Genomic DNA, 113,397 nt, shown 5'->3' with positions numbered 1-113,397 from the left:
CGTGCCATGCTGAGCCGACAATCCATCCTAGCCTATATCGTGACTTGCGCGCCCAGTTCAATCACCCGGTTTGGCGGCAGCTTGAATTGATTGGTGATGCTATCCGCATTGCGGAACATGCCGACAAACAGCTTGTTCCTCCAGTAAGCCATGCCGGAAGAGCGGCTGGCAAACAGGGTTTCCTTGCCGATGAAGAACGAGGTGTCCATGGTGTCCAGCTCCAGGCCCAGCTGTTTGGTCAGCTCCAGGTCGCGAGGCAGGTCCGGGTCGTCCTTGAAGCCGTAGTTCACCGTGATGCGGTAGAAGCCATGGCGCAATTCCTCCAGACCCAGCCGGCTGCGCTTTGCAATGTAGGGGACGTCGGCAAAATTGACCGTCAGCAGGATATTGCGCTCATGCAGTATCTTGTTGTGCTTGAGGTTGTGCAGCATGGCATGCGGGACGCCGTGAGGGTTGGGCGTCATGAAGATGCCGGTGCCCTGCACGCGCTGCGGCGGATGGGCGCCGATGGCGTCAACGAAGGGTTCCAGCAGCATGGACTCGTTGCGCAGGCGTTCGAGCAGCAGGCCGCGCCCGCGCTTCCAGGTGGTCATCAGCGTGAAGATAACGATCCCGATCAGGATGGGCGCCCAGCCGCCATCGGGAATCTTCAGGATATTGGCGCTGAAGAACGCGAGGTCGATGACGAGGAACAGGCCGACCAACGCCAGGGTGCGCGGCCAGCTCCAGCGCCAGATGCCGTGGAACACGATGCCGGCCAGCAGGGTGGTGAACAGCATGTTGCCGGTGACGGCAATGCCGTAGGCCGCGGCCAGGTCGCCCGATGAGCCGAAGCCGACCACCAGCGCCATGACGGCGATCATCAGGCTCCAGTTGATGTAAGGCATGTAGATCTGGCCTTTTTGCCGCTCGGAAGTATGCAGGATGCGCATGCGCGGCAGGTAGCCAAGCTGCAATGCCTGGGCCGAGATCGAGAATGCGCCCGAGATCACGGCTTGCGAGGCGATCACGGTGGCGAGCGTCGCTAGGCCGATCAGCGGGTACAGCATCCATTGCGGGGCCATGAGGTAAAAGGGGTTCTTGATCGCTTCTGCATCATGCAGCACCAGGGCTCCCTGACCGAAGTAGTTCAATATCAAGGCGGGCAGGACAAAGCCGAACCATGCGTAGCGGATCGGCCTGGGGCCGAAATGTCCCATGTCGGCATAGAGCGCTTCCACTCCGGTGACGGCGAGCACCACGGAACCTAGCGCAACGAAGGCGATCCAGGGCGCGTTGATGAAGAACTGGATGGCGTAGAGCGGATTCAGCGCTTCCAGCACCCTGGGCTCATGCAGGATATTGACGACGCCAAGCGCGGCTAAAGTGCCGAACCACAGCAGCATCACCGGCCCGAACAGCGCGCCTGCCACCGCCGTGCCCTTGCTTTGCAGCCAGAACAGGGCGAACAGCACCGCCAGGGTAACGGGCACGATGAATTGGTCCAGCGCCGGTGCGGCCACCTCCACGCCTTCCACCGCCGACAGCACCGAGATTGCGGGCGTGATCATGCCGTCCGCGTAGAACATGCAGGCGCCGACGATGCCGGCATATATCACCAGGCGCTTGCGCTCGCCCTTGATATTGCGGCTTGCCAGCGCAAGCAGCGCCATGATGCCGCCTTCGCCGTTATTGTCGGCGCGCATCATGAACACGGTGTATTTCACCGATACCACCATGATGAATGACCAGAGGATCAAGGCCAGGATGCCGAAGACGTTGTCGTGTGTGAGCGGCACCGGGTGCGGGCTCACGGCAAACACTTCCTTCATGGTGTAGAGCGGGCTAGTGCCGATGTCGCCGAATACCACGCCGAGTGCCGCAAGGGCCAGGAGCGGGAGGGCCGGCTTGGTGGTGCCAGAGGATTGCATATGGCAGGCTCAGTGAAAAATTGCCGCCATTCTACGCCGCTTGCAAATGCTTAGATAGCGCATGCGATCGCGCTGGTTTGGCGATAAATTGTGAGAGATCAGCGTTTTCGCCCGCGCGCGGCGCGCAATGCGGCGGCATAGGCGAGGCGCGCCCAGTAGACGGCTTGTTCCGCTTCTTCGAGCATGTCGGCAGGCGCCTGGCAATAGGACATGGTGATCTCCTTTCCCTGCTTGGCGTAGCGAAAGGCGGGCAGGCCGAGTTTGTCGAATTCCTGGCGGTTTTCCGCATCGGCCTTGAGATAGAGCGTATCGTCCGCGATCAGCGCGAACATCAGGCCGTCGTGGTAAATGCCATAGCCGCCGAACATGCGCTTGGCATGGATGGGGCCGAAACCGTGCAGCAATTCCTCCAGGTGGCTGATGAGTTCGTTCATGTCGTTAGGTCCTTGGTAGCTTAAGCGTGATTAACAAATCTCAGCGAAGCGGTCCTGGCTAGGCGCTCTGCCGCAGGCAGTACAAGGTGTATGGCAAGGCAGGGCAATAACGCCAGGAGAGTTTTGTTAGCCACTCTAGGTGCTTTTGTCGCGGATCTCAGCCTGGGCGGTGCCTTTGCCCAGGGTGAGCTTGACCTGGTCGCCGGGAGCGAGCTGGCTGCTGTCCTGCACCAGCTCGCCGTTCAACTTCTCCACCAGTGCGTAGCCGCGCTGCAATACCGCGCTCGGGTTCAGGTGCGTCAGGCTTTGCTGCACTGCCTGCAAGTGCTGGCGCTGCCTCTGCAGCTGCCTGGCCATGGCCTGGGTCAGGCGCAGATGCAATTGGGACAGGTGCTGCCGCTTGTGCTCGGCCTGCTGCATGGGGGACAACAGCCTGCGGCTCAGGTAGTCGAGGTGCTGGCTGCGCTGCTGGAGCAGGCTTTGCATGCTGCGCGCCAGGCGGTTGCGGTGTTGCTGCAGGTTGCGCAGCAGGCTGCCGCGATCAGGCGTGGTCAGTTCCGCGGCAGCGGTAGGGGTGGGCGCGCGCATGTCGGCGACGAAGTCCGCGATCGTGAAGTCGGTCTCATGGCCGACGGCGCTGATCACCGGCAATGCGCAGGCATGGATGGCGCGCGCGACGACTTCCTCGTTGAACTGCCACAAATCCTCGATGCTGCCGCCGCCCCGGCACACGATGAGCACGTCGCATTCCGCGCGCTGGTCGGCGGCGCGGATGGCGGCGGCAATCAGCTTGGCCGCGCCCTTGCCTTGCACCGGCGTGGGGTAGATGACGACATTGACCGCAGGCATGCGGCGGCGCAGCGTAGTGAGCACGTCGCGCAAGGCGGCGGCGTCGGGCGAGGTGACGATGCCGATCTGGCGCGGATGTGCAGGAATTGCTATCTTGTGCTCCGCGGCAAACAGGCCTTCGGCGGCGAGCTGGTTCTTGAGCTTCTCGTAGGCTTCGAACAGGTTGCCCAGTCCTGCGCGCTGCAGAAACTCGATGGTAAGCTGGAAATCGCCGCGTGCCTCGTAAAGCGTCACCACGGCCCGCGCCTCGACCTTGTCGCCCTCGCGCGGCGCCCAGTCCAGGTAGGCGTTGCGGCCGCGGAACATCACGCAGCGTACTTGGGCGCCCTGGTCTTTGAGCGAGAAATACCAATGCCCCGAGGCCGCCCGGGTCAGGTTGGAGATTTCGCCGCTGATCCAGAACAAGGGGAAGCTGGTTTCCAGTAGCTCGCGCGCCATGCGGTTGAGTTCGCTGACACTGAGGATGCGCTGAGGGTCTGCCATATCGGGTTTATCTATTAGGTTTGTCTATTAAGGTTGTCTGCCGGCCATGCCCGGGTGTGCAGCATGGATTGGTGCTAACCGGGGTGTATCCGTTACAATTGCGGGACTTTCATTATAAGTGCTGGGGCTTTGTTTATGTGCAATAAGCTGTTTGCTGGGCGCCGCGGGTATTTCCTCGGCTTCGTCGCTAGTTTCGGGCTGGTGGGCCTTGCCTTGTTCCTGCAGCAGAAATACAACCTGGAGCCCTGTCCGTTGTGCATCTCCCAGCGGATTGCATTCATGGCGCTGGGGGTGTTGTTCCTGGTTGCCGCGCTGCACAATCCCGGCAGCCTGGGCCGCAAGGTGTACGGCCTGTTGCACGTCATTGCCGCGGCGACCGGCATCGGCATCGCGGCACGCCATATCTGGATCCAGGCCAACCCGGACAAGGTAATGGCCGAATGCGGTGCAGGCTTCGACTACATCATGGAAACCTTTCCGTTGAAAAAGGCGCTGGACCTGATCTTCAAGGGCACCGGCGAATGTTCGGCAATAGACTGGACCTTGTTCGGCCTGACCATTCCGCAGCTTTCGCTGGTCGCGTTTGCCGGCCTGGGCCTGTTCGCCGTTTTGTTGGCCTTCCACAAGAAAGCCTGATTTGGAATTCCGGGCAGTCCAGCCAGGCCTGCCCAGCAACTGATTGAAACTACATGTATAAAACCCTGGATGATTTCGTAGGCAACACCCCCCTGGTCAAGCTGCAGCGCATGGCGGGCAAGACCAGCAACACCATATTGCTCAAGCTCGAAGGCAACAACCCTGCGGGCTCGGTGAAGGACCGGCCCGCGCTTTCCATGATCAAGCGTGCAGAGGCGCGCGGCGACATCAAGCCGGGCGATACCCTGATCGAGGCGACTTCCGGCAATACCGGTATTGCACTTGCCATGGTGGCGGCGATGCGCGGCTACAAGATGGTGCTGGTGATGCCGGACAACCAGAGCGTGGAGCGCCGTCAGAGCATGAAAGCCTACGGCGCCGAGCTGGTATTGACGCCGCGCGACGGCGGCATGGAGCTGGCGCGCGATGTGGCGACCAAGCTGCAGGCGGAGGGCGAGGGCATCGTGCTCGACCAGTTCGCCAACCAGGATAACCCGTTGGCGCATTACGAAGGCACCGGGCCGGAAATCTGGCGCGACACGGCAGGCAAGATCACGCATTTCGTCTCCAGCATGGGCACGACCGGCACCATCATGGGCACTTCGCGCTATCTCAAGGAGCAGAACCCGGACATCCGCATCGTCGGCGTGCAGCCTGACGAAGGCGCGCAGATTCCCGGCATCCGCAAATGGCCTGAGGAATACCTGCCCAAAATTTATGACGCCAAGCGCGTCGACGAACTGATGTACGTCAATCAGGAAAATGCGGAAAAAATCACGCGCAGGCTGGCGGAGGAGGAAGGCATCTTTGCCGGCATTTCCTCCGGCGGTGCATTGTATGCGGCATTGCAGTTATCCAAGCGGGTAGAAAATGCCGTAATCGTATCCATCGTCTGTGACCGCGGCGACCGTTATTTGTCCACCGGAGTGTTTCCTGCGTAAGTCGCAGAACAATCCTTGCTTTACCGGGTGGCAAGCCTTGCGTCATCTTGCCGCCTTTCCTTTTTTTTCCGGTGTATTCGTTTATTGCTGCCTCGCATTTCCGCTGCCGGCGCATGCCATTACCAGCATCAGCATAGAGGCGGATAGCGTTGAAACGCCATCGGCCAGCCTGCGCAAAGTGCGCGGCGAACTGGGGCTGGATGGCAATGTAAGCCTGCAGGCGGAACTCAAGCAGGAGGAGGGTGTTTCCTGGCAGCCCTTGCGCCTGGATTGCACGCAGGCGGCGCAACCCGTCGCGCGGGAGTGGCGTTGCGAGCGCGGCGAGTTCGGTACCACCGGTATTCACGTGCCGTTCAGCCTGACAGTCAAGCAAGCTGTAGCCCAGGATCAGCATTACCAGCTCGCCCTGTCGCTCAACAATGCCTCGTTCAACAATCAGGCTGGTACGCAGGCGGCAGAAAAACTCAATGCCGATCTATCGCTGGATGTGCGCAAGCAGGCTGGCGGCTGGCAGTGGCAGGCGTCGGTGCATTGGCGCGATGGCGAACTTTACTGGCAGCCCTGGTATTTTGCCGAGGGCGGGCACCGTCTGGTGGCCAATGGGCATTATGCTGGTGATGAGCTGGCGGTGGACGCGGCCGATGTCACGCTCGCCAAGGTGGGCAAGGTTGCGCTGCGCGCGCGCTGGAAGGCGGCGAATCTGCAGGATTTGTCCCTGGACGCAGACCGCCTGGAACTGTCGGCGCTCTATTCATTGCTGTTGCAGCCTCTGCTGGCGGATAGCGCCTTGAATAAACTGGATATCGCCGGCCAGGCCAGCGTGAGGTTCGAGCTGCGCGACGGGGAGCCAGTTTCCGCGCTATTGGCGCTCAAGGATATGGATATGGAGGACAAGGAAGGCCGTTTTGCGCTGTACAAGCTCAATAGCCATATTCCCTGGTCGTATGATGAGCCGCACGTGGTCCAGCTCGCCTATGCAGGCGGCCATTTCCTCAAGATTCCCCTGGGAGAGGCCAGCGTGCTGGCGGAGGTCAACCGCTATTCATTGACTATGTCGCAGCTATACCTGCCTATCCTCGACGGCGCGCTCAGCCTGACGGATGTCTCGGCCACCCGTGCCGCGGGGGAGTGGCATTGGCACCTGAGCGCCAACCTCGTGCCGATCTCCATGCCGGCGCTGAGCCAGGCGCTGGGCTGGCCGCGCATGGAGGGGAAGGTGGCTGCGGCGATCCCGATGGTCACTTATAGCCGCGGCCAGCTTACCGCCAATGGCGACATGCTGTTTCAGATGTTCAACGGCAGTATCGCCGTGCGCAACCTTGGCATGCAGACCCCGCTGGAGGCGGCTTCCAGGCTGCATGCCGACCTGGAATTGCGCAGGCTGGACCTGGGCGACATCACGCGTACCTTCTCGTTCGGTGCGATTGAGGGCAAGCTGGATGGCGATGTGCGCAACCTGGAGCTGTCCAACTGGCAGCCCGTGAGCTTCGATGCGCGCCTCTACAGCAGCCCGGGCAGCTACCGCAAGAAGATTTCCCAGCGCGCGGTAGAGAATATTACCGCACTGGGCGGGGCAGGGGCTGCCGCGGCGATACAGCGCAGCGTGCTGCGCTTCTTCAGCGAGTTCAACTATAAGCAGATCGGCTGGAATTGCCAGTTGCGCAACGACGTCTGCCAGATGAGCGGCGTGGAATACACCCCGCAGGGATATATGATCGTCAAGGGCAGCGGCATCCCGGCGATCACGGTGATGGGCTACAACCATAACGTGGGTTGGAGCGACCTTCTCACGCGTCTCAAACGCGTCACGGAAGGCAATGCCAGCCCGGTGATCCAATGACCGTTATCTCCAGCTTTGCATGCAGACAAAGGGCTGGCTGGGGTACAATCCCGACTGATGAGCGGCGGCGAACCGGCCGCCAATGCAAGAGGAAACATGCGATGCAAATTACCTGGAAATGGGTGGCGCCCTGGCTGTTGGTGCTGGCGCTGCCAGCCTGCGTCACCATCAATATCTACTTCCCGGCGGCCGCTGCAGAAAAGGCGGCAGACCGTATCATCGACGATGTCTGGCAACTGAAGGAAAAGACAGCGCCGTCCACCCCGGCAGAGGAGAAAGACAAATGAAGCGTTTCATCACCACATGCCTGTTGTTGGGCGGATTGTTGACCTCCGTGCTGGCGCATGCCGCGGCTGACCTGGAGATCAACACGCCTGCAATCACATCCATCAAGAGCAGCATGCAGGCCAGGCATGGGCAATTGTCCAGCTTCTATGCCAACGGGGCGGTCGGCTTCACGCGCGACGGACTGGTGGCGGTGCGGGATGCGAATGCAGTGCCGCTGGCGCAGCGCCAGAACCTCAATGCGCTGGTGGCGGCGGAAAACAACGACCGCAATGCGCTCTACAAGGAAATTGCCAATGCCAACAGCCATCCCGAGTGGGAGAGTGAGGTGCGCAGCACCTTCGCCCAGCGCTGGATCCAGAAGGCCCAGAGCGGCTGGTACTACCAGGACGGCGGCGGCTGGGTGAAGAAATAGGCATGAAAACGAGCAAAGCTGCGACATGACGCCTACGCTGATATTCGACATAGAGACCGTCCCGGATACCGACGGCCTGCGCAAGCTGTACAGCCTGCCCGCGGAAACCACGGACGAGGACGTGGCCCACGTGGCGTTCCACAAGCGCCGCCAGCAGAATGGCAGCGAATTCCTGCCCTTGCACCAGCACAGGGTGGTGGCGATTTCCTGCGCGCTGCGCGAGGGCGATGGATTCCGCGTCTGGACGCTGGGTAGCCCGGATGCGCCGGAACAGGAAATCATCCAGCGTTTCTACGACGGCATCGAGAAATACACGCCTAACCTTGTTTCCTGGAATGGCGGCGGGTTCGACCTGCCGGTGCTGCATTACCGCGGCCTCGTGCACGGCATCGTCGCGCCGCGCTACTGGGACATGGGCGATGACGACCGCGAGTTCAAGTGGAACAATTACATCAGCCGCTACCATACCCGCCACCTGGACCTAATGGACCTGATGGCGCTATACAACGGCAGGGCCAACGCGCCGCTGGACGAGATCGCGCAATTGTGCGGCTTCCCCGGCAAGCTGGGCATGGACGGCAGCAAGGTGTGGGAGGCCTTCGTCAACGGCGGGATCAACGCGATTCGCGATTATTGCGAAACCGACGTGGCGAATACTTATCTCGTATACCTGCGCTTCCAATTGATGCGCGGCGCGCTGGACCAGGCCGCCTACGGGCGCGAAGTCGCATTGGTGCGCGACACCCTGGCCGGATACCAAGGCCGGCATTGGCAGGAATTCTTAAATCACTGGCAGCAATGACATAGTTGTCAGGCATGACTTGAAACAACCCATGAGCACTACTCCTATTGCATTAGTCGAATCCCTGGATCACGAAGGCCGCGGCGTGGCCCATGTCGAGGGTAAGACCATTTTCATCGACGGCGCCCTGCCCGGGGAGCATGTCACCTACAAGACCCGCCGCCGCAAGGACAGGTACGAGGTCGCCGACGTGGTGGACGTCTTACAGGCCTCGAATTTGCGCACCCAGCCCGCTTGCGAGCATTTCGGCGTCTGCGGCGGCTGCGCGATCCAGCACCTGGAGTTTTCCGGGCAGGTGGCGGCCAAGCAGCGCATGCTCGAGGGCAACCTCTGGCATATCGGCAAGACCCGTTCCGAGCGCATGCTGTCGCCGATCTACGGCCCCGCGTGGGGGTATCGTCACAAGGCGCGCCTGCGGGTGCGCCATGTGGCGAAGAAGGGCGGCGTGCTGGTCGGTTTCAATGAAAAATCCAGCAGCTTCGTCGCGGACATGGATAGCTGCAAGGTGCTGCCGCCCCATGTTTCCGCCCTCATCGTGCCGATGAAGGAACTGGTGGGCCAGCTCAGCATACGCGACCGCCTGCCGCAGATCGAGGTGGCGGTAGGGGAGCTGACCACGGTGCTGGTGCTGCGCATACTCGAGCCCTTGCAGCCGCAGGATGCCGCGCCCATCAAGGCGTTTGCCGACCGCTACGGCGTGGAGGTCTGGACGCAGAGCAAGGGGCCGGATACCGTGCAGCCGTTCTACCCGCAGCAAGGGCCTGGCTTGAGCTATTCCCTGCCCGAATTCAATCTGATCTACCCGTTCAAGCCCACCGAGTTCACGCAGGTCAACCCGCACATCAACCGCGTGATGCTGCGCCGCGCCATGCAGCTGCTGCAGCCGAAGCCGGGCGAGCGTATTGCCGATTTCTTTTGCGGCCTGGGCAATTTCACCTTGCCGATCGCGCGTAGCGGCGCTTCGGTGTTCGGCATGGAAGGCTCGGCCGCGCTGGTGGCGCGCGCCAATGAAAGCGCGGCCCTCAACGGCCTGGCCGGGCAGGTGGAGTTCCAGGAGGCGGACTTGTTCAAGATGACGCCTGAACTGCTGCAGTCATTGGGCCGTTTCGACAAATGGCTGATCGATCCGCCGCGCGACGGCGCGATCGAGCTGGTGAAGGCATTGCCCGATATCGATGATGCGAAGGCCGATGTGTCGCATGCGCCACAGCGCATCGTGTATGTGTCGTGCAACCCGGCGACGTTGGCGCGCGACGCGGGGATATTGGTGCATACCAAGGGGTATCACCTGCTGGCCAGCGGGGTGATCAATATGTTCCCCCATACCTCGCATGTGGAGTCCATCGCGTTGTTCGAGAGGGCAGGCCCGTGATGTGGCGGCAGGCATGGCGGCTCGGCAGCCTGGCCACCATGATGGTGGCGTCGCTGCTATTGCTGGATGCCTGCAGCCGTGACACTGCCCCGGTGCAAATCCGCAGCGCGGTCAGCCAGCTGCCGCAAACGCTGGACCCGCGTTATGCCACGGACGCGGCTTCCGCGCGCGTCAACCGCCTGCTGTACCGCTCCTTGGTCGATTTTGACGTCCATGCTCATCCGACGCCATCGCTGGCCAGCTGGCGCGTGCTGTCGCCGCGGCTGTTCCGCTTCACCCTCGGGCAGCATGGCCGCCATTTCCATGACGGACGCTACCTGACGGCGGAAGACGTCGCTGCGACTTACCAGTCCATCCTGGAGCTGGCGGATTCCCCGCATGAGGCCGAGTTCGCCAATATCAGCAAGATAGAGGTGCGCGACGAAAATACCCTGGATTTCTTCCTTAAGGATGCCGACAGCAACTTCCCCTCGCGCCTGATATTGGGGATACTCCCCGCCGAACTGATCGCGCGGCAGCACGACTTTTCGAATGAGCCTGTCGGCAGCGGCCCGTTCAAGTTTGTTTCGTGGCAGCGCTCGCTCAAGCTGGAGCGCCGGTCCGACCGCAAGCGCTTCGTGTTTGAGGAAATCCGCGACCCAACCGTGCGCGTGCTCAAGCTGATACGCGGCGAGACGGACATCCTGCAAGGAGATTTGCCGCCGGAGCTGGTGAGCTACCTGCAGAAGCAGCCGGGGCTGGAGGTGCAGGAGTCCGAGGGGTCCAATTTCGCCTACATCGGCCTGAACCTCCAGGATGCCGTCCTGCAAAACCCCTTGGTGCGCCAGGCATTGGCGCATGCGATCGACCGCAAAGCCATCATCAAGCATACCCTGGTCGGCGGCAGCCGGCTGGCGGAAAGCATCCTGCCGCCCGAGCACTGGGCGGGCAACGGCAACCTGCAGCCGTACGAATATGATCCGGCGCTGGCGCGCGAGCTGTTGCAGCGCGCCGGGGTCAGCCTGCCATTGAAGCTGGTCTACAAGACCTCCACCGATGCCCAGCGGGTCCGGCTCGCTACCATGATGCAGGCGCAGATGCGCGAGGCCGGCATCCAACTCGAAATCCGCAGCCTGGACTGGGGAACCTTCTTTGACGACATCAAGCGCGGCAATTTCCAACTCTACGGCCTGATGTGGGTGGGGATCAAGACGCCGGAAATTTATCACCTGGCGTTCCATTCCTCCTCCATCCCGCCCAAGGGCGCCAATCGCGGCCATTATGCCGACCAAAAGACGGACGAATTGATCGCCGTGAGCGACTGGGCCAATGTCGCGGCGCGCGTTCATGGGCAGTTGCCGTATATCCCGCTCTGGTACGAAGGCCAGTTTGCCGCCACACGCAATAACATCACGGGCTACCGGCTGCAGCCGGACGGAAGCTGGGACGGCCTAGTCAACGTCAAGCGCAGCAAGCTGAAGTCTGTATTCCCGGGCAAGAACCCATTGGAGGGGTTCTAGATGAGGATTGAGGTCTCTATCCCGTTGCAAACGCTGCGCGTGCTCGACGATGCCGGGCGTTTGCTCGGGGACTATCCTGTATCCACGGCGCTTAACGGGGGCGGCGAGCAGAAAGACAGCTACTGCACGCCCCGCGGCCTGCATGTCGTGCGCGCCAAGATCGGCGCAAAGCAGCCGCTGGGCGCGGTTTTCCGCGGGCGCAGGCCCACGGGCGAGGTATGGACGTCCGCATTGCATGCGCAACATCCCGGGCGCGACTGGATATTGACGCGCATCCTCTGGCTGTCCGGCTGCGAACCCGGTTTCAACCGCCTCGGCAACGTCGACAGCATGCAGCGCTATATCTATATACACGGCACCCCGGATAGCGAACCCATGGGTGAGCCACATTCCCACGGCTGCATCCGCATGCGCAACGCCGATGTGCGCGAGCTGTTTGACCTGGTGCCGATCGGAACCCAAGTGATGGTGCTGGATGCTTAAACGCGTGCTGGGCATTGTGCCGGTGGTCTTCGGCGTCCTGCTGCTCACATTCCTGCTGGTGCACCTGGTGCCGGGCGACCCGGTCGAGGTGATGCTGGGCGAGTCCGCCCCCATGGCGGACCGCGACAAGCTGCGTGCGGACTTGGGGCTGGACCAGCCCTTGCCGGTGCAATTCGCCCATTACCTGGCAGCGTTGTCACACGGGGATTTCGGCCGCTCCATCCACAGCCGCAAGCCGATCGCGGATACCTTGCTGGAGCGCCTGCCTGCCACTGCCAGCCTGGCGTTGTGCGCTTTGTTGATTGCAATCGGGCTGGGCTTGCCCCTGGGAATTGCCGCCGCCTTGAGGCAGGGCAAATGGCAGGATAGCCTGGCGACATTGCTGAGCCTGGCCTTGTCCGCCATGCCGCATTTCTGGCTCGGCCCCTTGCTGATGCTGCTGCTGGCGTTATGGCTGGGCCTGTTGCCGGTCAGCGGCATGAGCGAGCCGGGCTCCATCGTGCTGCCTGCGCTGACCTTGGGCTTCGGCCTGGCGGCCATTCTCACGCGCATGACCCGCGCCAGCCTGCTGGAAGTATTGAACGAGGATTTTGTCCGTACCGCGCGCGCCAAGGGCATCAGCGAACGCAAGGTGATCCTGCGGCATGCCTTGCGGGCTGCGTTGTTGCCGATCGTCACCGTGGTCGGCTTGCAGCTTGGCAGCCTGCTGGCGGGCACCGTGATTACCGAGACGGTGTTCGGCTGGGAAGGCATAGGGCGCTTGCTGGTGGAGTCGATAGAGAAGCGCGACTACCCGGTGACGCAGGCCTGCGTCGTGGTGATTGCGCTGACTTACGTCGTGATCAACCTCCTGACCGATCTCCTGTATGCCCGGCTCGATCCCAGGGTGAGGTTCGCCTCGTGAAGCGTTGGCCATATTGGGTGTTGGCCTTCTGGCTCGCGGTGGTGGCATGCTCGCTATTGCTCGACCTGAAGCCGGACGACATCGACTTGGCACAAGTGCTGGTTGCACCGGGAACATATCATGTGCTCGGCACCGACGACCTCGGCCGCGATATCGCCGCGCGGCTTGCCGCCGGGGCGGGCGTTTCCATGCTGGTGGCATTGCTGGTGACGGCCGTGACGCTGAGCGTGGGCACCGCGGTTGGATTGCTAGCCGGCTATTGCGGCGGCTGGGTGGACCGGGCGCTGATGCAGGTGACGGACGTATTCCTGGCCTTTCCCGGCATTCTGCTGGCGATCGCATTTGCCGCCGTGCTAGGGCCCGGCCTGGACAACCTGCTGCTGGCATTGTGCATGACTTCCTGGGTGGGCTATGCCCGCCTGACGCGCGCGCAGGCCCTGAGCCTGCGCCAGCGCCAGCATGTGCAGGCGGCGCAAGCGCTGGGGGCATCCGCAGGCCGCATCATGCGCAAGCACATGCTGCCCCTGTTGGCGGCGCCATTGGTGGTGGAAGCGACCTACAGCATCGCCGGCCTGGTGATCGCCGAAGCCAGCCTGTCTTTCCTCGGGCTGGGGATCCAGGCGCCGCATGCCTCCTGGGGCGCCATGCTCAGGGACGGCGTGCGCTATTTGCTGGTCGCGCCGCATTACGTACTGGCGGTGGGCATCAGCCTGATGTCGGTGGTGCTGGCTGTCAACGTGCTCGGAGACCAGCTGCGCGACGCTTGGGATGTCAGGCGCGCCAGGGATTGAGAGGAGGGACCATGCAACAGCGCACTTATCGGTACTATGATTTCGTGATGGTGGCGTTCGTGGTGGTGCTGGTCTGCTCCAACCTCATCGGCCCGGCCAAGATCGCCCAGCTCGATTTGCCGCTGGTCGGCACCCTGACTTTCGGCGCCGGCGTGTTGTTCTTCCCGATTTCCTACGTGTTTGGCGATGTGCTGACCGAAGTCTACGGCTACGCCCGCTCGCGCCGCGTGATCTGGACCGGGTTTGCCGCACTCGCATTCGCTTCTGCGATGGCCTGGATCATCGTCGCCTTGCCGCCCGCCCCGTTCTGGGAGAACCAGCGCGCCTACGAGATCGCGTTCGGCTCGGCGTGGCGCATATCGCTGGCCGGGTTGATCGCCTTTGCCTGCGGCGAGTTCGTCAACTCCGTGGTGCTGGCGAAAATGAAGGTCTGGACCGAAGGACGCTGGCTCTGGATGCGCACCGTAGGCTCCACCATCGTCGGCGAAGGCGTGGATTCGCTGCTGTTCTATCCGCTGGCATTCTATGGCAGCGGCATCATCCCGGACGACAAACTGCCGCTGGTGATGCTGGCGCAATTTCTCGCCAAGACCGGGGTTGAGGTAGTATTGACGCCGGTGACCTACCGCGTGGTGGCATTCCTCAAGCGCGCCGAGAACGAGGACTACTACGACAGGCATACCGATTTCAATCCGTTCCGCCTGCAATAGCGGACTTTTACACTGACTTGACTGAATAAACATGACACTAGGCCCCATCATGCTCGATGTCGTCGGCACCGAGCTTACCAAGGAAGACATTCGCCGCATCCGCCATCCCCTGGTGGGCGGCGTCATCCTTTTCGCGCGTAATTTCGAGTCGCCAGCACAGCTCAAGGCGCTGACGGACAGCATCCATGCCGTGCGCCAGCCCCCCTTGCTGATTGCGGTCGATCATGAAGGCGGGCGCGTGCAGCGCTTCCGCGAGGGCTTTACGCGCATCCCCCCGATGCGCGAGTTCGGCAAGATATGGGACGAACATCCGCGCAAGGCTAGGCAACTGGCGGAGGAAGCGGGCTGGATCATCGCGGCGGAGCTACGCGCGCATGGCATTGATTTCAGCTTCACGCCCGTGCTCGACATGGATTACGGCGAAAGCCAGGTGATCGGCGACCGCGCCTTCCACGGGGACAAGCAAGCCATCAACGAACTGGCGTTTTCACTGATGCAGGGCCTCAAGCGCGGCGGCATGGCGGCCGTGGGCAAGCATTTCCCCGGCCATGGCTATGTGGTGGCCGATTCCCATGTGGCGATCCCCGTGGACGAGCGCGATTTCGACCAGATCGCCTCAACCGATATGCAGACCTTCCGCCAGCTCATCGACGACGGCATCCAGGCCATCATGCCCGCCCATGTCATCTATCCTAAGGTGGACGACAAGCCCGCAGGCTTCTCCGAGCGCTGGCTGCAAAAAGTCCTGCGCCAGCGCCTGGGTTTCAACGGCGTGATCTTCAGCGACGACCTCTCAATGGAGGGCGCAGGTGTGGCGGGCGACGTGACCCAGCGGGCGCTTGCGGCGCTCAACGCGGGTTGCGACATGGTGCTGCTCTGCAACCAGCCGGAGAAGGCGGACGAACTCCTAGCCAATCTCAAGTGGGACATCCAGGCGCAAAGCCTGGCACGGCTTGCCCGCATGCATGGCGGGCGGCACCCTTCCAGCATGGTGGCCCTGCATGAAAATCCCGATTTCATGCACGCAGTGCATCGGGTTGGCCTGGTAGGAAAGGCGGATGGGGATTTGCCATTCGCGTGACGTAGGCTGCAAAGAATGATTGAATTTGAAGCGGGCGGTAGTGGTTGACGCTGCAAGGTTTCAATTAAAAAGTCGACTTGGTTTTTAATGCATGCGATGCTTCACCTGTAGCCTTGGTGTATTTATTTCAGCCAATCACCGCGATATGGTTGAAACTTTCGAGGTTATTGGCTAGTCTTAGCGACATAGTTTCAGTTTTTTCCTAGGGGGTACATTAGATGCAAGCGAATTACCAAGTCGCCAATACTCAAACGCTGCCGGCAGGCGCGCACAAGGTATTGCGCAATACTTACATGATGCTGGGCCTGACCATGGTGCCGACCGTGATCGGCGCGCTGGTCGGCATGTCCATGAATTTCTCGTGGATGGCCGCCAGCCCGATCATGTCCTCGCTGATCATGCTGGCCGTGATGTTCGGCCTGTTCTTCGCGATTTCGGCCAACCGCAACAACAGCTTCGGCGTGGTATTGCTGCTGGGCTTGACCTTCTTCATGGGCCTGATGCTCGGCCCCATCCTGCAGGTGGCTTTGAACCTGCGCAACGGCGGTCAATTGGTTGGCCTGGCTGCAGGCGGCACCGGCCTGATCTTCCTGACTCTGGCCGGGATCGCAAGCACTACCAAGAAGGATTTCAGTTTCCTCGGCAATTTCCTGTTCGTCGGTTTGATCCTGTTGATCATTGCCTCGCTGGCTAACCTGTTCTTCCAGGTGCCTGCCGCTTCGCTGGCGATCTCTGCCGTGGCAGTGCTGCTGTTCTCCGGCTTCATCCTGTTCGATGTGAACCGCATCGTGCGCGGTGGCGAGACCAACTACGTGATGGCAACCCTGGCCTTGTACATCAATATCTACAACCTGTTTGTCAACCTGCTGCAATTGCTGATGGCATTCATGGGCGAGCGTGATTGATCTTTAGCCGCTAAGACAAGAACCCGTCCTTGTGGCGGGTTTTTTGTTTCAGCGTATCATCGAGCATATCCTGTCGAATCCAATACATGACTGACCTTACCGCCAACTGGCCCTCTCTCGGCTCAGCGATCAAGCAGCGCACGCCCGGTATTCCGGTGACTAAGTGCCTGATCGCGGCCAACCTGCTGGTGTTTATGCTGATGTTGTTCAATGGCGCCGGTTTCTGGCACTCCCCCAACAACGTGCAGCTTGCCTGGGGCGCCAACTTTGGCCCGGCGACGCAGGATGGGGAGTGGTGGCGTTTGTTCACGGCCTTGTTCCTGCATTTCGGCGCCGTGCACCTGGCGCTGAACATGATCGCGTTCTGGGACGGCGGCCAGCTCGTGGAGCGTATGTACGGTCATTGGCGTTACCTTGCGATCTATCTGGTCAGCGGCTTGGCGGGCAACCTGCTTTCGCTGGTATGGCAGGGTAACCAAGCGGTTTCCGGCGGGGCCTCGGGTGCTATTTTCGGCATCTACGGCGCGATGATCGTTTTCCTCTGGCTGGAAAGGGCATTGCTGGATCGCCATGAGTTCCGCTGGCTGTTCGGCGGCGCCTGCGTATTCGCCGTCGCGACCATCGCATTGGGTTTCATGATTCCCGCGATCGATAATGCAGCGCATATCGGCGGGTTTGTCGCGGGTATGCTGACCGGCTTGCTGTTGATGCGCGGCTTGAAGCCGCAAGAAGTAGTGCCGCGTCTGCCCAGGCTGATCGGCGGCGGCTTGCTGCTGGCTGCCGTTTCCATCATGCTGCTCAAGCTGCCCACGCCTAAATACAGCTGGGGCGATGAATTGCTGTTGCAGAAGGAAATCAATGCCTTTATCCAGGAAGACCAGGCGATCAACCGCTCCTGGCTGCATATCATGCATGAAAGCAAGCAGGGCAACGTGACTTATCTGGAGCTGGGGGAGCAGATCGAGAACGATATCACCGACCGCTACCAGGAGCGCTACGAGGCCTTGTCGCAACTGCCCTACGATCCCAACCTGCCGTCTGCCGCCAAGCTGGAGAACATACTGCAGTACACCAAGCAAAAGCGCGATGCTTCGCGCGCCCTGGCCGAGGAGCTCAAGCAGGGCAGGAAGCCGGCCAAGCCTACTCCTTGAGCATTTGACCTACCGAGTCTTGAGCCTGTCCAGCCATGTCACTAGCAGCGATAGCAGCCAGAGCATGGCCTTGAACGTGTTCATGACCGGGATTAGGCTCCAGAACACGCTGCCGAGAATCTGCCTGCAGAGCATGGATTTGAAACAGGCCGTTTTGTAGATGGTGGAAAGCAGACAGAGCCCAAGCGATACGAAATAGATCACGATATACTCTTCTGGAATCATTGTTTCCTCCTCGGTTCTCTTGCCTGTTCATCCAGGCGTTTAATTGTCGCCGGGTTTTTCTGCCTTTTGTTGCCGCCGCCGTTCGGCAAAGAATTGCGTGAGCGTAGCGCTGCACTCTTCCGCCAACAGGCCGCTTTCCACCGTGGTGTGGTGGTTGAGTTTTTCTTCTGCCATGAGGTCGATGACGCTGCCGCAAGCACCGGTCTTGTAATCATGGGCGCCGAATACCAGGCGTGCGATGCGGGCATGCTGGATCGCGCCTGCGCACATGGCGCAAGGCTCCAGCGTGACATACAAGGTGCAGCCGGTCAGGCGGTAGTTGCCCAGCCTGGCCGCGGCATCGCGCATGGCGCGGATTTCGGCATGCGCGCTGGGGTCGTGGCCCGCAATCGGCGCGTTGCTGCCGCGGCCAATCACCACGCCGTCTTTCACGACCACGGCTCCCACGGGGACTTCGCCGATCAGGGCCGCTTCCTGTGCCAGTTGCAGTGCGATGCGCATGAAGTATTCGTCGGTGGCAGGGGGGGCTATATGAAGTGCTGGCATCAACAATTTAGTCTTTCTATCAATGACCGTAATTCTGCCATGGTTTTGCGTTCAGCATGCGGTTCTGCATGCGGTCCGTAACGAAATGCGAGGTAAAGCCGGGTGATGCGGGCAATTTCTGCTTCGTGCTGCGGCAACAGCTTGCCGGCGCGTTGCTGGATGCTGAGCGGTCCTTCGCCGGCCCCGGCCTGTATGCCGCGGCGCGAAAGCTTGGCCAGGTAGCGCAGGTAGAGCGCTTGCGCCGGGTCGATTGGCATGCGCTTGCGGCGGAACAGCAGGGCGCACAACAGTAATGCCATGAGCAGCAGGCTGCCGGTGAGCCACAGCATGAGTTGCTGCCAATTGACTGTCGTGCCCGTGATGCGCGAGAGTAATTCAAGCTGGCGCTGCTGGTTGTAGCCTAGCACCCATTGGTTCCAACCGTTGTTGACGGCGTCCCAGTTCAGGTACAGCTTGCGCAGCCAGGCGTGATCTTGCCGTGCCAGGATGGGCAGCAGGGTATTGTCGGTCAATGCGGTATTGATGCCGCTATCCACCCGGGATGGCGCGACCGCTGCGGTGGGGTCCAGCCTGACCCAGCCCCGGCTTGCCAGCCAGACTTCCACCCAGGCATGGGCATCGGATTGGCGCACGATCAGGTATTGCCCCACGGGATTGGTCTCACCGCCTTGGTAGCCCGTGACGATGCGTGCGGGAACGCCTGCTGCGCGCATGAGATAGGCAAAGCTGCTGGCATAGTGTTCGCAGAAGCCGCGCTTGCTGCTGAAGAGAAAATCATCGATAGCATCGTCGCCCAACTGCGGCGGGGTCAAGGTGTAGAAAAACCCCTGGCTGCGGAACATCGTCAATGCGGCATTGATGATGCGTTCCGGCGTTTGCAGCTCCCGTTGCCAGGCCATTGCCAGTGCGCGGCTGCGCGGATTGCCGCCTGATGGCAGTTGCAATGCCTGGGCAAGCTCTTCGCTATTGAGTTCGGGAGCAAGGCGGTATTGCGCGTGGGAGCTGCCGCTGTAGCGCATCCGGGTGCGGACCGGCATTTGCGCGAGGGCCTGCCGTTCGCTGGTCAGGTAGCTGCCCGCCGGCAGGGTGTGCGGAATATCCAGCATCAACAGCCAGCGGCGGTTGTGCGGTTCCAGCGTGACGGTGTAGTCGACGGTTTCCCCGAGTCCTTCCAGCTTTTCCACGGCATGGCCATTTCCTGCCATATGCCAGCCGCGGCCATCGTATTGCCAGAGTACCGGCCCGCGCCAGTAAAGCTGTTGCTGCACAGGAATAGCTCCCTGGAACTGCACACGGAAGGCCACTGCGCCAGACAGGCTGAGCTCGCTGATGTCGCCCGGCTGCATATGGTCGTTCAGGCCGCTCATGGCGCGATAGGCGTCCTGCGGCACGCCCCAGAGCGGGCCTGGAATGCGCGGGAACAGCAGGAACAGCATCAACATCAGCGGCGCTGCCTGCAACAGCAGGGTCAAGCTTAGGCGGCTGCGCAAACGGTTGGACAGGACGCCGTGAGGATAGCTGATGCCGACCAGGCACGCTGTCAGGCCGAATACCGGGAGCAGCAGGTAGCCGCCGACCCATAGCGACTGGTCGAATAGAAAGGCGGTGACGGTGAGGAAGTACCCGGCAAAGATCAGGATGACGTAGTCGCGCCGGGTGCCGGACTCCATGAGCTTGAGCGACAGCATCAGCGCAAGCAACGCTACGCTGGCGTCGCGCCCGAACAGGGTGCGGTATTGCAGGTAGATGCCGGCGACGCCCAGCAGGGTGATGGGCAACAGCAGCCACAGCCTGGGCATGGCCCATTGCCTCCATTGCAATAGCAGGCGCCACGCCATGAATAACACGATCAACGCGCTGGTCCACAACGGGAAGTGGCTGAAATGCAGCGCCATGGCGAGCAGCATGGCCCCCAGCAGCCAGTGGAGGTCGGCCTTGCCGGGCTTGATGGCGAGGCTCATTCAGCCTCCAGCAGGGCAAGGGCGCGCAGGCAGGCTTCATAATGCGCCTGGCTGTGTGCCGGGGCGATATGGGTGCCGGGCAGGCGCAGGCCATAACGCTGGTCGGCGTCGTGCGCCTGCATGATCCAGCTGGTGAGCTGGCTCAGGCGCTGCTCCAGGTCGCTGCCGGGAGTCTGGGCCAGGTCCAGCCATACCTGCTGTTGCGATTCGGCATGGAATTCGCGGCTGTACATGCCTTGTTCGCGCGAGGACGCTTTCCAGTCTATGCGGCGCGGAGAGTCGCCTCGTTGGTAGAGCCGCAAGCCGGCAAAGTCTTCGTCCCCGACCTGGGAGGAGAGGCTGCCGCCCCGGCCCGGCATATTGCCTTGCGGCAGTGGCAGGGAGCTGGATGCAGGGCGAGGATACACCAGGCAACGCACGCCGGGCTCCAGTTTGCTCCACGCGCGAAAAAGCCCGCCGGGGAACCCGGTGGAGAGGGTAAGTGTGCCGATAGCGTGCCAGCCGCGCTTGAGCGTCGGGCTGCCGATTGCCAGCGTGCCTGTGCCGTTAGCCGGCACATCGACGAACAAGGGCTCTTGGCCCCCGATGCCGGCGGCAATGGCGAGGCGGTCACGTCCGCGGTCCTCCGTCAGGGTGATTTGCAGTATGGCATCCTGCCCGGCAAAAACGGCGGGTGGCGGGGCGGCCTCCACCTGCAGCCATGCCAGGTTGCGCCAGGTGTGCAGCAGGGAAACCAGCGCCATGCCTGCGAGCAAGAAGGTGAGGATGAAGCCCAGGCTCAAGGTGTAATTGATGGCTCCTGTGAGCATGGCGAACAACACGATGGCAAGACCCCAGCCTGCGCGGCTGGGCATGATGTATATCCGTTGCCGCGTCAGCCGGGCGGGCAAAATTGCGCTATGCCGCCGTAACAGCCTGGCCGGCCAAGTTGGCTTGATATCAGGGAATGGCGACGGCATTCAGCAGGTGCTGGGCGGTGTCGCTGACGGCACTGCCGGAAATAGGTTGCAGGCGGTGGCCCGCCACGCCGGGCAGCACGGCCTGGATGTCTTCGGGGATGGCGAAGTCGCGGCCATGGGTCAATGCCCAGGCTTGCGCGCATTGCCGCAGCGCAAGCCCGGCACGGGGCGAGAGGCCGGCCGTGAACTGGCTGGAATTGCGGCTGTATTGCAACAGCGCCTGCAGGTAGTCCAGCAGCGTATCGGAAAGATGCACGCGGTCCACTGCCTGTTGCATGGCGAGCAACCCGGCAGCATCGATCGCCTGTTCGGGCGCATGGATGCCGTGGCGCCCGCCATTGTTCCGCAGCAGGTCGCGTTCGGCGCGCGGGTCGGGGTAGCCCAGCTTGATGCACATGAGGAAACGGTCCAGCTGCGATTCCGGCAGGGCGAAGGTGCCGATATGCTGGGATGGGTTCTGGGTGGCGATCACGAAGAAGGGTTTTGGCAGCGGGCGCGTTTCGCCTTCCAGCGTCACCTGGCCTTCTTCCATTACTTCCAGCAGCGCGCTCTGGGTCTTGGGCGTGGCGCGGTTGACTTCATCCGCCAGCAGCACCTGGGTAAACACCGGGCCGGGATGGAACTTGAAATCGGCTTCATTGCGGTCGTAGACCGATACGCCGAGGATATCGCCCGGCAGCAGGTCGCTGGTGAATTGTACGCGGTTGAACTGCAAGCCCAGCACTTGGGCGAGGGTATAGGACAAGGTGGTCTTGCCCATGCCGGGCAGGTCCTCGATCAGCAGGTGCCCGCGCGCGAGCAGGGCGGCAAGGGCCAGCTTGATTTGTGGCTCCTTGCCGAGAATGATGCGGCCGGTGTTATTGATGATGGCCTGGATCTGGGCCTGCATGCTGTTTCCTTAAAGTTTGTTTCAATCGACCTGCTGCTTCTGGCCCCAGCGCACCAGCACGAAAGTCAGCCCGAGCATGAGGCCCGCGCCAACCCAGAGCACCACCTCCATGGGGTCGGGCGTGACTTCCTGCACCGGCATGATGATGAGCTTGCGCAACACCAGTACCATGGCGACTTCGATAAAGGTTTCCACCTCCAGCTTGGCGCCCATGAGGTAGCGGATCTCGGCGGAAATCAACGCCGAGATCGACCAGAGCAGCATCAGGGTGCCCAGGGCATTGAGGAAGCCGTGTACGAGGTTGTTGGCGGCAAAAGCCTCGCGCACGTCAATGAAAAATAGCCAGGTGAACATCATCACGGACACTGCGAGCGCCAGCCCGATGGTGATATGCGCGAAACCATTCAGCCAGAGCATGGCGCGAATGGTGTAGCGGTTGATGACATTAAATTCGCGTGGAAAATGGTTCTGTGCCATGGTTGTGCCCTGTCTCCCCTTTGTTTGTTTATGGCGTGTCGTTATTCAACGGCATTATTGCTTGATTTTTGAGGCGGGACGATGCTCAGCGACCAATATACCAAATTTCCGCTGAACAAATGCTGGTTCGTCTCATCCGGGCATGAACGCCTCGACGTCGATGGTCTGCAATTCCTGCAGCAGCCATTGCTGCGCCTTGCCCCCGCCGCTGCGCCAGGCGATGTAGGCGACGACCTCCGGCTTGGATTCCGCCACTTCGCGGATCAGCAATTCGCCGCGGGCGGCATGGTATTCGGCGAGCTTGCGCGGCAAATAGCCTACGCCCAACCCCTTGATCTGCGCCAGCGCCTTGCTTGGAATATCGGGAACCGACAGCACATCCTGCCCGTCCAGGATGCCGGAAGTCTTGGGCGGCAGGTGGCGCGAGCTGTCTGCCGCCGAGATGGAACGGTGCTGCTGGATGTCGTGGTTCGTCAGCGGCTCTGGCGCTTGCGCCAAGGGATGGTGGGGCGCCACGGCGAATACGAACTCCATCGTGCCGAGCAGGCGCGTGGTGTAGCCGCCGCCCGGCGGCCCTTCGCCTGGCGCGCCTATCGAGATGTCCGCCCGGTTGCTGATCAGGGCGTCCCAGCTGCCGCCGTAGACCTCGCGCAGCAGGTGCACGCGGGTGCCGAAGCCTTGGCGGTAGAAGCGTTCCATGATGTCGTACAACGGCTCCAGCCTGAGGATGTCGCTGATGGCGATGCGGATGTCGGTTTCTATGCCGGTGGCGACGCGGCGCACCCGGCATTCCAGTTCGCCGGCCGCCTTGAGCAGGTGGCGGCCTTCGCGCAACAGCTCCAGCCCGGCCTCGGTGAGCTTCGCCTTGTGCCCGCTGCGGTCGAACAGCTTGATGTTGAGGTCGTCTTCCAGCGTGCGGATGGTGTAGGTGATGGCGGAGGGGACGCGGTAGAGACTCTCGGCTGCCGCAGAGAAACTGCCTTCGCGGTCAATCGCATCCAGCACTTCCAGCGCCTCGATGGAGAGCTTGATGCTCATGCCGAGGCTTTCGGGAGCGGGTCGCGCTCGCGCACCCAGAACAGCGTGGCGCCCGCAATCGCCGCGGGCATCATCAGCACATTGAGGCCGGGAACCCACAGCGCCGCATAGACGCTGGCGCCAAAGCCCAGGCTTTTCAGGCGCTTCTGCCTCAGCCAGGCCAGCATGTCCTGCCAGCCAAGCTTGTGGTTGTCCGCAGGGTAGTCGAGGTATTGCACGCACATCATCCAGACGCCGAACAGCAGCCACACGGGCGGAGCGAGCAAGTTGAGTCCGGGGATCAGCGACAGGATCATGAGGCCGAGCGCGCGCGGCAGGAAGTAAAGCAGTTTGCGCAATTCCCGGCCCAGAGTGCGGGGGACGATGGCCAGCAGTTCCTGCAGGTTGAACGCCGGAAAGTCATCCTGGCCGCGGATCATGACTTCCGCCTTTTCCGCCAGCAATCCGTTGAAAGGCGCGGCAATCAGGTTGGCGAACAAACTGAAGGTGAAGAAGATGATCAGCGCGAGCAGGATGACGAACAAGGGCCAGGCAAGATAGGAAAGGAACTCCAGCCAGCCGGGCAGGGTGGACAATAAGCCCGCAATCCATCGGTCGAACTGCTTGACAGCGTAATAGACCATGCCGATGAAGAGCGCGAGGTTGGCAAGCAGCGGCAGCAGCACGAACAGGCGCAGGCCCGGGCTCAATACCAGCTTCAGGCCTTGCAATAGATATTGCGGTCCTGAAAGGCCACGAAGTTGAATGTCGGTTGTCATCGGCTGTGGGCGGCGTTGCGCAACATGTTCATAATTTTTGAACAATATATACAAAATTCTTTGCTATTCATACCGCAAGCGATTATCTACCATGCCTGCTGACGTTCAATATTATTGAAAATGAAGAGAGGCGCACCATGATCAGTCTGCGTAAAGCCCAGGACCGCGGCCATGCCAACCATGGCTGGCTCGATAGCTACCATTCGTTTTCCTTTTCCGGTTACCACGATCCCGAGCACATGCACTACTCGGTGCTGCGCGTGATCAACGAGGACGTGATCGCGCCCGGCATGGGGTTTGGCATGCATCCGCACCGCGACATGGAAATCATCACCTACATGCTCAAGGGTGAGCTGCGCCACGAGGACAGCCTGGGCAACGGCTCGGTGATCCGTGCGGGAGACGTGCAGCGCATGAGCGCGGGCACCGGCATCGTCCACAGCGAATTCAACGCTTCCGACCGCAGCCAGGCACATCTCTTGCAGATATGGCTGTTGCCCGAGAAGGATGGAATAGCGCCTGGCTACGAGGAGAAGCATTTTGCCGCCGAGCAGAAGCGCGACCGGTGGTGTCTGATCGCATCGCGCGACGGCAGCGAGGGTTCATTGCGCATCCATCAGGACGTTGCTCTGTATGCAACAGTTCTGTCTGAAAACCAGCAGATCGAATACGGCATGCAGCCCGGTCGCAGCGTATACCTGCAGGTGGCGCGCGGAAGCGTCACGCTGGCAGAACTGCTGCTGGAGGCTGGCGATGCCGTCAAGGTCGACGCGCAGCAACATATTGAGATCACGGCAGGGGAAGAAGCAGAAGTGCTGCTGTTCGACCTGCCATCCCATACGTCCCATTAATCTTGTGTATTGAAAGGAATATCATGACGAAAGTTGTAGTGGTGTATCACAGCGGCTACGGCCATACCGAAGTCCAGGCAAAAGCGGTGGCGCGCGGGGCGGAAAAAGTGGCCGGCACCGAGGTGCGGTTGCTCAATTCCGAGGAGGCGCAGCAAGACTGGGAGGCGCTGAACGCGGCGGACGCCATCATCTTCGGCAGTCCGACCTACATGGGCTCGGCTTCCGCCCAGTTCAAGGCATTCATGGATGCCAGCTCCAGCATCTGGTATAACCGTGGTTGGAAGGACAAGGTGGCGGCAGGCTTTACCACTTCAGCAAGCCAGAGCGGCGACAAGCTCAACACCATCGTGCAGCTCACCATATTTGCCGCCCAGCATGGCATGATCTGGGTAGGCAATGATCTGCTGCCGGGGAACAATAGCAGTGCGGGCTCAGTCAATGACTTGAACCGCCTGGGCGGGTTCCTTGGCGCGTTGGCCCAGGCCAATAGTGACCAAGGCCCTGACGTCGCTCCATTGCAGAGCGACTTGCTTACCGCGGAACACCTGGGCGAGCGTGTTGCCGATATCACCAAGAAGCTACGCGGTTAATATTAATAACGACTTTTTGATACGCAGAGAGGAAATGCAATGAAACATTCCATCGCTAAACTGGGCCTGGTTGCAGGCCTGTTCGCGGCAAGCAGCCTGGCGTTTGCCGCTGCCGAGACTTACGAGATCGACAACAAGCACAGCTTCGCCAACTTCGCGATCCGCCATGTGGTTTCCAAGACTTCCGGCACCTTCAGCGACATCACCGGCAAGCTGGTCATCGACAAGGACAACCTCGCCAAGTCTAGCGTCGATGCCAAGATCAACGTGCTGAGCGTCAACACCAGCAACGAAAAGCGCGACGAGCACATCAAGAAAGAGGAATACCTCAATGCCGGCAAGTTCGGCGAGATCCACTTCGTCAGCACCAAGATCGAACCCACCTCCGCCAGCCAGGGCAATGTCACAGGCAAGCTCACCATCAACGGCGTGACCAAGGACGTGACCTTCCCGTTTGCCGTGCTCGGTTTCGGCAAGGACCCATGGGGCGGCTTGCGCACCGGTATCGAAGCCAAGACCATCATCCGGGCGTCCGACTACGGCTACACCTGGGGCAAGCCTGGCTCCCCGGTGGGCGATGATGTCGAAGTCACTTTGCTGATCGAAGGCGTCAAGAAGTAGGCCTTGCCCGTCCTGTCTTAACCTGAAACGCCCGCAGATGATGCTTGCGCGGCGTTTTGTTGTTTGATCACGGAGGAAATTCATGTCTGCCGATTTATTCAGCCCGACCAAGTTGGGCAGCATCGCGCTCACGAACCGCATCGTCATGGCGCCCTTGACCCGCAACCGCGCCGGCAAGGGCAACGTGCCGCAACCCATCAATGCCGAATACTACGCCCAGCGCGCTTCCGCCGGGCTGATCATCACCGAGGCGACGCCGATTTCCGCCACGGGGCACGGTTATCCCGCCACCCCGGGCATACACGATCCCGAGCAAGTCGAAGGCTGGAAGCTGGTCACCCAGGCCGTGCATGCCAAGGGCGGCAAGATCGTGCTGCAGCTCTGGCATGTGGGGCGTATCTCGCACCCGTCCCTGCAGCCCGGCAATGCCTTGCCGGTCGCGCCTTCCGCCATCAAGCCGGCAGGTCAGGCCTTCACCTACGAAGGCTTGCAGGATTTCGTCACGCCGCGTGCATTGGCGATCGAGGAGCTGCCTGGCATTGTGGCGGATTATGCGTGTGCCGCGCGCAACGCGCTCGAGGCCGGTTTCGACGGGGTCGAGATTCATGCCGCGAACGGCTACCTGCTCGACCAGTTCCTGCGCGACGGCACCAACCATCGCACCGATGAATACGGCGGCAGTATCGAGAACCGCACGCGCCTGCTGCTGGAAGTGACCAAGGCGGTGGTCGAGGTAGCGGGCGCCGACCGTGTCGGCGTGCGCATCTCGCCGCTGAACCCGTTCAACGATATCAGCGATTCCGACCCGCAGGCATTGTTCAACCATGTGGCCGACAGCCTCAGCCCGTTTGGCCTGGCATACCTGCACGTTGTGGAAGGCGGCATGGGCGGAGAGGGTGTGCCGCCGTTCGATTTTTCCGCGCTGCGCAAGCATTTCAAGGGCGGCTACATCGCCAACCTCGGCTACGACAAGGCCAAGGGCGATGCCGCGATTGCCTCGGGCCATGCCGACGCGGTCGCCTACGGCGCGTTGTACATTGCCAACCCCGACCTCGTGGAACGCTTCCGGCAGGATGCGCCGCTGAATACCCCTGACCAAGCCACATTCTATGGCGGCGATGCCAAGGGCTATACCGATTACCCAACTCTACAAGGATAATAAGATGTCAAGAAAACCAGCAGTCACCAGCGTACCCATCGATTCCACCATTGCCGAGCGCTGGAGCGGCCGCGCCTATGACGCCAGCAAGCCGGTCAGCCACGAGCAGACCATTGCCTTGCTGGAGGCAGCCCGTTGGGCGCCGTCCTGCTACGGCGACCAGCCGTGGCGCTTCATTGTCTGGGACAAGAACAAGGATGCCGCAGCATGGCAAAAGGCCTTCGACACCCTGGTGGAGTTCAACCAGGGCTGGGTCAAGAATTCACCGCTCCTGGTCTTGATCGCCGCGGACACCAAGTTCCACCATAACGGCAAGCCCAACCGCTGGGCAGCGTATGACAGCGGCGCGGCCGCAGAAAACCTCTGCCTGCAATCAACCGCACTGGGGCTGATGGCGCACCAGATGGCAGGCTTTGACGCCGACAAGCTGCGCGCCGCTTTTGCCATCCCCGAGCAGATCGAGATCATTGCCATGGTCTCGATAGGCTATGCAGCCGATCCTGCCACGCTGGAAGGGGAAGCCAAGGAGCGTGAGCTGGCTGCACGCAGCCGTCGCGAACTGGGCGAGCTGTTCTTCGACAGCGCCTGGGGCAAGCCTATTGTCTGAGTTGCCGGTATACAGGTCTGTTATAATGAAAAATTCCATCCATTAGCCGGGATTTAATCATGCCTGTTTTGCAGCTTACAAAAGCCAACTTCAAGCAAACCATCGAGAGCAATGACTTTGTGATCGTCGATTTCTGGGCACCCTGGTGTCAGCCGTGCGTCGCTTTCACGCCTGTTTTCGAGGCTGCTTCCGAGCAGAACCCGGATATCGTGTTCGGCATGGTGAATACCGAGGAAGACCCGGAAATCAGCGAGTATTTCGAGGTCGACAAGATCCCGGGCATCCTGGTGATCCGCGAGCAGGCCGGCATTCATGCCCAGGTCGGCGAGATCGGCGCTCCTGCGCTGGACAAAATCATCGAGTGGGCAAGGGCCTACGACATGACCCAGGTGCGCGAGTATTACGCACAGCAGGAGGCAGCCGCCAAGTAGCAATCAGGCTTGATGTATAGAAGCATATTGAGTGCCGCCCACTTGGAAAAGTGGGCGGCATTTTTATTTGCTACCATCCGGTGTACATGGATGATCGCCACATGGAGAGCATCATGAACGTCATGTTGAAGCGCGCCTATGAACTTCCGATCGAGTCGGATGGCACACGCGTACTGGTAGATAGATTCTGGCCGCGCGGATTGACGAAAGCCAAGGCTTGCATCGATCTCTGGCTCAAGGAGGTTGCGCCTTCTACCGAGCTGCGGCAATGGTTCGGGCACGACCCGAAAAAATGGCAGGAATTCAAGCGGCGCTATCGTGCCGAATTGAAAAACAACCCGGCATGGGCTGAACTGCAGAAACTCGCGCAGCAAAAAGACATCTCCTTGATATATGCGGCCCGCGATCGGTTGCATAACGAGGCCGTGATCCTCAAGCAATGGCTGGATGCCTCCGCCTGACGGCAGGCTCAGGGCCGGTTTGGCAGGGAGGGAGCGCAAAGGATTCAGGAGTTAGAAGCCGCCCGTGCTGATCAGGCGGAACAGGAAAAATACGCCTATCCCCATCATGAGGTAAAGCGGCAGGTCGCCCCGCTTGCTCAATTCGCCGCGTCTGGGGGCTGTCAACCAGCGGTTGGCAAGATAGATGACCAATATCGCCGCAGGAACGGCCAGCAACGTCCAGGTGCCGGAAAATACCCAGGCCATGGAGCGGTCCAGCCAGCCTTCGTCATTGAACAGGTGTACGGCAATGCCGACGATTCCGACCAGCATCAATCCCAGCCGGAGGGCGGCCAGCAAGGTGGCGAGCAAGGATTCTGGCTTGGCATCGGGGTTGCGCGCAGGTTTGCTCATATTGGCTGGCTCCTGGAGGCTGTCTCTAGCCCGGGGATGACGGCAGGTATTTGCTCGGGTCTACCGATTTGCCCTGGCGGCGAATCTCGAAATGCAGCTTGACCTTGTCGGTATCGGAATCGCCCATTTCTGCAATCTTCTGCCCACGGGTGACCTGCTGGCCTTCCTTCACCAGGATATTGCTGTTGTGGGCATAGACCGAGAGGAAGGTGTTGTTGTGCTTGATGATGACAAGCTTGCCGTAGCCGCGCAGGTCCGAGCCGCTGTAGATTACCTTGCCGGGCGCGGCTGCATGCACGGGCTGCCCCATGGCGCCGCCGATATCCAGCCCCTTGGTGCTGGCGGAATCGTTGAAGCCTGCGATCACCTTGCCGTTGGTCGGCCATGCCCAGTCGATGCCTTCGATGCTGTTCGTGGCAGAGGAAGCGGCAGAGGCTGGTGCCGGGGTGGGGGCTGTAGCCGGCGTGCTGGATGTTGCAGGCGTAGCCGCCGTTGGCGCTGCCACGGCCTGGGGTTGCGGCGCAGGCACTGGGGCATTCAAGGCCGCTTCGCTGTAGGGCTGGCGCAGCGCCTTGGGCTCAACCACCAATAACGGCTGGCCGGGCGCTGGCGTAGCGGCGCCTGTCTGGCCTGTCGCGGTGGCGGGACCGCTGCCGCCATCCAGGTTGAGCGGCGTGATGATGACATCGCCATCGGCGATGCTGGCCGGTTGGCCTGGGATCGGGCTGGCTGCCGGGGCTGCATCTGCCGTGCGGGCAGGCAGGTTGAGCTGCTGGCCGATATGGATGGTGTAGGCTGGCGGCGCGATATTGTTGAGCTGGGCAATCTCTTTGTAGTCGAACCCGTATTCCAGGCCGATGCTGTAGAGCGTGTCGCCTTTCTTGACCGTATGCGTATTGGGGCGCCAGTCGCTGGATTGCTGGCTGGCGCTAGGCTTGCTCTGTGTGGCGACCGTCGGCTTGGCTGCCGGCGCGCGGTCCACCACCGGAGCGTGCTCGGTCGTGCTGCAGCCGGCCAGGCCGATCAGGAATAGGCTGACGAGCCAGGATTTGTTGACTTGCTTAGTCCATTGCATTAGTTGGTTCCACCTAGCAGCGGCACGAATTTCACCGCTTCCAGTTTACTTTGTCTGTATTCAGAGCCTGTTGCCGTCTTGATGTGCTCGACCAGGTACAGGATTTGTTCTTCGGTGCCGACGGGGATCACCATGCGTCCCCCCACGGCAAGCTGCTCGAGCAGCTCTTGCGGGATATGGCGCGCAGCCGCTGTGACAATAATACCGTCAAAAGGTGCCAGTTCCGGCAAGCCCATGGTGCCGTCGGCATGCTTGAGCTTGATATTGGCAAGGCGCAATTCGCGCAAATGGCCGCGCGCCTTCATCAGCAGCGGGCGGATGCGCTCCACCGAGTAGACTTCCTTGGCAACCTTGGAAAGCACGGCAGTCTGGTAGCCGCAGCCGGTGCCGATCTCCAGCACTTTTCCGAGCGGGCCGCCGTTGCGCAGGATCTCGGTCATGCGCGCCACGATGTAGGGCTGGGAAATGGTCTGCCCGAAGCCGATCGGCAGCGAGCCGTCCTCATAGGCGCGCGAGGACAGCGCCTCGTCGACGAAGATATGGCGTGGAATGGCGCCCAAGGCCGCCAGTACCACCTCGTCCTTGATACCTTTCTCGCTCAGGCGTCCCAGCATGCGCTCGCGCGTACGCTGGGAAGTCATGCCGATGCCGCGTAATACCGTGCTGCTCATGCTTTACAGCGCAAGCCAGTTCTTGACCTGTTCACGCTGGCTGTATTGCGTGAGGTCGATTTGCAGGGGCGTGATGGATATACGGTTCTGGCTCACGGCATGGAAATCCGTGCCGTCCCCGGCATCCTGCGCGCTGCCTGCCGCGCCGATCCAGTAGACCGTCTGGCCGCGCGGCGTGGTGGATTTGATCACAGGCTCCGCCTTGTGTCGCTTGCCGAGGCGCGTGACCTCCGTGCCCTGGATCTGTTCGAACGGCACATCCGGCACGTTGATATTCAGCAGCACGGGCGGCGGAAAGCGGTCCTTCTGGTAACGCTCGACCAGGCCGACCATGAAGCGTGCCGCCGTCTCGAAATGCTGTACGCCGTGGCGCGACATGGAGACGGCAAATGAAGGCACGCCGAGCAGGAAACCCTCGGTGGCCGCGGCGACGGTGCCGGAATAGATGGTGTCGTCCCCCATGTTGGCGCCGTCGTTGATGCCGGAAATCACCATGTCGGGCAATTCGTCGAGCAAGCCCGTCACGGCGAGGTGCACGCAGTCGGTAGGGGTGCCGTTGACATAATAAAAGCCATTGCTGGCTTTATGTACCGACAGCGGACGGTCCAGCGTCAAGGAATTGCTGGCGCCGCTACGGTCGCGCTCGGGGGCGACGACCACGATGTCCGCCACCTTCGCCAAGTGCTGGGCCAGGATATTGAGCCCGGGGGCGAAATAGCCGTCGTCATTGGAAAGAAGAATACGCATTTTTTTATTATAACCGAGTCATGGAGCGCTTTTCACGCCCATCCGACAACAATCGCATAAAAAATGTGACAGGCGGTTTCAGCCGCCGCGCTTGAGCTTGACGGCAGTTTCCGCCAGGCGTTTTCCCAGCGCGATACACAGCGCTTTTTCCTCGGCGCTGATTGGCTGGTCGTTCATCACCCCGGCAAGATGGCTAGCGCCGTAAGGCGTGCCGCCCGTGCTGGTGGCGGCGAGCGCAGGCTCGGAATAGGGCAGGCCCAGCACCAGCATGCCGTGGTGCAGCAAGGGAATCATCATCGAGAGCAGCGTGCTCTCCTGCCCGCCATGCATGGAGGAGGTGGAAGTGAACACCGCGGCAGGCTTGCCGATCAGCGCGCCCTTGAGCCAGAGCCCGCTGGTGCTATCGAGGAAATACTTCATCGGCGCCGCCATATTGCCGAAGCGGGTCGGGCTGCCCAATGCCAATGCCGCGCATTCCTCAAGGTCGGCAAGCTCGACATAAGGGTCGCCGCTCTGCGGAATCTCGGGTTCCGTTGCTTCATGATTGGCCGATACCTTGGGCACCGTGCGCAACCTGGGCTGCGCGCCTTCGACGGAAGCAATGCCGCGCGCGATGAGCTTGGCCATCTCGCGGACGGAACCGTTTTGGGAATAGTAGAGGACGAGTATATTGGTCACGCGAGCTATATAGTGAATATTTGGATCAGGATTAAAGTGTATTGGAGCGCCATGCTAAGTTGTTTTGAGTCGTTGTAAAAGATTATAAGCCTCTTGGATTTCTTTGCATTGCCACATGCAGCTATCTAGAAAAGGGACAATGCTTTCTTCAATATGTTGTACTGGTGTCCGATTTATAAACTCAATAGCTTTTTTTTGATTACAAGCGCGATCTCCTTCTTGGTTAGTTTCATCTGACCATGTAGAAGGTAAGGCTTTAAAGTGGATGGAAGCATTACGTATTTTTTGAGACTCGAATGCCAGTTGACGAATACGTTGTGGTATTGCAATGCCAATGACTGGGAGAAGGAGATCAATTTTTGACTTCAGATCAATTCCGCGAAGTGAGTCAGAAATAACTGAATGAGAGAAACCTCGTATGCGAAGCACCATTCGGATAACAGTATTGATCTCTCCTTCAATAAGTGTATAGATTAGGATGATTGCAGATTCTTGATCATTGCTTTCAATACATTTACGAATGGATGTTAATGTAATTGGAATATGTTCAATATGAATCGCCCCTACTATCCTAGACAGTCGCCAGCCCCTCGAAATAACGCTTTTCATACTCTACTGGCGATAGGCCATTATTGAAACTGTGTCGACGCCTAGGGTTGTAAAACATTTCGATGTAATCAAATATATCCTGGCGGGCAGCTTCTCGATGCTCGTAAATCTTCCGCCGTATCCTTTCCCGCTTCAGCAATTGGAAAAAGCTTTCTGCGACAGCGTTGTCGTGGCAATTGCCTCGTCTACTCATGCTAGGTTTGAGACGGTGCGCTTTTAAAAAAGCCTGCCAATCATAGCTGCTGAACTGACTACCTTGATCTGAGTGGACTAGCACCTCTCCATCTGGTCTCCGCCTCCATACCGCCATCAGCAATGCGCTGATCGCCAAGTCACGATCCATCCTAGGTGCCATTGACCACCCGACGACTTGGCGTGAGAAGAGATCCAGCACGGCAGCCAAATATAACCATCCTTCATGGGTTCGAATATAGGTAATATCCGTCACCCATACTGTGTTGGGAGTGTTCACGTCGAATTGGCGCTCCAGATGATTAGGCGCGACCACAGCGGGCCGTCCGCCAAGCTGACCAGGGCGACGCCGGTAGCCAGTTTGAGAACGTAACCCTTCTTGACGCATCAATCGCGCAACACGGTGCTTGCCACAGGTCTCCCCTAAAGCTCGAAGATCATCTTTGATCTTGCGATAGCCATAAACCCCACCACTCTCCAGCCAGGATTGCTTGATATGGCCTAGCAAGCGCTGGTCTTCTTGCGCTCTTGCAGACTGTGGTGTCTGTTGCCATGCGTAATAACCGCTGGGATGCACACTCATCATGCGACAGAGACGTCGGATAGGGTGAGAGCAGGCGTGCTCTTGAATAAATGCGTACTTTACCCGGACAGCTTGGCAAAGTACGCGGCGGCCTTTTTTAGGATATCTCGCTCATCAGTGACGCGGCGCAGCTCAGCCTGAAGGCGACGGATTTCTGCTTGCTGATTGGAGACGTGCTGTAGTTCGTCTTCAGGCGTGTTGAATCGTTTGATCCAAGCATAAATGCTATGGCTTGAAACGCCCAACCGCTCCGCGACTTCTGCTACTGAAAACTGACGTTCAGTGACTTGCTTGACGGCGGCCTGTTTGAATTCTTCGGTGTAACGTTGTTGCTTGCTCATGATGTCTCCTCAACTTCCATAGTTTGAGGCTCTTGAGCTGTCTAGGAAAGTGGGGGCGATTCATTTGTACGACCTAGACTTTCTAAGATAGACATTAGTTTTTTACGGCTTTTTATTCTCGCAGGATCAATTTTTTTAGTCCCTATCATACGTGCAATAGGCAGAAGAGCCATGCGATGCACTATATCTGTTAATTCGGCGGGATTGAATTGAATGATTTTTTTGTCGGCTGATGACATGAAAATAGTCTATTGGAATCTAAAGGTATAAAGCACATCCACCGCGCTCTCCGACCCAGCTTGCGACACTACCGACCAGTTGCGGCTGATGGTATAGGTTAGCTTGGCGACGTTGAGCAGGCCGGTGAGGCTCTTTTCGTAGCTGAGATAGAGCTTGGAGGACAGGCGCTTGCCGAAGTTGACGGTGGAGCTTTCCACGTCGCTGCCGCCTATGCTGAAGCTGTCGAGGCCGGCGGCGCGGGCCATCCTGGTCTGCAGGGGCACGGAATCGCCCTGGGAGAGCAGGACGCCGGCGGCGAGCGAGAGCATGGCGAACTCGTTCTTGCCTGCCTGGTCGAGGCCGTGGCCCAATACCAGCCAGGAGAGTTTTTCGCTGTCCGGCACGCTGGGGGTTGAAACCAGCTTGACGGTGGGCATCTGCGCATTGCCGGTGATCTCGACACCGGCCTGCACGGTCTGGTTCTGGCGCATGGCGATGATGTTGAGGCCTGGGTTGTCGACGGGGCCGCTGAAGTTGACGATGCCTTTGGTGATGTTGAGCAGTTGTCCATAGGCCATGTAGGTGCCGCCGACGACAATGGAGCCTTCCGCGCGCAAGCTGTCGGGTACGCTGCCCGATAGCGTGAGGATGCCGGTAAGGTAGCCGTCCAGGCCGAAACCGCGCAGCAGGAACTGCTTGCCTGGGTCGACGATGCCGACGACTTCGTCGCCGAGGTTGATCCTGAGCCTGCCGATGGTGAATTGCAGCGGGCTGCTTTCTTCCTCACGCTCGCGTCCGATCACGACAACGTCGTTGCCTAGCTGCGGCGCGCCTTCGGGCGCCAGTTCGATCAAGCCCCGTACGATGCGCAGGTCGCCGTCCAAGGTGAGCTGGTTGTCCTGCAATGTGGTTTTCGCGCTGCCTTTCAGCACTACTGTGCGGTCGGTGCGTTCTGCGGCCGTGAAATCGTCCAGCAGCCAGTCGATTTCCATTTCCGGCTTGCCCGCTGCGAGGCGGATGCCGCCGCTGGCATTGATGGTGCCCTTGCCGCCGGTGAAGCGCAGCGTGTCCAGGGTGAGCCTGTCGCCCGACAACGAGGCGTCAAGCTGGCCGTTGGTGAGGTTGACGCCTTCGGCTGGCAGGCTGACGGTCAGGTTGCGGCCGCGGATGTTGCCGCCGAGGTTGGGGTTGCCGATGCTGCCGTTGGCATTGATGCTGACGTTGAGCGTGCCGTCCGCCTGGACCTCGGCAGAGGGCAGCCAGGCAAGGCTGTTGATGTCCGCCGTCAGGCTGGCTTGCAACGGCGCGTTGCTTTCCAGGCTGAAACTGCCGGCCGAGCTGGTGACGCTGGTATTGAGGCTGCCCGCGATATTGCCCAGCTTGTTGCCGCGGATGCTGGCCGTCAGGTCGACCTGGTTGTCTCGCATCGCCAGCAGCAATTTGACTTCGCTGAGGCCGAGCGGCTGCTCGGGCTGGCCTTCGCGTACCACGACAAGGTCGCCGGATTCGCGCTGCAGCGTGACGGTGCCATTGAGCGATTCCCAGGCATTGATGTCCCATTGTCCTGAAAATACCGGGTTGCCCTTGAGATTGGCGGGCAATGAAAACAGCAGTGGCGGGATGTCCTGCAAGGCCAGTTGCTCAATGCGGCCGTGCGTCTGCAGACCGCTGACGCCTTGCTGTAGCGCATCCAGGCTGATGCGGCCCCGCTTGAACTGCAGGACCAGGTTGTCGATGGCAAGGCCGGTCTCGTCGTAGCGGATGGGGGCCGGGGCCTGCAGTTTTACCGGGGCTTCCGATTGGTATTCGAGTTGCTGCAAGGCGCCTATCCAGGCACCGGTGGTGTCGATGCCGCCGGCGATAGTTGATTGCAGATTCAGCCCGGTACCGGCGGCCTCCAGCTTGAGGACATGTTGCGCGCGGTTGCCGTTCAGGGCGATCTTGCCGTCGATGAAGCTGCCCTGGTTGATGCGCAGGCCCTCGGCATTGAGTGTTGCCGCGAGGTCGCCCATGGTGTGCAGATTGCCGTTGCCGCTGATTTTGCGTGCCGTGATATTGCCCGGCAGGCGCAGGTTTTCCGCGAGCAGCTGGAATTGCGCGCGTAGGTCGTCGAACTCGCCGGCTACCGTGCCGCCGGCTTCGGCCTTGCCGGCAAATGCCGGGCCCAAGGCATTCAATGCAGGCAAGGCGGCTTGCCAGGCGAGGCTGCTGCCGGGTTGACCGAGGCTGCCGTTTGCGGTGATGCGGTTGCCGCCCAGGGCGGCATCCACCTGGATGCTGTCCAGTATGTTGTCGAGCAGGCGCAGGCTGGCCTTGGCCTGCAGTGGCTGGCCGCGCCATTGGCTATCCAGGCTGTTGAACGCCACGGTGATGTCAGCCGCGGGTAGCAGTTTGCCGTTGAGGCTGAGGTCCGCGCTCAGGCGGGCGTCGGTCGCCTGGCCCAATGCTTTCGGGTCCAGGTCGCGCAGGCGGATGTCGAGCTTGAGCGGCAGGTCGCCTTCCAAGGTCACTTCCCCGGCGATATCCAGCTTGCCTGCGGCAGGCAGTGCGCTATCGGCCGCCACCATGGCGGGCAACTGATCCTGCATGGCAAAGAGGTTGTGCATCTCGAAACGCAATGCCTGGAGGTCGCCGGAGAGGATGGTGTTGAGGTCGTAGGGCATGTTGCCTTGCGCCTGGCGCACATGAATGTTGCCGGACAAGGGGAACGGCTTGCGGTTCTGCAGCGCGACTTCGGCCGTGATGTCGCCCCAGGGCGTTTCCGCGCGCGACAGTTGCAGGCGGATAGTGTTGCTGTCCGCCGCCATGTTGAGGGTGACATGCCGCAGCACCTGGCGGCTGTTGCCGGAGACGATCTCGATTTCGTCTATGGATGCCTGCTCCACCTCTATGGGAAACGGCACCTGGATGGTATCGGGCAGCTCGGGCAGGCTGCTGGCAGGCTCGTCGGGCGTATCGTCTGCCGGGGCCTGCTTCATGGTGATGACCAGGCGTTGCGCGTGCAGCCGGTCCACGCGCAGGCGGCCTTCGCGCGTGGGCAGCAGCCTGAGATGGCTGTCGAACTGCAACAGGTCGATCTCCATGTTGCCAGCATCGTAATGCAGGTCCTGCAGGCTGGAGTTGAGCTGGATCAAGGCATATGCCGGGCCGATGCAGGGCAGGAACCACAACAGCAGGATGAGCAGCAGCCGCTTTGCCATCAGAAAGTGACTCCCAGGTTGAAATGCAGCCGGTATTCGCCGGTTTCCTGGCCGCGGGCGATATCGACGCCGATCGGGCCTGCCGGACTCTTGAAGCGGGCACCCAGGCCGTAACCGTATACCGGCTTGAGGTCGCGCGTGTTGTTCGCCGCATTGCCGAAATCCACGAATGCGGCGGCGCCCCATGACTCCGTCAGCCATTGGATCACCTCAATGCTGCCCGTGACCAGGTAGCGCCCGCCGATCACCGCGTCGCCGTCGGCAACGCCCAGGCTCTGGTAGGCATAGCCGCGCACCGATTGGTCGCCGCCGGCGCGGAACAGGTAAGTGGCGGGTGCATTGTCGGCACCGCTGACGATACCGCCTTCGAGCCGGGTGATCAATTGCGTCTTGCGCGTCAGCGGGTAATAGGCCTGTGTCTTGGCATAGCTTTGCAGGAATTTGCCGTTGGCCATCACATCGAGCGGAGCGCTGGTGAACAAGGCGTTGAACAAGTAGCCGCGCGTCGGGTTGAGCTCGTTATCGATGCGGCGCAAGGTGATGCCGTAGGAGATGGTGGCGGCATAGTTGTTCTGGGATTCGCTGCCGTCAATCGCCACGTGCTCCAGCAGGTAGGCGGCTCCTATGGTCTGCTCGAAACTGCGAGGCCCCCACGAGCGCTTTACCCCGGTGCCCAGGGTGGAGGTGGTCTGGCCCTCGATATCCAGGCGGTTGAGGTCGGCATTGAAGCTGTCGCGGTAGCCATTTTTGTCGGTAGGCAGGCGGATCAGGGAATTGATCGATTGCGCTTTCTGCTCGATTTTCAAGGTGTTGGTGAAGCGCCAGCCGCGGTTGAACAGGTTGAGGTCCTGGTAGGTTAGCGTGGTGCGTGCGCCCGTGTTGGTGCTGGCGCCGACGCCGATGCCGACCTGCACCGATTGCATTTCCGTAACGTTGACGACGATGGGCGCGGCTTCCGGGTCGGCATTGTCGGTATGCGACGTGACTTCGACATTGCTGAAATAGCCGCTGGCTTGTAATTCAGATTGGAAAAACAGCAGCCGAGCCTGGCTGTAGGTCTCGCCAGGCTTGATCGGGTTGATGTTCTCGACCAGGCTGCGCGGGTAGCGCTGCAGGCCGTTGATCTCCAGGCTGCCGAAGCGGAAAGGCGCGCCGCTGTCGATTTCCACCATCAGCCTGACCTTGTTGCTGGCAGCGTCGATCTCGGCCTTGCTGTTGGTGATCTTGGCATTGGGGTAGCGCTGCAGCACCAGCCCGCTGAGCAGGCCGCGCTTGGCGCTGGACCAGCGGTCCTGACTGAAGCGCATATCCTGCTTGAGGGACCAGTTTTCAATGAGTTGCGCAGGCTCGGGTTTTTCGCCGCTGGCCTGATTGGTGATATTGCCCGTGAAGCGGATATCGACTTCCTGGACGGTGACCGGGTCGCCAGTCTTGACCGTGAACTTGGCGCGGTTCCTGGTGGTGTTGCCTTCCGTGCTGGTCTCGAGGCTTTGCTCGATGGTGGGCGAGAAATAGCCTTCGGTGGCCAGCAGGTCCTCGATATTGCGCGGGGTTGCCTGCAATAGCCGGTGCCACTCGGCGGTGTTCATGCGCGGGCTGTTGAGCCAGCGCATGATATCTAGGTGTTTCTCCAGCAGGTCGTCGACGGAGGAGGGAGCGTCGATATCGACGCTGTAACGGTTCTCCGCAGCGTGGCCGGTTTGGTTCAAGAGCAGGAACCAGGCCACGAGCGCTAGAGAACAAGCGCGCAAGGCCTGGAAGGATAGAGAAATAACCTGGGCGCAATGAGGGCGTAACAGCGCTAGGATATGGGTTTCTCTAGATCGATTTTGCAAGTGCGCTAGCTTTTCCTGTGTAAGTGGCGGGGGTCAGTTCCAGCAGCGCCTGCTTGGCCTCGGCGGGGATCTTGAGCTCCTGGATGAAGGCATGCAGGGATTCCTTGTTGATGCCGCCCTTGCCGCGCGTGAGCGCCTTGAGCTGTTCGTAAGGGTTGGGCACGCCGTATCGGCGCATCACGGTCTGGATCGGTTCGGCGAGCACTTCCCAATTGTTGTCCAGGTCTTCCTCCAGGCGCTGGCGGTTGACCTCGAGTTTGCCCAGTCCCTTGAGGCAGGAGTCGTAGCCGAGCAGGGCATAGCCCAGCGCGACGCCCATGTTGCGCAGCACGGTGGAATCGGTCAGGTCGCGCTGCCAGCGGGAGATCGGCAGCTTTTCCGCCAGGTGCCGCAGCACGGCGTTGGCCAGGCCCAGGTTGCCTTCGGAGTTCTCGAAGTCGATCGGGTTGACCTTGTGCGGCATGGTGGAGGAACCGACTTCGCCTTCCTTCACCTTCTGCTTGAAGTAGCCCTGGGAGATATAGCCCCAGATGTCGCGGTCGATGTCGATCAGGATGGTGTTGATGCGGGCGACCGTGTCATAAAGTTCCGCCATGTAGTCGTGCGGCTCGATCTGGATGGTGTAGGGGTTGTAGGTCAGGCCAAGGCTCTCGACGAACTTGCGGGCAAAGCTTTCCCAGTCGAACTCGGGATAGGCTGAAAGGTGGGCGTTGAAGTTGCCTACCGCGCCGTTGATCTTGCCGAGGATTTCGTTGCCGGCGAGCTGCTCGCGCTGGCGGCGCAGGCGGTACACCACATTGGCGAGCTCCTTGCCCAGCGTGGTGGGGGAGGCGGTCTGGCCGTGGGTGCGCGACAGCATCGGAGTGTCGGCCAGCTCGTGGGCAAGCTCGGTCAGTCGCGCAATGATGTTGTCGATCGCGGGAACGATGACTGCGTCACGCGCATTCTTCAGCATCAATGCGTGCGACAGGTTGTTGATGTCTTCGGAAGTACAGGCGAAGTGGATGAACTCGCTGACTTCGCGGATTTCGTGGTTGCCGTCGAAATGTTCCTTGAGCCAGTATTCCAGGGCTTTGACGTCGTGGTTGGTGCGGGACTCGATCGCCTTCACCTGCACGGCATCCGCCTCGCCGAAGGCCGCAATCGCCTTGTCCAGCTCTGCGATGGTGCCCGCGCTGAATGGCGCGATTTCCTTGAGTTCCGCTTCGGCAGCGAGGGCCTTGAGCCACTCGACCTCGATCAGTGCACGGAAGCGGATCAGCGCATATTCGCTGAAATAGGGGCGTAACGGATCGAGCTTGGATTGATAGCGGCCATCGAGGGGGGAAAGTGCGTTAAGAGGTGTGAGCTCCATCGGTAAACCTTTTTGCATGGTAGTGAGCGCCGGCGCAAGGGCAACTGTCATGTTAAGCCGCTCTGCCAGCGTTGGAAAAACGTGATTTTACCTGACATCTGCGATTGACAAAATCTCGGCTTCACCCGTTTTTCTCGCGGTGCCCATGCCAGCAGTGTTCATATTGGCGCCCCTTGCTGCGCCAAAGCGGTGCATTGGGCTGGCAGCGCCATTGTTGAGGGTGCCGTGCCTCCCGGGATTCTCCTATGAATCGATGAAGAAAACATGGCTGAGGTGACGAGGTTATGTTGCAGCAACTGCAAAATACATGCGCTATTGACTGGGACGGGTGTAAACAAGATTCATTCTCTAAAAAATCCTGTGAAAACAGGCACGTTCATTGCATGCAGCACATTGCAGGCGATTTATAAGCCAGCCGCAACACTGTATAATTCGCTTATCCAGGCCATGCAAGCCATATTGAGCCAGCGCGAACGCTGCCTTGGAAATGCGCCGCAACGGCGCCATGCGGGAAACAGTCAATATGCGTTGCGCCTACCGCTATCACGAAGTTAATGGAAAACCATGCTAATCGCTTATCGTAAACATGTAGAAGAACGCGCCGCCGCCGGCCTGCCCCCTTTGCCGCTGGATGCAGAGCAAACGGCCGCCCTGGTCGAATTGTTGAAGAATCCTCCCGCCGGCGAGGAGCAGTTCCTCGTCAACCTGCTGGAAAACCGCATCCCCGCCGGGGTGGACCAGGCCGCCTATGTGAAGGCAGCCTTCCTGGCCGATATTGCCAAGGGCGAGGCAATATCGCCGCTGGTTAGCCCGCAACATGCCGTGAAGCTGCTGGGCACCATGCTGGGCGGCTACAACGTGCAGGCCTTGGTCGCCTTGCTGGACGGCCCGCTGGCGGTTGACGTCGTCAAGGCGCTGTCGCACACCATCCTCATGTTCGACGCCTTCCATGACGTGGCCGAGAAAATGAAGGCAGGCAATACCCATGCGAAGACGCTGATCGAGTCCTGGGCCGCCGGGGAGTGGTTCACCAGCCGCCCCAAGCTGCCGGAAGAGATGCGCCTGGTGGTGTTCAAGGTGGACGGCGAAACCAATACCGACGACCTTTCGCCCGCGCAGGAGGCCTGGTCGCGCCCCGACATCCCCTTGCACGCCAAGGCCATGCTCATCAACAAGATGGCAGACGGCTTGCAGACCCTGGAAAAACTCAAGGCGCAAGGCCTGCCGCTGGCTTATGTCGGCGACGTGGTCGGCACTGGCTCTTCGCGCAAGTCCGCGATCAACTCCGTGCAGTGGCACATGGGCAACGATATTCCCTATATCCCCAACAAGCGCACCGCCGGCGTGGTGCTGGGCGGCAAGATCGCGCCTATCTTCTTCAATACCGCGGAAGACTCCGGCGCCCTGCCTATCCAGTGCGACGTGAGCGCGATGAACACGGGCGACGTGATCGTGGTGCGCCCTTACGACGGCAAGGTGCTGAATGCCGCGGGCGAGGAAATCGCCAGCTTCGACCTCGCGCCTTTGACCATGCCGGACGAAGTACGCGCGGGCGGACGCATTCCCTTGATCGTCGGCCGCGGCCTGACCAACAATGCGCGCCAGCTGCTGGGCCTGCCGCCTTCCGACCTGTTCATCCAGCCGGTTGCGCCGGAGGACACCGGCAAGGGCTACACCTTGGCGCAGAAGATGGTGGGACGCGCCTGCGGCCTGCCTGAAGGCAAGGGCGTGCGCCCGGGCACCTATTGCGAACCCAAGATCACCACTGTCGGTTCGCAGGATACGACCGGCGCGATGACGCGCGACGAGCTCAAGGAGCTGGCCTGCCTCGGCTTCTCGGCCGACCTGGTGATGCAGAGCTTCTGCCACACCGCGGCTTATCCCAAGCCTGTGGACATCAAGCTGCAGCACAGCCTGCCGGAATTCATCTCCAGCCGCGGCGGCGTCAGCCTCCGTCCTGGCGACGGCGTGATCCATTCCTGGCTCAACCGCCTGATCCTGCCCGATACCGTCGGCACCGGCGGCGATTCGCACACCCGCTTCCCGATCGGCATTTCCTTCCCGGCCGGTTCCGGCCTGGTGGCGTTCGCCGCCGCGATGGGCGCGATGCCGCTGGACATGCCGGAATCCGTGCTGGTGCGCTTCAAGGGCGAAATGCAGCCCGGCATCACCCTGCGCGACCTGGTGAACGCGATTCCCTATGCCGCGATCCAGAAGGGCGAGCTGACCGTAGGCAAGCAGGGCAAGAAGAATATCTTCAACGGCCGCATCCTCGAAATCGAGGGCTTGCCCGACCTCAAGGTGGAGCAGGCGTTCGAGTTTGCCGACGCTTCCGCCGAGCGCTCGGCCAACGGTTGTACCGTGCACCTGAACAAGGAACCGGTGATCGAGTTCCTCAAGTCGAACATCGTCCTGATGCAGAACATGATAGACAACGGCTATGAAGACGCCCGTACCCTGCAGCGACGTATCGAGGCAATGGAAGCCTGGCTCGCCGATCCGCAACTGCTGGAAGCCGACAAGGATGCCGAATACGCCTACGTGCTCGAGATCGACCTCAACGAAGTCAAGGAGCCGCTGGTGGCCTGTCCGAACGACCCGGACGACATCAAGCCGCTGTCCGCCGTGGTGGGCGACAAGATCGACGAAGTCTTTATCGGCAGCTGCATGACCAATATCGGCCATTACCGCGCCGCGGCCAAAGTGCTGGAAGGCGCGGGCGGCATCCCGACGCGCCTGTGGATCGCGCCGCCTACGCGCATGGACGAAAGCCAGCTGCGCGACGAAGGTGTTTACTCGGTATTCGGCGTGGCTGGTGCGCGTACCGAAGTGCCTGGCTGCTCGCTGTGCATGGGCAACCAGGCGCGTGTGGCTGACCGTGCCACCGTGTTCTCGACCTCGACCCGCAACTTCGACAACCGCATGGGCAAGGATGCGCGCGTGTATCTTGGCTCTGCTGAATTGGCCGCCGTGTGCGCCCGCCTGGGCCGCATCCCGACGCAGGAGGAATACCTGGCGACGGTAGGCGACAAGCTCAGCAAGAATGCCGACAATATCTACAAATACCTCAATTTCGACCAGATGCCGGAATATGCCAAGAAGGTGATCCCGATTTCGGAAATCGCAGGCTAGTTTGTCATCGCATTAAAAAAATCAGCCGCTTGATGCGGCTGTTTTTTTGTCTATGCTATTCGGGAGGTGGGTTCATGCGGGGGAGTAGCTCCAGCGCGGGCTCAACAGCACGATGATGAATGAGACCAGCGAGAGTGTCGCCGCAATATATAAAAAGGCGGGTTCTGTCGACAGCCTTTGTGGGTAGATGGCCTGGGCGGCCCCGAGCCCGGCGATATTGCCGCCCGCGACCAGCACTGCCGCGGCGTAGTCATGGAAGCGGCGCGCCTTGTTTGCGCTGAGGGACCACAGCGGGTCGGTGTTGTAGCTCGGCAAACGTTCGTGGGCGGCATCGAGCTTTTCCAGGCTGGATAGGAACGTGCGCAAATTGGTGATGGCGCATTCCGCCTTGTAATTAAGGAAGGCCAGGCAGATTGAAGCGACCGGGAAGCCCAGGATCAGCCATTCGACGGGCGGGGCATGGTCAGACGGGGACGGGCGCAAGGCCACAAGCGCAGCCAGCAGGCTGACCATCAGGGTTACGTACAGCGCCAGCGCTTGTTGCCTCTGGGCAATCCGCGCGTTGACTTCCTGATATGCCGCAATGAACCTGTAGTTTGCATCGACGATGATAGCCATGTGATTGGTAGGGAGTGATGAACGTACGAGTTATCGTATGTGACAGGTGGTTTTGCGTCAAACCGGCTGCACAGCAACTATTAAAGCCTATCCCCGGTATTGTTGATGATTGCGTTCCAGGATGCATGGTCAAGTGGGCCCATAAGAACGAATAGATAAGGCAGGTTGTCTTGCATGAGGGCAGTGCTCAGATTGAATTAGTGATGGTTTCAGGCATATAACAAGAATGATGCTTGAGCCTATGGATGCCATTCAAAAAGGTGTTTGTTTTATAACTTTATGATATTTAATGGTTATTGTGAGTATTCGGCTGGTGTAAAGGAGCCATTGGGATGAAGACTCTAGTTTCTGTCGTGCTGTTTTTAAGCTGCGGAGTATTGTTTGCAGCAGAAGCTGCACCCAAGCTGCCAGTCCAGGTGGAATATATCTCGCCGGAGAGGTTCACGGATATTTCCAGCACCAACCACGGGCCGCCCAACCCCAATTATCTTGACCAGTTGCGCAAGCACGTTGAAAAGAAGGCGGCGGGTTATCTGCGCCCGGGCGAACAGCTGACGATATCGATCAAGGATATTGATATGGCGGGCGGCTTCGAGCCCTGGATCATGCCGATCAATCCCGACGTGCGCATGGTGCGGGATATTTATCCGCCACGCATCGTGTTGAATTACGAATTGCGGGATGGCGATGGGAAAGTGCTGCAGGCTGGCGATGAAAAATTGAGCAACCCAGCGTTTTTGCTCAACCCGCGTCCCAATAGCCTGGATAACATGCGCCATGAGAAAGCGTTGCTGGACGGCTGGTTGAGCAAGGTATTTTCCGGGCGCGCTGGCAATTAGTCTATGGAGGCATGGTCATGACCTTGGATTGGGAAAGCGCGACGCCGCTGGCCTCGCTATTGGGGGGAGGACTGATCGGGCTGTCCGCTGTGCTGCTGGTGGTGGCGAATGGCAAAGTTGCCGGTATCAGCGGCATTCTGGCGGGTCTGCTGCAAAAGGTGAACCAGCGCAATGCCTGGAGGCTTGCGTTTCTCCTGGGCCTGCTGTTCGCGCCTATTGCCTATGAGGTTTTATGGGGAATGCCGGAGATCGTGGTAACAACGGACAAGGGGCTGCTGATCAGCGCCGGGATACTGGTCGGGTTTGGCACGCGCCTGGGTAATGGTTGCACCAGCGGTCACGGCGTGTGCGGCATTGCCAGGCTTTCCCTGCGCTCGATCGCGGCAACGGCGGTCTTCATGGCGACGGCGATGTTGACGGTGTGGATAGGCCGTTGGGTCTAGGAGGAAATACATGCCCTTGATGACTGCGCTGGTTGCCGGTTTTCTGTTTGGCTTGGGCTTGATCGTCTCCGGGATGGTCAACCCGCAGAAAGTGCTGGCATTTCTTGATATTGCCGGGCGATGGGACCCGTCATTGGCCTTTGTGATGCTGGGCGCGATCCCGGTCGCGGCCGTCGGTTTTTTCAAAATGCGTTTGCGTCAGCGCACTTTCCTGGGCCAGGAGGTGCAGATTCCGGAACCCGGGCTCATCGACGCCAGGCTGTTGATAGGCGCAGGATTGTTCGGGATAGGGTGGGGAATGGTCGGATACTGCCCCGGGCCTGCTTTGGCCGGCGTGGGGGCAGGCGGCGCCAGCGCTGTGGTCTTTGTCGGTGCCATGGTGGTCGGCATGTGCTTTTACCGGTTCCTCGATAGCCTGTTCCCCGGGAAATGAAATGTCCGGCAGCAGGCTTGTGCATGCTGCCGGCAGTTGCTTAATGCTTGTTGTCGTCCGGATGCGCCATGATGCGGTCGATCCAGGCGATGGAGACGGCTGAGGCAATGAAGGCCATATGGATGACGGTTTGCCAGATCAGGGTCTTGTCGTCCAGGTTCTCGACGTTGATGAAGGTCTTGAGCAGGTGGATCGATGAGATGCCGATGATGGACATCGCCAGCTTCACCTTGAGCAGGTTGGCATTGACGTGCGACAGCCAATCCGGCTCGTCGGGGTGCCCCTTGAGGTTGAGGCGCGAGACGAAGGTTTCGTAGCCGCCGATAATGACCATGATCAGTAGGTTGGAGATCATCACCACGTCGATCAGGCCCAGCACCATGAGCATGATGTCGGCCTCGTGCAGTTGCGGCAGGCGCTCGATCAGGTGCGCCAGTTCCTTCATGAAATGGATGACATAAACCACTTGCGCCACGATCAGGCCCAGGTAGAGCGGCAATTGCAGCCAGCGGCTGCCGAACAGTATGGCGCTCAACGGACTCATTCTGGTTTTAGGCGGGGATTGCATGCTTGTTTCCTTTCTTGCTGGATAAAACGATTCGATGATCTAAAGCTGGGAGATGCTTCAGGGAGTATGGTGTCGCAGGGCGTATCCGGCACCGTCGTCCAATGCCAGTTTCTCCGCCAGGTAAGGCAGGGTTTGTTGCAGCGTGTCCGGCAACGTCCACGGCGGATTGATCACGAACATGCCGCTGCCGTGCATGCCGAAACCGTCCGCGGCGGGGGCGTGGATGCTGAGCGTCGCATGCAGCCAGCTGGCGGCGCCGAGCTTGGCCAGCCTGTCGGTCAGCAGGTCGACCTCGGGGCGCTGCAATAATGGGTACCAGAGCAGATAAGTGCCCGTGGCAAAGCGCTGCAGGCTGTCCTTCAACGCTTCGATGACGCGCTGGTAATCGCGCTTTTCCTCGTAGGGCGGGTCGATCAGCACCACCGCCCGGCGCGGTGGCGGCGGCAGCAGGGCTTTCAGGCCCGCAAACCCATCCTGTTGTTCGACCAGCACCTCGCGGCCTGCCGGCTTGAAATGCTGCCTGAGCAGTTTCACGTCGCTTGGGTGCAGTTCGAACAAGCGTGCGCGGTCGCTGCCGCGCAACAACTCCTGCGCAACGGCGGGGGAGCCAGGGTAATGCTTGAGCGCCTTGCCGCGGTTGATGTGTTTGATCAGCTCGATAAAGGATTGCAGCGAGTCAGGCAGGTCGTTGCATTCCCATAGCCGCGCGATACCTTGCTCGAACTCGGCATTCTGTACCGCATAGCCGTGGTCCAGCGCATACATGCCGGCGCCGGCGTGCGTGTCGATGTACCAGTAGGGTTTGTCCTTTTGATTGGCGTAGGCCAGCACTTGGTGCAATACGAAATGCTTGAGGACATCGGCATGGTTGCCGGCATGGAATGCGTGACGATAACTGAGCATGAGCAGGGATTGGCAATAACTGGCGACATTATAAAGGACGGGCCGGCCGGTATTGTGTTTTATCCATGAAATTTCTACTCCGCCATTATGGCGCGGAGACGGTGGCATACGCGACAGATATTTACAGCCGCGGCTTTTTAATTGCTGCCATGCCTGCTAGCATTACACCCTTATGGGCGCTCATCATCATCACGATCATTCACATGCGCGCGGAGGCAGCCAGCCTTCCCTGTTGCTCCCTTTGCTCCTGATCGCCGGGTTTGCCGTGGTCGAGGCTGTCGGCGGCTGGTGGACGGGTTCATTGGCCTTGCTCAGCGACGCCGGCCACATGGTGTCGGACGCCTTCGCCCTGGCGCTCGCCTGGCTGGGCGGCTGGATCGCCCGCAAGCCGGCCACGCGCAAGCATAATTTTGGCCTGGTGCGCGCCGAAGTCATTGTCGCGTTGTTGAACGCATTGCTGATGCTGGCGGTGATCGCCGGCATTGCCTATGAGGCCGTGCAGCGTCTTGCCGACCCCCGGCCGGTGCAAGGTGGGGAAGTGATGCTGATCGCGTTTGTCGGCATGCTCGTCAACATCGTCGTGGCATTGATATTGCACAAGGGACACAGCAGCTTGAACAGCCGCGCGGCCTTGCTGCACGTGCTGGGCGACTTGCTCGGCTCGGTAGTGGCGATCGTGGCCGGGGCGGTGATTTACTTCACGGGCTGGATGCCGATCGACCCCATACTGTCCATCTTCATCTCGGTGTTGATCCTGGTCTCCACCTTGCGCCTGCTGGGCGAAGTGCTGCACGTGCTGATGGAAGGCGTGCCGCCGCATATCGATATCCAGGCCGTAGAGCATGCCATGACCGTAAGCGACAAGGTTCAGGGCGTGCATCACTTGCATATCTGGTCGCTTTCCTCGGAAAAAACCGCGCTGTCGGCCCATATCGTGCTGGAGGACATGCACGACTGGCATGAGGTCTTGAACAACCTGGGGCATATGCTCCATGACCGCTTCAACATCGAGCATGTCACGCTGCAGCCGGAAACCAGGAGCGCACATAGCAATGCCAACGCCAATTGCTGGCTGACGAGCAATACTGGCCATCTTCATGACCATGATCATGAGCACGATCATCCGCATGAGCATGGCCATGCGCATTGAGCCCCGGACTGAATCTGACAACCCACGCCAGGAGAATAAGCAAATGCCTTACGTCGACATCAAGGTAGCGGGTACATTGACCCGCGAGCAAAAGGCCAAGATTGCGGAAGAAATCACGGATACGCTGGAACGTATCGCCAAGAAGCCCAAGTCCTATACCTACATCACCTTTGAAGAGGTGGCGGGGGAAAATTGGGCCGTGGCGGGCGAGTTGCTGGATAGCGATTAAGCCGTTGCCCTGTCCTATTGAGTTGATGCTGCTGGCCGCCTGACGGCCAGGAATCCCTATGTTCGACCCCAAACCGGTACTGAAAAACCTACCCAACCTGCCTGGCGTGTATCGCATGATCAATGCCCAGGACGAAGTGATCTATGTAGGCAAGGCCCGCGACCTCAAGAAGCGGGTGTCGTCCTATTTCCAGAAAAACCTGCCGTCCCCGCGCACGCGGCTCATGGTGTCCAATATCGCGCGCATCGAAACCACGGTGACGCGCTCTGAGGCGGAAGCGCTACTGCTGGAGAACAACCTCATCAAGGGCTTCATGCCGCGCTACAACGTGCTATTCCGCGACGACAAATCCTACCCCTATATCGCCCTGACCGGGGATGCCTTTCCGCGTCTGGCTTTCCACCGCGGCGCGCAACGCAAGGGCAGCAGCTATTTCGGCCCGTTCCCCAATGCGGTGGCGGTGCGCGAAAGCATCCAGCTCCTGCAGAAGGTATTCCGCCTGCGCACTTGCGAGAATACCGTGTTCGCCAACCGTTCAAGGCCTTGCCTCCTGCACCAGATCGAGCGCTGCACCGCGCCTTGCGTCGGCTTCATCACGGAAGAGGATTACCGCCGAGACGTGATGCACGCCAGCCTGTTCCTGCAAGGCAAGGAGCAGCAGGTGATGGACGAACTCGGCGAGAAGATGAACGAAGCCGCCGAGCAGATGGAGTATGAACTTGCGGCCGTGTACCGCGACCGCATCCAGAGCCTGCGCCAGGTGCAGGCCAAGCAGTTCGTCAGCGACTTCAACGTCAGCGATGCCGACGTGATCGCCTGCGCCGAGCTGCAAGGGCAATGGTGCGTGAACCTGGTCGTGATCCGCGGCGGCCATCACCTCGGCGACAAGAGCTTCTTTCCCAAGAATGCAGACGGCGCCGACCTGGAAACCACGATGGAGGCCTTCCTCGAGCAGCATTACATGGCGGGCGCGATCCCGCCGTTGCTGATCGTGGGCGCGCCGCTGGAAACCACCGCAATGGAGGAAGTGTTCAGCGAGCAGGCGGGCCGCAAGATCAAGATCAACACCAACCCCATCGGCGACAAGCGCGTCTGGCTCAAGATGGCGCAAACCAATGCCGAACTGGCCCTGAGCCAGCGCGCTGCCCAGCAGGCCAACCAGCAGCTTAGGCTGAATGCCTTGCGCGAGGCGCTGGACCTGCCGGAGAACACTGAGCGCATCGAGTGTTTCGATATCAGCCACACCATGGGCGAGGCGACGGTGGCCTCCTGCGTGGTATTCGACAAGGGCAACATGCAGAACTCGGAGTATCGCCGGTACAATATCACTGGCATTACGCCGGGAGACGACTATGCGGCGATGCGCGACGCGCTGACGCGGCGTTACCGCAAGGTGGCGGCCGGGGAGGGCAAGCGTCCTGACCTGGTGTTCATCGATGGCGGCAAGGGGCAATTGGGCGTGGCGGTCGAAGTCATGAACGAAGTCGGCCTGCCGGACATCCAACTGGTCGGCATCGCCAAGGGCGAGGAACGCAAGCCGGGACTGGAGCAGATGTTCTTTCCCGAGCGCGAATACCCGGTGGGCTTGAAGAAGGACCATCCCGGGCTGCACCTGTTGCAGCAGATCCGCGACGAGGCGCACCGCTTTGCCATTACCGGCCATCGCGCCAAGCGCGGCAAGGCGCGCATGCATTCCAGCCTGGAGGATATCAGCGGCATAGGCGCCAAGCGCCGCAAGAGCCTGCTGATGCGGTTTGGCGGCCTGGATGGCGTCAAGAATGCCAGCGTGGACGAAATTGCACAGGTGGATGGCATCAGCCATGCGCTGGCGCAGAAAATTTATGAGGAGTTGCACTGATGGTCTGGAATGTCCCCAATAGCCTGACGGTGATGCGCATCCTATGCATCCCGCTTTTTGTCGGGATATTCTATTTCCCGGAAAGTACCTTGCCCATGCACGACAAAAACGTGCTGGCGACGTTCATTTTCGCCTTCGCCGCCATCACCGACTGGTTCGACGGCTACCTGGCGCGCGCGCTCAACCAGACTTCGGCATTCGGCGCCTTCCTCGACCCGGTCGCGGACAAGCTGATGGTGGCGGCCGCCTTGGTGCTGCTGATCGAGCTCGACCGCGTCGGCGCGGTGGTCGCCTTGATCATCATCGGGCGCGAAATTGCGATCAGCGCCTTGCGGGAATGGATGGCGGGGGTAGGCGAGCGCGGCAGCGTCGCCGTCGCGTTCATCGGCAAGGTCAAGACGGCGGTGCAGATGGCGGCCATCCTGTTCCTGCTGTACTACGATCCATTGGGGCCGCTGAATATCAGTTTTTACGGCGAGGCGCTGATTTACATCGCAGCGTTTTTGACATTGGTGTCAATGGCTTACTATTTGAAGGCCGCATGGCCTCGCATGAAGGCTGGTTGATCGGGCTGAAATACGCTTGACACACGCCTGAAAATCCTTAGAATAGCGCCTTCTTTCGATGCGGGAATAGCTCAGTTGGTAGAGCGCAACCTTGCCAAGGTTGAGGTCGCGAGTTCGAGACTCGTTTCCCGCTCCAGGATTTAAAAGGGAAAGTGGCTGCAAGCACTTTCCTTTTTTATCAGGTATCCGGAAGGGTAGCCTGATACTGTTTATGGCGCGATAGCAAAGCGGTTATGCCGCGGCCTGCAAAGCCGTTTAGGCCGGTTCGACTCCGGCTCGCGCCTCCAGGTAAATGATTTTGCTGTGAAGCAATGCGGGAATAGCTCAGTTGGTAGAGCGCAACCTTGCCAAGGTTGAGGTCGCGAGTTCGAGACTCGTTTCCCGCTCCAGAATTCATCAAAAGCCCAGACTTCGGTTTGGGCTTTCTTGTTTGTCTTGCATCGTGCCTGCGACAATTCCAGCATACTTTGCAATGCTTCTTAGCCGAGTGATTCTTTTACAAGAGGATTGCTAACTGGGCCCATCCTCACTTCTTGCTTCAAGACGTTTCTGGCTGCGCCCGAGCAACAATCCATTGCCTGCCCATACGAGGGCGAACAGACTGCCGATCAGCATTGCGACAGCAGGTTGTCCTGCCAACAGATCTATTCCGTGCTTGACCCAGCCGCTCACGGCATCGCCGCCGCGGTATACGACGGTGTCGATGAAGTTCTTGGCCTTGTATTTCTGCTCGGGGGAAACCGAGGTGTAGAGCATCTCGCGGCCAGGGCGTACCAGCGCATATTCTCCGGCACGGCGCACCACCATGACGACAGCGAGCACCGCGAATACGGGGGCCAGCGCGAGCCAGAGAAAGCCGGCAGCAATTACCAGCGGCACCGCGACCAGCAGCACGCTGACGCCGAGGCGCTGCGCGATGCGGCCGGTCAGGAAGAACTGGGTCAGCAGCGCCAGCGATTGCACGACGATGTCGATGATCCCGAAAACCTGGGTCTGCTGCACTTTATCGGGGAAAGTCGCTTCCACCAGGCGCGCCTGCTCGAAGTAGAGGAAGGTATTGGCCGTCGCCAGCAAGATGACGAAAGTGGCGATGCCCAGCAGGTATGGCGAGCGGAATACTGCCGTTGCGCCCGAGAACGGGTTGCCGCCCAGCGGCTGCGAGCGGGCACATGCCTCGTCCGGCGCGCGCGGATGCAAGTTGCGCCAGCGTTGCAAGGCGAGGCCGGCTACAGCGCTGCCCGCCAGCATCAGCGCCGACAGCGCCAGCAATCCGGAGTGGCCGAGCGGCCCGACCAGGAGCGTGCCCAGCACCGGCCCGGCCAAGCCGCCCAGGCTGGCGCCTGCGGCCATCAGTGCAAACAGGCGCTTGGCCTGTGCGCTGGAAAAGACGTCGGCGAGGACGCTCCAGGCCAGCGAGATGGTCAGCATGTTGAAGACCGACAGCCAGATGTAAAACGCCCTTGCCACCCATGGATTGTCCGGCTGCCATGCCATGCCTGCGGCGAAGGCAAGCAGGTTCAAGGTGAAGAAGCCGTAAGTCCAGGGCAGGATGCGCCGGCGCTGCGCCATAGAGGCGAGCCAACCGAACAGCGGCAGTACGGCAAGCGTGGCGACGAAGGTGCCGGTGAACAGCCATTGCAGGTTGCGCACGCCGCCTGCCAGGCCCATGGTCTCGCGCACCGGGCGCAGCATGAAATAGCCCGCGAACAGCAGGAAGAACATGAGCAGGCCGGCCAGCACCGCTGGCGCTTCCTGTTTTTCCACATTGAACAGGCGGCTGGCAAGCGAGGAGAGGCGCATGGAGTGAATTCCCTCAGCCGACCGTGTCGATCAACGATTTCCGCTGCGCTTCGGTCAAGGCCGGTCCGCTGCCGGCCTTGAGGTTGTCGCTCTGGCGATCCGGCTTGCCGGTAGCGGGTATCACGGTGGTGACGGCGGGGTGGCTCAGGGCAAACCTGAGAAAAGCCTGCGCCCAGGAGGTGATCCCAGCTTCTGCGGCCCAGGGCGGCAGCAGTTTGCCTTGCATCCTGGAAAACAGGCGGCCGTCTTCGAAAGCGCGGTTGATCAGGACTGCCACGCCGAGTTCCCTGGCGATTGGAAACACTTTCTGTTCCGCGTTGCGGGATATGACGGAGTAATTGACCTGCAGGAAGTCCGGCTTGACCTTGCGCACCACCTCGGCCAGTTCGTCATGGCCGCTGTCCACGTAATGGGTGAGCCCGGTGTAGCGGGTCTTGCCCTGCACCTTGAGCTCCTTGATCACTTCGAACTGGGTGCGCCAGTCCCGCAGGTTGTGCACCTGGAGCAGTTCCACCTTGTCGGTGCGCAACCGCTTGAGCGAGGCCTGGAATTGCGCCAGGCCGGCCTCGCGCCCGGAAGTGCCGAGCTTGGTGGCGAGGAAGGCCTTGGAACGCAGGCCCAGCTCTTCCAGCAATTGGCCGATCACTTCCTCGGCAGTGCCATAGGAAGGGGCAGTGTCGATGACCGTCGCGCCGCCTGCGAAGAACCGCCTCAATACTTCACGCAAAGGGTCGAGCTCGGCGGCGCTATTGCCGACTTCGAAGCTGCCTGAGCTGCCCATGCCGATCACAGGCAAGCGCTCTCCGCTGGACGGGATAACGCGGGTCTGCATGGATGCGGCTTGTGATAACGGCTTGGCGAACACAGGACGGGCCAGGGCGAGGCCTGCGCCGGCTGCCGCGATGCCGGAGAGGAAACTGCGTCGGGATAGCATGGGAAAGCTCCTTATTCAGTTGGCAAGATGTTCAACGTTTGCTTTATTGGAGTTTAGTTTTATTGTTGGAGTAAATAAATGACGGATGCATTGAAATGCATTATGGCATGCTGAGCCAGCGATAGCTGCCCTTCCTGTGCTCCGGGTTGTATGCGCGATCTCCGGAACGTCGGGTTTACGCAAGCATTGCAGGGAAGAATCATGTTGCCGATATGCGGTTGATGGCAATGTAGGGAAGCCGCATGATCTTGTCGATTGCAAGCCGGGCCAGTGCCCAGGCGCGTTCCTCGCGCATTTGCTCTCTTTCCTGTTCGCTATGGGGCAGGAACTGGCCGCCGAACGTCAGGGAGTGACGCACGGTATTGTTCTCATTCATATAGGCTTTGACAACATCTTGTACTCGCTCTTCGCGGCTCTTGTATAACGAGGGCATCGCTTATCCTTCTATCCGTGGCAGGATTCTACCGGTTCAAGTTTTGTAAATGACACAGTTTTTTCATCTTACATGGCGCCGCCGTGCCTGTGTCAAGCGAATTGCTTTAGAGCGGCTGACAAAACTCTCCTGGCGTCGTTGCGCTGCCATGCCGTACTGCTTGTGCTGTCTGCGGCAAATCGGCTAGCCAGGATTGTTTCGCTGAGTTGTGTAAGCCATTCTTGGTTGCGAATTCCTACACATGCTTCGGAATATGACGACTCTTATTTTAAAGAACGCCATGTTTACGATTATGGAATCCAGATCAAGTTTGAGGATGATGTATGCGGTTTTTCAAGTTTTCATTGCTGATGCTGGCATTGTCTTTGCCGTTGTACGGCCGTACCGAGGATAGCGAGTCCCTGACCACGTATGCTGACGATTCGGCCACTACCGGCAAGGTCAAGGCTGCGCTCGCGCGCGACCAGACGCTGGATGCGCTTGATATCAAGGTGCAGTCCGACGACCTCGGTGCGGTGCATTTGAGCGGCACCGCGCGGTCGCAAGCCGAGGTGAGCCAGGCGGCAATAGTGGCGCGCAGCGTGAGCGGAGTGGTATCGGTGCAGAACGATATCGTCATCGACAGTCCGGATCCCAAGAAGAAGTAGGGCATGGTATAGCGGTTCGAGGTTAGAATACGCGGGTTAGTGCCGTGAATAAGGTAGTAAGCCTGCATGCAGGCCGATGAGCCGTCATTGACCCAGTGTGACTCTGCCGATATAGATTGGGCGCACTAACTTCCCACCTACATATCAAACAAGCTGCATGTGCAGCCGTTTTATCGCTGTGCAGTTAGCAACCTGGCGGCAAGCCCGATGAAGACGACCCCTGCAATCCTGTTCATGTTCCTGACCGCCTTGGGCGAGCGTTGCAGCCAACGGCTGAGCCGGCCGGCGGTATAGGCGACCAGGCTGAAGATGACCAGCGTGGTGATCATGAACAATACGCCAAGCTGCAATATCTGCAGAGGCGCACGTCCGGCGCCATCCTTGACGAATTGCGGCAGGAAAGCCAGGAAGAACAACGCCACCTTGGGGTTGGTGACGTTCATGAGGATGCCGCGCTGATAAAGCCCTTTGTCGAGCCCGATAGTGTCATGATTGGGGAGAGCCGTGCCTTCGTTGCCGGGCGATGTGCCCATGCCTGAGGTGAACGCGCCGTAGGCAAGGTAAAGCAAATAGACAGCTCCCACGATCTTGAGCGTGGTAAAGGCGGCGGCCGATGCCTGGAAAATGGCGGCGACGCCGAATGCGACGGCGGCGGTGTGCACGACCAAGCCGGTGCATAGCCCAAGCGTCACCGCAATGCCCTTGCGCACGCCGCCGGCAGCCGCTTGCATCAGGACGAACATATTGTCCGGGCCGGGCGCCAAGGCAAGCACCGCCGATACCGCGACGAATTGCAATGCCGTGTCGATTGAAATCATGCCAATTCCTTTAAGGACTGCGAACAAAACTCTCCGGCGTGTTGCTTGCCTTATCGTACGCTTTACTGCCTGCGGCAAACCCCTTGCCAATCCCAGCATAACCCCGCCGGGGAAGGTTGTCCAAGGGCGCGCTTGGCGGCATGGCCCGGCTAGGGCTAGCCACGGTTATTTCGAGGCGACGACCGGCGCAGCCTCCCAGCTACCGCCCAGCGCGCGGATCAGGTTGACCGTGGCGCGGGCGCGCTCGCCGTCGAGTTGCAGGGTGACGCGCTTTTGCTGCAGCAAGGTTCGATCCGCATCGATCACCTCAAGGTAGCTGACCAGGCCTTCGCGGTAGCGGCTCTGGGCGAGGTGGCTGGCGCGTTGCGACGAGGCGACGGCCGTGTCCTGCACTTCGGACTGGTTGTCGAGGATGCGCAGGCTGGCCAGGTTGTCCTCGACCTCGCCAAAGGCGTTGAGCACGGTCTGCCGGTATTTGGCGACGTCTTCTTCGTAGACGGCGCGTGCGCGTTCCAGCCCGGCTTCGCGGCGGCCGCCGTCAAAGATCGGCATCGAGAGCATGGTGCCGATCAAGGGCCCGAGCAGGAAGGTGCGGTTGGACCACTCGAACAGGCTGCCTAGCTCGGAGGATTCGTAACCGAGCGCGCCGGTGATGTTGAGGCGCGGGAAATAGGCCGCCTTGGCGACGCCGATGCGCGCATTCGCCGCCGCCATCGCGCGCTCGGCGGCTGCGATGTCTGGCCGGCGTTCCAGCAACGAGGACGGCAAGCCGGCTGGCACGTTGATGCTGATGCGTTGCAATGGAAGCGCTGCCAGGCTGAATTCCGCTGGGGTTTTGCCCAGCAGGATGGCGAGGGCGTGTTCGGCAATCGCGCGGCGGCGCGTCACGCCCAGTTCCTCCGAGCGTGCGGCCGCGAGTTCGGTCTTGGCGCGCGCCAGTTCCAGTTCGCTGATGTCGCCGGCGTCGTAGCGGTGCTGCGTCAGCTGCACGGTTTGCTCGCGCAGCTTGACGGTGTGCTGGTAGATGTCACGCTCGGCATCCAGCTCGCGGATGGTGAAGTATTGCTGCGCCACATCCGCCTGCAGGGATAGCAGGACCGAGCGCAGCAGGGCGGCGCTCTGTTCCGCATCGGCCTGGGCGGCGTTGACCAGCGAGGATACGCGGCCGAACAGGTCTGCCTCATAGGCGAATTGCGCCTGCGCGCGCCACAATGTCTGTTCGCTGCCGTTCTCGGTGCGCTGGGCATCTGGCGATACGCGTTGATGCCCGGGGCTGATGCCGCCGCTCAATTGCGGGTAGCGGTTGGAACGCTCGTCCTTGAACAAGGCGCGGGATTGCGCCAGCCTGGCGGTGGCAGCCTGCAGATTCTGGTTGGCGGCCAGGGCCTCGTCCTCCAGGTTGTCCAGGGTGAGGTCGTTGAAGACCTGCCACCACTGGCCGCGGTGGTTGAGTTCCGCCGGCTCTGCAGTCTTCCACTGGCTGGACTGTTCTCCAGTCGCATGAAGGGAGGCTTCCTTGAATTGCGCCGGTGTTGCCACCTTTGGCTTTTCATAGACCGGGGCCACTGAGCATGCCGTCAGCAGCAGCGTCGCGGTCAATAGCGATAATGTCTTGGTCGGTTTCATGGTGTGCTTCCTATATCAAATGGCTGGCGGCTGGGCCGGCAACATGGGGTTTGTGCTCGGTGGCCGAATGCAGCTGGCGGCCTCCGCTCAGCTTGCGCAGCAGCACGTAGAACACGGGCGTGAGGAACAGGCCGAACAGGGTCACGCCCAGCATGCCGAAGAACACGGCGATGCCCATGGCGTAGCGCATTTCCGAGCCCGCGCCGCTGGACGTCACCAGCGGCACCACGCCCATGATGAAGGCGATGGAGGTCATGAGGATGGGGCGCAGACGTAAGCGGCTGGCCTCGATCGCGGCCTTGACGATGCTGCTGCCTTGCAGTTCCAGCTCGCGCGCGAACTCGACGATGAGGATGGCATTTTTTGCAGATAGTCCCACCAGCACCATCAGCCCGATCTGGGTAAAGATGTTGTTATCGCCCTTGGTCAGCCAGACGCCCGTGAGTGCCGCCAGGATGCTCATCGGCACGATGAGGATCACCGCGAGCGGCAAGGCCAGGCTCTCGTACAGCGCCGCCAGCACCAGGAACACCAGCAGCACGCTGATTGGGAACACCCAGATGCCGGCATTGCCCGCGAGGATCTGCTGGTAGGTCAGGTCGGTCCACTCGAACTTGATGCCGGGCGGCAGGGTCTGCGCGGCTATCCTTTCCACTGCCGCCTGGGCCTGCCCGGTGGAATAGCCCGGCGCCGGCCCGCCGTTGATGTCGGCGGCGGTATAGCCGTTGTAGCGCACCACCATTTCCGGACCGTAGGTAGGGGTCACCTTGACCAGCGAGGACAACGGCACCATGTCGCCCGCCATGTTGCGGGTTTTCAGTTGCAGGATGTCCTCGGCCTTGGCGCGGTAGGGCGCATCGGCTTGCGCGCGCACCTGGAATACGCGGCCGAATCGGTTGAAGTCATTGATGTAGAGCGAGCCGAGGTAGATCTGCATGGTGTCGAACACCTCGGTCACCGGCACGCCCAATTGCTTGGCCTTGGCACGGTCCAGGTCCACGTTCAGCTGCGGCACGTTGATCTGGTAGTTGGTGAACATGGGGCCCAGTTCCGGCGCCTTGGAAGCCTCGGCGATGAAGGCGTTCACTGCCTTGTCCAGCTCGGCATAGCCCAGCGCGCCCCTGTCCTCGATCTGCAGCTTGAAGCCGCCGATGGTGCCCAGGCCCATGACCGGGGGCGGCGGGAACACGGCGATATAGGCGTCCTGGATCTGGCCGAATTTCTCATTCAGCGATTGCGCGATCGCGGCGGCCGACAATTCCTTGCCTTTGCGTTCGTTGAACGGCTTGAGCGGTGTGAAGACGATGCCGGCGCTGGAACTGTTGGTGAAGCCGTTGATCGAGAGGCCGGGGAAGGCGACCGCGTTTTCCACGCCGGGCTGCTGCAATGCGATCTCGCTCATGCGGCGGATGACTTCCTCCGTACGTTCCAGCGAGGCGCCGCTAGGCAGCTGGGCGAAGCCCACCAGGTATTGCTTGTCCTGCGCCGGCACGAAGCCGCCCGGCACAATCAGGGAGACGCCCACGGTCAGGCCGAGCAGCACGGCATAGACGCCCATGGCCGAGCCCTTATGGTTGATGATGCCCTTGACGCCCTTGCCGTAGTTGTCGGAGGCGCGGCTGAACAGGTTGTTGAACCTGGCAAAGAAGCCGCCCAGCCAGCGGTCCATGAAGCGCGTGAGCCAGTCCTTCTTGTCGCCGTGGCCCTTGAGCAGCATGGCGGACAGGGCAGGGGACAAGGTCAGGGAGTTGAACGCCGAGATCACGGTGGAAATGGCGATGGTCATGGCGAACTGCTTGTAGAACTGCCCGGTAAGGCCGGTCATGAACGCCAACGGCACGAACACCGCGATCAGGGTCAGCGCGATGGCGATGATGGGCCCGCTCACCTCGCGCATGGCCTGGTAGGTGGCGTCGCGCGGGCTCAGGCCCGATTCGATATTGCGCTCGACGTTTTCCACCACGACGATGGCGTCATCCACCACGATGCCGATCGCCAGCACCATGCCGAACAGCGACAGCGCGTTGATCGAGTAGCCGAATGCCAGCATCAGCGAGAAAGTGCCGATGATGGAAACCGGGACCGCCAGCAAGGGGATGATGGATGCGCGCCAGGTCTGCAGGAACAGGATCACCACCAGCACCACCAGGGCGATCGCTTCCAGCAGCGTGGACACCACGGCGCGGATGCTGGAGCGCACGAACTGCGTCGGGTCGTAGACGATATGGTATTCCACGGATTCGGGGAAATCGGCAGCCAGCTCCTTCATGGTGGCGCGCACGGCATCGGAAATCGCCAGTGCGTTGGCGCCGGGCGCCTGGAAGATCGGGATGGCGACCGCAGGCTTGTTGTCCAGCAACGAGCGCAGGCCGTATTCCGAGGCAGCGAGCTCGATGCGCGCCACGTCGGAAAGGCGCGTGATGGCGCCGTCGGCAGAAGTCTTGAGGATGATCGCGGCAAATTCCTCCTCGGTCTTGAGACGGCCCTGCGCATTGACCGACAGTTGCAGCGGCACATTGTTGGGCGATGCGCCGATCACGCCGGCCGCCACCTGCACGTTCTGCTCGCGGATCGCCTGCACCACGTCGGATGCGGTCATGCCGCGCTGGGCGACTTTCTGCGGATCGAGCCAGACGCGCATGGCGTAGTTACCGGAGCCGAACAGGCCGACTTCGCCCACGCCCTGGATGCGCGCCAGCCTATCCTTGACGTTGATCACGGCATAGTTGCGCAAATAGGTCATGTCGTAGCGGTTGTCCGGCGAGGCCAGGTGTACCACCATGGTGAGTGTGGGCGAGCTTTTCAGCGTGGTGAGGCCCAGCCGCTGCACGTCGGGCGGCAGCCTGGGCAACGCCTGGTTGACGCGGTTCTGCACCAGTTGCTGCGCCTTGTCCGGGTCTACGCCGAGCTTGAAGTTGACGGTGATGGTGAGGTTGCCGTCGCTGTTGGCCTGCGACTGCATGTAGATCATGTCTTCCACGCCGTTGATGGATTCCTCCAGCGGCGAGGCCACCGTCTCGGCGATCACCTTGGGGTTGGCGCCGGGGTATTGCGCGCGTACCACCACGGAAGGCGGCACGACTTCGGGATATTCCGAGATAGGCAGCTGGAACATCGCCAGTGCCCCGCCCAGCAATATGAGCATCGATAGCACGCCCGCAAAGATCGGGCGGTCGATGAAGAATTTTGAGATATTCATTTGTAAGTTCTCCCTAAGATTTAGAGCCTGTTCATCCTCTTTTTATAGGGGACGCATGGTTTCAAAGCGTGCCCGATCAAGGCGCAGGCCGCAGGCGATGCTTATTGCCTCGCCAAGGTCTGGAACGCAGAGCGGGTGCGGTTTGAAGCCATGCCCTGTGGGTTGTCCCGCCAGCATAGTCGCTGCGTCGTTGCAAATCCTCGCCGGGCAACGGCCCGACTGTGGTTTTCGCCTTGCATCGCCGGCCCTGGCGGGACAACGTACCCTGTGAAAAGAGGATGAATAGGCTCTCATGCGTTGACGGCCTTTTGCTGTTTATTGGGAAGGCTGCGGATCGTGTGGATCGCTTCCTCTGCCCGAACCTGGGCCAATGGCGACGCGCTGCCGGGCATGGCGACCAGGTGCGGGCTGACCTGGCTGCCGGGACGCACCCGTTGCAGGCCATTGACCACGATGCGTTCGCTAGGCTGCAGCCCGCTTTCCACCACGCGCAGCTCACCATGGGCCGCGCCTAGCCGTATCTCTCGGTAATTGGCCTGGTTCTGCGCATCGACCACCAGCACGTAGCGCTTGTCTTGGTCGGTGCCCACGGCTTTCTCGTCTATCAGTAACGCCGGGTGGGTGCTGCCGCTGCCCAGCCTGACGCGCGCATACAGCCCCGGCAGCAAGTCGCCCTTGCGGTTGTCGAACACGGCGCGCACGCGGATGGTGCCCGATGCGGTGTCTATGCGGTTATCGACCGAGCCGATGCGGCCTTCGCGGCTATAGCCGTCCTCGTTCGCCAGCCCCAGCAAGACCTTGAGCTGGCTGGTGTGTCCGGGCTGGATGAATTTCAGGTAGCTTTGCTCGTCCACCTCGAGCGCCGCGTAGATGTTGTCGGTAGACACCAGCGTGGTGAGCGGCGTGGAGCTCGCGCCCGCGGAAACGATATTGCCCAGCGTCACCTCGGCGCGGGAAATCCGGCCGGATACCGGTGCCGTGATGCGGCTATATTCCAGGTTGAGGCGGGCGGTCTGCAATGCGGCCTGCGCTGCCAGCAATGCGGCTTTCGCCTCCAGCGCCGCGTTGCGCTTTTCCTCGAAGTCGCGGCGGGCGATGGCGTTGTCGCCGATCAGGCGCTCCGCGCGTTCCAGGTCGTGGCTGGTGTAGTCGAGCCGCGCCTCGGCGCCGCTCAGCTGGGCCTGGGCGCGCGCGACCTCCGCCTCGAACGGCCGCGGGTCTATGGTGAACAGCACGTCGCCTTTCTTCACCAGGTCGCCGTCCTTGAAATGGATCCTGGTCAGCGTGCCGGAAACCAGGGGACGGATTTCAACACGCTCGACCGCCTCCAGGCGGCCGGAATAATCCTGCCAGTCGGTGATGTCCTGTTGCGCGACAACCGCAACGTCCACGGTAACGGTATTGCTGGCGACAGCAGTGTCGGCCTGGGCTTCGTGGCTGGCGGGCGACCACAAGATGACGCCGCCCGAGATTGCCAGGGCGGCCGCCAACAGGGCGGCGAATTTCTTTTGTTGCAGTGGTTTAGACATGATGTTCCTCATCTTTAATGTTGAAATCAAAATTTAGCGCGGCTAACAAAACGCTCCTGTCAGGAGCGCTTCGCTGAGTGTTGTTAGCCGCTGTTAATAGGTAAACCGGCTTGTCCCGCCTGGCGTCGTAGGAACTCCACCACCTCGCGCAGCATGGGCTGGTGGGCAGGCAATTCGGCATGCTGGACGCCGGCAAAACGCGACACCTGGGTAGGGATGCCGGCCTTGATCAAGGCGCTGGCGTATTTTTCCGCCTCGATGTGCAGCACGTCGCATTCGGCAGTGGCGATCATGGCGCTGGGTAGGCCGGCAAGGCGCAGCGATTCCAGTGGTGCGGCATAGGGATGCATGCGTTGCGTGCACTTGGGCAGATATTGCCGGTAGCGCTGCGCGCATTGCGCCGCGGTGAGCTCGGACTTGAGCCTGGCGGCATCGCCGAGCAGGGTCATGCTCGGGTCCAGCATCGGCGCGATAAGCACTTGCGCGGCAATGCTGAATTCCCCGCGGTCGCGCGCCATCATGCTCAGGCCCGCTGCGATACTGCCGCCCGCATCGTCCCCGGCCACGACGAGCAGCTTGGCGGCCGCGTTCAGGCGGCGTGCATTGCGTGCGGCCCATTGCGCCGCGGCATAGGCATCTTCCGGCGCTGCGGGGAACGGGTGCTGTGGCGCCAGGGCATAGCCGACGGAAAGGACGACGGCAGGGCAATGGTGCGCGATGAAACTGGCGGGAAAGTCCGCATCGTCGAGGCAGCCCGCGTTGAATCCGCCGCCATGGAAGTACAGCACCAACGGCAGGTTGCCTTCCGCCTGCGCGCCACGGTACAGCCGCACGGGGATCGCTCCCTCGGGTCCGGGGATGATGAAGTCTTCACGGGAAACGCGCGGTTCGCTCACAATCGGTCTGCATTGGCTGATATTGGATGCGACCCATTGTGATCGTTATTGCCAATTTAATAATCTGCGTAAATGTGGAAACACTATTCGTAATTCGCAAACAATGGCGTCCGGCACGCGGACGTACGGTCAATACCGTAAAAAATTGCATGAAAACAACCACACGGATGAGTTTTCCCAATTTATTGATTACAATGGGAACTGATTCTTATTTCCAATCGTGGACATGTCCCGATGTCGCATTTTTCCTCGCACCTGCTGGCCGAGCAGCTTTACCAACAACACCAGCAATGGCTGCGCTTGTGGCTCAATCGCCGCCTGAATAACCATTCCGAAGCGGCCGACCTTGCCCAGGACACCTTCATGCGCATCCTGCTGATGCCGGAGCTCTCGTCGAGCAACCTTGAAAGCGAGCCGTTGCGTGAGCCGCGCGCTTACCTGGCGACAGTGGCGCGCCGGGTGCTGTTGAACCATTTCCGCAGGGCGTCGCTGGAGCGGGCCTGGCTCGATGCGCTGGCGCTGATGCCGGAGGCGGAGGCTCCCTCGCCGGAACAACAGGCGCTGATCGCCGATGCGTTGAACGAGGTGGATGCCATGCTCAACGGCTTGTCTCCCATCGTGAGGGAAGTATTCGTGCTGTCGCAGGTCGAGGGGCTGACCTATGCCGAGATCGCCGAGCAGCTCGACATCGGCTTGCGCTCGGTCAAGCGCTACATGGCGCAGGCCATGGCGGAATGCATCGTACTGGCCTCCAGCTACCAAGGCAGCATCTGACGCCATGGCTGCACCGGAGCTTGCAATTCGCCAGGTCGCCATGCAGGCTGCGGAATGGTTCGTGCTGATCGATTCCGGGGAAGCCACGCCACAGGAGCTGGTTGCCTTCGAACAGTGGCGGGGCGCTGATCCCGCCCACGAGCAAGCCTGGCAACAGGCCCAGCGCATCAGCGGCCTGGCGTCAAACCTGCCGCAGCAGACGGGCAGCACATTGCGGCGCAAAACGCGCCTGGACAGGCGCAAGGCCATCAAGCAACTGGCGATACTGATTGCGGCCGTGCCTGCCGGCTGGCTGGGCTGGCGTACCGGCGAGCAGCAAGGCTGGCTGGCCGATTACCGCACCGCCGCGGGAGAGCAGCGCCGCATTGTCCTGGCAGACGGCACGGTGATCCAGCTCAATACCGCCACCCGCGTTGACATTGACTATAACGCCGCATCACGCACCGTACACCTGCGTGGCGGGGAAATCCTCATCACAACCGCCCCCGATCCCGATGCCCAGCGGAATGGCAAGCCGCGTCCCTTCATCGTGCAGACCGCTTATGGGCGAGTACAGCCGTTAGGCACCCGTTTTGTCGTGCGCCATATCGATGACCATGTGTTTGTGGCGGTGCAGGAGGGGGCCGTGCAAATCAGCAATGGGGCCAGGACTGACATCCTCCATGCCAATGAAGAAACCCGCTTCGATGCCGATGCCATCGACCAGCCGCAAGCATTGTCTCCCCGCGAGTTGAATTGGACGCGCGGCGTGATTTCTGCCGATGAAACCCGCCTGGGCGATTTCATTGCCGAACTTGCGCGCTATCGTCCGGGCATCCTGCGCTGCGATCCCGCCGTGGCGGATATCCGCGTAACGGGGGCTTACCAATTGCAGGATACCGACGCCATCCTGCTCAACCTTGCCAAGGTATTCCCGGTCAAGCTCGAATACAGGACCCGTTACTGGGTCACCGTAACGGCGAGATGACTTTTGATATGGAATTGTTCCATATCAAAATCAAGCTCTTTCTCGATTCCAGAAAATAAACTGCCTTCATTTGGCCCTTTTCCCCTGCCTGTTGTGTCCTGTCTGTTGACGTAACAAAAACGATTAACATTACAGGAAGGAATATATGTCATTGCGTTATCAATCCCAAAGCACGATTCCCCAATACATGCAGGCGGAAAACGTCTCACCCCGTCCTCGCATCCATCATGCTGTGCATGCGGCAGTTTTGGCTATCGGGATGGCGGCAGGCGCTGCCAGCTGGCATGAGGTACATGCCGAACAAGTCACAAGCCAGACCGAGGTTAGGGAGCTGAACATTGCCGCCGGATCGCTGGCTGCCGCTATTACGGAATTTGCCGTGCAGACCGGCATCAATATCACCACGGAGCCTGCATTAGTCAAAGCGCAGGAAACAAGGGGTCTGAAAGGTAGCTACACTGTAGCTCAAGGATTGTCTGCATTATTATCGCCACTAGGATTACAAGCAGTTAGGCAGGAGGAAGGCAATTATATTGTCAAAACTATTGCTCAATCCGATGTCGAGGTTCCAACCGCTATATTGGCAGAGCTGACAGTGAAAGCGCAGGGTATGGGGGAATCTACGGAAAATACACAAAGTTATGCCGCTAGATTGGTCAGTGTTGGCTCCAAGACGCCAACCAGCCTGCGTGAGACACCCCAGTCTGTTTCCGTAGTGACTTCACAGTTGATTCAGGACAAGCGGATGACGGATTTGACTGAGGCGATGAAAATCACTCCCGGCATCACCGTACAAAATACCAATTATCGGATCAATAGCTTTTACTCGCGCGGATTCTTGCTGGATAACTACCAGATCGATGGTGCATCTCCGATGGCGATGAGTACTTCAGCTGGCAGTTTTTATGGCATTGGCACTTTTGATCTAGTTGAGTTTGACCATGTCGAAGTATTGCGAGGTAGTAGCTCATTGTTTGGTGGTGCAAGCAATCCTGGGGGCATTGTCAACCTGGTGCGCAAGCGGCCAACCCGGGATACTCAGTTCAAGGTCGATGCCTCAGCAGGTTCCTGGGATAACTATCGCGTGCAGCTAGATGCCAGTGGATCATTGACTGAGGCTGGTAATCTGCGTGGCCGGCTGGTGGCTGCTCATGCCGACCGTCAGTATTTTATCGACAACCGCAGCACCGAAAAGCCGATTGTGTATGGCATTCTGGAGTTTGATTTGACGCCGGATACTATGGTGACTCTGGGTGGACGTTATGAGCGGATTCATGAGAATGGCACATGGAGCAGTGTACCTAGATATAGTACTGGTGAAGATCTGAAATTAAAGCGTAGTACTGGTTTGACACAAAGGTGGTCATATACTGATGCAAGTTCAAAAGAGTTATTTGCCAAGTTTGACCATGTGTTCAAGAATCAGTGGAAATTGAATGCCACCTACACTGGTACGCATGAGAAGGTGGAAAGCCTGGGGGGGCATTTGCCTTAAATGGCGTGAACCCGGTTACTCTGGCCGGACCAATCTGGACTGGGAGTTATAATGATTCATGGACAAAACAGAGCCTGTTTGATACTAATTTGTCAGGTAGTTTCAATGCCTTCTCGCGCGAGCATGAGTTTGTATTAGGTGCCGATTGGCAGAGAGTCACGAGTCAATGGCGTGGTGGGGCTTATCCAGCAAACCGCGGGTTGCCAGCGAATGTATTTGATCCCAGCTCAACGTATTGGAATCCTTATCCTATCAGTAGCACCTTGACTATCAAGTACAACCCGAACACTCAAGTACAGTATGGCATCTATGCGCGCACTGCATTACAGGTGAGCGATCAAGCAAAGCTGATTCTTGGAGGTAGGCTTGCACGCTACAAATTTGAACAGACTATTGATGATGGTGTTGATATCAGCCGTATTGAGATGCGTGAGCCAACCAAGTTTGTGCCCTATGCAGCGTTGACGTATGAGTTGGATAAGCAGTGGTCTGCCTATGCTAGTTATTCCGAGATTTTCAAGCCACAGCAGAACTTGCTGCAAGGGCCTGAGGGTAGTGCAAAAACTGTGGATGCTATGACAGGCAAGACTTATGAAATCGGTCTGAAGGGCGATTTGTTCAATGGTGCTGTCAATACCGGAGCGGCTGTTTTTTACACCAAGCGCGAAGATGGCGCCATTCTGGATACGCGTTATCCCAATAATTCGGTCTTGTTTGGTGGGAGTTGTTGCTACTTGAATCAGGGTGAAGTGGTCAGCAAGGGAGTGGAACTGGAAGCCAGCGGCGAGATATTACCTGGGCTGATGACGATGGCTAGCTATGTCTATAACTATAACCGCAATCTGGCTGACAGCCTTCCATTGAGCACGATTACGCCCAAGCATATGGTCAAGCTGTGGACTGTCTATCAGTTGCCAGGGGATTACTCCAAATGGCGAGTTGGTGGGGGTGTCAATCTGCAAAGCACAACCTATGTCAGTGGTGTCTCCAACAGGTTTGATGGGGCAGGGAATGTGGTTGAGGCGAATATTCCTTTCAAGTATACCCAAAGTGGCTATGCGGTTTGGGATGCCATGGTGGAATACCAAGTGGACAAAAACTGGTCGCTCAATCTGAATGCCAACAACCTGTTTGACAAGACATATTACCAGACGGTAGGCAGTGCTGGGTTGGGGAACTACTACGGTACTCCCCGAAATGTCATGCTGACTGTGCGTGGCACGTTCTAAGGGAAATATCGATTGAAATGATGGGGCGCTTATCGCACCCCAATTTTTTGTGAGTTCACCGCACCAAATGTAGAAAATGCAGGTGGCGCTCGTACTGGTCCAGGATGTCGCTGATGACCGCGCTCTTGCTCCAGCCGACGAGGTCGTAATTCTGTCCGCCTTCCTTGAGGTGGACTTCGGCCCGGTAGTAGCGCGCGTCTTCGTCCGCACTGTCCTTGGTGCCTTGCACGGTAAAGCTTGGTTGCGCATAGGAGCGCGGCCTGACTTCGTAGACAAAGTCGATTTCGGCGCCATGCATGACTTCCAGCCTGACGCGGCCGTCCTCTCCGGTGGTGACCGATACCTCGTACTGGCGCTTGCGCAGTTCCGTGGCGACTTCTTCCGCCGCGGGTTGCACGGTCTCGAGGATGAATTTCCGCACGTCGCCGCGCGATGGAAAAGTGACGATGGTGCGCAGCCGCTGGCGCCAGTTTTCCGGCGCGTTGCCGGGCGGCGGGGCGAGATAGGTCTGGAAGCGGGTGCCGCGCTTGGTCAGGTCGATGTTCAATGCGCGCAGCAAGCCCCACGATGCGGCGAGCAGGACGATGGAGAAGGGCAGCGCGCTGGCGATGGTCGCGGTCTGCAACGCGGAGAGGCCGTCCGCCAGCAGTAACACCACCGCGACGATGCCGATGACGAGCGACCAGAAAATGCGCTGCCAGACCGGCGTCCTGTCCTTGCCGCCGGAGGCGAGCATATCGATGACCAGTGCGCCGGAATCCGCGGAAGTGACGAAAAAGATGATGACCATGATGACGGCGACGGCGCTGGTGACTTGCGCCAGGGGAAGCTGTTGCAGCAAGGCGAACAGGGCCAGCGAGTTGTCGGTTTTCACGGTCTCGCCGAGCGAGGCCAGGCCGTCGTAAAGGTAGAGGTGGATGGCCGTATCCCCGAATACCGTCATCCAGAGGAAAGTAAATCCTGCCGGCACGAAAATGACGCCGGCAATGAATTCGCGGATGCTGCGTCCGCGCGACACGCGGGCGATGAACATGCCGACGAAGGGCGACCATGAAAGCCACCAGCCCCAGTAGAACAAGGTCCAGCCGCCCAGCCAGTCGGTGGGCTCGTAGGCATAGAGGTTGAAGGTCTTGCTGACGATCTGCGACAGGTAGGCGCCGGTGTTCTGCACATAGGCTTGCAGCAGGAACACGGTGGGGCCCATGCAGAAGACATAGGCCATGAACAGCACGGCCAATATCATGTTGAGTTCGGAAAGCCGGCGGATGCCTTTGTCCAGCCCGCTTGCCGCCGAAGCGGTCGCGAGGGCGGTAGTGACCAGGATCAGCACCACCTGCACCAGGATGCCGACGGGAATTTGCGGGATCAGGTGGTGCAACCCGCTATTGATCTGCAGCACGCCGAAGCCCAGCGACGTGGCGATGCCGAACACGGTGCCGATAATCGCGAAGGTGTCGACCGCATGGCCGATCGGCCCGTGGATGCGCTCGCCGATCAAGGGGTATAGCGCGGAGCGCAGGGTCAGCGGCAGGCCGTGGCGGAAGGCGAAAAACGCCAGGATGAGCGCCACCAGCGCATAAATGGCCCAGGCATGCAGCCCCCAGTGGAAAAAGGTGATGCGCATGGCCTCGCGCGCCGCCGTGATGGTGTCGGCGTCGCCTTGCGGCGGGTCTATGGTGTGCATCAAAGGCTCGGCTACGCCGAAGAACATCAGCCCGATGCCCATGCCTGCGCAGAACAGCATGGCGAACCAGGTGGCGTTGCTGTATTCGGGCTCGCTGTGGTCCAACCCCAGCTTGATGTCGCCGAAGCGGCTGACCATGCAGTAGACGGTGAGGATGAGGACCAAGGCTACGGTGAGGATGTAGAACCAGCTGGCATTCTTGATGATCCAGGTCTGGATAATGCCGAAGATGGCCTGGGCATCGCTGGGGAAAAATGCAGTCAGGCCGACCATTAGCACGATGAGGCCGGCAGCGCTGAAAAACACGCCGGGATTGATCTGCATGCGGGGTGTGAGGGGATGGGATTCTGACTCGGGCATGATGGTGTTGGATGATGGGTTCGGTACATTATAAGCATGTTCGGCTTGCCAGGCGCTAGGCGGGGAGCGGCGGGATTGCCCGATCCCAGAAAGCAGGCGCGATCTTTTTATTGATGATCCTGTAAATAATTGGTTAAATTTTTCGTGATTGTTAGTAGAATTCATCATAATTATCCAGTTTGACAGGAAAGCATCATGGACAGGTTCCAGGCAATGCAGGTATTCACCCGGGTGGTGGATGCCAACAGTTTCACGCGCGCGGCGGATAGCCTCGGCTTGCCGCGCACGACGGTGACGACCACCATCCAGGCGCTGGAAGGCCTGCTCAAGGTGCGCCTGCTTAACCGCACCACGCGGCGCCTAAGCCTGACGCCGGACGGCGCGGCCTACTACGAGCGCTGCATGCGCATCCTGGCCGAGGTGGACGAGACGGAAGCCTTGTTCCGCGACGTGACGCGCGGGCCGAGCGGGCGGCTGCGTATCGACGTGCCGCCCTCGATCGGCCGCCTGATCATCATTCCCAAGCTGTGCGATTTCTACACGCGCTACCCGGACGTGGAGCTGGTGATCGGCATGAGCGACCGCCCGGTGGACATGGTGCAGGAAGCGGTGGATTGCGTGGTGCGCATGGGCGGATTGCAGGATTCCAGCATGGTCGCCCGCCGCATCGGCGCGTTCGGTGTGGTGACCTGCGCTTCGCCGCGCTACCTGGAGCAGCACGGCGTGCCCACGACACTGGAGGACTTGGAGCAGCACCATGCCGTGAATTATTTTTCCAGCCGCACGGGGCGGAACATGGACTGGGATTTTGTCGTGGACGGCAAGGTGACGGAAGTGCGCGGCGTCGGCAAGGTCGCGGTCAACGACGCCGAGGCCTATGTCGCCTGCGCACTGCAGGGCTTCGGCCTGATCCAGGCGCCGCGCTACATGGTGCTGCCGCACCTCCAATCCGGCGAGTTGGTGGAAGTCCTGCCGCAATGGCAGCCGTCCAGCCACCCGATTTCGGTGGTCTACCTGCACAATCGGCACTTGTCGCCCAAGGTCAGGGCCTTTGTGGACTGGATCGCCGAGCTGTTCGCCAGCTGTCCCCTGCTGGGCGGATGCAGCAGCGACATGGTGGATGCGGAGTGCCGCTTTGCCCAGTGCGAGCAGGGCAACACCATGCGCGAGATCATCGACCGCAACAATACGGCCGAGGCGGTATTTTAGAGTTCTTAGGTTTACGCGTATAGCAGCGAGGCGTATGCCTGGCGCACGACCTGATAGCACTCGCATGCCATGCGTTCGAGCCCTGGCCGGTTCAACACGTGGATATGGCCGCGGCTGTAGCTGATCAGCCCTCGCTTCTGCAGTTTTCCCGCCGCTTCGGTAATGCCTTCGCGCCTGACGCCCAGCATGTTGGCGATGAGCTCCTGCGTCATGATGAGCTCGGTCTTGTGCAGCCGGTCCAGGCTGAGCAGCAGCCAGCGGCATAATTGCTGTTCCAGCACGCAATGCCGGTTGCAGACGGCAGTCTGGGTGATTTGCGTAATGAGGGCCTGGGTGTAGCGCAGGAACAGGTGCGCAACGGCAGGCCGATGGTCGAAAATCTGCTTCAAGGTACCGGCGCGGATGCGATAGCCATACCCGGCGCTCTGCACCACGGCGCGGCAGGAGGAAGTGTGGCTGCCCATGATGACCGGCGTGCCGACCATGCCTTCCTCCCCGACCACCGCGATTTCCGTCGATGCGCCATTCTCCATGACGTAGAGCAGCGAGACGATGGCATCGACAGGGAAGAACACGTACTTCAATAATTGTTCCGATTCGTACAACACCTCGCCCAGCTGCATGGAAAGCGGTTCCAGGCTTGCTAACAGCTGCCGCTGATCCTCCAGCGGCAGCGCGTTGATCAAGGTATTGCCATGCGGGCTGAACGGAATGTCCATTTGGCCTCCAAGCAGGTGCTGCAATGCAGTATATGCCGATCGATCCGGCTTGGAAGGGCCAATTGCCGCGTATTAGTCCGATTGGGCTAATTTTACTATAAATCATCAAGTTATGTGCGCTAGCGCACAGTAAGGCACATGGTTGCCATGCATGCTCGGTCTACCTGGCGCTCATAGCCGGGCAAACGTACTTTTCTTAAAGCAAATGACGATGAGAAGGAAGAGAAAATGAATAAACTGACTATGGCGATTTGTGGGGCGCTACTGGCTGCAAGCAGCGGGGTGAATGCAGCGAACATCGTGGTGAACGGGGGCTTCGAGGCTGATGCCATCTCGGGTTCCTGGGAACAGTTGCCTGCGGTGACTGGCTGGAGCTCGGACGGCGTGTTCGAAATACAGCGCGGCAGCGATCATGGCGGTTGGCCCGCATTCAATACTGCATTCGAAGGGGAACAGTACCTGGAGCTGAACTCGACCAACCTGACCTCGATCTGGCAGGACCTGACAACGACTTCCGGCGGTTTGTACAACCTCAGCTTTGCCTATTCCGGCCGCTCGGATACCCCAGGCGACCTGAACAGCGCACTGGAAGTGTATTGGGGCGGGAGCCAGGTGGTGGCAACTTCGGTCACCTCGCATAGCGGATGGGTGGAGTACCACTTCACCAACCTGCTGGCCTCCGATAGCCTGACCACTTTGAAGTTCGTCTCGATAGAGCCGCAGAATGCGCCTTCGTACGGTTCATTCCTGGATGGCGTGATGGTCACTGCCGTGCCCGAACCCAGCACCTACGGCATGCTGGCGCTGGGCCTGGGCGTGATGGGCCTGATCAGCAGGCGCAGACGCCAGCACCAACATCCTCTCTACTAAAATACATTTCTTCTCAATGGGCCAGGCCGACGCCTGGCCTTTTTCATTCCGCTGCCAGCTTGTCGCGGATGGCGGCCACGGCCCGGTACGACTGCAGCCTGACCGCTTGGTCGAATACATGGCCGGTCACCATCAATTCGTCGGGCGCAAGGTCATTGAGCAATTTCCTCAAGCCGGCCTCCACGGTGGCGGCGGAGCCGACCAGCGAACAGGCCAGCATGCGTTCCACGCCGATTTTCTCGGCAGGCGTCCAGTATTGCTCGATGTCGTCCACCGGCGGCGGCAATTGTCCCGGTGTGCCGCGGTGGAGGTTGGTGAAGCCTTGCTGCTGGGAGCTGAACCAGTAGCGCGCTTCTTCATCGGTGTCGGCGACCAGCATATTGGCCGTGACCATGAAGTAGGGCTTGCTTAGCGAAGCAGAGGGCCGGAAGTTGCGGCGGTAAGTGTCCAGCGCCTGCAACAGGAAGGTGGGAGCAAAGTGCGAGGCAAACGCGAATGGCAAGCCATGGGCTGCGGCAAATTGGGCTCCGTAGAGGCTGGAGCCCAGTATCCAGATGGGGATGGTCAGCCCTGCGCCGGGTACCGCCCTGATGCCTTGGCCCGGCTGTGGCAAGGCGAAGTAGTCCTGCAGTTCGGCCACCAGTTCGGGGAAATCCTCACCATGCGCATGCAGGTTGCGCCGCAAGGCACGCGCGGTAGCCATGTCGCTGCCAGGTGCGCGGCCCAGCCCGAGGTCGATGCGCCCCGGGTAAAGCGATTCCAGCGTGCCGAATTGCTCCGCAATCGCCAGCGGGGCATGGTTGGGCAGCATGATGCCGCCGGCGCCGACGCGTATGGTCTTGGTCTGGCCGGCGACATGGCCAATGACGACGGCAGTTGCCGCGCTGGCGATGCCCGGCATGTTATGGTGCTCTGCCAGCCAGAAACGCCGGTAGCCTGATGCTTCCCCAACTTGCGCCAGTTCAATGGAGTTGCTGAAGGCCTGCGCGGGCGTGCTGCCCTGCACGATGGGGCAGAGGTCGAGGATGGAAAATGGAATCATCGCTTGCAAGTGTCGTTCATCAGGATGTTGTGGAAGACAGGTGTTTGCCCTTGAGGTTCGGTTCAAACCCGATTATGCACCGGCCTCAACAATTTCTGTGGGTAACTTTGTGGGCATGATGGGCATTGAATAAATAAGCCGCTGTTATGCCATGCATAAATTAATCCTGCTTGTTTTTTAAGCATCTGCCAGTTTAATTTATCCCACGGGAGAACATACAATACGGGACGCTGTCATTCCTATATACCTTCTCTGCTTCTTGAATCTTATTGATCGGCCCCCATACTTTGACCATGCTTACTTTTGATAACCGTTTCTTGCGAGAGCTGCCGGGCGACCCGGAAACCAGCAACCAGTTGCGCCAGGTATATGGCGCCTGTTGGTCCAGGGTGATGCCGACTTCGGTGTCTGCGCCCAGGCTGCTCGCCTATTCGCCCGAGATGCTGCAAACGCTGGGGCTGAGCGAGGAGGAGATCAAGTCGCCGGCGTGGGTAAGCGCGCTGGGCGGCAACGGCCTGATTCCAGGCATGGAGCCCTATGCCATGTGTTACGGCGGGCACCAGTTCGGCAACTGGGCGGGGCAGCTGGGGGATGGACGGGCCATCAGCCTGGGCGAGGTGGTCACTCCCCAAGGCCAGCGCTGGGAACTGCAGCTCAAGGGCGCGGGCGTGACGCCGTATTCGCGCATGGCGGACGGGCGCGCAGTGCTGCGCTCCTCGGTGCGCGAATTCCTCTGCAGCGAGGCCATGTACCATCTCGGCATCCCCACCACGCGCGCCCTGAGCCTGGTGCAGACCGGCGATATCGTGATCCGCGACATGTTCTACAACGGCAACCCACAGGCGGAAAAGGGCGCGATCGTCTGCCGGGTGTCGCCTTCGTTCATCCGCTTTGGCAATTTCGAGATTTTTGCCATGCGCGACGACAGGGAAACCTTGCAAACGCTGGTGGATTTCACCATCGACCGCGATTTTCCCGAGTTGAAGGATTACCCGGAAGAAGAGCGCTTTGCAGAATGGTTCGCCATCGTCTGCGTGCGCACCGCGCGCCTGATCGCGCAATGGATGCGCGTGGGCTTCGTGCATGGCGTGATGAACACCGACAATATGTCCATCCTCGGCCTGACCATCGATTACGGCCCGTACGGCTGGGTGGACAATTTCGACCCGGGCTGGACGCCCAACACCACCGACGCGGCAGGCCGCCGCTATTGCTTCGGCCGCCAGCCCGACATCGCGCGCTGGAACCTGGAGCGCCTGGCGCAGGCGCTATATGCCTTGAAGCCAGAACGCGAAATCTACGACGAAGGCCTCATGCTTTACGACCAGGCCTACAACAAGGAATGGGGCTCCGTCCTGGCTGCCAAGTTCGGCTTCAGCGCCTGGCGCGACGACTACGAGCCCTTGCTCAATGAAGTGTTCGGCCTCATGACCCAGGCCGAGATCGACATGACCGAGTTTTTCCGCAAGCTGGCTTTGGTGGATGCCGCTCAGCCCGACTTGGCCGTATTGCAGAGCGCAGCCTACAGTCCGGCATTGTGGGAAACCTTCAAGCCCAGGTTCGGCGACTGGCTCAAGCAATACGCACAGGCGACGCTCGCAGACGGGCGCGACCCTGCCGAGCGGCGCGAGGCCATGAACCGGGCCAATCCGCGTTACGTGCTGCGCAACTACCTTGCCCAGCAGGCCATAGACTTGGCCGACGCGGGCGATACCAGCATGATAGAAGAGCTGCTGGACGTGCTGCGCAAGCCTTATGACGAGCAGCCGGGCAAGGAACGTTTTGCCGGCCTGCGGCCGGATTGGGCCAGGCACAAGGCAGGGTGTTCCATGCTGTCTTGCAGTTCTTGATTCAATATTCCGCCATAGGCCATTTGTCTCCAATAATCAAGGGCGAGCGCAGCGAAGCCAAGTCGCTGTGGTTTTTCCTCCCCGTCTGGCTGCGCCGAGTAGCACAGCTTTTAATGGATTAAGGACTGGCGTCTGTCTGAGCGCAGCGAGTTCAGCCAGTCCCCATTAAAAGCGAGCAACGCAGGTTGCCCGGAACGTAGTGTAGGGACGCAGACAATCGGGTCGCCTTTTCTTTCGTATCTTTCTTTTGGCGAAACAAAAGAAAGATACTCGCCCGGCGGGGCGAAACCCATCCTCTCGCCAATCGCAGTATTGATGAAGACGAAAAATCGTTGAGCCTGATGGGATTGGGATGTTGAAGGATCAATGGTCTTGACCACTGTTGCAGACCTTGACCCGTTGCCTTTCGCTTGTCAGCGAGTTACTTTCATTTGCTTCGCCAAATAAAAGTAACCAAAGCAAAGGCGACCCCGGAGTCTGCGCCGGGAGCAAGCTCCCGGTCCCCTGCGTTGCTCAATCTGTCTGGGAGCTTGCTGAACTCGCTGCGCTCAGACAGACGCAAGCTCTTTTTCCAGACAGATCTGCGCTACTCGGCGCAGCCAGACGGGGAATTCAAAATCAAACCCACACTTGGCATCGCTGCGCTCGCCCTTTTGGTTGGCTAGCTGACTTTAGAGTTGTTCCCTGTCCAGCCTGCGGCTTGCATGTGCCAGCGCGGCAAGTTCGAAGTGTTGTTTGCGTCGCTTGATCAAGCGGGTGAGGGCGATCACCGCGACAGGCGTCAATGCGGCCAGCAGGAAGGCTTCGAGTAGGTGGGTGGCGGGCTGATCCGGCATGGGGAACATGAACAGTCCGGCCGCCAAGCCCGCTACCGTCCCGGTCAAGGCCTCCGTGCCTGTATGCGAGCGGCTGAACAGGCCGAAGAACACGGGGAATGCCGCGGCGGCGCATAGCAGGTCGGCCAGCAGGAACAGGTAGAGCACGCTGTAGCCTTGCGCGGCGACAACCAGCACGGGTATTGCAACCAACAGGACCAGCCAGCGCGACAGGCGCATCAGGCTGGCGGCGCTACGCTTCGGCATCACCCGGCCGATGTCCACCGCCACGATGCTCGAGATGGCGCTGATGGCCGTGTCCGCGCTGCACATCACCAGCGAGATGCCGAGCGGAATCAGGGCGACGGCCAGCCAGAGCGGGATATTGGGCATGACCACGCTGAACAAGGCCACCGAGCTGTCGCCATCCGGTGTCGTCGCCATGAAGGCCAGCCCGAAAAGGCCCATGATGAAGATGAAGGGCACGACCAGCAGGCCGCCGAGCAGGAAGCCGTTGCGCATGGTGGGAATGTCCTTGGCGGAGTAGATGCGCTGCCAGTTGCCCTGGTGGAAGATGCCGGTGAGCAGGATGGCGACGAAGAAGGTCAGCCCGGCCTTGATGCCGCCGATATCCTCAAGGTTGATCAGCTGCGGCGCGGTTTGCTGCAGCTTTTCCACGACCGGGGCAATGCCGCCGGTGGCCTGCCAGCCGATGAAGACCAGCGCCGCCAGCAACGGAATGATGATGACGATCTGCACCTTGTCGGTAAAGATGGAGGCGCGCAGGCCGCCGTAGGTGGTGTAGAGCAGGGTGAAGCCGAGCACGATGGCGGCGGTGGCCCAGAGCGGCACGGGCGCCAGCAGTGTCACCATCTTGGCGATGGCCGTGATCTCGGCGCTCATGGCGATGAACAGGTAGAACAGCATGATGGTCAGCGCGAGCAGGTACATGGGCTTGCCGTAGCGCGCCACCAGGAACTCGGTGAGGGAGTGGCCGTTGGGCATCAGCTCGCGCATGCGCTTGCCGAGCGGGATCATGGCGATGCGCGGCGACATCGCGCCGATGGCGTAGCCGATCACGGCGGTCAGGCCGCCCCAGGTCGCCGCCTGCGCGGGCGAGAACAATATCCACGCGCCCAGCGACGAGGCCAGCAAGGTCATGATGCTGGCCAGCGTGCCCTGGCTGTTGCGCGCGACGATGTATTCTTCAAGGTTGCCGCGGAACCTGCGCGAATAGGCCATGCCGGCGATGGCGAAAACGGCGGCGAAAAAGACTAGCCAGGCGAGGGTGGCTTGCGTACTGAGCATTGTGTGGTGACTCCTGTAATCGACGAACGACAAGGAGTACGCAAATGATGGATGCGCTATTTCCTTCCCTTCGCCAGCATGATCTGGATCAAGTATTAAGGGTCATGGCAATTGCCATTTCTCAGCCGCAAGCGGCTCCCCTAGGTTAGGCCTGGAATTATAGCGATATTCCTCCAGTGTGCGATGAAGACATGCGGATAATTCATGTTTCATGGTATGGTTCGGCCTCAGAGTGGCTAACAAAACTCAGCGAAGCTGATCCTGACTAGGCGCTCTGCCGCAGACAGTACAAATAGTACGGCAAGGCAGAGCAACAACGTCAGGAGAGTTTTGTTAGCTACTCTTTGGCACGGGGTGCCCTGAATAAGCTGTTCCTTCAGGGCTGAGACTACACCCGTAATACCTGATCCAGATCATACTGGCGGAGGAATGCCTGTCGCAGCTTTTTTGCTGCGCATTCCTTTGCCATGAAAAATTGCAAAGGAATCGCATGGGCAATCCATCTTCACCGCTACTCCCGATTCAAGAACAACTCGTGCTCGTCACCGGCGCAGGCCGTGGGCTGGGCCGGCATATCGCCCGCGCCTTCCTCGGCCAGGGAGCGAGCGTGGTCGTGAACTATCTGCATAGCGCGGACGCTGCTGCGGCCTTGGCGGACGAAGCGCCGGGGCGGGCCCTGGCGATCCGGGCGGACGTGAGCGACGCCGACGCCGTGCGGGCGATGGCGGAGCAGGCGCAAGCGCATTTCGGCAAGGCGATCACCACGGTGGTCAACAACGCCCTGCCCGACTTCAGGTTCAACGGCGATGCGCGGGCGCATGCGCATGATCTCGGCTGGGAAGGGTTGCAGCAGCAATTCGAGGGCGTGGTGCGCGGCGCGCTCAATACCGTACAGGCCTGCTTGCCCGGCATGCTTGCGCAGGGATGGGGGCGGGTGGTCAATATCGGCACCAACCTGTTCCAGAACCCGGTAGTGCCCTACCACGACTACACCGCCGCCAAGGCGGCGTTGCTTTCCCTGACGCGCACCTTGGCGCAGGACCTCGGGCCTGGTGGCATCACCGTCAACATGGTGTCGGGCGGCCTGCTGCGCACCACTGATGCTTCCGCCGCCACGCCGGATGCCGTGTTCGACCTGATTGCCGCGAGCACGCCATTGCGCCGCGTCACTACGCCGGAAGAGTTCGCCGACGCGGTGCTGTTCTTCGCCTCGCCTTGGTCGCGCGCGGTGACGGGACAGAACCTGGTTGTCGATGGCGGCCTGGTCAAGAATTAGAGCCTGTTCACGATCATTTCATAGGGCAGGCTCTTAGCCAGGATCGCTACGCCATGTTTTTTCAGCCGCTCTTGATCGCACATGCTATCCGCTGACTCAGCGCCTGCTATTCCTGAATTCACTAAAGAGGCTCTTGTTTTGCCATGATGCACATCAACCTGTTCCTGTTCGGCTGCGGCCACCACAACGCAGCCTGGCGCCATCCGGATTCCCAGGTCGAGCGGCTGGGCGATATCCGCTATTACGAGGAAATGGCGCAGCTGGCCGAGCGCGGCAAGCTCGATGCGGTGTTCTTTGCCGACGGCCATGCCACCAACAATATCACCGACGGCCCGCGCTGGTTCCTCGAGCCGGTGACCATGCTCACGGCCATCAGCCGCGCCACCCAGCACATCGGCTTGGTGAGCACCATTTCCAGCACCTTCTTCACGCCGTTCCATGCCGCGCGGCTGATGGCTTCGCTCGACCATATTTCCGGCGGGCGCGCGGGCTGGAACGTGGTGACTTCCATGTTCGACGTCGAGGCCAGGAACCACGGATATGAAGCCATGCCCGGCCATGCCGAGCGCTACGCCAGGGCGGAAGAGTTCATCCAGGCGGTGCTGCAGCTGTGGGATAGCTGGGACGACGGCGCGTTGCTCAACGACCGTGCAGGGGATTATGTCGATGAAAGCCTGGTGCGCCAGATCAACCACCGGGGCACGCATTTCCTCGTCGATGGGCCATTGACCGTGCCGCGTCCGCCGCAAGGCAACCCCGTGCTGTTCCAGGCCGGCGCTTCCGAGCATGGACGCGTGCTGGCGGCGAAATACGCCGAGGCGATCTACGCAGTGGCCTATGACCTGCCATCGGCCCAGGCCTATTACAGCGACGTCAAGGCCAGGGTCAAGGCCGCCGGGCGGCAGGTGGACGTGCCTATCCTGCCAGGCCTGGTGACCTTTATCGGTTCTACCGAAGCCGAGGCGCGCGCCAAGCAACGCGAGCTTGATGAACTGCTGCCTGCGGAAACCTCGTTGCGGCAATTGCAGTTGTTCATCGACCAGGACTGTCTGGACTGGGAGCTGGATGGCCCGGTACCGCCGTTGCCGCCGCTGGAGGCCTTCACCGGCCCCAAGGGGCGCTATGCCACCGTGCTGCGCATCATCGAAACCGAGCGGCCCACGGTGCGCCAGCTATTGGGCCGCCTGGCCGCCGGGGGAGGGCATTGCACCATGGTCGGCACGCCGGAACAGGTGGCGGACCAGATGGAGCATTGGTTCCGCAACGGCGGCGCCGACGGCTTCAACCTGATGCCGCCGGTGCAGCCCGACAGCGTGCGGGATTTCGTCGACCACGTGATTCCCATCCTGCAGCGGCGCGGCCTGTTTCGCGAGGATTACGAGCACGCGACATTGCGCGGCCACCTGGGGCTGGCGAGGCCTGGGAGAAAGTAGCGCGGCTTCGGCTTTGCCGTTACTGGAGCCTGTTTCGGATATAGCGCCCTCATGTATGATGCAATTCATTGTGTGAGAAAGCTGCCTTATGCCTGAGTCCGTTTCCGTAGAAGTCATGTTGCACCTGCTCATCGCCCTGGGGGCAGGGCTATTGATCGGCGCCGAGCGCGGCTGGCAGGAGCGCGACGAGAAGGAGTCCTACCAGAGCGCGGGGATACGCACTTTCGCCCTCACCGGCCTGCTCGGCGGCTTGAGCGCCTTGCTCAGCCAGCATCTCGGAATCGCGGTCTGGGTGACGGTGCTGGTGGCGCTGATGCTGGTCGTCAGCATCGCCTACGTCGGCGATTTGCGCCGTACCGGCGACCAAGGCATTACCAGCGAGGTGGCGCTGCTGATCACTTTCCTGCTGGGCAGCCTGGCGCTCTCGGATTACGTCATGCTCGCCAGCGCCGGGGCGGTGGTGGTGGCCTTGCTGCTCAGCCTCAAGAATGTGCTGCATTCGCTCCTCAAGCGCTTGAGCGAGACCGAGCTGTCCGGCGCGTTGAAGCTGTTGTTCATCTCGGTGGTCATGTTGCCGGTGCTGCCTAACGAGAGCTACGACCCCTGGCAGGTATTCAATCCCTATACCACCTGGTGGATGGTGGTGCTGATCGCCGCCCTCAGCTTCATCGCCTATATCGCCGTGCGCCTGACCGGCACACGCTACGGCTTGATGATCACCGCCATCCTCGGCAGCCTGGTTTCCTCCACGGCCATGACATTGACCCTGTCGCGCTTGTCTTCCAAGAACCTGCACAAGCTGCTCGCTGCGGGGTTGCTGGCGACGTCGGGCCTGATGTTCCCGCGCGTGCTGCTGGAAGTCGCGGTCGTCAATGCCTCCTTGTTGCCGCCGCTGGCCTGGTCGCTGGGAACGATGTTCCTGGTCTATATGGCAGGGGCGGCTGTTTTCTGGCGGCGCGCTGTCAAGGACGAGCCCGCAAACGCTGAAACCCCGCTGCGCAACCCGTTCGAGCTGGGGCCCGCGCTGCGGTTCGCCTTGCTGCTGACATTGATCCTGTTCCTGGTGGAGGCGGGCAGGCGTTACTGGGGAGATGCCGGCGTCTACCTGGTTTCCCTCCTGGCCGGGATCGCCGATGTGGATGCGATCACCTTGTCCCTCTCGCGCAGCGCGCGCAATGAGCTCAGCAGCCATGTCGCGGTGCAGGGTATCGTGCTGGCGGTCATCAGCAACAGTGTGTTCAAGGCGGCCTTGGTGGGCTTCATCGGCGGGCGGGAGCTTGCGTTGCGCACTTATCCGGTGGTGGCGCTCGGCCTGGGCGCTGGCATATTGGTGATGCTGATGACAGCCTGATGGGCTGGTGGAAAAACAAGGGCTGCATTTGCAGCCCTTGTATTGATTCAAACGTCAGCAGGATGTCGCAGCTGGATATCGTAAGTAGCGTTTAAGGCGCAGGCACGCCGTATCTGTCCGCCTGCATTTTGCCGTTCACGCTGTGCGAGCGCACATCCGGGGTGATCGGCAGCATGCTGTTGTTCCAGTGCTGCCATTTTTCCTTGAGTTCAGCCAGCACCTGCGGGTGTTTCTCGGCCAAGTTGGCGCGTTCGCGCTGGTCCTTGCCCAGGTCGAACAGGAATTCGTTGCCGTTGATTTTCAGGTATTTCCAATCCCCAGAACGGGCGGCTGCCTGTTCTTGTCCTTTGTAACGCCAGAACAAGGTGCGGGGGCGGATGGCGGCTTGGCCCAGGACCACGGGCAGCACGTTCTCGCCATCGGGCCGATATTGCGCATCGGGCTGCGTACCGGCAGCAGCGAGCAAGGTGGGCAGCCAATCCATGCTGGTGACTACCTGGTCGGAAACCTGTCCCGCCTTGATCTGTGCAGGCCAGCGGATGATGCCCGGCACGCGGATGCCGCCTTCCAGCAGTTCGGTCTTCTGGCCGCTGAACGGCCAGGTGTTGGAGAAGCGTTCGCCGCCGTTGTCGCTGGTGAAGACGACGATGGTATTGTCCGCCAGCCCTTGTTGTTGCAGCGTATTCAGCACGCGGCCCACCGCTGCGTCCAGGGCCTCGACCATCTTGCCGTAGGTTTCGAGGCTGCCGCCGTCCAGGTGGAACAGGTTCTTGATCTCATGGGACACGGCTTCATCTCCCGGGCCTTCCCAGGGCCAGTGCGGGGCTGTGAAATGCAGGGAAAGGAAGAAAGGCTTGGCGGCCGTTTGCTTGCCTATGTATTGGCTGGCGTGGTTCGCCACTATGTCGGTGTAGTAGCCGACTTCCTTGACCGGCACTTCGCCCTCATACAAGCCGTCGGGCACATCGGAACCAACGCCGGGCTTGTGCGTGAAATAGTCCAGCGCCCCGGCGTAGTTGCCGAAGAACACGTCATAGCCGCTCTTGAGCGGCCCGAATTTCGGTAGCGAGCCCAGGTGCCACTTGCCGAACAGCGCGGTGTTGTAGCCGGCTTTCTTTAGCAACGAGGGCAGGGTCGGGTGCTCGGGCGGCAGACCTAGATGCTCCACGCTGCTGCCTGCGAGCGGTTCTTCCAGCCCGCCGCGCAGGCGGTACTGGTAACGGCCGGTGATCAATGCGAACCTGGTGGCCGAGCACACGCAAGAGTTGGCATAGGTCTGGGTGAGGCGCAATCCTTGCTGGGCGAGCTTATCGAGGTTTGGCGTCTTGAAGGCGGTCTGGCCGTAGACGCCCAAGTCGGCATAGCCGAGGTCGTCGGCCATGATGAAGATGATGTTGGGTTGATGCTTTGTCCCGTTGCCGCCGAGCGCGGCATTTGCCAGGCCGGCGTAAGGCAGTATCGCCAGTGCGGGAACGGCTTGCAGAATCCGGCGGCGTGTTGGTTTGAATTGTGTCACGATGTTTTCCCTTCAATCAGAGCATAAAAGTACGCAAGCCCGGCAATAATTGCCGGAGCGTGTTCACTCACTTGGAGCGGCTAACGACATTCAGTGAAACGTTCCTGGCTAGCCCTCCGCAGACAGTACAAGGTGTACGGCAAGGCAGAGCAACAACGCCAGGAGCGTTTTGTTAGCCGCGTTTAGAACTTGGTGCGGAATACCACGCCCAGATAGCGGCGCTGGCCGATACCGTCCCAAAGCACTGGGGTCGTGGCGTTATAGGAGCCGATGCTGGTGGTATACACCTTGTCGAAGATGTTCTTGCCGACGATGTTGAGCTCCCAGTTGTCCTTCTTGCCGCCGATAATGCCGAAGCCGCCATCGGTGACGGAATAGCCGCCTTGCTCGCCGTATTCGGAAAGCAGGATGTCAAGGTTCTGCTTCGAGCGGACGATGGTGCTCATGAAGGCTTGTGCCTTGAGCCCTCCCCAGATCGGGCGCGTGTAGTGGAAGCCGAAAATACCGGTCAGCTTGGGGGCGGAGGAAATCTGCCTGCCGGTGTTGTCGCATGTGGTGGTGATAGGAAGATTGAACGCGGATGGGCAAGTGGCGCCGTCCCAGTCTGAATACTTGGCGCGGTTATAGGCGCCGGCGAAGGTGAACGTCCATCTGTCTGTCGCCCGGTATGCGCCTTCCAGCTCCACCCCTGTGGCGGTGATTTCAGGAATGTTGCCCAGCTGCGAGCTGTACCCGCTGGTGGAGGAGGGGTCTATGACCGTGGTAGTGGATTGGTAGCCCCTGACGCGGGTGCGGTAGAAGTTGGTGTTCAGCATCAATTTGCGGTCGAGGAACAGGCCCTTGAAGCCGAACTCGAAGTCCAGCACCTTTTCCGGATCGGCATTGAGCGGCTGGCCGGTGCCGGTGACGAATGATACGCCGCCGGATTTTTCCCCGCCGGCCGCAGAGGCATAGAACATCAGGTCGTCGTTGACCTTGTAATTGGGGCTGATGAGCCAGGAGACGGAGTTGTCCTTGATCCTTTCGCCATCACGGCGCGCATATACGTTTCCTATGACATTGCTGCGGATGGCTTCGGCAGTGGCGTCGCCAAAACCGCCGTCATTGCCCTCAGCCCATTTCTCGCCTGTGCTGTCCTTGATTTCATAGGTGTTGCGCAGGCCCAGGGTCAAGGTGGCTTTCTCGGTCAAATGCCAGTTCAACTGGCCGAATGCGGCGTAACTGTCGGTTTCCGGCGTGAAGCGGCTGTACGATCTCAGGCCGTTCAATGATTGCTGCAGCAGGGAAGGGTTACCGCTCAATGCATTGTATTGAAGGGCGTTGGCATAGAACGCGCCGGCATCGCTGCCGTACTGGGTATGGTTGATCTGGTTGGTTTCGCTGTGCAGGTAGAAAAAACCGACCTGGTAATCGATGACCTCGCCGATATCAGAAGCCAGGCGGAACTCCTGCGACCATTGCTTGGTGTCGACGAATGCGCCGAATTTGGCAATGTCAAACCGGGTCTGGTCCAGATCATTGATGCCGGTGAAGGAATATTTGCGATAGGCGGTGATCGAGGTCAGCACATGCGAGCCCAAGTTCCAGTCTAGCTTGGCGGAGGCGCCGTAGTTCCTGGCTTTTATTGGTTCCACCTGGCCGACGTCGAGCTTGTCCTTGGAGCCGATGATGGGCTGGTAGCCGTTGAAGTACCCTCGGGCCAGGCGCGAGCTGTAGCTGATGGGTCGGTTTGCGCCGGTGGCAAATGTCGTCGGGTCTTCCTGGAACGGCCGGGTATTGCTGTATTCCGACAGTTCCGAATAATCCACGCTGAATTTGGCGCTGAAATCCTCAGTCGGCGTCAGCAGCAACTGCACTTTGCCGCCTCGGCGGTTACGTTCGTGGAAACGCTGGTCGGAAAGCGTGTTGGGGTTGGTGTTTTCCAGATCGCCCTCCTGCCTGTCGAAGAAGAAGGAAGCACGGTAAGCCGCTACGCCATCCACCAGGGCGTCAGAGATGGAGCCGCGTGCGCGCATCGCGCCCGGGAAGTCGCTGCCGTTCTGCTGCGCGCCGACTTCGCCTTCGAAATAGGCCTGGCGCGTGAAGGTGGGCTCCTTGCTCACGTACTGGACCACGCCCAGGGTGGTATTCTTGCCTTTCAAGGTGCCTTGCGGGCCGCGCATGACCTCGACACGGTCGATGTCGGTGAAATCGAGGAAGCTCATGCCGGGGTGGCTGAGGTAAACGTCGTCGACGATAACGCCTACCCCGGCTTCCATTGCCTCGTTGACGGTGGTTTTACCGATGCCGCGGATGGAGATGCCGGAGCGGCGGGAGTTGGGAATGGTCGCGGTCAGGCCTGGCGTGATGCGCGTCAGGTCGTCGATGGTGACGATACGTTCACGGTCCAGCTTTTCCGCACCGAATACGGACACCGGAATCGGGATGTCCTGGGCGATTTCTTCGCGGTTGCGCGAGGTGACGACCACCACGCCCAGCGCCGGGGTGCTTGCCTCTTCCAACGCTGTTTGCTGCGCGGCGTCCAAGGCCAGCGGCTTGTTGTCAGCGGCCGACTGCGAAGTTCTTTCCAGGGTGTAGCCTGCCGCGCTTCTTCTTGCGATCAGGCCAGTGCCTTGGAGCAATGTGCTGAGGCCTGATTCCGTGGTGTAGCTGCCTTGCAGGTCGTGGCTGTGCAGGTTGCGTACCTGCTCCGGCGTGAACAGGATATTGACGCCGGCTTGCTTGGCGAACTGGTTGAGCGCATCGGTCAGCGGTTCGGCCGGGATATGGTATTCGCGCGAGGCGGTTTGTTGCTGGGGCTGTGATTCCGCCGCTTGTAGGGCCGCGGGCAGCGAGATGCCAAGTGATACGGCAATCAGGCTGCTGGAGAGCTTCAGCGCCAGTCTGGATCGTTGTGGCTTTTTGTGGGCGTGCATGGGGTTCCTTTGCATACATTCATGGGCGGCATGATTGCCTTACATGGGATATGCCGAACCACAAACTCAAACCCGACAAAAATAATGAAAAAATTTAAATTGATGCCCGGCGACCCACGTTGATCCACCAGCGTGTTTTGTAATGGATGGCAACCGGCAGCCTGCGCGGCAAAAGGCTGAGCAGCTTGTCGGTGTCGTCGAGCTGGAATACGCCCGAAAGGCGCAGCTCGGCCAAGGATGGGTCACACTTGATATAACCCTGCCGGTAGCGGGCGACTTCGGCAATGAAGTCCGCCAGGCGCATGTCCTTGACGATCAGGGCGCCATGGGTCCAGCCGTCCGCCTCGATGGGCGTTTGCACAAGGTCGAGATGATCTTTGTGGATGAGAAAATGCTGGCCCGCTTCAGCCACTTCCTGCGGCGACTGAAACGCCGAAGGCGTCATGGCGACTTTGCCTTGCTGCATGCTGAGCAGGGTCGCGTCATCTTCCAGCCGCACCACGAATCGGGTGCCGATCGCCTCAAGCAGCACGTCCCGGGTTTGCACGCATAACGGCCTTTTCTGGGCGGAGTGCAGGTCCGGGCCGCTTGAAACCATGATTTCGCCCTTGTTCAGTACGATCAGGCGCCGGCTTTCGTCAAAGCGGATGTCCACGGCGCTATCGGTATTGAGGAACAGCTCGCTGCCATCGGCCAAGGTGAGACTGCGGCGCTCCCCGATGCCGGTGCTGTAATCCGCGATCCATTGCTGCCACGGTGCGATCTCGCGCCCGATCAGCGTGGAGCTGCCGGTGAGTATTGCCAGGATGAGCAGTTTGAGGGAGCGGCGTTTTTGCGTGCGCTGCATGGTGGTTTGCAGTACTTTGGCCGCCTGGGCGTTGTCCGGTAGGGCATGCAGGTTTTCCCGCATCTCGTCGTGCATGAGGCTGACGCGCTGCCAGGCCAGTTCGTGCCGCGGGTCTGCCTGGCGCCATGCCGTGCATGCGGCAAGCACGGCGGCGTTTCCACGATTGCTTTGCAGCTTCACCAGCCAATCGATGGCCTGCTTGACCAGGGTGTCGTCAAGCCGCGGCGATGTCATCGCCGAAGCGCAGCTGGTAGCATTGAAAAAGCGCCTCTGCCACATAGCGTTCCACCGTCCGCACGGACACGCTGAGCGTCTTTGCGATTTCCGCATAAGGCTTTTCCTCGAGCTGGGCAAGGAGGAAGGCGTGGCGCACCCTGGGCTTGAGCTTTTCAAGCGACTGGGCGATTGCTTCCAGCGTCGACAATACGATGTGCTGCTGCTCCAATGAGGGCACGGTGTCCAGGGGCAGGGCATGCATCGCCTCCTGCCAGGCCCGGTGCAGGTCTTCGCGCCGCCAGTGGTCTATGACCAGGCCGCGGGCGATGGTGAGCAGGAAGGCGCGAGGCTCCTGCAGTTGCGTTGGATGTGGTTTGAGCAGCAACTTGAGGAAAGTGTCATGCGCAATATCGGCCGCCTGGGCATGGCAACCGAGCTTGCCGCGCAACCAGCCGAATAGCCATGAGTGATGCTGTAGATATAAATGTTCAGTATTCATAATGCGGTGCGGTTGTGAACAAATTCCCTGCGCATTGCCGGATGCATGAATAAGGATTTGCTTATTTGTTTATTAATTTATCACATCATAATTTCTATAAAATATAATTAATAATTATTAGTATAGTTGTTTGTTGCTTTTCGCCTACAAGCAGAAGCTATCCGAATTGAAAGTTCAATGCGCGGGAGGATGTTGCCCAAACGGCAATATGCGGCCGCTGCGCTGCATGTATTGTGCATATTCATTGCCGAACTCACGCAGCATCATGGCTTCCTCGCGCGGCACTCGCAGCCAGTACATCAGGCCGAAAGCAAGCAACCCGGCCGGCCCTACCAGCCAGTTGGCGACCAGCAATGCCTGAGCAATGCACCATAGCCATAACGAGGCGTACATCGGGTGGCGCATGGAACGGTAAACCCCGTGTGTCACCAGGCTTTGCTGGTCGCGGATTTCCAAAGTCACCGACCAATTGTCGCCGAGGTCGTGGTGGCTGCGCCAGAACAGCCACATCGCGGCCAGCATGATGAAACTGCCAGCCCACCCGGCCCAAGACTGAAAACCGTAATCGGCAAAATCGAGCCACGAAGTCGCCGCGTAGGCCAAAGGCAATAGTATCATTCCCACGCCCGCCAGCCCGAGCAGAATGCGCTCCTGCAGGTCTTTGTCGCTGCTGTTGATTTTGATGCGCCGCCTGCGCAAGGCATACGGGGTACGAATCAGGCTGCTGAGCAGGATAGCGGCCAAGAGGATGCCAAGCGCGAGCGTACGGCCCATGGTGGTAGATATTGAATTGGGAATTATTCTCATTCTATATTCGTGACGAATTGCATACAACAATACTCAACGAGGGCAACGGGATTTGATATGATGCCGCCCTTTTTAAGGAGGAGTGCGCATGGCAGACAACCAGAAAAAAGCCAATATGGTGATCCTAGACCGGCCGATGATCTCGGTGGAAACTACGGAATACAAGGAGGTAAGAATCACCGTGATCGGCATGGATGGGGCGATGGAAAACATTCGCCAGCAGGAGTTGTTGTTTCCGCTGGATTGCGCGGAGAAGGTGGGGCAATTCCTGTTGCAGTTGGCGGGGCAGGCAGGGAGTGTCGAGACAGGCAAGAAACCTGGCTAGTGAAAGAAAAACAGGGGCTTGACATTTTGTACATTCGTACAGTAAATTTCCATCCATGGGACAAGACAAAGATTTTGAATACCTGGGCAAGATCCAGGACTATTTCGCCGAGCACAAGACATTGCCTACGTTCAGCCATGTGGCGCAGTTGCTCGGGTTCAAGTCAAAGAATGCCGTGACTTCGTTCGTGGCGCGCTTGAAGCTGCAAGGCTTCATCGACTACGCGCCGGACAAGCGGCTCAAGCCGGGCAGGCGCTTCTTCGAGCGCATCATTGCCGAGAGCACGGTGCAGGCCGGGTTCGCCACCCCTACCTATGGCGACAGCCTGGACACGATGGGGATAGACGATTTCCTGATCGAGAAGCCGTCGCAGACCATCCTGATCACGGTGCGCGGCGACTCCATGAAGGACGCGGGCATTTTCGATGGCGATGTCGTCATCGTCGAAAAGCGCGCGTTCGCCAATGTCGGGGATATCGTCGTCGCCATCCTCAACAAGGAGTTCACGCTCAAGACCTTGGGCAAGGAAGGCAACCAGTTTGTGCTGATTCCTGCCAACAAGGATTTTCCCGTCATCCGGCCGAATGGGGATTTCGAGATATTCGGCGTGGTGGTCGGCCAGTTCCGCAAGTATTCCTGAGCGTTTATCCTTAAGCTCGACGGGCTGCCTATAAAACGGGCAGCCCTGTTTCTTTCCATCGTATCAGCCGCTTGGCTGCTATTTCCCCAGGCCGCCCACAATGTTATGCACAGAGTTTGTGGGCAGGTATCGGTGGTTTCGCCTGCCACATATCACCGCGTTTAGCCGTTTTGTCCTGGGTCAGCGCCATCTGCGGCAATCTGCCTCATTCTCGGCTTGAATATAAAACTGCATGTTGCCAAGGCCACCGGCAGGGATGGCTTCTTGTTGATGATTGTCTTGTTGTTGAACAGGTTTTGCTGCTGATTGTCGCGGGTCAGGCCTGTCCGCGTTACAACCCCTGGGTTTGCAGGCGCAGCATCGAAGGCGTAAGCCCGGTCCAGCGTTTGAGCGAGCGGCGGAAGTTGTTGACGTCGTGGAACCCGAGATAGGCGGCGATCTGGTCGTTGCTGTAGCCGTGTTCCTGGATGAGCTGCAAGGTGACGTGGATGCGTACCTGGTCGAGCTCGGCCTGGAAATGGGTGCCGTGCAGCGCGAGATGGCGCTTGAAGGTCGCGGGGCTGACGCCGAACGCGGCGCTGGATTTTTCCAGCGTCGGGCCGGTGCGGATGTGTTCGTGCAGGTAGTCGTAAAGGCCGGCGAGCAGGCTGCTCCCGTATTCCATCTCAATGCCTGCGAGCGCTGCGGACATCGCGATTTCGCTGCCGCGCGGCCATGGCCGTTCCAGCCATTCCAGCGGCAGGCTCATGGCGTCCAAGTGGTCGTTGAAATGCAGGTCCGGGCCCAGGTGCACGGCATATTGCTCGATATGCGCGGGACGGGTGCGGTTGAGGCGGTAGCGCCACGGCAGTTTGGTCTCGCCCAGCCAGCGGCTCATGCCGCCAACCGCGGCCATCATCATTTCGACGATGAAGCCGCGCAGGCGCGGCGTGACGCAGCTATCCGTCCAGTAGAGCACGGCATGCCCCGAATGCTCCACGAGGTGCGGCGCGAGCAAGGGGCTCAGCCACGACTGGTACGCGACCAGGATGTTCAGGGCCTGGCGCAGGTTGCCTGCCTGCAGCATGGCATGGCTGAGGTTGCCGTAATGGCCCGGCAGCAGTTGCTGCCCGAGCATGAAGCTGGTGTCGGCCGCAGCTAGCCCGCTTTGCAGGTTGGAGAGCAGTTGCAGGTAGTCCGAGGGGCTGACCAGGGTGGAAGGCGCGAGGATGTGCTGTTCGGAAAGTTTGGTGCCGCGCAGCAGGTTCTGTGCCGTCATATCCCGGCTGAGCGCATATTCAAGCAGCAAGGCGGCCTGGTGCCTTGCCGGGATGAACGGCGTCGTTGTCAGGTAGTAGCGCTGTATGGCCGGGGTCACGATACGACTGCGGCTGCGTGCATGGCGGTTTGCGATGGCGCTTCGAGCCTGGCGTTCATCTTGGCGAGCAATTGCTCGGGGTCCTGGTCGGCGCGTGCACACGCAGTCCTTGCCGATAGGGTGATACGGTGCTTGCCGTCGCGCGTGTGGTGCGCCAGGGTGGCGATGGCCTGCTGCAGGTGGGCGGCGGTCCATCTGGCCTGGATTTCCTCCATGTCCGGCAGCAGGATGGCAAAGCGGTCGCCGGCATAGCGGCAGACGAGGTCCTGCGGGCGCAGGTTGAGCAGCAGGAGGTGGCTGACGGCCTGCAATAGCCGGTCTCCCTCGCGCTGCCCGTATTCGCGGTTGACCTGGTGGAAATTGTCGAGATCGAGCAGGACCAGCATGCCTTCGTCGCCGAGGTGGTTTTCCTGCTGCATGCGGATCTGCCGGTAGAGGTAGCTGGCGTCGGCAAGCTGGGTGATGCGGTCGAATGACCTGTGGTCGCGGAACAGGCGCTCGCGCTTCTGCATATGCTCGTTGAGCACGGCCTGCTCCTGCCGCCAGTAGTAGAGGCCTATCGTTACGATCAACATCCCCACCGGCATGAGCGCTTCCAGCCAATTGTCCCAATATTGCGTGGAGGGAATCGCGAAGAATTCATCCAGGCAGTCGGCCCAGGCGCCGAGCATGATGGTGACGAGCCCGCCCGCTAGCAGCATGGTGACACGCCCGCCAGGACGGCTGCTGACGATCAACAGCGCCCAGAGCGCCGCCATGGCGGCATTGCCGCCTTCGCCGACGATATCCATCCATTTCCAGGCGGACATCGGATGGGCCTGGCCCAGGCTGGCATACAGCAGCGAGGTGGTCAGCAGCAGCGCGAAAATGCTGAAAAGCGCGGTATGGTTGAGTTGGGGCATGGTGGGGTTGCCTTATATAGACTGATGGGAATCCTAGGACATTTGCGTGACAGAACGATGATGAAACGGTGAATGGCGGGGAGGGGGTGCGATCGGCTCACGGCTTTGCGCCAACTTCGGATGCGCAAAGGCGGGATTCGGCTAATTCCTTGTCGGTGAGGCATGTAATGCAGGGAAGTGCCAGGGTCTTAAAAGCTCAACCTGAATTGAATTATTATCTAAGTTATTGATTTTTATTTTGTTAATTCTGGCACTGTCATGTAAATGAAATTTTTCACGGTTAGCTTGTGCGGCATTCGCAACGACTCAAGCAGTTTTTTAAAGGGGAATGACCGTGCAGGAAAATCATGAATTGAAGCTGGGCAAGGCCGGGTGTGGCCTGCCGACCAGGGCGATTGCGGCGGCGATCGCGCTGATGGGCGGGCTGGCGCAGGCGGACGATACGCCCGAGCTGGTATTGCCCGTGGTGTCGGTGGTAGGGCAGGCGGCCAGCATGAACAGCGCGCTGGACGTGCAGCAGATGGCCGACAATATCGTCAGCGCGGTACATGCGGACGATATCGGCCAGTTGCCGGACACCAATGCGGCGGAAGCCTTGCAGCGCATCCCCGGGATATCGATCGAGCGCGACCAGGGCGAGGGGCGTTATGTGCGCATCCGCGGCCTGGGGCCCGACCTCAATGCCGTGACCATCAACGGCAGCCTGGTGCCGGCGCCGGAAAGCGACCGCCGCGCGGTATCGCTCGACGTATTGCCTGCAGGCCTGATCCGCTCGCTGGAAGTTAGCAAGACCTTGATGCCGAGCCAGGATGCGAACTCGATCGGCGGCACGGTCGAGGTGAAGACGATCTCGGCCTTCGACCACAAGGGCATGTTCTACTCACTGGAGGCGGGCGCTTCCCACGACAGCAATACTGATCAGGAAGGCCCCAATTTCGCGGCGGCGTGGAGCAACCGCTTCCTCGACGGCAAGCTCGGCATTGCATTGGGGGTGAATTCCTCCAAGCGCAAGTTCGGCTCCGAAAACGCGGAGACCGGCGGCGCATGGGATTTATCCGGCCCGCGCCCGGCGTTGGAGGAATTCCAGCGCCGCGACTACGACATCACGCGCGAGCGCCAGGGCGGCATCCTCAACCTGGACTACCGCCCCAACGACAACGAGTCCTACTACCTGCGCACGCTGTACAGCCGTTTCGTGGATAACGAGATACGCCAGCGCCACAACATCGAGTTCGATAATCCCCAGTTCGCAGGAGAGCTGGGCGACGCCGAGTCCTCGCGCGAGCTGAAGGCGCGCGAGGAAACGCAGGATATCGCTTCCATCGTGCTCGGGGGCGAGCGTACCTTCAAGGACTGGAAGGTGGCGGTGGCGTTCGGCACCAGCCGCGCCAGCCAGGATACGCCGGATGCGATCGACGCGGCCAGCTTCGAGTCCGGCGAGACTTATAACGCCGGCTATTCCAGTTCCAGGCTGCCGCGCCTGATCGGCGGCAGCGGCATCAACAACGCAGCCGACTACGAGCTGGATTCCATCGAGCTCAGCAAGCAGAAGACGGTGGACCGCGAGCGCAACCTCAAATTCGACATCGACCACAACTGGCAGGTATTCGGTATCGATTCCGAGTTGAAGTTCGGCGCCAAGGCGAGCCGCCGCAAGAAGACCAATGAAATGACCGCCTGGGAGATCGACGGCGGCGATTTCGGCAATCCATCGCTCGCCGGTTTTCTCGGCAGCAATGTGGATTACGCCTACGGCAATTACGGCTCGTCGATCAGCCGTTCCGCGGTCAAGCGCTTCCTGTCCGGGGTAGATATGTCCGGCTACGTGAATGAGGAGGAGTCGAGGATCAATGATTTCTCCATGCGCGAGGATATCAACGCGGCCTATGCGCAGAACACCTTCAACCATGGCATGTGGCGCATCCTCGCGGGCGTGCGTTACGAGCAGACCAAGTTCAGCGCCAACGGCACCTCGGTCGAGGACGGAGCGTATAGCGACGTCAGGGCGTCGCGCAAGTACGATCACTGGCTGCCGGCATTGCATATCCGCCGCGACCTCGACAACGACACCTCGATCCGCGCCGCACTGACAAACTCCGTCGTGCGCCCGACCTTCGGCCAGCTTGCGCCGGGCGTGGTCATCAATGCCGACGAAGCCAGCTTCGGCAATCCCTCGCTGAGCCCGATGGAATCGCGCAACCTCGACCTGGGCATTGAGCACCGCATCGGCTATGCCGGCGTGCTTTCCGCTTATGTCTTCCACAAGGACATCAAGAATTTCGTCTACCGCACCGACCTTGCCGGCACCGGCATGTGGGCGGACTTTACCCATGCGGACACCTATGCCAACGGCAGCTCGGCCAAGGTCAAGGGCCTCGAGCTCAACTACATGCAAAGCTTCAAGGAACTGCTGCCTGCGCCGTGGAACGGCCTGCTGCTTTCGGCCAATGCCACTTTCGTCAGCTCCGATGCCAAGATCGACGGCTATAGCGACGGCGTGCTGGCGAGCCGCAAGATCTCGCTGCCCAGCCAGTCCGACCGCACCATGAACCTGATGGTCGGTTACGAGCGCGGCCCTCTGAACATGCGCCTGGCGGCCAATTACAAATCCAAGTACCTGCTGGAGGTGAACGACATTGCCGATTCCCGCGGCGACCAGTACGTGGATGCGCAGACGCAGTACGATTTCTCCGCCCGCTACAATATCGCCAAGCAGGCGCAGATCGTGTTCGAGGTGCTCAACCTGACCGACGAGAAATATTACGTCTACACCGGCAGCCGCAGCCTGAACGCGCAATACGAGTCCTACGGCCGTACTTACCGGTTGAGCATGAAGATAGCGACGTTCTAGGCGAGGCTGACGAAAGAGCGGCTCACAAAACGCTCCTGGCGTTGTTGCTCTGGCTTGCCGTACGACTTGTACTGTCTGCGCCAGAGCGCCTAGCCAGGACCGCTTCGCTGAGTGTTGTTAGCCGCTCTAAATGTCGAGTGAACAACGCTTGAACCATGGCGCGGCATTGCCGCGCCTTTTATAACACCTGATGATTGAGCCACTATGCCGCGATTGAAGATATTCCTGGTTTTTTCCTTTTTATGCATGCTGCATCCCGCTGCACAAGCCGCTGATGCGCCACGCCCGTTGCCTGTGCTGAAAACGTTCAAGGAGGTGGCTGCCTTGCCCGGCGGCCGCTGGCTGGTCGTCGACAAGCGCGCGGTACGACTGCTCGACCGGCAAGGCGCGGAGCAAGGCAGCCTGGCCGTGCGTGCGCAGCACCTCGATACCCGCGTATTGCCGGACGGCGTGCTGGCGGTCGTGTTCGATGCCGACAAGCAGCAGCCGCTGTTGCTTAGGGTAGATGCGAAACGGCTGCGCATCGATAAGCAACTGGTGCCGGTCGATTTCGCGCTGGACAGCATGTGCCTTTACCGCGACGCGCAGCAGCTCAACCACCTGTTCCTGATCGCCAAGGACGGCCAGGCCGAACAATGGCTGCTGGCCGGCAATGCGCCCAAGCGTCTGCGCCGTCTCGCCCTGCCGCCCGGCGTGGAGTCCTGCCGCGTGGACGACGCGCGCCAGGCGCTGTACGTCAGCGAAGCAGGCTTCGGGGTCTGGCGCTATGCCGCCAACGGCGAGGGCATCCCGGAGCGTGAGCTGCTGCTGGGACGGCGGCCGCATGGCGATATTGCGGGCGAGCCCGGTGCATTGGCCGTGCTGCCGCATGGCGTTGCCGTGATTGATAGTAAAAAGGGAGAGGTGCATCTGCTGGACCATGACGGCAGCTTCCTGCCGCAGCAACTGTGGCTGAAATCCGCCGAGGCGCTTGCCGTTGCGGGTTCGGACTTGCTGGTGCTGGACGGCAAGGGCTGGCAGGCGCATGCGCTGGCGGGAGAAAGCCAGTCCAGGGAGAAAGTGCAGAACCTGCCGGTCGTGGTGGCGCGTGGCCAGACCGAGACGGTGGCACGTTCGGGCGATGCCGCCGACGACCCCGCCATTTGGGTGCATCCGCAAAACCCGGTGCAATCGCGCATCATCGCGACCAACAAGAAGCAGGGGCTATTGAGTTACGACCTGAAAGGCAGGCAGATGCAGCTGCTTGAGGCCGGGCGGCTCAACAACGTCGACGTGCGCCAGAACATCGCCTGGCCGGGCGGCAAAGCCGACCTTGCCGTAGCGACGCAGCGAGACGAGGCGGCGCTGGCCGTGTTCGAGATCGACCGCGACGGGCGCATCCGTGACGCGGGCAGGATTGCGACCGGCCTCGACGACATTTACGGCACCTGCCTCTACCAGCCGCCGGGCGGCGGCCTGGAGGTGTTCGCCAACGACAAGGACGGTCGCATCGAGCACTACCGCATCGAGCGTGCGAAAGGCGGCTATCAAGGCAAGCTGTTGCGGGCTTTCAGCGTGGATAGCCAGCCGGAAGGCTGCGTGGCGGACGACCATGCCGGCCGCCTGTTCGTCGGCGAGGAAAAGCACGGCATCTGGGCCATGCCTGCAAGCGCTGGTGCGTCAGAAGCGCCGCAATTGGTCATGCCGGTAGGCGGGCAGCTGGTGGCGGATGTCGAGGGACTAGCGCTTTACCATGGCAAAGGCGCCAGTTACCTAATCGCATCGAGCCAGGGCAACAGCAGTTACGTGGTGCTCGATGCGCAGCCGCCTTATGCCTATCGCGGCGCTTTTCGCATCGGCATCAATGCCGACGCGGACATCGACGGCGTCTCGGATACCGACGGCCTGGAAGTGAGCGCGGTGGATTTCGGCGGCGCGTTCCGCAAGGGCCTGCTGGTGGTGCAGGACGGCTACAAGCGCCTGCCGGATGGCGCGCAGAATTTCAAGTACGTTGCTTGGGAGGATATTGCACGCGCCTTGAATCTGCCGTAGCAACCCGTTAATCCATTGCCTGCCAACGATAGGTTGGCAGGCACGGACTATACCGTTGTTAGAGCCGTTAAAAACCAGCGTAGCGATTCTGACTAGGCGCTCTGCCGCAGACAGTACAACAAGTACGGCAAGGCAGAGCAACGACGACAGAAGGGTTTTGTTGGCGGCTCTTATTGGGCCTGCAGCGCCTTCCAGCCCATTTCCCTCATGCACAGCAGCAGCCCGCGCGTCGCCTTGGCAGTGGTGCCCGACATGTCGGACTGGTGCTCCGGCCCGAGCTTGGCGACGCATTGCTGGATGTCGCTTTTCAGGTTTTCCGCTCCCTTGCCTATCTTCCACCAGGAGCTAACGGTGAAGATATCCATCGGGCTTTTCGGTGCGGGCGGAGGTGTTTCTTTGGCTACGCCAGCTTCAGTGGTGGCGGTATTTGCAACGACAGGCCCTTGCTCCTGGGCGGGTGAGGTATCACGGTAATCATTCTTCAGCGATGCCTTGATTACAGGATCATCATCGTCCAGGCTGTCTTGCGGGTTATGGAATACCCAGCCGTTGTCCTCCATGCATTTCGCAAATGCATTCCCTTGCAGGCCCTTGGCCTGGCATTCGTTTTTCGCCGTATTGAGGTCGTGTACGCCGGCCCCCCTTTTGTAGGCAAATTCACCGCCGCACCCAGCCAGCGCCAGGCATAGGATGACTGCGGCAGATAACGGCTTTTCTCTTCCTTGATTCTTCATATGTTTTTCCGGTGTTGGCATGCCCGTCGGGTGGCGGGCATCAATTGTCGACGAGGCCAAATTACCACGCTGCCTCATTCTGGCATGTACGCAATATGACGTATTTAAGCCGACCCCCTCAATCGCTAATCTGGCAACACGAAAGATTTGGCGGGTAGTTCACCGTTCACTTTGATGGTTTTTGGTGAAACTTGATAAAGGGGTAAGAGAAATGAAATTCAAGATGAAGAAGTGTGCGCTGATGGTGGCGCTGGCAACGTCTGCCGCATTGCCATCCATGAGCTCGCAGGCTGCTGGCACGATCACCTTCGGTGAGGACAAGTCCATCAGCATCGGCCTGGGCATCCGTACCGCGTTTACCAGCACCGAAGATGCTGCGCCCAACGGCAGCTCCCGTTCCAAGGATTTTGATGTGGATGATGCGCGTATCTATATCAATGCTTCCTTCAACAAGTACATCAAGGCGACATTCAATACTTTCACGACCACCAACGATGGCAGCGGCAAGGATGATATCAGCACCCTGGACGCTTACCTGCAGTTCGAGTTCATGGATGAGTTCAATGTCTGGGTCGGTCAATTGCTGCCTCCTACCGACCGTGCCAACCTGGATGGTCCGTTCTTCCTGAATGCATGGTCCTATCCAGGCGTGGTTTCCCGCTACCAGAACAAATTCGTTGGTCGTGATATTGGCGTAACGCTCTGGGGTAAGTTGCTGGACAAGCACTTGGTCTATTCCGTAGGGGCTTATGAAGGTAATCATGCTTCATCTTTTACTGGCGCAGCCAGTCCCAACCGTTCTGACGATTTGATGTATAGCGGCCGCATCCAATATGACTTTTGGGATGCGGGCAATGACCCTGCGTATTACACCAGCAGTACTTATTACGGCAAGGATGTGTTGTCTGTCGCGCTGGTTGGCATGTATCAAAAGAATGCGGTTGGTGCAATCGGCGCCAGCGATGATTACTGGGCCTACAACATTGATGGCCTGCTGGAAAAGAAGTTTGCGGCAGGTGTTCTCAACATTGAAGGTGCTGCGTACAAGTACGACTTTAGTACTACTGCATTAGCCGCAGATCCTGCAGGCGCCAAACCAGGTAAAGCATACCTGGGCCTGGTTTCCTGGATGTTCGGCGATACCGTTGGCTGGGGCAAGTTCCAGCCCTACGCCCGTTACCAGCGTTTTAACGCGGACGGCGACGTGGCTTTCAATCCAGATGTGAAAGAGTACGACATTGGCTTGAATTACATCATCGATGGCCATAACGCCCGTATCAGCGCGGTGTACACCAAGAACAAGACTGAAAACGCAAGTGACATCGATCGGTTCACGGTCGGCCTGCAGTTGCAATTCTAGTTGGGGGATGGCCGCCATCCCTCGATGCGATGGCGGCTGTCGTGAGTTTAGTTGTTAAAGGAGACGTATAGATGAAGACCTTGATTAAGCTGGATTTCGACAAGCCAGCCTGGGAGCAGGACGGCCAGATCCATAACCGTTGGCACCCGGATTTGCCGATGGTGGCGATGGTCAAGCCGGGCGACGAGTTCCGTGTCGAATGCATGGACTGGACCGGCGGCCAGATTGGCAACAACGACAGCGCGAACGACATCCGCGATGTCGACCTGCTGCAGGTGCACTACCTGAGCGGGCCGATCGGCGTCGAAGGCGCGGAGCCAGGCGACCTGATGGTGGTGGATATTCTGGATGTGGGCACTTTGCAGGACCAGCAATGGGGCTTCAACGGCTTGTTTGCCAAGGAAAATGGCGGCGGCTTCCTGACCGACCACTATCCCGACGCCTCCAAGAGTATCTGGGATTTTCACGGCATCTATACGACTTCCCGCCATGTGCCCAACGTCAAGTTCGCCGGCATCATGCACCCGGGTCTGATCGGCTGCCTGCCATCCCGCGAGTTGCTGGACACATGGAACAAGCGCGAGGCGGACCTGATCGCCACTGATCCCGACCGAGTGCCCGCGCTGGCATTGCCGCCGAACGAAACCGGCGCCGTCATGGGCCGGTTGAAGGGCGAGGAAGCCAAGGCTGCCGCGCAGGAAGGCGCACGTACCGTGCCGCCGCGCGACCACGGCGGCAACTGCGACATCAAAAACCTGACCAAGGGCTCGAAGATTTTCTTCCCGGTCTACGTCAAGGACGGCGGCCTGTCCATGGGCGACCTGCACTTCTCGCAGGGCGATGGCGAAATCACGTTCTGCGGCGCGATCGAGATGGCCGGCTACCTTGATATCAAGGTCAGCCTGATCAAGGACGGCGTCAAGAAATACGGCATCAAGAACCCATTGTTCCAGCCTAGCCCGTTGACGCCCAACTACCGCGACTTCCTCGTGTTCGAGGGCATCTCGGTCGACGAGCAGGGCAAGCAGCACTACCTCGACGTGCACATCGCCTACCGCCAGGCTTGCCTTAACGCCATCGAGTACCTGAAGAAGTTCGGCTACAGCGGCGAGCAGGCCGTGGCGATCCTCGGCACTGCGCCGGTGGAAGGCCATATCAGCGGCGTGGTGGATATTCCGAATGCCTGCGCCACCTTGTGGCTGCCGACCGAGATATTCGATTTCGACCTGAAGCCGAATGCGGATGGCCCGAAGAAGATCATTACCGGCACCGCGGATGTCGCCAAGACATCCTGAACAGCGTTTCTTGATTGACGATTTGAAAGCATAAGGGGAAGAGCCATGCCTATGTATGAATACCGATGCGACGAATGCGGCGTGTTTTCCGCACTGGGGAAAATGAGCACATCCAGCGAGCCTACGATCTGTCCGGATTGCGGCGAGTTGAGCGAGCGCATTCTCTCGGCGCCGCGTCTGGCCGTCATGGGCAAGGCTCAACGAAGTGCGCATGAACGCAACGAAAAATCTGCCCATGAACCCCGGTCTACCCGCCGCTCCAGCTGCGGATGTTCCGGGAGTCATACCTGCGGTTCATCCTCCACTTCGAAGCAGTCCACTCAGGGAAAAGAGAAAGGAAGCCTATTGCAGATGCAAACGAAGAAAACCGCCCGCCCCTGGATGCTGGGGCATTAGGGATGTCCAGCGTTGCGCGATAGCGGCGCCTTGCCGTACTTGTTCGTACTGTCTGCGTCGGCGCGCCTTGCTCTCACACAATGCTGAACATCCTCGGTAGTTAAGTTAATTGAACACCCCACTTTTTTAGTTTTTTCAGGAGAATTCTGATGAGTAAGACAAATCGACGCCAGTTCATCACCAAGACAGGCGCCCTGATGGGGGCAATGCTCGCAGCAGGCATTATTTCCGGCAGCGCTTATGCGGCCGACTTCCCGACAGCCAAGGTCAACACCACCAAGCTGGCGGTGACCGATACGACAGTCAAGGTCGGCATCCTGCATTCGTCCACCGGCACCATGGCGATCAGCGAAACCGGTTCCATCCAGGCCGAGAAGCTGGCGATCGCCCAGATCAACGCCATGGGCGGCGTATTGGGCCGCAAGATCGAAGTGATCCAGGAAGACGGCGCCAGCGATTGGCCGACTTTCGCCGAAAAGTCCAAGAAGTTGCTGGAAAAAGACAAGGTAGCCGCAGTGTTCGGCTGCTGGACTTCAGCTTCACGCAAGGCGGTGTTGCCAGTGTTCGAGAAAGACAACGGCCTGCTGTTCTATCCGACTTTCTATGAAGGCCTGGAGCAATCCAAGAACGTGTTCTACACCGGCCAGGAAGCCACGCAGCAAATCCTCGCTGGCCTGGACTGGATCGCCAAGGAAAAGAAGGCCAAAACTTTTTACCTGATCGGTTCCGACTACATCTGGCCGCGTACTTCCATGAAGATCGCCCGCAAGCACATCGAGAACAAGCTCGGCGGCAAGGTGGTGGGTGAAGAGTACATCGCGCTGGGCGACACTCAGTTCGGTTCGGTCATCAACAAGATCAAGCTGAAGAAGCCTGACGTGATCTATGCAGCGGTTGTGGGCGGCAGTAACGTGGCATGGTTCAAGCAGTTGAACGCCGCTGGCCTCAACTCCAAGAAGCAGAACATGCTGACCATCTCCGTGACCGAGGACGAAGTCCTGGGCATCGGCGGCGAGAACCTCGAAGGCTTCTACTCCGCGATGAAGTACTTCCAGACCTTGAAGAACCCGAACAACGAGAAGTTCGTTGCCGAGTTCAAGAAGATGTGGGGCCCCAAGGCTGTGATCGGCGACGTGACACAGGCTGCCTACCTCGGCCCATGGCTGTGGAAGGCTGCGGTCGAGCGTGCCGGCAGCTTCGATGTGGACAAGGCAGCTGCAGCATTGCCTGGCTACGAGTTCAAGGAAGCACCAGAAGGCTACGTCAAGGTTGATCCTAACCATCACTTGGAAAGCAAGCTGCGTGTAGGCAAGTGGCGTGCTGACGGCCAGGCGGACGTGGTTTACGAGTCCGAGCTGATCAAGCCTGATCCGTTCCCAAAAGGTTATCAATAATCAGCTAGCGCTGACAATGCAAGAACCCGTGACAGCCCCTTATGGGGTTGTTACGGCGTGCAGTACCGGAATTTAAATCTGTAAGTAAAAGGCTGGAGGCCGATTATGTTTGATTATTCAATGGCAGAGATAGGCAATATCGTTGTCATGCAGGCTTTCTCCGGATTGAGCCTGTTCAGCGTTCTTCTCCTGATGGCACTTGGCCTGGCGATCATCTTCGGGCAAATGGGCGTGATCAATATGGCCCATGGCGAATTCATGGCGATAGGCGCCTATACCACCGTGTTTCTTTCCCGGGTGGCCGAGACTTACGGAATCGTCAATTACTACTTCCTGTTTGCGATCATCGCCGCGTTCATTGTGGCGTTCATCATCGGTTATATCGTCGAGTTCGCCCTGATAAGGCACTTGTACAAACGGCCTCTCGATACCTTGCTTGCCACCTGGGGCTTGAGCCTGGTGATGCAGCAGATTTTCCGTTCCACCTTCGGCGCCAAGGAGGTCAGCGCCGTGCTGCCAGAATGGCTCATGGGCTCCTTCCAGCCGACGCCTGACATCGATATCCCGATCAACGGGGTGTTCGTGCTCGGTCTGGCATTGGTGGTCACCGTAGGCGTCTTTATCTTCATGTTCCGTTCCCGCTGGGGCCTGCGCGTGCGCGCCACGGTGCAGAACCGCGTGATGGCGGGTGCCGTCGGCATCAATACCAAGAAGGTCGACCGCGTGACCTTTGCGCTGGGCTGCGGTATCGCCGGCGTGGCTGGTGCGGCGTTCACGACGATCGCTTCCACCGGCCCGACGACAGGCTCGCTCTACATCGTCGACAGCTTCATGGTCGTCGTGTTCGGCGGCGCGGCCAGCGTATTAGGCACGATCGCTTCCGCCTTCGGCATCGCCCAGGCGCAATCCATCCTGCAGTTCTTCATGACCAGCTCCATGGGCAAGGTCGCGACCCTGATGGTGATCGTCGGCATCCTCATGATGCGTCCGGAAGGCCTGTTTGCATCCAAAGTACGTAAGTAAGGGGAACAACATGAATGAAACATTAAGCAAAATACTAGGCGGAAAGCAGGGGGCCATCGGCCTCGGCATCCTCGCCGCGTTCATCCTGGTGGTGCTGCCGCTGGGCCTGGACCCCTTCCGCCTTGGATTGGTCGGCAAATACCTGACGTACGCCTTCGTCGCGGTCAGCCTGGTGCTGCTGTGGGGTAACGGCGGCATCCTGAGCCTGGGTCAGGGCATCTTCTTCGGCCTAGGCGGCTACGCGATGGCGATGTTCCTCAAGCTCGAAGCATCCGACCCGGTCAGCACCGCGATCCAGTCCACGCCCGGCATCCCCGACTTCATGGACTGGAACCAGCTCACGGCCTTGCCATGGTTCTGGGAGCCGTTCAAGAGCTTGCCGCTGACTATCATCACAATCCTGGTGGTGCCTACGCTGTTCGCCTTCATCATCGGTTATGCGATGTTCAAGCGCCGTGTCGGCGGCGTGTATTTCGCGATCATCACCCAGGCGATTGCACTGATCCTGTCCATCCTCATCATCGGCCAGCAGGGCTATACCGGCGGCGTGAACGGAATCACCGATCTCAAAACCGTGCTGGGCTGGGATATCCGGACCGAGAACGCCAAGTATGTGCTGTATTACCTCAATGCCGCGCTGCTGATCGGCTGCATCCTGCTCTCCCGCTATGTCCTCAGCAGCAAGTTCGGCATGCTGCTGCTGGCGATGCGCGACAAGGAAGAGCGCGTGCGCTTCTCGGGTTACGACGTGTCCAACTTCAAGATTTTCATCTTCTGCCTGTCTGCCCTGATTTCGGCGATCGGCGGCGCGATGTTCACCTTGCAGGTCGGCTTCATGTCGCCATCCTTCATCGGCATCGTGCCTTCGATCGAGATGGTGATCTTCGCAGCAGTGGGCGGGCGCATGTCGCTGATCGGCGCAGTGTACGGCACCTTGCTGGTCAACTTCGGCAAGACCATGTTCTCGGAAACCTATCCGGAACTGTGGCTGTTCCTGATGGGCGGCCTGTTCATCGCCGTGGTGATGTTCTTCCCCAACGGCCTTGCCGGTATCTACGACAAGTATGCGAAGAAGGTGCCTTTCCTGCGCAAATTGTCGGAAGAAACGCCCAAGGCCAAAAAGGCTGAAGCTGTACCAGCTGCGCCGATTGAAACCAAGGAAGTGGGGGTAAAAGCATGAGTAATACCGATTTCGTACTGGCTGTCGAGGACCTGACCGTGTCGTTCGACGGTTTCAAGGCAGTCGACAAGCTCAATATGTACATCGACAAGAACGAGTTGCGCGTGGTGATCGGGCCCAACGGCGCGGGCAAGACCACGGTGCTGGACCTGATCTGTGGCAAGACCAAATCCACCGAGGGTTCGATCAAGTTCAAGAACCGCGAGTTGACCAAGCTTTCCGAGCACGAGATCGTGCGCGCCGGGGTAGGCCGCAAGTTCCAGACGCCGTCGATCTACGAGAACCTTACGGTGTACCAGAACCTGGAAGTGTCCTATCCCAAGGGCCGCGGCGTGTTCGGCAGCCTGTTCTTCAAGCGCAGCGATGCCGTGGTGGAGCAGGTGCACAAGATCGCCAAGGAAATCATGATGGAAGACATCCTGGGCATGGAAGCGGCGCTGCTGAGCCACGGCCAGAAACAATGGCTGGAAATCGGCATGCTGCTGATGCAGGAGCCGGAGCTGTTGATGCTGGATGAGCCTGTGGCGGGCATGAGCGCAAAGGAGCGCGACCAGACCGCTGAGCTGCTCAACCGCATCTGCCAGAACCGCTCCGTGATCGTGATCGAGCACGACATGGAATTCGTCAAGAAGATCGCGCACAAGGTGACCGTGTTGCACCAGGGCAAGATTCTTGCCGAAGGTGCGATGGACAAGGTGCAGGCCAACGAAAAAGTGATTGAGGTCTATCTGGGCCATTAACGCATGAAAGATGCGGCACTGGCTGACTAGGCCAGTGCCGCCAGCCCGGACAATGAAAGGATAGAAAATGATTGAGATTGAAGACCTGACAGTCAGCTACGGACAAAGCGAAGTCATCCACGGCATCAGCTTTAGTGCTGCCAAAAACGAAACACTGGCTATCATGGGCCGCAACGGTATGGGCAAGACCACCTTGTTCAAGTCGTTGATGGGCATCCTGCCGAGCAAGAGCAAGAAGGCCAGCGTGGACGGCGTAGACATTAACGGCAGTGAAACTTTCCAGCGCGTGCAAAAAGGCCTGGCCTATGTACCGCAGGGTCGCATGATTTTCCCGACCATGACTGTGCAGGAAAACATCGAGACCGGCTTAGAGAAGTCCAAATCCCGCCAGATTCCCGAGGACATCTATGCCTTGTTCCCGGTGCTTTACGACATGCGCAACCGCAAAGGGGGCAACCTTTCCGGCGGCCAGCAGCAGCAATTGGCGATTGCCCGCGCATTGGTGACCAACCCCAAGGTGTTGCTGCTGGATGAGCCGACCGAAGGCATTCAGCCGTCCATCATCAAGGATATTGCCAAGGTGCTGAATGAAATCCGCAAGATGCGCGAGATCACCATCATCGTGTCCGAGCAGGTGCTGAGCTTCACCATGGAGATCGCGGACCGCATCATCGTCATCGACAAGGGCAACTTCATCCATGAGAACAAGCGCAGCGAGGTGGATGCGGCAAAAATCAAGGGCTACCTCTCGGTCTGAGTGGAACAATCAACAAGGTCTGCTGGCGGCGTTGCGCCTCCTTGCCGTACTCATACGTACTGTCTGCGTCGGCGCGCCTTGCCAGCACCGTTTCACTGACCTTCTTGATTGTTCTTACATGCCAGGAGGGCAATTGTAATTATTTATGATGCTGGCGTTTTTATGGCAGGATGCTGCCGATGGATGACTCACAAACAAAAACGGCGGCATGGACGGATAAGCGCTGGCAGGCGTTGCTGGGGCTTGATTTTGCAGCCAGGGCAGGGCGGACGACGCTGGTAGGCAAGCGCCACCAAGGGCCGCTGGTGGTGCAGAAAATGCTCTACCCGGAAGGAGACGAGGTCTGCCACGGCATCATCATCCATCCGCCGGGCGGCGTCGCGGGCGGTGACCAATTGCAATTGGTCGCAACCTTGGGAGCATCAGCTAAAGCCTTGTTGACTACGCCGGGCGCCGGCAAATGGTACAAGGCCAACCAATTGAGCGCGTGCCAGGAAATACGGTTCCAGTTGGCGGCCAATAGCTGTCTTGAATGGCTGCCGCAGGAAAACATCTTGTTCGACGGCAGCGATGTGCGCTTCAGCAGCGAGATTGATCTTGCAGAAAACGCAGTGTTCTGTGGCTGGGACATCATGTGCTTTGGCCGCCAGGCGCGGGGCGAGCAATGGAACGAGGGTGAGTTGCGCCAGGTGATGCAAGTGCGGCGTGAAGGGCGCTTGATCTGGAACGAGCGATTGTTTGCCCAGCCGCAAAGCCTGGTGATGCGTTCCGGTATCGGCTTGAAAGGCATGCCGGTCAATGGCAGCCTGGTGGTGGCCGCAGGGGCTGTGCCTGTGGATATTATCGAAGCCTGCCGGGCGATCGAGGCCCGCGGCGATGCGCATTACGGCGTGACTGCCTTGCCGGAGATATTTTCGGCGCGTTATATTGGCCGTTCCTCGGAAGCTGCGCGGGAATACTTCGAGCGGCTCTGGCAAGTGCTGCGGCCGTGGTATGCTGCGCGCCCTGCCGTCAGGCCCCGGATATGGAATACCTGACTGCATCACATTGAAACGATGAAGAAGAACTGTCTATGGAATTAAGCCCAAGAGAAAAAGACAAGCTGCTGATCTTTACCGCGGCCTTGCTGGCGGAGCGGCGCAAGGCGCGCGGTCTCAAGCTCAACTATCCCGAGTCGATTGCATTCATCAGCGCCGCCATCATGGAAGGCGCGCGCGACGGCAAGACGGTGGCTGAATTGATGGGGTACGGCGCGACGCTGCTGACGCGCGAGGATGTGATGGAGGGCGTGCCGGAGATGATTCCGGAGATACAGGTGGAGGCGACGTTTCCGGATGGGACCAAGCTAGTCACCGTCCACCAACCGATTCCTTGAGGTCGTGTTTCACAATCCATCGCTAGCGGCGTTGCGCTTCCTTGCCGTACTCATCCGTACTGTCTGCGTCGGCGCGCCTTGCTAGCAATGGATTGTGAAGCACTCAGGACAGTGTGAAATTGAAAAAAGTAAATGAGCGCGACTGGAGCAATACACATGATCCCAGGTGAAATGAAAATAGACGCAGGCGAAATCCTGCTCAACGACGGGCGCGAGACGGTGACGTTGGAGGTGGCGAATACGGGCGACCGGCCTGTCCAGGTGGGTTCGCATTACCATTTTTACGAGACCAATGAGGCGCTGTCGTTTGAGCGGCAACTGGCCTATGGCTTCCGCCTCGATATTGCCGCAGGCACGGCGGTGCGTTTCGAGCCGGGGCAGAGCCGCACGGTGCAATTGGTTGCTTTGGCCGGAGATCGCAAAGTGTATGGATTCGCTGGCAAGGTGATGGGAGCGCTGAAATGAGTGTGAAAATCGACAAACGCGCCTATGCCGAAATGTTCGGCCCCACGGTGGGCGACCGCGTGCGCCTGGCTGACACCGAGCTGTGGCTGGAGGTGGAGAAGGATTACACCATCTACGGCGAGGAGGTGAAGTTCGGCGGCGGCAAGGTAATCCGCGACGGCATGGGGCAAGGCCAGGGCGTGGCGAGCGAGGTGGCGGATACGGTGATTACCAATGCGTTGATCGTCGACCATTGGGGCATCGTCAAGGCCGATATCGGCATCAAGGGCGGCTATATTTCCGCCATCGGCAAGGCGGGCAATCCCGACATCCAGCCCGGCGTGGAGATTGCCATCGGCGCGGGCACCGAGGTGATCGCGGGCGAGGGCATGATCGTCACCGCGGGCGGCATCGACACCCATATCCATTTCATCTGCCCGCAGCAGATCGAGGAGGCGCTGATGTCAGGCGTTACCACCATGATAGGCGGCGGCACCGGCCCAGCGACCGGCACGTTTGCCACTACCTGTACCCCCGGCCCCTGGCATATCCACCGCATGCTGCAATCGGCGGATGCCTTCCCGATGAACCTGGGTTTTCTTGGCAAGGGCAACGCCAGCCTGCCGCAGCCGTTGCGCGAACAGGTCGAGGCGGGCGTGGTCGGGCTCAAGCTGCATGAGGACTGGGGCACGACGCCGGCCGCGATCGACAATTGCCTGAGCATTGCCGAGGAAATGGACGTGCAGGTGGCGATCCATTCCGACACCCTCAACGAATCCGGTTTCGTCGAGACCACGCTGGGTGCGTTCAAGGGCCGCACCATCCATACCTTCCATACCGAAGGCGCGGGAGGCGGCCATGCGCCGGACATCATCCGCGCGGCGGGGCATCCCAATGTGTTGCCATCGTCCACCAACCCGACCCGGCCTTTCACCATCAACACCATAGACGAGCATCTCGACATGCTCATGGTCTGCCATCACCTCGACCCGGCAATTGCCGAGGATGTGGCGTTCGCCGAGAGCCGCATCCGCCGCGAAACGATTGCGGCAGAGGATATCCTGCACGATCTTGGCGCGTTCGCCATGATGTCTTCCGACTCGCAGGCCATGGGCCGCGTGGGCGAGGTGGTGATCCGCACCTGGCAGACCGCGCATAAGATGAAGGTGCAGCGCGGCCCATTGCCTGAAGACAGCGCGCGCAACGACAATTTCCGCATCAAGCGATACATTGCCAAATACACGATCAACCCTGCATTGACGCACGGCATCGCCCATGTCGTCGGTTCGGTCGAAGTCGGCAAGCTGGCCGACCTCGTGCTCTGGCGACCGGCTTTCTTCGGCGTCAAGCCTTCGACCATCCTCAAGGGCGGCATGATCGCGGCTGCCGTGATGGGCGACGCCAATGCCTCTATCCCGACGCCGCAGCCCGTGCATTACCGTCCAATGTTCGGTTCCTATGGCGGTGCGTTGCAGACCTCGGTGACTTTTGTTTCGCAGGCGGCGTTGAGCAACCCGGAAGTTGCGGCATTGAACCTGAAGAAACCGTTGGTGGCGGTCAAGGGCACGCGTGGCGTCAGAAAGTCGGATATGGTGCACAACGGTTGGATGCCCGAGATTGACGTGGACCCTGAAACGTATGAAGTGCGTGCCGATGGCATGGTGCTGAGCTGTGAGCCGGCGGAGGTGCTGCCCCTGGCCCAACGCTACTTCCTGTTTTGACGCGCACTCAATAAAGCGACCCCGACGTTGTTGCTTTGCCTTGCCGTACTAGCTGTACTGTCTGCGACAAAGCGCCTAGTCAGAATCGCTTTGTTGAGCGCTTGTAGTCCTTATTTTAAGAGTTTAAAGACATGATGCTGGAATTTGAATGTTAGGAATCAGCAAGAAAATAGAGAGTGCCAGCCGGGTTGACGACCAGCTAGTGCTGCCGTTCGACCGCAGGCAGAAAAGCCGCTTGCGTGTGGAGCTGGCTTCGGGCACTGAGGCGGCGTTGCTGCTGGAGCGTGGCACGGTGTTGCGCGGCGGGGATTTGCTGCAGGCCGAGGACGGGCGTGTGGTGCAGGTGGTCGCGGCGGATGAGCCGGTATTGCGGGTGACGGCAGCGACGCCGCGCGAATTGGCGCGGGCGGCCTACCACCTGGGCAACCGCCATGTGCCGCTTGAGGTCGGCGATGGCTGGCTGCGTCTGGAGCAGGACCATGTGTTGCAGGAGATGCTGCTCGGGCTGGGCGTGCAGGTGGAAGGGCAGATGGCGCCGTTCGAGCCGGAGGCCGGCGCGTATGGCGGCGGGCACCGCCACCATCATGACGATGATGCGCCTTCGATCCGCCAGCCGGCGCGCTTGAGGACGCATGAGTAAATCCAGCTCATTGGTGCGCTTGCTGCAACTGGCAAGCCCGATGCTGCCCGTTGGGGCTTATAGCTATTCGCAGGGGCTGGAGTGGGGCATCGAGTCGGGCGAAGTGCATGACCTGGCAAGCGCCCAGGCCTGGATAGGCGACGTATTACGGGTGTATCAGGGCGGTTTCGAACTGCCGCTGCTGAGCCGGTTTTACCGTGCATGGCAGCGTGGCGACGCTGAGGCATTGAACGAATGGAACGCGTTTTACCTGGCTGGGCGCGACAACGCAGAGGCCTTGGCCGAGAGCAAGCAGATGGGGTATTCGCTCAAGCGCTTGTTGCTGGAGTTTCATGATTTGCCCGATAGCTGGATGGCGATGCTGGAGGCTTTGCCTACAGCTTCTTTTCCTGTGTTGTACGCGGGCATTAGCCAGGTTTGGGGCATCGACGAGCAGGATGCCTTGCAGGCGTATGCCTGGTCCTGGCTGGAAAACCAGGCCAGCGCGGCGATGAAGGCGGCGCCGTTGGGTCAGGTGGCGGGGCAGAAGATATTGTTGGGAGTGGCGGAGAAAATTCCTCTGTTGGTGGAGGCTGCGATGCGGATGCAGGATCACGAGATCAGTAATTTTTGTCCTGCGTTGACCATTGCGGGTTGTAGGCATGAGACGCAGTACAGCAGGTTGTTTAGGTCATGAAGCGAGTTTCATGGCGAGATGATGGGTTTCGCCCCTGACGGGCGAATCACTTTCCTTTGCTTCGCCAAAGGAAAGTAACCAAAGGAAAGGCGACCCAATTGTCTGCGACCCGGAACGTTGTTCCGGGCAACCTGCGTTGCTCGTGCCGGATGGGTCTTGCTGAACTCGCTGCGCTCAGACAGACGCAAGCCCTGGTCCATCTGTCACTTGCGCTACTCGGCGCAGCCAGACGGGGAGGGTTGGGCGGGTGGCGAGCCTTTTGCTTGTAGATAGTTACCGTGTCGAGCTTTGTTGTTTTTGAATGATTTTAAATATTGGATCAAGTAATGCAGATTAAGGAACCTTTACGCGTCGGCATCGGCGGCCCGGTTGGGTCGGGCAAGACGGCGCTGACGTTGGCCTTGTGCCAGCGCTTGCGCGATGTGTACAACATCGCGGTGGTGACCAACGACATCTACACGCGGGAGGACGCCGAGTTCCTCACGCGCAACGAGGCGTTGGCGCCGGAGCGCATCATCGGGGTGGAGACGGGCGGCTGCCCGCACACGGCGATCCGCGAGGATGCCTCGATGAACCTTGAGGCGGTGGCGCAGTTGAGCGAGCGCTTCAATCCGCTGGACATCGTGTTTGTCGAGAGCGGCGGCGACAACCTCGCGGCGACGTTCAGTCCGGAGCTTTCCGACCTGACGATCTACGTGATCGACGTCGCGGCAGGCGAGAAGATTCCGCGCAAGGGCGGGCCAGGCATCACCAAGTCCGATTTGCTGGTGATCAACAAGATCGACCTGGCGCCGCTGGTGGGCGCCTCGCTTGAGGTGATGGACCGCGATGCGCGCAAGATGCGCGGCGAGCGGCCATTCATCTTCACCAACCTCAAGAGCGGGCAGGGCCTGGAAGAGATTGTTGGTTTTATCGAGAAACAAGGGTTGATGCTCTAGCAAGCCAAAAAATAAGGAAAACATATGAAAATTCTCCGTCTCGCAGCACTGGGCCTGTTGGCATTCTCTCCGTTGGCTTTGGCGCATCCCGGGCACGAAGCCCAAGGCTTGCTGGCCGGCTTCATGCATCCGCTCACCGGGCTGGACCACTTGCTGGTCATGCTCGCTGTCGGCTTATGGGCCGGACGGATCGGCGGCGCGGCGCGCTGGCAGCTTCCTGTCACTTTTGTTGCCGTCATGGCGCTGGGCGCCGTTATCGGCATGGCGGGATACCGCCTGCCCGCGATCGAGACGCTGCTGGCCGCGAGCGTGATGGCGCTGGGGGCATTGCTTGTCATCAGCCTGCGCCTACCACGGGCGCTGCAAGCCGGGCTGGTCGCCTTGTTCGCCCTGTTCCATGGCATTGCCCATGGCAGCGAGCTGGCTGCGGATCAAAGCTTGGCGGTGATGTTCGGCATGCTGGCCGCAACCGCGCTGCTGCATATGCTCGGCCTGGCATTGTCCAGCCGCCGCTTGCGGCTTCCTGGTTTGGTGCATTCAATTTTTGGATGCACCATGATGGTGCTAGGCGCATGGTTGTTGGCAAGCTGATTATCGCCATGGACGTATGCCCGGTTGATTAGCCGGACAATAGAGGGAATATGGTTTTCTAGTGCCTGACTGGCTTGAAACTTGCTGCATTGATGGCAGGCATTAACGGAGAACAACACGGCTGCATGACGGCGATTGACTATCAGGCGGGGGCAAGCGGGGGCGTTGGCGAGGTGATGGAACCCACGCAGCGCATCGTCAAGGTGCGCCGCGACTACAACACCTGGGTGGTCAACGAGACGCTGGAGGATTATGCGCTCAGATTCACGCCGCGCTCCTTCCGCAAGTGGTCGATCTTCCGCGTCGCCAATACCGCGTTCGGCGCGATTTCCTTCCTGGTATTGGAGGCGATCGGCGGCACGCTGGCCGTCAATTACGGCTTCACCAACGCTTTCTGGGCCATTCTGGCCATCGGGCTGGTGATCTTCATGACCGGGCTGCCGATCAGCTATTACGCGGCCAAGTTCGGTCTGGACATGGACCTGCTCACGCGCGGCGCGGGCTTCGGCTACATCGGCTCCACCATCTCCTCGTTCGTCTACGCCTCGTTCACTTTCATCCTGTTCGCGCTCGAGGCGGCCATCATGGCCTATGCGCTGGAGCTGTATTTCGACCTGCCGCTCTACATCGGCTACCTGGTGAGCGCGCTGGTGATCGTGCCGCTGGTGACCCACGGCGTCACCCTGGTCAGCCGCATCCAGATGATCACCCAGCCGGTCTGGCTGTTCCTGCTCGCATTGCCTTACGTGTTCATCATCTACAAGGACCCCGGCGTGCTCGGCCGCCTGGGCGAGTTCGCGGGCAAGTCTGGCTACGACAGCGACTTCAACCTGTTGATGTTCGGCACGGCGATGGCGGTCGGTATGGCCTTGATCCCGCAGATCGGCGAGCAGGTGGATTTCTTGCGCTTCATGCCGGAAAAGACGCGCAAGAACCGCTTCCGCTGGCACCTGGGCGTGTTGGTGGCGGGGCCGGGCTGGATATCGCTCGGCATGCTCAAGATGCTGGGCGGCGCCTTGCTGGCCTACTTGGCGGTGGAAGGCGCCAGGTCTTTCGAGCAGGCGGTCAATCCCAACCAGATGTACATGGCCGGCTTCAGCCAGGTGTTCTCGAACCCCGAAGTCGTGCTGGCGGTGACGGTGTTCTTCGTGGTGATCTCGCAGATAAAGGTCAACATGACCAATGCCTATGCCGGTTCTCTCGCGTGGTCGAATTTCTTCGCTCGCCTCACGCACAGCCACCCGGGTCGCGTGGTGTGGGTGG

Annotated in this window: 106 protein-coding genes, 3 tRNA genes and 2 riboswitches (1 of these 111 running past the window's edge); of the genes, 65 read left to right on the top strand and 44 right to left on the bottom strand. The window is 60.0% G+C overall.

What is annotated here, in order from left to right; all coding sequences use genetic code 11:
* Positions 1-32: 32 nt before the first annotated feature.
* The 3 genes from ACWXTG_RS06265 to xseA form a co-directional block, all read right to left on the bottom strand.
* The gene (locus tag ACWXTG_RS06265) at positions 33-1,910 is read right to left on the bottom strand and encodes a potassium transporter Kup (RefSeq protein ID WP_480221077.1); all 1,878 of its coding nucleotides are present in this window, start codon (positions 1,908-1,910) and stop codon (positions 33-35) included.
* Positions 1,911-2,008: 98 nt separating this feature from the next.
* On the bottom strand, positions 2,009-2,344 hold the full coding sequence (locus tag ACWXTG_RS06260; RefSeq protein ID WP_480221076.1) for a TfoX/Sxy family protein: 336 nt from the start codon (positions 2,342-2,344) through the stop codon (positions 2,009-2,011).
* Between the two features lie 135 nt (positions 2,345-2,479).
* Complete coding sequence (gene xseA, locus ACWXTG_RS06255) at positions 2,480-3,676, bottom strand: exodeoxyribonuclease VII large subunit (protein WP_480221075.1); 1,197 nt, start codon at positions 3,674-3,676, stop codon at positions 2,480-2,482.
* A gap of 135 nt (positions 3,677-3,811) precedes the next feature.
* Here xseA and ACWXTG_RS06250 point away from each other — a divergent pair, with 135 nt between their 5' ends.
* The 15 genes from ACWXTG_RS06250 (at position 3,812) to ACWXTG_RS06180 (ending at position 17,491) form a co-directional block, all read left to right on the top strand.
* Complete coding sequence (locus ACWXTG_RS06250) at positions 3,812-4,312, top strand: disulfide bond formation protein B (RefSeq protein ID WP_287111094.1); 501 nt, start codon at positions 3,812-3,814, stop codon at positions 4,310-4,312.
* A gap of 53 nt (positions 4,313-4,365) precedes the next feature.
* Positions 4,366-5,253 (top strand): cysteine synthase CysM, encoded by an 888-nt coding sequence (gene cysM, locus ACWXTG_RS06245; RefSeq protein WP_287111095.1) that lies wholly within the window; start codon positions 4,366-4,368, stop codon positions 5,251-5,253.
* Between the two features lie 37 nt (positions 5,254-5,290).
* Positions 5,291-7,093 (top strand): hypothetical protein, encoded by a 1,803-nt coding sequence (locus ACWXTG_RS06240; protein WP_480221074.1) that lies wholly within the window; start codon positions 5,291-5,293, stop codon positions 7,091-7,093.
* Positions 7,094-7,194: 101 nt separating this feature from the next.
* A complete protein-coding gene (locus tag ACWXTG_RS06235) occupies positions 7,195-7,380 on the top strand; it encodes a hypothetical protein (RefSeq protein ID WP_309566774.1) in 186 nt (61 codons plus the stop codon).
* Entirely contained in the window at positions 7,377-7,793 is a 417-nt protein-coding gene (locus tag ACWXTG_RS06230; protein ID WP_480221073.1) for a YdbL family probable chaperone protein, read from the top strand. Before ACWXTG_RS06235 ends, ACWXTG_RS06230 begins: the two co-directional genes overlap by 4 nt.
* A gap of 25 nt (positions 7,794-7,818) precedes the next feature.
* The gene (locus tag ACWXTG_RS06225) at positions 7,819-8,595 is read left to right on the top strand and encodes a 3'-5' exonuclease (protein WP_480221072.1); all 777 of its coding nucleotides are present in this window, start codon (positions 7,819-7,821) and stop codon (positions 8,593-8,595) included.
* A 31-nt stretch (positions 8,596-8,626) separates the two neighbouring features.
* The gene (gene rlmD / locus ACWXTG_RS06220; RefSeq protein WP_480221071.1) at positions 8,627-9,967 is read left to right on the top strand and encodes a 23S rRNA (uracil(1939)-C(5))-methyltransferase RlmD; all 1,341 of its coding nucleotides are present in this window, start codon (positions 8,627-8,629) and stop codon (positions 9,965-9,967) included.
* Positions 9,967-11,466, top strand: a complete 1,500-nt coding sequence (locus ACWXTG_RS06215) for an ABC transporter substrate-binding protein (protein ID WP_480221216.1) — start codon at positions 9,967-9,969, stop codon at positions 11,464-11,466. Before rlmD ends, ACWXTG_RS06215 begins: the two co-directional genes overlap by 1 nt.
* Positions 11,467-11,949, top strand: a complete 483-nt coding sequence (locus ACWXTG_RS06210; protein WP_407996980.1) for a L,D-transpeptidase family protein — start codon at positions 11,467-11,469, stop codon at positions 11,947-11,949.
* The gene (nikB, locus tag ACWXTG_RS06205) at positions 11,942-12,853 is read left to right on the top strand and encodes a nickel ABC transporter permease (RefSeq protein ID WP_480221070.1); all 912 of its coding nucleotides are present in this window, start codon (positions 11,942-11,944) and stop codon (positions 12,851-12,853) included. The genes ACWXTG_RS06210 and nikB overlap by 8 nt, the downstream gene beginning before the upstream one ends.
* Positions 12,850-13,644, top strand: a complete 795-nt coding sequence (locus tag ACWXTG_RS06200) for an ABC transporter permease (RefSeq protein WP_480221069.1) — start codon at positions 12,850-12,852, stop codon at positions 13,642-13,644. The genes nikB and ACWXTG_RS06200 overlap by 4 nt, the downstream gene beginning before the upstream one ends.
* Before the next feature lie 11 nt (positions 13,645-13,655).
* Entirely contained in the window at positions 13,656-14,354 is a 699-nt protein-coding gene (locus ACWXTG_RS06195; RefSeq protein ID WP_480221068.1) for a queuosine precursor transporter, read from the top strand.
* 31 nt (positions 14,355-14,385) lie between these two features.
* Positions 14,386-15,435, top strand: coding sequence for a beta-N-acetylhexosaminidase (gene nagZ / locus ACWXTG_RS06190; protein WP_480221067.1), 1,050 nt, complete (start codon positions 14,386-14,388; stop codon positions 15,433-15,435).
* Positions 15,436-15,653: 218 nt separating this feature from the next.
* A complete protein-coding gene (locus tag ACWXTG_RS06185; protein ID WP_407993779.1) occupies positions 15,654-16,340 on the top strand; it encodes a Bax inhibitor-1/YccA family protein in 687 nt (228 codons plus the stop codon).
* Positions 16,341-16,426: 86 nt separating this feature from the next.
* Positions 16,427-17,491, top strand: a complete 1,065-nt coding sequence (locus ACWXTG_RS06180; RefSeq protein ID WP_480221066.1) for a rhomboid family intramembrane serine protease — start codon at positions 16,427-16,429, stop codon at positions 17,489-17,491.
* Between the two features lie 9 nt (positions 17,492-17,500).
* Here the strand turns inward: ACWXTG_RS06180 and ACWXTG_RS06175 are convergent, their stop codons facing one another.
* From ACWXTG_RS06175 to cysZ, 8 genes are all read right to left on the bottom strand, one after another.
* Positions 17,501-17,716: a hypothetical protein gene (locus tag ACWXTG_RS06175; protein WP_407993777.1), complete on the bottom strand. Its 216-nt coding sequence runs from the start codon at positions 17,714-17,716 to the stop codon at positions 17,501-17,503.
* Positions 17,717-17,755: 39 nt separating this feature from the next.
* Complete coding sequence (gene tadA, locus ACWXTG_RS06170; RefSeq protein WP_407996986.1) at positions 17,756-18,262, bottom strand: tRNA adenosine(34) deaminase TadA; 507 nt, start codon at positions 18,260-18,262, stop codon at positions 17,756-17,758.
* Positions 18,262-20,223, bottom strand: a complete 1,962-nt coding sequence (locus ACWXTG_RS06165) for a transglutaminase TgpA family protein (RefSeq protein WP_480221065.1) — start codon at positions 20,221-20,223, stop codon at positions 18,262-18,264. Before ACWXTG_RS06165 ends, tadA begins: the two co-directional genes overlap by 1 nt.
* Positions 20,220-21,077 (bottom strand): DUF58 domain-containing protein, encoded by an 858-nt coding sequence (locus ACWXTG_RS06160; RefSeq protein ID WP_309566789.1) that lies wholly within the window; start codon positions 21,075-21,077, stop codon positions 20,220-20,222. The genes ACWXTG_RS06165 and ACWXTG_RS06160 overlap by 4 nt, the downstream gene beginning before the upstream one ends.
* 85 nt (positions 21,078-21,162) lie before the next feature.
* Positions 21,163-22,071, bottom strand: coding sequence for an AAA family ATPase (locus tag ACWXTG_RS06155; protein WP_309566790.1), 909 nt, complete (start codon positions 22,069-22,071; stop codon positions 21,163-21,165).
* A 21-nt stretch (positions 22,072-22,092) separates the two neighbouring features.
* On the bottom strand, positions 22,093-22,548 hold the full coding sequence (locus tag ACWXTG_RS06150; protein WP_309566792.1) for a phosphate-starvation-inducible PsiE family protein: 456 nt from the start codon (positions 22,546-22,548) through the stop codon (positions 22,093-22,095).
* A gap of 132 nt (positions 22,549-22,680) precedes the next feature.
* Positions 22,681-23,586: a LysR family transcriptional regulator gene (locus tag ACWXTG_RS06145; RefSeq protein WP_309566793.1), complete on the bottom strand. Its 906-nt coding sequence runs from the start codon at positions 23,584-23,586 to the stop codon at positions 22,681-22,683.
* On the bottom strand, positions 23,583-24,344 hold the full coding sequence (gene cysZ, locus ACWXTG_RS06140) for a sulfate transporter CysZ (RefSeq protein ID WP_309566794.1): 762 nt from the start codon (positions 24,342-24,344) through the stop codon (positions 23,583-23,585). The genes ACWXTG_RS06145 and cysZ overlap by 4 nt, the downstream gene beginning before the upstream one ends.
* A 137-nt stretch (positions 24,345-24,481) precedes the next feature.
* Here cysZ and ACWXTG_RS06135 point away from each other — a divergent pair, with 137 nt between their 5' ends.
* From ACWXTG_RS06135 to ACWXTG_RS06105, 7 genes are all read left to right on the top strand, one after another.
* A complete protein-coding gene (locus ACWXTG_RS06135; protein ID WP_309566795.1) occupies positions 24,482-25,195 on the top strand; it encodes a pirin family protein in 714 nt (237 codons plus the stop codon).
* A gap of 23 nt (positions 25,196-25,218) precedes the next feature.
* The gene (locus ACWXTG_RS06130) at positions 25,219-25,785 is read left to right on the top strand and encodes a flavodoxin family protein (protein WP_287111127.1); all 567 of its coding nucleotides are present in this window, start codon (positions 25,219-25,221) and stop codon (positions 25,783-25,785) included.
* A gap of 39 nt (positions 25,786-25,824) precedes the next feature.
* On the top strand, positions 25,825-26,406 hold the full coding sequence (locus ACWXTG_RS06125) for a YceI family protein (RefSeq protein ID WP_309566796.1): 582 nt from the start codon (positions 25,825-25,827) through the stop codon (positions 26,404-26,406).
* Positions 26,407-26,488: 82 nt separating this feature from the next.
* Entirely contained in the window at positions 26,489-27,565 is a 1,077-nt protein-coding gene (locus ACWXTG_RS06120) for an alkene reductase (RefSeq protein WP_309566797.1), read from the top strand.
* A 4-nt stretch (positions 27,566-27,569) separates the two neighbouring features.
* Positions 27,570-28,172 (top strand): nitroreductase family protein, encoded by a 603-nt coding sequence (locus ACWXTG_RS06115; RefSeq protein WP_480221064.1) that lies wholly within the window; start codon positions 27,570-27,572, stop codon positions 28,170-28,172.
* A 59-nt stretch (positions 28,173-28,231) separates the two neighbouring features.
* Entirely contained in the window at positions 28,232-28,603 is a 372-nt protein-coding gene (locus ACWXTG_RS06110; RefSeq protein WP_309566799.1) for a thioredoxin family protein, read from the top strand.
* 113 nt (positions 28,604-28,716) lie between these two features.
* Complete coding sequence (locus ACWXTG_RS06105; protein ID WP_480221063.1) at positions 28,717-29,064, top strand: DUF488 domain-containing protein; 348 nt, start codon at positions 28,717-28,719, stop codon at positions 29,062-29,064.
* Between the two features lie 51 nt (positions 29,065-29,115).
* Here the strand turns inward: ACWXTG_RS06105 and ACWXTG_RS06100 are convergent, their stop codons facing one another.
* The 10 genes from ACWXTG_RS06100 to purB form a co-directional block, all read right to left on the bottom strand.
* Entirely contained in the window at positions 29,116-29,457 is a 342-nt protein-coding gene (locus ACWXTG_RS06100) for a hypothetical protein (RefSeq protein ID WP_407993764.1), read from the bottom strand.
* 25 nt (positions 29,458-29,482) lie between these two features.
* Positions 29,483-30,532, bottom strand: a complete 1,050-nt coding sequence (locus ACWXTG_RS06095) for a peptidoglycan DD-metalloendopeptidase family protein (RefSeq protein ID WP_480221062.1) — start codon at positions 30,530-30,532, stop codon at positions 29,483-29,485.
* Positions 30,532-31,203 carry a protein-L-isoaspartate(D-aspartate) O-methyltransferase gene (locus tag ACWXTG_RS06090; RefSeq protein ID WP_480221061.1) on the bottom strand — a complete coding sequence of 224 codons (672 nt, stop codon included), beginning with the start codon at positions 31,201-31,203 and terminating at the stop codon, positions 30,532-30,534. The genes ACWXTG_RS06095 and ACWXTG_RS06090 overlap by 1 nt, the downstream gene beginning before the upstream one ends.
* 3 nt (positions 31,204-31,206) lie before the next feature.
* A complete protein-coding gene (gene surE, locus ACWXTG_RS06085; protein WP_309566806.1) occupies positions 31,207-31,950 on the bottom strand; it encodes a 5'/3'-nucleotidase SurE in 744 nt (247 codons plus the stop codon).
* Between the two features lie 78 nt (positions 31,951-32,028).
* The gene (wrbA, locus tag ACWXTG_RS06080; protein ID WP_480221060.1) at positions 32,029-32,628 is read right to left on the bottom strand and encodes an NAD(P)H:quinone oxidoreductase; all 600 of its coding nucleotides are present in this window, start codon (positions 32,626-32,628) and stop codon (positions 32,029-32,031) included.
* A 54-nt stretch (positions 32,629-32,682) separates the two neighbouring features.
* Positions 32,683-33,237, bottom strand: a complete 555-nt coding sequence (locus tag ACWXTG_RS06075) for a hypothetical protein (protein ID WP_480221059.1) — start codon at positions 33,235-33,237, stop codon at positions 32,683-32,685.
* Positions 33,200-34,353 (bottom strand): IS3 family transposase gene (locus ACWXTG_RS06070; protein WP_480220557.1). Its coding sequence is split into 2 segments (ribosomal slippage): positions 33,200-34,113 and positions 34,113-34,353, totalling 1,155 coding nucleotides; the frame shifts between segments, so codons are not numbered across the junction. Before ACWXTG_RS06070 ends, ACWXTG_RS06075 begins: the two co-directional genes overlap by 38 nt.
* A 248-nt stretch (positions 34,354-34,601) precedes the next feature.
* On the bottom strand, positions 34,602-37,772 hold the full coding sequence (locus ACWXTG_RS06065; RefSeq protein WP_480221058.1) for a translocation/assembly module TamB domain-containing protein: 3,171 nt from the start codon (positions 37,770-37,772) through the stop codon (positions 34,602-34,604).
* Positions 37,772-39,481, bottom strand: coding sequence for an autotransporter assembly complex protein TamA (locus ACWXTG_RS06060; RefSeq protein ID WP_480221057.1), 1,710 nt, complete (start codon positions 39,479-39,481; stop codon positions 37,772-37,774). Before ACWXTG_RS06060 ends, ACWXTG_RS06065 begins: the two co-directional genes overlap by 1 nt.
* Before the next feature lie 109 nt (positions 39,482-39,590).
* Positions 39,591-40,961, bottom strand: coding sequence for an adenylosuccinate lyase (purB, locus tag ACWXTG_RS06055; RefSeq protein ID WP_309566854.1), 1,371 nt, complete (start codon positions 40,959-40,961; stop codon positions 39,591-39,593).
* Positions 40,962-41,525: 564 nt separating this feature from the next.
* On the opposite strand from purB, the gene acnB reads away from it, so the two are divergent.
* The gene (gene acnB / locus ACWXTG_RS06050; RefSeq protein WP_480221056.1) at positions 41,526-44,093 is read left to right on the top strand and encodes a bifunctional aconitate hydratase 2/2-methylisocitrate dehydratase; all 2,568 of its coding nucleotides are present in this window, start codon (positions 41,526-41,528) and stop codon (positions 44,091-44,093) included.
* 72 nt (positions 44,094-44,165) lie between these two features.
* On the opposite strand, the gene ACWXTG_RS06045 is transcribed toward acnB, so the two are convergent.
* Complete coding sequence (locus ACWXTG_RS06045; protein WP_309566813.1) at positions 44,166-44,711, bottom strand: hypothetical protein; 546 nt, start codon at positions 44,709-44,711, stop codon at positions 44,166-44,168.
* 332 nt (positions 44,712-45,043) lie between these two features.
* Here ACWXTG_RS06045 and ACWXTG_RS06040 point away from each other — a divergent pair, with 332 nt between their 5' ends.
* From ACWXTG_RS06040 to ACWXTG_RS06030, 3 genes are read left to right on the top strand one after another with little or no spacing between them, the layout of a single operon-like run.
* Positions 45,044-45,550: a DUF3016 domain-containing protein gene (locus tag ACWXTG_RS06040; protein ID WP_480221055.1), complete on the top strand. Its 507-nt coding sequence runs from the start codon at positions 45,044-45,046 to the stop codon at positions 45,548-45,550.
* Positions 45,551-45,567: 17 nt separating this feature from the next.
* Positions 45,568-45,993 (top strand): YeeE/YedE family protein, encoded by a 426-nt coding sequence (locus tag ACWXTG_RS06035; protein WP_480221054.1) that lies wholly within the window; start codon positions 45,568-45,570, stop codon positions 45,991-45,993.
* Positions 45,994-46,003: 10 nt separating this feature from the next.
* Positions 46,004-46,426 carry a DUF6691 family protein gene (locus ACWXTG_RS06030; protein WP_480221053.1) on the top strand — a complete coding sequence of 141 codons (423 nt, stop codon included), beginning with the start codon at positions 46,004-46,006 and terminating at the stop codon, positions 46,424-46,426.
* A gap of 40 nt (positions 46,427-46,466) precedes the next feature.
* Here the strand turns inward: ACWXTG_RS06030 and ACWXTG_RS06025 are convergent, their stop codons facing one another.
* Both ACWXTG_RS06025 and ACWXTG_RS06020 read right to left on the bottom strand, forming a co-directional pair.
* The gene (locus ACWXTG_RS06025; RefSeq protein ID WP_480221052.1) at positions 46,467-46,994 is read right to left on the bottom strand and encodes a TIGR00645 family protein; all 528 of its coding nucleotides are present in this window, start codon (positions 46,992-46,994) and stop codon (positions 46,467-46,469) included.
* Positions 46,995-47,051: 57 nt separating this feature from the next.
* Entirely contained in the window at positions 47,052-47,897 is an 846-nt protein-coding gene (locus ACWXTG_RS06020) for a 23S rRNA (adenine(2030)-N(6))-methyltransferase RlmJ (protein ID WP_407993750.1), read from the bottom strand.
* Positions 47,898-48,069: 172 nt separating this feature from the next.
* Between ACWXTG_RS06020 and ACWXTG_RS06015 the strand changes: the two genes are divergently transcribed.
* From ACWXTG_RS06015 to ACWXTG_RS05985, 7 genes are all read left to right on the top strand, one after another.
* Positions 48,070-49,047 carry a cation diffusion facilitator family transporter gene (locus ACWXTG_RS06015; protein WP_480221051.1) on the top strand — a complete coding sequence of 326 codons (978 nt, stop codon included), beginning with the start codon at positions 48,070-48,072 and terminating at the stop codon, positions 49,045-49,047.
* Between the two features lie 43 nt (positions 49,048-49,090).
* A complete protein-coding gene (locus tag ACWXTG_RS06010) occupies positions 49,091-49,276 on the top strand; it encodes a tautomerase family protein (RefSeq protein ID WP_309566820.1) in 186 nt (61 codons plus the stop codon).
* A 58-nt stretch (positions 49,277-49,334) separates the two neighbouring features.
* On the top strand, positions 49,335-51,134 hold the full coding sequence (gene uvrC / locus ACWXTG_RS06005; RefSeq protein WP_480221050.1) for an excinuclease ABC subunit UvrC: 1,800 nt from the start codon (positions 49,335-49,337) through the stop codon (positions 51,132-51,134).
* Positions 51,134-51,700 carry a CDP-diacylglycerol--glycerol-3-phosphate 3-phosphatidyltransferase gene (gene pgsA, locus ACWXTG_RS06000; RefSeq protein WP_309566822.1) on the top strand — a complete coding sequence of 189 codons (567 nt, stop codon included), beginning with the start codon at positions 51,134-51,136 and terminating at the stop codon, positions 51,698-51,700. Before uvrC ends, pgsA begins: the two co-directional genes overlap by 1 nt.
* 60 nt (positions 51,701-51,760) lie before the next feature.
* Positions 51,761-51,836, top strand: a tRNA-Gly gene (locus ACWXTG_RS05995).
* Positions 51,837-51,913: 77 nt separating this feature from the next.
* Positions 51,914-51,987: transfer RNA gene (locus ACWXTG_RS05990), tRNA-Cys, on the top strand.
* A 26-nt stretch (positions 51,988-52,013) separates the two neighbouring features.
* Positions 52,014-52,089: transfer RNA gene (locus ACWXTG_RS05985), tRNA-Gly, on the top strand.
* A 121-nt stretch (positions 52,090-52,210) separates the two neighbouring features.
* Here the strand turns inward: ACWXTG_RS05985 and ACWXTG_RS05980 are convergent.
* The 3 genes from ACWXTG_RS05980 to ACWXTG_RS05970 all read right to left on the bottom strand — a co-directional run bounded on the left by ACWXTG_RS05980 (position 52,211) and on the right by ACWXTG_RS05970 (position 54,867).
* On the bottom strand, positions 52,211-53,500 hold the full coding sequence (locus tag ACWXTG_RS05980) for an NTP/NDP exchange transporter (RefSeq protein ID WP_407997010.1): 1,290 nt from the start codon (positions 53,498-53,500) through the stop codon (positions 52,211-52,213).
* A 13-nt stretch (positions 53,501-53,513) separates the two neighbouring features.
* On the bottom strand, positions 53,514-54,434 hold the full coding sequence (locus ACWXTG_RS05975) for an aldo/keto reductase (protein WP_407997011.1): 921 nt from the start codon (positions 54,432-54,434) through the stop codon (positions 53,514-53,516).
* A gap of 199 nt (positions 54,435-54,633) precedes the next feature.
* The gene (locus ACWXTG_RS05970) at positions 54,634-54,867 is read right to left on the bottom strand and encodes a hypothetical protein (RefSeq protein ID WP_309566827.1); all 234 of its coding nucleotides are present in this window, start codon (positions 54,865-54,867) and stop codon (positions 54,634-54,636) included.
* Positions 54,868-55,190: 323 nt separating this feature from the next.
* Here ACWXTG_RS05970 and ACWXTG_RS05965 point away from each other — a divergent pair, with 323 nt between their 5' ends.
* Positions 55,191-55,514 (top strand): BON domain-containing protein, encoded by a 324-nt coding sequence (locus ACWXTG_RS05965; RefSeq protein WP_407997012.1) that lies wholly within the window; start codon positions 55,191-55,193, stop codon positions 55,512-55,514.
* 170 nt (positions 55,515-55,684) lie between these two features.
* Here the strand turns inward: ACWXTG_RS05965 and ACWXTG_RS05960 are convergent, their stop codons facing one another.
* The 5 genes from ACWXTG_RS05960 to ACWXTG_RS05940 all read right to left on the bottom strand — a co-directional run bounded on the left by ACWXTG_RS05960 (position 55,685) and on the right by ACWXTG_RS05940 (position 63,582).
* Positions 55,685-56,332 (bottom strand): LysE family translocator, encoded by a 648-nt coding sequence (locus ACWXTG_RS05960; RefSeq protein ID WP_407997013.1) that lies wholly within the window; start codon positions 56,330-56,332, stop codon positions 55,685-55,687.
* A 165-nt stretch (positions 56,333-56,497) separates the two neighbouring features.
* Positions 56,498-57,958, bottom strand: a complete 1,461-nt coding sequence (locus tag ACWXTG_RS05955; protein WP_407997014.1) for an efflux transporter outer membrane subunit — start codon at positions 57,956-57,958, stop codon at positions 56,498-56,500.
* A gap of 10 nt (positions 57,959-57,968) precedes the next feature.
* Positions 57,969-61,157, bottom strand: coding sequence for an efflux RND transporter permease subunit (locus tag ACWXTG_RS05950; protein ID WP_480221049.1), 3,189 nt, complete (start codon positions 61,155-61,157; stop codon positions 57,969-57,971).
* Positions 61,158-61,447: 290 nt separating this feature from the next.
* The gene (locus tag ACWXTG_RS05945; RefSeq protein ID WP_407997016.1) at positions 61,448-62,686 is read right to left on the bottom strand and encodes an efflux RND transporter periplasmic adaptor subunit; all 1,239 of its coding nucleotides are present in this window, start codon (positions 62,684-62,686) and stop codon (positions 61,448-61,450) included.
* Positions 62,687-62,769: 83 nt separating this feature from the next.
* Positions 62,770-63,582, bottom strand: coding sequence for an alpha/beta hydrolase (locus ACWXTG_RS05940; protein ID WP_407997017.1), 813 nt, complete (start codon positions 63,580-63,582; stop codon positions 62,770-62,772).
* Positions 63,583-63,816: 234 nt separating this feature from the next.
* On the opposite strand from ACWXTG_RS05940, the gene ACWXTG_RS05935 reads away from it, so the two are divergent.
* The 4 genes from ACWXTG_RS05935 to ACWXTG_RS05920 all read left to right on the top strand — a co-directional run bounded on the left by ACWXTG_RS05935 (position 63,817) and on the right by ACWXTG_RS05920 (position 68,047).
* Complete coding sequence (locus ACWXTG_RS05935; RefSeq protein ID WP_407997018.1) at positions 63,817-64,356, top strand: sigma-70 family RNA polymerase sigma factor; 540 nt, start codon at positions 63,817-63,819, stop codon at positions 64,354-64,356.
* A gap of 4 nt (positions 64,357-64,360) precedes the next feature.
* The gene (locus tag ACWXTG_RS05930) at positions 64,361-65,323 is read left to right on the top strand and encodes a FecR domain-containing protein (RefSeq protein WP_480221048.1); all 963 of its coding nucleotides are present in this window, start codon (positions 64,361-64,363) and stop codon (positions 65,321-65,323) included.
* A gap of 145 nt (positions 65,324-65,468) precedes the next feature.
* The gene (locus ACWXTG_RS05925) at positions 65,469-66,818 is read left to right on the top strand and encodes a TonB-dependent siderophore receptor (RefSeq protein WP_480221047.1); all 1,350 of its coding nucleotides are present in this window, start codon (positions 65,469-65,471) and stop codon (positions 66,816-66,818) included.
* Positions 66,819-66,823: 5 nt separating this feature from the next.
* Positions 66,824-68,047: a TonB-dependent siderophore receptor gene (locus ACWXTG_RS05920; protein WP_480221046.1), complete on the top strand. Its 1,224-nt coding sequence runs from the start codon at positions 66,824-66,826 to the stop codon at positions 68,045-68,047.
* Between the two features lie 55 nt (positions 68,048-68,102).
* On the opposite strand, the gene betT is transcribed toward ACWXTG_RS05920, so the two are convergent.
* Complete coding sequence (gene betT, locus ACWXTG_RS05915) at positions 68,103-70,091, bottom strand: choline BCCT transporter BetT (protein ID WP_480221045.1); 1,989 nt, start codon at positions 70,089-70,091, stop codon at positions 68,103-68,105.
* Positions 70,092-70,286: 195 nt separating this feature from the next.
* On the opposite strand from betT, the gene ACWXTG_RS05910 reads away from it, so the two are divergent.
* Positions 70,287-71,300 (top strand): LysR family transcriptional regulator, encoded by a 1,014-nt coding sequence (locus tag ACWXTG_RS05910; RefSeq protein ID WP_480221044.1) that lies wholly within the window; start codon positions 70,287-70,289, stop codon positions 71,298-71,300.
* Positions 71,301-71,311: 11 nt separating this feature from the next.
* On the opposite strand, the gene ACWXTG_RS05905 is transcribed toward ACWXTG_RS05910, so the two are convergent.
* A complete protein-coding gene (locus ACWXTG_RS05905) occupies positions 71,312-72,019 on the bottom strand; it encodes a Crp/Fnr family transcriptional regulator (RefSeq protein WP_480221043.1) in 708 nt (235 codons plus the stop codon).
* Between the two features lie 228 nt (positions 72,020-72,247).
* On the opposite strand from ACWXTG_RS05905, the gene ACWXTG_RS05900 reads away from it, so the two are divergent.
* Positions 72,248-72,889, top strand: a complete 642-nt coding sequence (locus ACWXTG_RS05900) for a DUF642 domain-containing protein (protein ID WP_407997024.1) — start codon at positions 72,248-72,250, stop codon at positions 72,887-72,889.
* 43 nt (positions 72,890-72,932) lie between these two features.
* On the opposite strand, the gene ACWXTG_RS05895 is transcribed toward ACWXTG_RS05900, so the two are convergent.
* Positions 72,933-73,931 carry an LLM class flavin-dependent oxidoreductase gene (locus tag ACWXTG_RS05895; protein ID WP_480221042.1) on the bottom strand — a complete coding sequence of 333 codons (999 nt, stop codon included), beginning with the start codon at positions 73,929-73,931 and terminating at the stop codon, positions 72,933-72,935.
* Between the two features lie 293 nt (positions 73,932-74,224).
* Between ACWXTG_RS05895 and ACWXTG_RS05890 the strand changes: the two genes are divergently transcribed.
* Entirely contained in the window at positions 74,225-75,781 is a 1,557-nt protein-coding gene (locus ACWXTG_RS05890; RefSeq protein ID WP_480221041.1) for a protein adenylyltransferase SelO, read from the top strand.
* 671 nt (positions 75,782-76,452) lie between these two features.
* Here the strand turns inward: ACWXTG_RS05890 and ACWXTG_RS05885 are convergent.
* A complete protein-coding gene (locus ACWXTG_RS05885) occupies positions 76,453-77,904 on the bottom strand; it encodes a sodium:solute symporter family transporter (RefSeq protein ID WP_480221040.1) in 1,452 nt (483 codons plus the stop codon).
* 48 nt (positions 77,905-77,952) lie between these two features.
* Positions 77,953-78,056: riboswitch (TPP riboswitch) on the bottom strand.
* A gap of 188 nt (positions 78,057-78,244) precedes the next feature.
* A riboswitch (TPP riboswitch) is annotated at positions 78,245-78,351 on the top strand.
* A 43-nt stretch (positions 78,352-78,394) separates the two neighbouring features.
* Here ACWXTG_RS05885 and ACWXTG_RS05880 point away from each other — a divergent pair.
* The 3 genes from ACWXTG_RS05880 to ACWXTG_RS05870 all read left to right on the top strand — a co-directional run bounded on the left by ACWXTG_RS05880 (position 78,395) and on the right by ACWXTG_RS05870 (position 81,964).
* Positions 78,395-79,180, top strand: coding sequence for a 3-oxoacyl-ACP reductase (locus ACWXTG_RS05880; protein ID WP_407997029.1), 786 nt, complete (start codon positions 78,395-78,397; stop codon positions 79,178-79,180).
* A 143-nt stretch (positions 79,181-79,323) separates the two neighbouring features.
* Positions 79,324-80,613 carry an LLM class flavin-dependent oxidoreductase gene (locus ACWXTG_RS05875; protein WP_407997030.1) on the top strand — a complete coding sequence of 430 codons (1,290 nt, stop codon included), beginning with the start codon at positions 79,324-79,326 and terminating at the stop codon, positions 80,611-80,613.
* An 88-nt stretch (positions 80,614-80,701) separates the two neighbouring features.
* Positions 80,702-81,964, top strand: a complete 1,263-nt coding sequence (locus ACWXTG_RS05870; RefSeq protein WP_407997031.1) for an MgtC/SapB family protein — start codon at positions 80,702-80,704, stop codon at positions 81,962-81,964.
* Positions 81,965-82,055: 91 nt separating this feature from the next.
* Here the strand turns inward: ACWXTG_RS05870 and ACWXTG_RS05865 are convergent, their stop codons facing one another.
* The 5 genes from ACWXTG_RS05865 to ACWXTG_RS05845 all read right to left on the bottom strand — a co-directional run bounded on the left by ACWXTG_RS05865 (position 82,056) and on the right by ACWXTG_RS05845 (position 88,731).
* A complete protein-coding gene (locus ACWXTG_RS05865; protein WP_480221039.1) occupies positions 82,056-83,480 on the bottom strand; it encodes a sulfatase family protein in 1,425 nt (474 codons plus the stop codon).
* A 182-nt stretch (positions 83,481-83,662) separates the two neighbouring features.
* Positions 83,663-86,395 carry a TonB-dependent receptor gene (locus ACWXTG_RS05860; RefSeq protein WP_480221038.1) on the bottom strand — a complete coding sequence of 911 codons (2,733 nt, stop codon included), beginning with the start codon at positions 86,393-86,395 and terminating at the stop codon, positions 83,663-83,665.
* 94 nt (positions 86,396-86,489) lie between these two features.
* Positions 86,490-87,476: a FecR domain-containing protein gene (locus ACWXTG_RS05855; RefSeq protein WP_480221037.1), complete on the bottom strand. Its 987-nt coding sequence runs from the start codon at positions 87,474-87,476 to the stop codon at positions 86,490-86,492.
* Positions 87,457-87,957 (bottom strand): sigma-70 family RNA polymerase sigma factor, encoded by a 501-nt coding sequence (locus ACWXTG_RS05850; protein WP_309565616.1) that lies wholly within the window; start codon positions 87,955-87,957, stop codon positions 87,457-87,459. The genes ACWXTG_RS05855 and ACWXTG_RS05850 overlap by 20 nt, the downstream gene beginning before the upstream one ends.
* 174 nt (positions 87,958-88,131) lie before the next feature.
* Positions 88,132-88,731 (bottom strand): protein-S-isoprenylcysteine O-methyltransferase, encoded by a 600-nt coding sequence (locus ACWXTG_RS05845; RefSeq protein ID WP_480221036.1) that lies wholly within the window; start codon positions 88,729-88,731, stop codon positions 88,132-88,134.
* Positions 88,732-88,852: 121 nt separating this feature from the next.
* On the opposite strand from ACWXTG_RS05845, the gene ACWXTG_RS05840 reads away from it, so the two are divergent.
* Positions 88,853-89,089, top strand: a complete 237-nt coding sequence (locus ACWXTG_RS05840; protein WP_309565615.1) for a hypothetical protein — start codon at positions 88,853-88,855, stop codon at positions 89,087-89,089.
* Between the two features lie 55 nt (positions 89,090-89,144).
* On the top strand, positions 89,145-89,729 hold the full coding sequence (locus ACWXTG_RS05835; RefSeq protein ID WP_407993716.1) for a LexA family protein: 585 nt from the start codon (positions 89,145-89,147) through the stop codon (positions 89,727-89,729).
* Between the two features lie 331 nt (positions 89,730-90,060).
* Here the strand turns inward: ACWXTG_RS05835 and ACWXTG_RS05830 are convergent, their stop codons facing one another.
* Both ACWXTG_RS05830 and ACWXTG_RS05825 read right to left on the bottom strand, forming a co-directional pair.
* Positions 90,061-91,086, bottom strand: a complete 1,026-nt coding sequence (locus tag ACWXTG_RS05830) for an AraC family transcriptional regulator (protein WP_480221035.1) — start codon at positions 91,084-91,086, stop codon at positions 90,061-90,063.
* Positions 91,083-91,988: a GGDEF domain-containing protein gene (locus ACWXTG_RS05825; RefSeq protein ID WP_480221034.1), complete on the bottom strand. Its 906-nt coding sequence runs from the start codon at positions 91,986-91,988 to the stop codon at positions 91,083-91,085. The genes ACWXTG_RS05830 and ACWXTG_RS05825 overlap by 4 nt, the downstream gene beginning before the upstream one ends.
* A gap of 334 nt (positions 91,989-92,322) precedes the next feature.
* On the opposite strand from ACWXTG_RS05825, the gene ACWXTG_RS05820 reads away from it, so the two are divergent.
* Together ACWXTG_RS05820 and ACWXTG_RS05815 are read left to right on the top strand one after the other, a co-directional pair.
* A complete protein-coding gene (locus ACWXTG_RS05820; protein ID WP_480221033.1) occupies positions 92,323-94,839 on the top strand; it encodes a TonB-dependent receptor in 2,517 nt (838 codons plus the stop codon).
* Positions 94,840-95,043: 204 nt separating this feature from the next.
* Positions 95,044-96,870, top strand: coding sequence for a phytase (locus tag ACWXTG_RS05815; RefSeq protein WP_480221032.1), 1,827 nt, complete (start codon positions 95,044-95,046; stop codon positions 96,868-96,870).
* A 170-nt stretch (positions 96,871-97,040) separates the two neighbouring features.
* On the opposite strand, the gene ACWXTG_RS05810 is transcribed toward ACWXTG_RS05815, so the two are convergent.
* On the bottom strand, positions 97,041-97,604 hold the full coding sequence (locus ACWXTG_RS05810) for a hypothetical protein (RefSeq protein WP_480221031.1): 564 nt from the start codon (positions 97,602-97,604) through the stop codon (positions 97,041-97,043).
* A 211-nt stretch (positions 97,605-97,815) separates the two neighbouring features.
* Between ACWXTG_RS05810 and ACWXTG_RS05805 the strand changes: the two genes are divergently transcribed.
* The 17 genes from ACWXTG_RS05805 to ACWXTG_RS05725 all read left to right on the top strand — a co-directional run.
* The gene (locus ACWXTG_RS05805) at positions 97,816-98,964 is read left to right on the top strand and encodes a porin (protein ID WP_407993710.1); all 1,149 of its coding nucleotides are present in this window, start codon (positions 97,816-97,818) and stop codon (positions 98,962-98,964) included.
* A gap of 71 nt (positions 98,965-99,035) precedes the next feature.
* A complete protein-coding gene (fmdA, locus tag ACWXTG_RS05800; protein WP_309565607.1) occupies positions 99,036-100,259 on the top strand; it encodes a formamidase in 1,224 nt (407 codons plus the stop codon).
* Positions 100,260-100,304: 45 nt separating this feature from the next.
* Positions 100,305-100,655 carry an FmdB family zinc ribbon protein gene (locus tag ACWXTG_RS05795; protein WP_407993709.1) on the top strand — a complete coding sequence of 117 codons (351 nt, stop codon included), beginning with the start codon at positions 100,305-100,307 and terminating at the stop codon, positions 100,653-100,655.
* Positions 100,656-100,804: 149 nt separating this feature from the next.
* Entirely contained in the window at positions 100,805-102,049 is a 1,245-nt protein-coding gene (gene urtA / locus ACWXTG_RS05790; protein ID WP_309565605.1) for an urea ABC transporter substrate-binding protein, read from the top strand.
* 105 nt (positions 102,050-102,154) lie between these two features.
* Positions 102,155-103,072, top strand: a complete 918-nt coding sequence (urtB, locus tag ACWXTG_RS05785; RefSeq protein ID WP_309565604.1) for an urea ABC transporter permease subunit UrtB — start codon at positions 102,155-102,157, stop codon at positions 103,070-103,072.
* 10 nt (positions 103,073-103,082) lie between these two features.
* Complete coding sequence (gene urtC, locus ACWXTG_RS05780) at positions 103,083-104,252, top strand: urea ABC transporter permease subunit UrtC (protein ID WP_480221030.1); 1,170 nt, start codon at positions 103,083-103,085, stop codon at positions 104,250-104,252.
* Entirely contained in the window at positions 104,249-104,992 is a 744-nt protein-coding gene (gene urtD, locus ACWXTG_RS05775) for an urea ABC transporter ATP-binding protein UrtD (protein ID WP_309565602.1), read from the top strand. The genes urtC and urtD overlap by 4 nt, the downstream gene beginning before the upstream one ends.
* Positions 104,993-105,059: 67 nt before the next feature.
* Positions 105,060-105,749: an urea ABC transporter ATP-binding subunit UrtE gene (urtE, locus tag ACWXTG_RS05770; RefSeq protein ID WP_230347545.1), complete on the top strand. Its 690-nt coding sequence runs from the start codon at positions 105,060-105,062 to the stop codon at positions 105,747-105,749.
* Between the two features lie 179 nt (positions 105,750-105,928).
* Positions 105,929-106,786: an urease accessory protein UreD gene (locus tag ACWXTG_RS05765; RefSeq protein ID WP_480221029.1), complete on the top strand. Its 858-nt coding sequence runs from the start codon at positions 105,929-105,931 to the stop codon at positions 106,784-106,786.
* Between the two features lie 35 nt (positions 106,787-106,821).
* Complete coding sequence (ureA, locus tag ACWXTG_RS05760; protein WP_309565599.1) at positions 106,822-107,124, top strand: urease subunit gamma; 303 nt, start codon at positions 106,822-106,824, stop codon at positions 107,122-107,124.
* A 156-nt stretch (positions 107,125-107,280) separates the two neighbouring features.
* Positions 107,281-107,589 carry an urease subunit beta gene (locus ACWXTG_RS05755; RefSeq protein ID WP_480221028.1) on the top strand — a complete coding sequence of 103 codons (309 nt, stop codon included), beginning with the start codon at positions 107,281-107,283 and terminating at the stop codon, positions 107,587-107,589.
* Positions 107,586-109,289 carry an urease subunit alpha gene (gene ureC / locus ACWXTG_RS05750; RefSeq protein WP_480221027.1) on the top strand — a complete coding sequence of 568 codons (1,704 nt, stop codon included), beginning with the start codon at positions 107,586-107,588 and terminating at the stop codon, positions 109,287-109,289. Before ACWXTG_RS05755 ends, ureC begins: the two co-directional genes overlap by 4 nt.
* A gap of 148 nt (positions 109,290-109,437) precedes the next feature.
* On the top strand, positions 109,438-109,929 hold the full coding sequence (ureE, locus tag ACWXTG_RS05745) for an urease accessory protein UreE (RefSeq protein ID WP_480221026.1): 492 nt from the start codon (positions 109,438-109,440) through the stop codon (positions 109,927-109,929).
* The gene (locus tag ACWXTG_RS05740; RefSeq protein WP_480221025.1) at positions 109,922-110,605 is read left to right on the top strand and encodes an urease accessory protein UreF; all 684 of its coding nucleotides are present in this window, start codon (positions 109,922-109,924) and stop codon (positions 110,603-110,605) included. The genes ureE and ACWXTG_RS05740 overlap by 8 nt, the downstream gene beginning before the upstream one ends.
* A gap of 326 nt (positions 110,606-110,931) precedes the next feature.
* A complete protein-coding gene (gene ureG, locus ACWXTG_RS05735; protein WP_480221024.1) occupies positions 110,932-111,543 on the top strand; it encodes an urease accessory protein UreG in 612 nt (203 codons plus the stop codon).
* A gap of 24 nt (positions 111,544-111,567) precedes the next feature.
* The gene (locus tag ACWXTG_RS05730) at positions 111,568-112,134 is read left to right on the top strand and encodes a HupE/UreJ family protein (RefSeq protein WP_480221023.1); all 567 of its coding nucleotides are present in this window, start codon (positions 111,568-111,570) and stop codon (positions 112,132-112,134) included.
* A gap of 125 nt (positions 112,135-112,259) precedes the next feature.
* On the top strand, positions 112,260-113,397 hold the start of the coding sequence (locus tag ACWXTG_RS05725; protein ID WP_480221215.1) for a hybrid sensor histidine kinase/response regulator. 2,309 nt of this gene lie beyond the right edge of the window; the window shows 1,138 of its 3,447 coding nt (coding positions 1-1,138); the start codon lies at positions 112,260-112,262; its stop codon lies beyond the right edge, outside the window.

The sequence above is a fragment of the Methylobacillus sp. DLP286 genome (assembly GCF_056636515.1).
This window is presented reverse-complemented; position numbering and strand designations above follow the sequence as displayed.

Excerpts from the sequence above, each read along its gene's own strand:
- ACWXTG_RS06265 (WP_480221077.1), bottom strand. The coding sequence starts at position 1,910 with ATGCAATCCTCTGGCACCACCAAGCCGGCCCTCCCGCTCCTGGCCCTT.
- ACWXTG_RS06260 (WP_480221076.1), bottom strand. The coding sequence starts at position 2,344 with ATGAACGAACTCATCAGCCACCTGGAGGAATTGCTGCACGGTTTCGGC.
- xseA (WP_480221075.1), bottom strand. The coding sequence starts at position 3,676 with ATGGCAGACCCTCAGCGCATCCTCAGTGTCAGCGAACTCAACCGCATG.
- ACWXTG_RS06250 (WP_287111094.1), top strand. The coding sequence starts at position 3,812 with ATGTGCAATAAGCTGTTTGCTGGGCGCCGCGGGTATTTCCTCGGCTTC.
- cysM (WP_287111095.1), top strand. The coding sequence starts at position 4,366 with ATGTATAAAACCCTGGATGATTTCGTAGGCAACACCCCCCTGGTCAAG.
- ACWXTG_RS06235 (WP_309566774.1), top strand. The coding sequence starts at position 7,195 with ATGCAAATTACCTGGAAATGGGTGGCGCCCTGGCTGTTGGTGCTGGCG.
- ACWXTG_RS06230 (WP_480221073.1), top strand. The coding sequence starts at position 7,377 with ATGAAGCGTTTCATCACCACATGCCTGTTGTTGGGCGGATTGTTGACC.
- ACWXTG_RS06225 (WP_480221072.1), top strand. The coding sequence starts at position 7,819 with ATGACGCCTACGCTGATATTCGACATAGAGACCGTCCCGGATACCGAC.
- rlmD (WP_480221071.1), top strand. The coding sequence starts at position 8,627 with ATGAGCACTACTCCTATTGCATTAGTCGAATCCCTGGATCACGAAGGC.
- ACWXTG_RS06215 (WP_480221216.1), top strand. The coding sequence starts at position 9,967 with ATGTGGCGGCAGGCATGGCGGCTCGGCAGCCTGGCCACCATGATGGTG.
- ACWXTG_RS06210 (WP_407996980.1), top strand. The coding sequence starts at position 11,467 with ATGAGGATTGAGGTCTCTATCCCGTTGCAAACGCTGCGCGTGCTCGAC.
- nikB (WP_480221070.1), top strand. The coding sequence starts at position 11,942 with ATGCTTAAACGCGTGCTGGGCATTGTGCCGGTGGTCTTCGGCGTCCTG.
- ACWXTG_RS06195 (WP_480221068.1), top strand. The coding sequence starts at position 13,656 with ATGCAACAGCGCACTTATCGGTACTATGATTTCGTGATGGTGGCGTTC.
- nagZ (WP_480221067.1), top strand. The coding sequence starts at position 14,386 with ATGACACTAGGCCCCATCATGCTCGATGTCGTCGGCACCGAGCTTACC.
- ACWXTG_RS06185 (WP_407993779.1), top strand. The coding sequence starts at position 15,654 with ATGCAAGCGAATTACCAAGTCGCCAATACTCAAACGCTGCCGGCAGGC.
- ACWXTG_RS06180 (WP_480221066.1), top strand. The coding sequence starts at position 16,427 with ATGACTGACCTTACCGCCAACTGGCCCTCTCTCGGCTCAGCGATCAAG.
- ACWXTG_RS06175 (WP_407993777.1), bottom strand. The coding sequence starts at position 17,716 with ATGATTCCAGAAGAGTATATCGTGATCTATTTCGTATCGCTTGGGCTC.
- tadA (WP_407996986.1), bottom strand. The coding sequence starts at position 18,262 with ATGCCAGCACTTCATATAGCCCCCCCTGCCACCGACGAATACTTCATG.
- ACWXTG_RS06165 (WP_480221065.1), bottom strand. The coding sequence starts at position 20,223 with ATGAGCCTCGCCATCAAGCCCGGCAAGGCCGACCTCCACTGGCTGCTG.
- ACWXTG_RS06160 (WP_309566789.1), bottom strand. The coding sequence starts at position 21,077 with ATGCCCAGCCGCGCAGGCTGGGGTCTTGCCATCGTGTTGTTCGCCATG.
- ACWXTG_RS06155 (WP_309566790.1), bottom strand. The coding sequence starts at position 22,071 with ATGCAGGCCCAGATCCAGGCCATCATCAATAACACCGGCCGCATCATT.
- ACWXTG_RS06150 (WP_309566792.1), bottom strand. The coding sequence starts at position 22,548 with ATGGCACAGAACCATTTTCCACGCGAATTTAATGTCATCAACCGCTAC.
- ACWXTG_RS06145 (WP_309566793.1), bottom strand. The coding sequence starts at position 23,586 with ATGAGCATCAAGCTCTCCATCGAGGCGCTGGAAGTGCTGGATGCGATT.
- cysZ (WP_309566794.1), bottom strand. The coding sequence starts at position 24,344 with ATGACAACCGACATTCAACTTCGTGGCCTTTCAGGACCGCAATATCTA.
- ACWXTG_RS06135 (WP_309566795.1), top strand. The coding sequence starts at position 24,482 with ATGATCAGTCTGCGTAAAGCCCAGGACCGCGGCCATGCCAACCATGGC.
- ACWXTG_RS06130 (WP_287111127.1), top strand. The coding sequence starts at position 25,219 with ATGACGAAAGTTGTAGTGGTGTATCACAGCGGCTACGGCCATACCGAA.
- ACWXTG_RS06125 (WP_309566796.1), top strand. The coding sequence starts at position 25,825 with ATGAAACATTCCATCGCTAAACTGGGCCTGGTTGCAGGCCTGTTCGCG.
- ACWXTG_RS06120 (WP_309566797.1), top strand. The coding sequence starts at position 26,489 with ATGTCTGCCGATTTATTCAGCCCGACCAAGTTGGGCAGCATCGCGCTC.
- ACWXTG_RS06115 (WP_480221064.1), top strand. The coding sequence starts at position 27,570 with ATGTCAAGAAAACCAGCAGTCACCAGCGTACCCATCGATTCCACCATT.
- ACWXTG_RS06110 (WP_309566799.1), top strand. The coding sequence starts at position 28,232 with ATGCCTGTTTTGCAGCTTACAAAAGCCAACTTCAAGCAAACCATCGAG.
- ACWXTG_RS06105 (WP_480221063.1), top strand. The coding sequence starts at position 28,717 with ATGAACGTCATGTTGAAGCGCGCCTATGAACTTCCGATCGAGTCGGAT.
- ACWXTG_RS06100 (WP_407993764.1), bottom strand. The coding sequence starts at position 29,457 with ATGAGCAAACCTGCGCGCAACCCCGATGCCAAGCCAGAATCCTTGCTC.
- ACWXTG_RS06095 (WP_480221062.1), bottom strand. The coding sequence starts at position 30,532 with ATGCAATGGACTAAGCAAGTCAACAAATCCTGGCTCGTCAGCCTATTC.
- ACWXTG_RS06090 (WP_480221061.1), bottom strand. The coding sequence starts at position 31,203 with ATGAGCAGCACGGTATTACGCGGCATCGGCATGACTTCCCAGCGTACG.
- surE (WP_309566806.1), bottom strand. The coding sequence starts at position 31,950 with ATGCGTATTCTTCTTTCCAATGACGACGGCTATTTCGCCCCCGGGCTC.
- ACWXTG_RS06075 (WP_480221059.1), bottom strand. The coding sequence starts at position 33,237 with ATGAAAAGCGTTATTTCGAGGGGCTGGCGACTGTCTAGGATAGTAGGG.
- ACWXTG_RS06065 (WP_480221058.1), bottom strand. The coding sequence starts at position 37,772 with ATGGCAAAGCGGCTGCTGCTCATCCTGCTGTTGTGGTTCCTGCCCTGC.
- purB (WP_309566854.1), bottom strand. The coding sequence starts at position 40,961 with ATGGAGCTCACACCTCTTAACGCACTTTCCCCCCTCGATGGCCGCTAT.
- acnB (WP_480221056.1), top strand. The coding sequence starts at position 41,526 with ATGCTAATCGCTTATCGTAAACATGTAGAAGAACGCGCCGCCGCCGGC.
- ACWXTG_RS06045 (WP_309566813.1), bottom strand. The coding sequence starts at position 44,711 with ATGGCTATCATCGTCGATGCAAACTACAGGTTCATTGCGGCATATCAG.
- ACWXTG_RS06040 (WP_480221055.1), top strand. The coding sequence starts at position 45,044 with ATGAAGACTCTAGTTTCTGTCGTGCTGTTTTTAAGCTGCGGAGTATTG.
- ACWXTG_RS06035 (WP_480221054.1), top strand. The coding sequence starts at position 45,568 with ATGACCTTGGATTGGGAAAGCGCGACGCCGCTGGCCTCGCTATTGGGG.
- ACWXTG_RS06030 (WP_480221053.1), top strand. The coding sequence starts at position 46,004 with ATGCCCTTGATGACTGCGCTGGTTGCCGGTTTTCTGTTTGGCTTGGGC.
- ACWXTG_RS06025 (WP_480221052.1), bottom strand. The coding sequence starts at position 46,994 with ATGCAATCCCCGCCTAAAACCAGAATGAGTCCGTTGAGCGCCATACTG.
- ACWXTG_RS06020 (WP_407993750.1), bottom strand. The coding sequence starts at position 47,897 with ATGCTCAGTTATCGTCACGCATTCCATGCCGGCAACCATGCCGATGTC.
- ACWXTG_RS06015 (WP_480221051.1), top strand. The coding sequence starts at position 48,070 with ATGGGCGCTCATCATCATCACGATCATTCACATGCGCGCGGAGGCAGC.
- ACWXTG_RS06010 (WP_309566820.1), top strand. The coding sequence starts at position 49,091 with ATGCCTTACGTCGACATCAAGGTAGCGGGTACATTGACCCGCGAGCAA.
- uvrC (WP_480221050.1), top strand. The coding sequence starts at position 49,335 with ATGTTCGACCCCAAACCGGTACTGAAAAACCTACCCAACCTGCCTGGC.
- pgsA (WP_309566822.1), top strand. The coding sequence starts at position 51,134 with ATGGTCTGGAATGTCCCCAATAGCCTGACGGTGATGCGCATCCTATGC.
- ACWXTG_RS05980 (WP_407997010.1), bottom strand. The coding sequence starts at position 53,500 with ATGCGCCTCTCCTCGCTTGCCAGCCGCCTGTTCAATGTGGAAAAACAG.
- ACWXTG_RS05975 (WP_407997011.1), bottom strand. The coding sequence starts at position 54,434 with ATGCTATCCCGACGCAGTTTCCTCTCCGGCATCGCGGCAGCCGGCGCA.
- ACWXTG_RS05970 (WP_309566827.1), bottom strand. The coding sequence starts at position 54,867 with ATGCCCTCGTTATACAAGAGCCGCGAAGAGCGAGTACAAGATGTTGTC.
- ACWXTG_RS05965 (WP_407997012.1), top strand. The coding sequence starts at position 55,191 with ATGCGGTTTTTCAAGTTTTCATTGCTGATGCTGGCATTGTCTTTGCCG.
- ACWXTG_RS05960 (WP_407997013.1), bottom strand. The coding sequence starts at position 56,332 with ATGATTTCAATCGACACGGCATTGCAATTCGTCGCGGTATCGGCGGTG.
- ACWXTG_RS05955 (WP_407997014.1), bottom strand. The coding sequence starts at position 57,958 with ATGAAACCGACCAAGACATTATCGCTATTGACCGCGACGCTGCTGCTG.
- ACWXTG_RS05950 (WP_480221049.1), bottom strand. The coding sequence starts at position 61,157 with ATGAATATCTCAAAATTCTTCATCGACCGCCCGATCTTTGCGGGCGTG.
- ACWXTG_RS05945 (WP_407997016.1), bottom strand. The coding sequence starts at position 62,686 with ATGTCTAAACCACTGCAACAAAAGAAATTCGCCGCCCTGTTGGCGGCC.
- ACWXTG_RS05935 (WP_407997018.1), top strand. The coding sequence starts at position 63,817 with ATGTCGCATTTTTCCTCGCACCTGCTGGCCGAGCAGCTTTACCAACAA.
- ACWXTG_RS05930 (WP_480221048.1), top strand. The coding sequence starts at position 64,361 with ATGGCTGCACCGGAGCTTGCAATTCGCCAGGTCGCCATGCAGGCTGCG.
- ACWXTG_RS05925 (WP_480221047.1), top strand. The coding sequence starts at position 65,469 with ATGTCATTGCGTTATCAATCCCAAAGCACGATTCCCCAATACATGCAG.
- betT (WP_480221045.1), bottom strand. The coding sequence starts at position 70,091 with ATGCCCGAGTCAGAATCCCATCCCCTCACACCCCGCATGCAGATCAAT.
- ACWXTG_RS05910 (WP_480221044.1), top strand. The coding sequence starts at position 70,287 with ATGGACAGGTTCCAGGCAATGCAGGTATTCACCCGGGTGGTGGATGCC.
- ACWXTG_RS05905 (WP_480221043.1), bottom strand. The coding sequence starts at position 72,019 with ATGGACATTCCGTTCAGCCCGCATGGCAATACCTTGATCAACGCGCTG.
- ACWXTG_RS05900 (WP_407997024.1), top strand. The coding sequence starts at position 72,248 with ATGAATAAACTGACTATGGCGATTTGTGGGGCGCTACTGGCTGCAAGC.
- ACWXTG_RS05895 (WP_480221042.1), bottom strand. The coding sequence starts at position 73,931 with ATGATTCCATTTTCCATCCTCGACCTCTGCCCCATCGTGCAGGGCAGC.
- ACWXTG_RS05890 (WP_480221041.1), top strand. The coding sequence starts at position 74,225 with ATGCTTACTTTTGATAACCGTTTCTTGCGAGAGCTGCCGGGCGACCCG.
- ACWXTG_RS05885 (WP_480221040.1), bottom strand. The coding sequence starts at position 77,904 with ATGCTCAGTACGCAAGCCACCCTCGCCTGGCTAGTCTTTTTCGCCGCC.
- ACWXTG_RS05880 (WP_407997029.1), top strand. The coding sequence starts at position 78,395 with ATGGGCAATCCATCTTCACCGCTACTCCCGATTCAAGAACAACTCGTG.
- ACWXTG_RS05875 (WP_407997030.1), top strand. The coding sequence starts at position 79,324 with ATGATGCACATCAACCTGTTCCTGTTCGGCTGCGGCCACCACAACGCA.
- ACWXTG_RS05870 (WP_407997031.1), top strand. The coding sequence starts at position 80,702 with ATGCCTGAGTCCGTTTCCGTAGAAGTCATGTTGCACCTGCTCATCGCC.
- ACWXTG_RS05860 (WP_480221038.1), bottom strand. The coding sequence starts at position 86,395 with ATGCACGCCCACAAAAAGCCACAACGATCCAGACTGGCGCTGAAGCTC.
- ACWXTG_RS05855 (WP_480221037.1), bottom strand. The coding sequence starts at position 87,476 with ATGACATCGCCGCGGCTTGACGACACCCTGGTCAAGCAGGCCATCGAT.
- ACWXTG_RS05850 (WP_309565616.1), bottom strand. The coding sequence starts at position 87,957 with ATGAATACTGAACATTTATATCTACAGCATCACTCATGGCTATTCGGC.
- ACWXTG_RS05845 (WP_480221036.1), bottom strand. The coding sequence starts at position 88,731 with ATGGGCCGTACGCTCGCGCTTGGCATCCTCTTGGCCGCTATCCTGCTC.
- ACWXTG_RS05840 (WP_309565615.1), top strand. The coding sequence starts at position 88,853 with ATGGCAGACAACCAGAAAAAAGCCAATATGGTGATCCTAGACCGGCCG.
- ACWXTG_RS05835 (WP_407993716.1), top strand. The coding sequence starts at position 89,145 with ATGGGACAAGACAAAGATTTTGAATACCTGGGCAAGATCCAGGACTAT.
- ACWXTG_RS05825 (WP_480221034.1), bottom strand. The coding sequence starts at position 91,988 with ATGCCCCAACTCAACCATACCGCGCTTTTCAGCATTTTCGCGCTGCTG.
- ACWXTG_RS05815 (WP_480221032.1), top strand. The coding sequence starts at position 95,044 with ATGCCGCGATTGAAGATATTCCTGGTTTTTTCCTTTTTATGCATGCTG.
- ACWXTG_RS05810 (WP_480221031.1), bottom strand. The coding sequence starts at position 97,604 with ATGAAGAATCAAGGAAGAGAAAAGCCGTTATCTGCCGCAGTCATCCTA.
- ACWXTG_RS05805 (WP_407993710.1), top strand. The coding sequence starts at position 97,816 with ATGAAATTCAAGATGAAGAAGTGTGCGCTGATGGTGGCGCTGGCAACG.
- fmdA (WP_309565607.1), top strand. The coding sequence starts at position 99,036 with ATGAAGACCTTGATTAAGCTGGATTTCGACAAGCCAGCCTGGGAGCAG.
- ACWXTG_RS05795 (WP_407993709.1), top strand. The coding sequence starts at position 100,305 with ATGCCTATGTATGAATACCGATGCGACGAATGCGGCGTGTTTTCCGCA.
- urtA (WP_309565605.1), top strand. The coding sequence starts at position 100,805 with ATGAGTAAGACAAATCGACGCCAGTTCATCACCAAGACAGGCGCCCTG.
- urtB (WP_309565604.1), top strand. The coding sequence starts at position 102,155 with ATGTTTGATTATTCAATGGCAGAGATAGGCAATATCGTTGTCATGCAG.
- urtC (WP_480221030.1), top strand. The coding sequence starts at position 103,083 with ATGAATGAAACATTAAGCAAAATACTAGGCGGAAAGCAGGGGGCCATC.
- urtD (WP_309565602.1), top strand. The coding sequence starts at position 104,249 with ATGAGTAATACCGATTTCGTACTGGCTGTCGAGGACCTGACCGTGTCG.
- urtE (WP_230347545.1), top strand. The coding sequence starts at position 105,060 with ATGATTGAGATTGAAGACCTGACAGTCAGCTACGGACAAAGCGAAGTC.
- ACWXTG_RS05765 (WP_480221029.1), top strand. The coding sequence starts at position 105,929 with ATGGATGACTCACAAACAAAAACGGCGGCATGGACGGATAAGCGCTGG.
- ureA (WP_309565599.1), top strand. The coding sequence starts at position 106,822 with ATGGAATTAAGCCCAAGAGAAAAAGACAAGCTGCTGATCTTTACCGCG.
- ACWXTG_RS05755 (WP_480221028.1), top strand. The coding sequence starts at position 107,281 with ATGATCCCAGGTGAAATGAAAATAGACGCAGGCGAAATCCTGCTCAAC.
- ureC (WP_480221027.1), top strand. The coding sequence starts at position 107,586 with ATGAGTGTGAAAATCGACAAACGCGCCTATGCCGAAATGTTCGGCCCC.
- ureE (WP_480221026.1), top strand. The coding sequence starts at position 109,438 with ATGTTAGGAATCAGCAAGAAAATAGAGAGTGCCAGCCGGGTTGACGAC.
- ACWXTG_RS05740 (WP_480221025.1), top strand. The coding sequence starts at position 109,922 with ATGAGTAAATCCAGCTCATTGGTGCGCTTGCTGCAACTGGCAAGCCCG.
- ureG (WP_480221024.1), top strand. The coding sequence starts at position 110,932 with ATGCAGATTAAGGAACCTTTACGCGTCGGCATCGGCGGCCCGGTTGGG.
- ACWXTG_RS05730 (WP_480221023.1), top strand. The coding sequence starts at position 111,568 with ATGAAAATTCTCCGTCTCGCAGCACTGGGCCTGTTGGCATTCTCTCCG.